Genomic DNA, 115,343 nt, shown 5'->3' with positions numbered 1-115,343 from the left:
GAGTGGCGCCTCTTCCCCGAGTGTATCCGGCTTTATGCCGAAGACCGCCTGAACGTTGTGGAACGTGAAGGCACCCGCGTGGTGGAGATTCTTCCCGAGAAGGATTGATCTGCTGAAAACGCCTGGTTGAAGAACAGGAAAGGCCACGCCCATGGGACTGCATGGGCGTGGCCTTTGTGTTTTGTGAGGCGAGATTGATTGGGGCGAATCGTCCGCAATGGCGGAGGCAGAGCCTGGGAACGAAGGCCGGGAGCATTCGCGAACCTGGGGTGCAGGGGATGTATCCCCTGCTCTTTATCCGTTAAGGATTCGGGCCATCATGGGCAGGGCCACGGCCGTGCCGATGGTGCTGCCTAAGTTGGTGAAGACCACCACGAGGAGGACCCGGGTCACCTTGTTGCGCCAGAAGCCTTTGACCGAGAGGATGTCGTCTCCCAGGCTCTCGAAGTCCATGACCTTGGGCTTGCGCACAAAGGCCTCCACGAGGCCGGAGACCCAGCCTGCAGCCACCATGGGGTTCAGGGAGGTCAGGGGGGCGGCAAGGACCGCCGAGGCAATGGTGGCGGGGTGCCCGAAGGCGATGATGGCTCCGATACCGGCCAGGATGCCGTTGGCGGCGATCCACCAGCCCATCATGCCGGCACCGGCTTCGGCGCCGCCGCTGGAAAACCCGTAGATGATCAGGGCGGTGACCAGAAGGGGCAGGCCCCATTTCAGGACCTTACCGGTCTTTCCCGGCGGGGGGACCTCGTCTAAAGAGGTGATATCGATGGTGTTGTCGAAGTAGCGCAGGATGCCGGGCAGGTGCCCTGCCCCCACCACGGCCACGACCTTGTTCCCGGCCGCGTGACGGATGTTGTGGGCCAGGTAGCGGTCCCTTTCGTCGATGAGAATCTCCCGGAGGGCCGGGTGGGATTTGCCCACGTCTTCCAGCACGCTCTCCAGCATGTCCTGGTTTTTGAGCTTTTCGATCTCCTCTTCTTCGATGTCGTCGGCGCTGCCCACGGAAAGAAGCATCTGGAAGAGCAGGGAAACCTTCTTGAAAAAGCCCATGGAGTGCCAGGCCCGGGACAGGGTGGTCTGGACGTTCCGATCGGCCAGGACCAGCTCGGCCTCCACTTCGTCGGCTTTGGCAACGGCGCGGATCATCTCTTCACCGGGCCGGATGTCGAATTTTTCAGCCACCTTTTTCTGGAACGAAGCCAGGAGGAGGTTGGCCAGGAGGAGAAAGGATTTCTTCTCCCGGATCACCTTGATGATGTCCATGTTGCGCCAGGCGTCCCGTTCGGTCATGGACTGGTGGCGGGCCTGACAGAGCTCCACGCACACGGTGTCCGGCTTCTCCTCTTCGATGACGCGCTCCACGAGCTCGGCGCTCTCGCGGGAGACGTGGGCGGTGCCGATGATGATGTACTCCTTGCCGTTACGCGTCAGGCGTTTGACCATCTCTGTGTTTTGTTCCGTTGATTCCATTATACTAAGGTATCCCTTGTGGTTCACATGTCAGTGGGGTTGCGGGTCAGTCGCAGGGCGATGCGCTGCTGTCGCCCTGGGTCCAGCGCTCCAAAAAGTAATCGGGGACGGGCGTGGTGCCGACCTCCCCGGGAAGGTCTGTCAACATGGTCTCGGTGATCTCCTGCTCGGTTTCGTCGCCCAGGAGCAGGGCAATGCCCAGGGCCCGTTGGAGATGCCAGGCCGCGTCCTCGGGTTGGTCCATGAGTGCCAGGCAGCGGCCCATCTCCCGAAGGTCTCCGGCCATGCGGAGCAGGGCGCCCCGCTCCTGGTCCGCCTTCAGGGCCTTGGAGAACGCGGTAAAGGCTTCGTCAAAACGTCCCAGGTAAAGGTGGCACTTGCCGATGGCCACGTTCAGGGAGGCGTCGAACGAAAGGCCCGGGCTTTGTTCCTTTTGGGCAAGGGCCTGAAGCATGGTCAGCGCCCCCTGGGCGTCCCCGGTTTCCCGCATGAGGTTGGCCCGGACAACCTGTGTCTGGGGCCAGGAGAATCCCACCTCAAGGGCGCTGCTGTCCGCCAGGTCAAGGCGGCTCTCCGCCAGAACCGCTGATCTGCCCATGAGGTGGGCGGCGGCCATGTTCGTCAGCACCCGGACTTCGCCCCGGGTGTTTTCACTGCTTTCGTGGATCCATAGTGCCTGCTCGTAGAAGACCAGGGCATCTCCAGCCTGCCCGTTTTCCAGATAGACATTGCCGATGTTGTTGAAGCAGGCTGCCAGGGCGTCCTGGTCGTCGGCCAGGGTGAAGAGTTCCACGGCCTTGAAGTAGCTCTCCACGGCCTTTGTGGAACAGCCCCGGATGGCAAAGCGGTCACCGGTCTCCACGGCGCGGGCGCCCTTGGTATAAAACGGGTTGGTGGGCGCAGGGGCCTTGCCGCCGGTGGCGCAGGCGGAACATCCGGCGAGGATCGCAACCGATATGAACAGCGCAAGGGGTTTCATGGGTATGTTACCTCCTGTGATCAGCGTGAACCGAGGCAGTGATTTGTGTGGCTCATCACGGGCGTCGAGCGGGGCGGCGATGGGTTCAAGTCATAGGGCATCCCGAGGCCACTCTCTACAAGATCATGCGCCCGGCATGCGGGGGAACCCGGTATGTAGTACCTCGTCGGGCTCCAACACCCTGCAATGCAAGGCCATCATATATACACCCATCGCGTTGACCCTGTCACCAAAAAACTCCGGAGGACCCGGTAGGGACGCTGTCTATGGAAACGTGGATTTGTATCGATAGAAACAATTGGACAGGGCCCTTGGGGGCGGAGATTATGCAATTCGGACGGGCCGCGTCGTGCCCGTGATACATGGCGTTGACAGTTTTCGGACACCCGATGAAGGAATATCATGGAAACACTCGATTTTAAAGGGCTGGCATGTCCCCAGCCCGTGATTCGCACCAAGGCGTATCTGGAAGAAACCGCCGACTGCCTTGATCTCGCCGTACAGGTGGACAACAGGGCTGCGGCGGAAAATGTGACCCGTTTTCTGGAAGGCCAGGGCTTTGCCGTGGCCACGGAAGGAGGCGACGACCTCTTTACCGTCTCCGGCCGACGCACCGAAGCCGGGGCTTCACCCGCGGCTTCCGAAGGGACCGGTTCTACAGGGTCGGTTCTGGTGATGATTACCCACAACACCATCGGCACCGGGGATCTGGACCTGGGCGGCAAGCTCATGCTCAACTTCCTGAAGACCCTGCCCGAGATGGGGGATGGCCTCTGGCGGATCATGCTGGTCAACGAGGGGGTCAAGCTGGTCTGTCGGGACACCGAGACCCTGGCCGAGCTCTCCGCCCTGGAGAAAAACGGGGTCAGCCTCCTGGTGTGCGGCACCTGCCTCGAACACTTCGGGCTCATGGAGGACAAGGGTGCGGGCATTACCACCAACATGCTTGATATCGTCACCAGCCTCCAGGTGGCGGACAAGGTGATCAATATCTGACCCCCGGCGATGCAGGGCGGGTGAGGGTTCGTTTTCATGGGTTCGACTCCGGTCGCGCCCATGATTTGTTTTGACCCCGTGAAAAGGCTTCGGTATACTTTTCAGCCAGAAAGACCCCACAGGGCGACAGGATGTATGTCTGACGTTTCAACGGGTTGGCTCCGGCCGGGGCGGCCCCCTTTATACGAAGGAACACCTCATCCATGAAACGAACCCACGACGAGGCTCCCATCGACGTTGACGAGCTCATGGACATCATGGGCGGCGACCGGACATTGATCCGGGAGTGCCTTGTGGATTTCTCCCGGGAATACGACGGAATGATTGCGGCCATCCGTGATGCATCGGCCAAAGGGGACGGCGAGTCCCTGGAGAGGGCCGCACATGCTTTGAAAGGGAGCCTCACCTACCTCGCGGCACGACCCGCTGCAGCAGCGGCCTTTGAACTGGAAAAAACGGGCCGGGGAGGCCAGCTCAACGAGCTGGAGTCAAAGCTGGCGGACCTGGAGCTGGAGTGCGGCAAGCTGTGGGCCTTTCTCAAGGGTTTCATGAACTGAAGACCCGGTGTTTCAAGAGGTTATCGTTGCCGCTGGTCCCACCTTTTTTCATGGGCCTCCCTGTGTTGTCCACCCCGGGCCTGCTTTACAAAGACGGGATGCTGTGACATAACATACCGGCGCCCCATGCCTTGGGCGGGCTGCTGTGTATTGTGGACATCACGTCAATTCCGGGGGGGAAGGCATCGCCCATGCTCACAGAACTTTCCATTCGACATTTCGCGATCATCGATGATCTTTCCATCTCGTTCGACGAGGGACTGACCGTTCTCAGCGGGGAAACCGGCGCGGGCAAGTCGATCATCATCAACGCCTTGAACCTTCTTCTCGGAGGGCGGGCCTCCGCGTCCCTTGTACGCACCGGAGAGGCCGCAGCCGAGGTGGAGGGGCACTTTGCCGTTCCGCAAGGGAGCGACACCGCCGAAAGGCTCACCGCCATGGGGCACGACCCTGCCGAAGGGCTCCTCGTGCGCCGGGTGATCTCGGCCACGGACCGCCACCGGGTCTATATCAACGGTCGTCTTGCCACCATGCAGCTCCTGGCCGAACTCACGGAAAACCTTGCCAGCATCTCCGGTCAACACGCACACCAGGCCCTCTTAAAGGAGGAACTCCACCTCCTCTTCCTCGACCGCTTTGCAGGGCTCATGCCCCTGCGGGACAAGGTGGCAAAGGCCTACCACGCCCTGGCGCCTCTCCTTGAAACCCTCCGCAAAAAAGAGGCCCTGAAACAGCGCCAGCAAGAGCAGGAAGAGCTCCTGCGTTTTCAGAAAGAGGAGCTGGACGCCGCAGCCCTGGAGCCGGGGGAGGACACTTTCCTTGAATCCGAACGGGTGCGCCTGAGAAACGCCGAGTCCCTGTTGCGCACGGCAGGGGACGGGGTGGCCACCCTGTATACCGCCGAGGGCGCTGTCTACGAGCAGGTTACCCAGCTGAAAAAGGAGCTGGAGAAAGGGGCCGGAGCCGACAGCGGCATGGCGCCCCTTCTGTCCGAAGCCGAAGAGCTCTGCTACCGGGTGGAAGACCTCTCGCGCAACCTCCAGCAGTATCGCGACGGCATCACCGTGGACGAGCGAGCCCTGGACGCCGCCGAAGAGCGCCTCGATTTTCTCAACAAACTCAAGCGCAAGTACGTGGGTGCTTCCGCCGATCTCTCGGAGCTCATCGATCGCCGTCAGGCCATTGAAACCGAGCTGGCGGCCCTGGAAAACCTGGAGGTGGAGATGGAAGGCCTGGAGGCGGCCATCAGCGAGGCCCGTGAAACCCTCCATGCCCTGTGCCTCACCCTCTCGGAAAAACGGCAAAAGGCCGCGGGCAAGCTCTCTTCCCTGGTGGAAAAAGAGCTGAAATACCTGGAGATGCCCCGGGCCAGATTCCATGTGGCCGTTGCCCCCCTGGGCGCGGAGTCCGGCGGCACCGCCGAAGGCCCCGCAGGGGTCCGCATGGGAGAGACCGGCATGGATCGCGCGGTCTTTATGATCGCCCCCAACGTGGGGGAAGCGGAAAAACCCCTTGCCAAGATCGCCTCGGGAGGGGAGCTCTCCCGCGTGGTCCTGGCCGTGAAAACCATCCTGGCCGAAGGGGACGCCGTGGGCACCGTGGTCTTTGACGAGGTGGACTCCGGCATCGGCGGCGGGGTGGCCGAGGTGGTGGGCATGAAGATCAAGGAGATCGCAGGCCACCACCAGGTGCTATGCATCACCCATCTGCCCCAGATCGCCAAGTTCGGCACCCACCACTACCGCATCGAAAAGCAGGTGGTGGCCGGGCGCACCTGTACCTCCATCACCCCCCTCTCCGAGGAGGGGCGCGTAAGCGAGATGGCCCGGATGCTCGGCGGGGTCGAAGTGACCCGCGCCACCCTGGATCATGCCCGCGAGATGCTGGAAACAGCAGGGTAAGGCCTTAAGTAAGGCACCGATCTCAGGGTCAACGCAATTAAACATTCAGTTGCCTCCGGCGGGTCGCTTTTTGAAAAAAGCTCCGCAAAAACGTTCCGGTAATAAAAAATGAAGAGGGGCCATGCCTTGTAGGGACGCATCCTCAATAAACCAAACCTGTTTGTCAAACTTTTCAAAAGTTTGGCCCCCGGCAGGGCCGCCGGAGGCAAAAATCTAAATGCGTTAACCCTGCACCGACCTTGACAACACTTAAAAAGTGCCCATAATGTACGGAACTGACGAAGGATTTGATCCCGTATGGCGCGGGATGTTTTTTGGATATACTCCGCGGCGCAGTCGCGGTGAGACGATGAAAAGGCGGGGAATCTATGCCCATTTACGAATTTAAGTGCAGCAAGTGTGAAGAGTTCTTTGAACTGCTCGTTATGGGCAGCAACGACGAAGAGGAGTTGAAGTGCCCCAAGTGCGGCTCCCAGAGCTTTGAGCGGGTCATCAGCACCACCAATTTCAAAATGGGGGCGGCTGCCTCCGGCGGCAACCCGACAAACCAGTCCGGCATTCAGAAACGGCAGTGCTCCAGCGGTTCCTGTACGACCTACACCCTGGGAGGCCAGGAGTAACGCAGGACTTTTCAGGACTTTCCGTTTAAGTGCACGATTTTGAAACGCCCCATGATGCCGGCAACGGTCATGGGGTGTTTTTGTTTGAAAAACAGTAAGTAGTGAATGGTGAGTGGGGGATAGGGCAACGGCTGGGTAAGGGGGGAAGATGTATTCACGGGACGGGATCACGGTGCGGACGGGGCTTGTGGGGGCGGTGCGATACCTCAAGGCGAGCTGGGCGGTGAGGTACGGTCTGTACCATGAGATCCGGACACCCGCCTACCTGTTTCAGTTCAGCCCGGAAGGGGTGATCCGGTTCATCCAGGGACGTCCGGGTACCTGGCCCAACCACGGGGATTGGTTCAAACGCACGGCGGGCGGGGACTGGATCTACTATTCGTCCGGCGGATACAACGGCGCGTTTTCGGCCATCGGCGAGCACTACATTCCGGTGTTCCCCTATTCCAGCAACGGGGTAATCGGGGAAAAGGCCTACCCCCAGGGGACACTGAACACAGCCTTGCATGCACTGGAAGAGCTGACAGCCTGGGCGGGTGAGGCGGCCAGCGGGGCGCCACCCGAGGTGGCGGAACTCCTGAGCCGCGTGTCCCGGAAAAATTCCCGAGGGGACCTGGCCACCCTGGCAGACCGCTTCCACAGCCTGACCCACGGGCCTGTTACGGTTCTGCCACCGGACTGCCGTCATGTGGACTACGATATCCTGCCCCTGCGCCTGGCCAAAGGCTGCCTCTACCATTGCCGGTTCTGCGGGGTGAAGTCCCGGCATGGGTTTTCTGTGGAAACAGGTGAACATGTGGCGGAAGGGGCCAATGCCCTGGCAGGGTATTTTAAAGGTGATCTGGCCGACATGGGCGGGGTGTTCTTGGGAGAGCATGACGCCCTTGCCGCAGGGGCAGACGCCGTGATCCGGGCAGCCCAGGTCTGCGAGCCCCTTTTTTCAACAGAGCGACAGGTGGCGGATGCACCGGGCCTCTTTCTCTTCGGAAGTCCCGATGCCCTTGTGAAGGTGACCGATGCCCAGTGGCAGGCCCTGGACCGCCTGCCCTTTGACGTGCGGATCAATACCGGCATCGAATCCCTGGATGAGGCGACCCTGAATTACCTGGGACGGCCCACTCCCCTGTCCCTGGTCTCCGAGGCCGTGGCACGGGCCGACGAGGTCAACAGACGGTTCAGCGGGGTGTCGGTTTCCCTAAACATGGTCACCGGCTCAGGCCTGCCCGAATCCCATCACACATCCCTGGCACGGTTCGTGGCCTCCCGCCGTACCCTGGACGCTCCCCTCTACCTCTCGCCCCTGAAAAATCACGCAGACCGGCGCACAACCCTCAAAGAGCTCACCGCCCTCAAACGCATGGGCCAGGGCTCGGTGTTCCTCTACCTGCTTCAACGTTTATAAGGAAAGCCTTCTATGGTTAAAGTGGGCTTTAAAAGCGTGCCTCCGGCGGCCCTGCCGGGGGCCAAACGTTTGAAACGTTTGACAAACAGGTTTTAAAATTTCCCAACTCCTTTGGAGCCAGTCCGGTTTAAGCTAAATAGTCAACGGGTTACGATAACGAATCGTAGCCCTTTAAGGCTTGTCGCATCGCTCGTACAAACCACCAGCATATGTTTCGGGCGAAGCCCGAGCCGAAAGGCCGTTGCAATGTGGCCCGAGGAACGCGGGACACATTGCAACGGCAGGCAGCTTTCGAGGTGTTTTCGCAATGGTGGCTTCGCCACCCTCGCCGTCGGAGGCTGTTTTTTGTTACTCCGCTTTGGTCACGGAACCCTTTCGCATTCCCAGGACGAGGTAGAGGAACCATCCCACAAAGGGGATGAGGGCGACGATGGCCCAGAGGGCTTTTTTGCCGGTGGTGCCGAAGTCTTTTCTGGCAACATCCACGAAGGCAAGCATGGTGAGGGTGAAGAAGACGAAGCCGATGACGACCCAGGTGCCGAGGGTGGAGCTGGTCAGTCCGTTCATGGGGTGTATGTTCCTTGGCGTATTGGTTTAGGGGGTTGTTTTTTTCAGGGCATCCATGATGTCGTGGAGCGTGTTTGCGTAATAGATGCTGTGGTTGTACCGCATGAGCACTTTGATGGCTTTTTTGCGCTCGATGCCGGGTTTCCAGCCGAAGTGGCGCAGGTAGTTGGCCACGCTGGCGATGGCGTCCTCGTGGGTGTAGAGGTCGACGACGCCGTCGTTGTTTCCGTCCACACCAAGCTGGAGGATGCGGCTGGGCATGAACTGGGGAATGCCCATGGCCCCGGCATAGGAGCCGATGAATTTCCTTGGGTCTTTGCCCACCTGGTCGCTGTAGGTCAGGAGGGCTTTGAGTTCGCGGTAGGCCCACTGGGCCTTGTCCTTTGTCTTTTTCTCAAAGCGCTTGCGGCTGATGCGTCGATTGGGGGGGACTTCCCGCCAGAGGTGTGCCTTGGCCGTGTTGTCCGACAGAGAGGCCAGGGTGGCCAGGATCTTGAAGACCCGCTGGTTGCCGATGTAATTGCCCAAGGCGGTTTCCACCATGAGGACGGCGGTGATGATCTCCTTGTCCACGCCGTAGGCTGCCTCGGCCGCATCCAGGGATGCTGCGTGACGCTTCAGGTAGGCCCGGCCCGTGGCAAGAGAGCTTTTGGTGAGGAAGCGGCCGTAGTTGAGCTTGCCTTCGTTGTGCATGAAGTAGCCGGAGACCCCTTTAACGGCAAAGAGGCGCAGGCCTTCCTGAAAATAGATGTCCACCTTCTCTTCGGGGAATCCGTCTTTGACCAGTCTTGCTCGTACCGATTTAAACGGGTCGGGGCTCTTGGTGGCGGTATGGCCGGAGGGCGGCACAAGCCCCAGGAGCATCAGGGCCAGGAAAAACGTGACAAGCAGGCGACGGGTCATTGGGACTCCTGTGGGGTCGGTTGAGTGTCCATGGGGACGAGAATGCGTTGTCGGCGGTCAAACCGGGCCAGGTGGGTAACGCCCAGGTTTCGGAGGGTGTTCATGGCAGCGGGAATCCCCGCACCCACGGCCTGGGCCTTGTGGGCATCGGACCCCGTGGTCAGGGGAACTTCCTGTGTTACGGCCCGGGCAATGAGGGCCTCGGAAGGATAATAATCCTTTGCAGGATGGGCCAGGCCGCCGGTGTTCACCTCCAGGGCAAGGTTCTGTTGGGCCATGATGTCGATGACCTCGGCAAGGCCCTTTTCCACATCGGCGGGCAGGGGGCGGCCGCTTTTTTTGATGACGTCCAGGTGGCAGACCACGTCGAAGAAGGGCGTTTCCACCATCTGGCGGACCCTTTCCACATAGCGCCTGCACAGGGCGTCGAAGTCTTTGTCGGGAATGGCCGAGGCGTTCCGGCGGCTGGCGATGTTGATGCCGTCCACAAAGTGGATGGAGCAGCCGATGAGGTCGAATTCAAAACGGTCGATGATCTCGGTGAGGGCCGGGACAGCCTCGGGGCAGAAGTCCACCTCCAGGCCGGTGCGGATGGTGATGCGGTCTTTGTACGCCTCTTTCATCTCCCGGACGGCGTAGACATAGAAGGGGACCTCTCCGGGGGCCATGGAGTGGGCGGTGCTGGTGCGATCCAGGGTGAAGTGTTCGAGAAAGCAGATTTCGGTCAAACCGGCGCGGACCGCGGCGTCTACGTAGCTTCGGATGCCGCCGACGGCGTGGTTGCACAACAATGTATGGATGTGGTAGTCAATCATTGCCTTTACCAACTATAATTATTCCACGGCCTTTACAGGCCAGCCATCTTACCAGAAGCCGGGATGAATTGACACCGTGAAAAAGAGAAGAAAAAGCCTCTACAGCTGCCAGTCGTGCGGGTATCAGACCCCCAAATGGATGGGGCGCTGCCCGGAATGCGGAGGATGGGATACCCTGGTGGAGGAAGTGATCACCGAAGGGGATCGCTTCCAGGCCTCACCGTCTGCCAAGCGCGTGGCCACCCCGGAACCCGAGAGCATCCTGGCCATCGAGACCCAGGAGGAACCCCGCATGCCTTCGGGCATTCCCGAGTTCGACCGGGTGCTGGGGGGCGGCATCGTGGCGGGCTCCCTGGTGCTCATCGGGGGGGACCCCGGCATCGGCAAGTCCACCCTCATGCTCCAGGCGTTAGACGGCCTGGCCCGGGACGGCCGCCGGGTCCTTTACGTCTCCGGGGAGGAGTCCAAGGGCCAGATCCATTTGCGGAGCCAGCGCCTGGGCGTCTCGTCAGGCTCCCTGATGGTGGTCACCGAGATCCACGTGGACGCTGTCCTTGCCCTTTTGGAGAGCCAGAAACCCGCGGCGGTGGTCATCGACTCGGTGCAGACCATGTACAACGCCGAGCTGGCATCGGCCCCAGGCAGCGTGGGCCAGGTGCGGGAGACCACCATGAAACTCATGGTGGCGGCCAAAAAGAGCGGGATCCCCATTTTCCTCGTGGGCCACGTGACCAAGGACGGAGCCATCGCAGGCCCGCGCGTCATGGAGCACATGGTGGACACGGTCCTCTATTTTGAAGGGGACACCAATCACATCTTCAGGGTCCTGCGGGCCGTGAAGAACCGTTTCGGCTCCACCAACGAGATCGGCGTCTTTGAAATGCGGGGCGGAGGCCTGGCCCAGGTGCCCAACCCCTCGGCCCTGTTCCTTGCCGAGCGGCCGGAGAGTGCGCCGGGATCCGTGGTGACGGCCAGCATGGAGGGCACCCGGCCCATTTTGGTGGAAGTCCAGGGACTGGTGAGCCGGTCGGGCCTGGGAACCCCCAGGCGCACCGTGCTGGGCCTGGACAGCAACCGCGTGGCCCTTCTGGTGGCGGTGATGGAAAAGAAGATCGGCATGAACCTGGCCGGGCTGGACATCTTCATGAACGTGGCCGGCGGGGTGCGTGTCACCGAGCCCGCCGTGGATTTGGCCATTCTGGCTGCCGCAGCCTCCAGCTTTCTGGACCGCCCTCTTCCCGAAGGGGCCGTTGTTCTGGGGGAGGTGGGGCTCACCGGCGAGGTGCGGGGCATCAGCCAGCTGGAAGGGCGCGCCGCCGAAATACGGAAAATGGGGTTTACCCACTTCATCGTGCCGGAATCCGGCGCCAAGCGCCTGAAAAAGATTGACGGCCTCAAGGTCAGCGGCGTTCGCCACGTGGCCCAGGCCATGGAGATATTATTTTAATGGCAGTAAAAAAAGCAAAAATTTCAAGGCCTCCCAAGAAGAAGGGACAGTGGGAAGATCATTACACCCGCAAGGCCAGGGACGAGAAGTACCCAGCGCGAAGTGTCTATAAACTTCAGGAAATACAACGCAAGTTTACTCTGATAAAAAAAGGTGCTAAGGTGCTGGATCTCGGATGCTCGCCGGGTTCCTGGCTCCTCTACGCTGCGGAGCTCACCGGCGGCAGCGGGCACGTGACGGGCATCGACCTGAAGCCGGTGACCGTTAAGCTGCCCTCCCATGCCGAGGCCCTTGTGGGGGACATCCTGGCGTTGACCCCGGAGCTGGAAGAGGCTTTCTCCTCCGGCTTTTCTGCGGTGATCAGCGACATGGCCCCGGCCACCACCGGCATGAAGGACGTGGACGCGGCACGTTCCCTGGAGCTTTGCGAGATGGCCCTCACCGTGGCCCTTGAGCGGCTTACCCCAGGGGGGCATTTTGTCTGCAAGATCTTCCAGGGTGGCGACTTCGACGCCTACGTGACCCACGTCAAGGGGCACTTCAGGCAGGTGAAGATCTTCAAGCCCGAGAGCTGCCGCAAGCAGAGCAAAGAGATTTACGTCATCGGCATCGGCAGGAAAGAGTGACCAGGGCGTCTGCATGCCCTTTTGACATAGAGCGATATCGAAACATTATTGAATGCACACCGCCTTTATGGCGAATCAGGCACACGCGTGACGATGGCCTGGCAGTAGGCATGACCAATAGGAGGATTTATGGCTGGACACAGTAAATGGGCCAACATCAAGCACAAGAAGGGTCGCGAAGACGCCAAGCGCGGCAAGATCTTTACCAAGCTGATCAAGGAAGTGACCGTGGCGGCACGCATGGGCGGAGGCGATCCTTCCGCCAACCCGCGCCTGCGCTCTGCCGTTGCAGCGGCACGTTCCGAAAACATGCCCAAGGACACCCTGGAGCGCGCCATCAAGCGTGGCACCGGTGAACTTGAAGGGGTAAACTACGAAGAGATCGTCTACGAAGGCTACGGCCCCGGCGGCGCTGCTGTGATCGTGGAGTCCCTCACCGACAACAAGAACCGCGCCATCGCCGAGATCCGCCACATCTTCACCAAGTGCGGCGGCAACATCGGCGCCAACGGCTGCGTCTCCTGGATGTTCGACAAAAAAGGGCTCATCGTGGTGGCCAAGGACGCCGTGGATGAAGAGGCCCTCATGGAGACCGCCATCGAAGCGGGCGCCGAGGACGTCAAGGACGAAGGCGAGAACTTCGAGGTGATCACCGCCCCCGAGGACTACAACGAGGTGAAGGAAGCCATCGACGCTGCCTCCATCCCCACGGTTATGTCCGAAGTGACCATGATCCCCCAGAACATGAGCGACCTGGAAGGCAAGGACGCCGAGAAGATGGTCCGCATGATGGACATGCTGGACGATTGCGACGACGTTCAGAACGTCCACACCAACGCAGACATTCCCGACGACCTGGCATAAGGCCCCGGACAAGGGGACGGGTTCGGCCGCCTTAAGGCCTCGGACCCTGTAACTCCTTTTCAGGCACCAGTGCCGACGGCGGGTGGACGACGGCGGGCGGCTGAGCCCGCCGCCATGACCCGAACCGACCTTCGGAGGAGACAGATGGCAGTCATCGTAAAATATGTTGTGGTTCGCGATGGGGTCGAAAAGATGACGTTTACCACCAAAAAAGAGGCGGATGCCTACGACAAGATGCTCGATATCGCCGAGAACCTGAACGGCTTCATCGGTGCATCCGGCGTGGAACTCTCGGACGAGACCCTGGAGAGCCTCTCCATGTACCTTGCAGAACACAGGGACCAGGTTGCGGCCATTCTCAAGGGCGCCTCTCCCCGTCCCAAAGCCGCGGAACCCGAGGCCGAGGCACCGCCGAAACCTACCAGGAAAACGGCGGCACCCAAGACGCCCCGAACCCCGAAGAAAAAAGCGTAACAGCACGCTCTTCCGTAAAGGACCTGCCTTGGGCCTTTACCGAAAAAGGCCGGTCTTCCCGACAGTGTTCGGGGCCGGCTTTTTTGTTTTTTGGAAACGACTTGGAGAAAAAGCAAAAGATGCCTCCGGCGGCACGCTTTTTGCCAGCTACTTTAACCCCATAAGGCAGTTTTCAGCATTGCTTCACTGAACGGAAAGGAACGAATCCCATGGACCATCTGGTCTGGAACATTTCCCCTGAGCTCTTGTCCATCGGACCGTTGGCAGTTCGCTGGTACGGCCTTTTTTTTGCCTCTGCCTTTCTTTTCGGATTTTTTTATACGGAGCGCCGAACGGCCCGGGCCGGGATGGATGTCAACACCGATGCCCTGCTCTTATACCTCATGGTAGGGACCCTTGGGGGGGCCCGCCTTGCCCACTGTTTTTTTTACGAGCCGGGGTACTTTTTTGCCCACCCCCTGGAGATCCTCATGGTCTGGAAGGGGGGGCTGGCAAGTCACGGGGGGCTTGTGGGGTTTCTTCTCTCGTTGGGGGTTTTTACCCGCCGGGAGGGGGCACCTTTTTTCTTTCTCCTGGATGTGCTGGCGGTGCCTGCGGCCTTTGGCGGGGCCCTGGTGCGCCTGGGAAACTTTTTTAACTCCGAGATCGTGGGGCTTTACTCGGAGGTGCCCTGGGCCATTGTGTTTGCCCGGGTGGACACGCTTCCACGGCATCCGTCCCAGCTTTACGAATCCCTGGTCTGTCTTGTAACCTTTTTGCTTCTGTTTATCTGCGACAGGGCCGGGGCGAGCCGGGGGCGCGGCATCTTGTCGGGTGTGTTCCTTGTGGTGATTTTTTCCAGCCGGATTCTCCTGGAACCCCTGAAAACCCGCCAGGCCCCCTGGGTGGAAGGGTTTTTTCTCAGCATGGGCCAGATGCTGAGCATCCCCATGGTCCTTGCGGGCCTCATTCTTCTGGTGCTCGGCCTTCGCAGGCTATCCGCCTCAAAACCTTCCGCCTGATATCATTCCCCAGGGGCCTCCGTCGAGGAGGCCTCTTTCAATTCCTGAAGTGACGTTTCCACAGCATGCAGCAGAATGTCCCCTTCCTCTTTTGTGAGCAGGAGGGAGGGGCGCAGAACCACGCTTTCACAGGCCACGGCCCCGGGGACCGTAAAGAGCCCGTTTCCCGCGGCCATGCGGCAGAAGGCCACGGCTTTTCGCTGGGAGGCAAAGGTGAGGGCCAGGAGCAGGCCCATGCCGTCCACCGAGGTGAGAAGGGTGGGGAACCCTGTCTGGAGCCGGGTGAGACCCTCTTTGAGCCTTTTGCCCATATCCAGGGCATTTTTCCAGGGAGCAAGGCGCTCGTATTCCCTCAGGGCGGCAAGGGCCACGCGGCAGCCCACGTCCGATCCGCCGAAGGTCGAGAGGTGAATCAATGGATGGGCGTTGAGAAAGCGGTGGAGCTTTGGGGTGAAGAGGGTGGCGCAGATGGGAAAAATCCCTGCGCCCAGGGCTTCTCCGGTGATGAGTATGTCCGGGGTCACCCCCAGGGCCCGGCAGGCGAAGCGGTCCCCGCACCTTCCGAAGCCGGACTGGGTCTCATCGAAGATGAGCAGGGCGCCCTTGTTGCGGGTGATGGCCCGGAGGTCCGAGAGGTACTCTCTGGTTGCGGTGCGTCCCCGGTTTTCCGCCTGCACGGGTTCCAGGATAAGGGCGGCGGTCTTTTCGGTGACGGCCTCTTCGGCGCGGGCCGGGTCTCCCCAGGGGATGGTGCGGGTATCCGGGATCAGGCTGCCGTAGAGGTGCTTGTCCCGGCGGTCGGACAGGGCCATGGCAAAGCCGGTGTGGCCGAACCAGGAGCCCGACAGGGAGATGAGCTCCGTGCGCCGGGTGGCTCCCCTGGCCAGCTTGCAGGAAAAATCCACGGATTCGCCGCGCACCACGCTGAACATCACCCGCGAAAGCCCTTCCGGCGCAAAACCAGCAAGGGCTTCGGCAAGGTCCGCCTTTTCCGATGAGATGAGGGGGAAGTTGCCCTGGTCCGTGGCAAAGGCGGCCTTTTTGAGCGCTTCGGTAAGGGCCGGGGGCCGCCTGCCCAGGTTGCAGATACCACCGGCCGATGTGGCGTCCAGGAGGCGTGTCCCTTCCGAATCCTCTATCCAGCTGCCGTCGGGGGCGCTTTCAAGGAAATCATGGCCGAGGCGCTTCATTCGCTTGAGGGTGCCGGGGTTGAAGGGGAGTGGCGTTTCGGATGCATGGTCCATGGGCTAGCTCCTGCGCTTTCGGGTCATGAGGTGGGCGGCGGTCTCCAGGGTGCGCAGCCAGTTGAAGGTGACGGTCTGGATTTTTTCGCTGTTGAGAAGGGGAAGGACCCCGGGGATCTTGGCGGCGGGCAGGGCCACGGGGAGCAGGGCCTTCATGGTGCGGATGGCTTTTCGGATCACCTCCACCACCTGCTCGATCTCTTCCCGGCTCACGGTGAGGGGCAGCATGAACCGCATGACCTGGGGGGCGTTTCCCGAGTAGGCGGCAAAGATGCCCCCTTCGGCCAGGGCATTGGACATCATGGGCCCCATGAACTCGTGGATGTATTCGATGCCCACCATAAGGCCGATGCCCCGCACCTCCCGGATGATACCGGGGTTTTCCCCGCGGATCTCCTCCAGGGCCCGGAGGAACTCTTCGCCCCTGTCCCGTGCGTTGCTGCAGAGGTCCAGGCGGTCGATTTCGTCCAGCACGGCCAGGGAGACGCGGCAGCCGATGTCGCTGCCCCCGCTGTAGGAGAGGTGAAAGGCGGGCCATGTTTCCAGGAACCGGGCCACGTTGTCGTTCATGGCGTAGAGCACGGCGCCGTTGGGGAACAGGCCCCCGCCCATGGATTTGGCCGTGGCCAGGATATCGGGGACGACCCCGTAGTGTTCCGCGGCAAAGAGGGCCCCGGTGCGGCCGAAGCCCGTCTGCACTTCATCAAAAATAAGGAAAATCCCCAGCTCGTCGCAGAGCTCCCTGAGGCCCCGGATATAGGCTTGGGTCGCCACATGGATTCCCGCCTCTCCCTGGACCGGTTCGATGATGACGGCGGCAGTGTCGGGGCCGGCCATGTCCCGTACCGCCCCGAGGTCGTTGAAGGGGGCAAAGCGAACCCCCGGCATGAGGGGTTCAAAGTGGCGTCTGTAGTGGTCTTTGCCGTTGACGGAGAGGGCCAGGCCCGTGTGGCCGTGGTAGGCCTTTTGGGTGGCGATGATCCCGGTTTTACCCGAAGCTCCCAGGGCCAGCTTCAGGGCGCAGTCCACGGCCTCGCCGCCCCCTGCGGCAAAGAAGAGGTGGGTGAGCCCGGCAGGGGCCCGTGCGGTCAGGTGCCTTGCCAGGCGGATCTTGGCCTCGGAGAGGAGGTGGCCGCTGCCCATGTCGCAGGTGGTCAGGGCCTCCTCAATGGCGCGTTGGACGGCCGGGTTGCTGCGTCCGACGTTGAAGCAGCCGGCCGAGGTAAAGCAGTCCACCATGACGCGTCCGGTTTCCGGATCCGTAAAGCCCAGGTCGGTGCGGTGGCGCTCCAGGATATCCAGATGACCGGCCCTGAGGTAGCGTATCTGGCCTTTGTTGAGATGTGTTGAAAAACGCTTGACCACGGCCCGTTTTTCTTCGGGTTTCAAGGGGTCGCGTTCCGGGGTATCGGGTGATTGCGGGGCGGGACTCGTCAACGGTTTCTGCATGGCACCTCCAGCTGAATCGCGATGGGTAAACGTCAGGTATCGGGGTGTTCCAAACAGGCCAGGGTGGGCCGGGGGGAAGGGAGGGGCGTTGTGCATGGACGGGTGAAATGACCGTTTCCACTCCCAATCTACTATTTGCTAGTTTTGCCCTGATAGTCAAGGGAATCGTTTCTAACCTGTGGATTTTTCTGGTAAGCCGTGCTGGCAGAGGCGGTCTGGAACCGGGGCGATTCCCCAGGAATCAGGGGCAACATGGTGTTGACAAGTGTATGGGATTCGTGCAGATTTAGACAGGCTTAAATCGCGTTATCCCCCGGAGTTGATTCTGCATTTTGACGGGCCCGCCTCAGTTTTTCAGATGGCGTGGCTCGGTGTTATTTCCTCCAGCGCGGTGTGTGCGGCCATTCCTGGCGATTTGCGCCGTCCCCGTGTTCCCGCCCACAGGGGCTCAGGCCCCGGGCAAGGGGCAAAAGGCCCCGTGACCCCATGTTTCTATATCCCCGACTCAGCGGAGTAAGGGAAAGGAGCGATCATGACAGCCTACGAATGCAAAACCTGCGGTAAGGTGACCATGGAGAAAGGACACCTCTGTGATCCTACGGAGGTGGGGAAAATTTATGCCTGCGAGCACTGCGGAAAGCAGGTGGCCAACGAAAAACACGTGTGCAAGCCCCAGATACTGGAGTTCAAGTTCTTCTGCAACGATTGCGGCAGAAGCGCCGTCAGTGAAAAAGACGTATGCAACCCGGTACCGATTGATGAGTGATCAAGACACCGGGGCCCATGTCCCGGAATTCGTCCACGTGGATAAAGAGTTCAGTCGCTGTGATGCCTGCGGGTATGAAGACGGATTTCACGTCTCTTTTTCTGTCCTCAAGGCACCACGTGCTGAGATTATCTTGATTTGTCCCAGATGCAGCAAACGCTTTCGAGTGGGGTGGGGTGTCACCCTGGCGTAGGCGCATCAAAACCAGCGGGGAACGCAGTACGCATTCCGTATATGTTTGGACGCTCTTGAGTGGACACCGGAAAGGGCAATGCCCTTTCCGGCGCATGGCGTCCGTGCCCGGCATATGCGTTGCGTCCGAGTTCCCGGTATCGAAAAATCATCAGCAGTTCACTATCAACAGGAGGAGAGTATGGGAAAGCGAGTTGTCATTGATGAAGAGGAGTGCATGGGATGTGAGGCCTGTGTTGAGATCGCGCCGGACGTGTTTGAATTTGACGATGACGCAGGAAAGGCCCTGGTGGTGATGGCCGAGGGAGGGGACGTGGGGTTGATTGAAGAAGCCATGGACGCCTGCCCCGCCGACTGTATCACCTGGGAAGGGTGATGCCGCAAACCATGGCGGCACGATTCACGGGCCCTGGGGCGCCGCTTGCCGATAAGGTGGCGGCTGCTTTCCGGGGCCTTTCTTGGTCGGAGATCGATTTGTCGGCGAATTGTTTTTCAAGGGGGGCTTTTCCCCCGGTGAAACCCATGGGAGGCGACGGCATGCATGTTCTGATCACAGGGGGGACCGGTTTTATAGGGACGGCGGTGGCAAGGCGCCTTCTGGACGAAGGACACGAGGTGACGGTGACAGGGCGCAGCGGCAAGTCGCCCATCCCCGAAGGGGAGAGGTTCCGCGCCATGGCCTGCGACACCACCGTCGAAGGGCCCTGGCAGGAGGCGGTGGCGAGCAGCGACGCGGTGATTAACCTTGCGGGCCGCAGCATCTTTACCCGCTGGAACAAAGAGAAAAAAGAGCAGATCGTCAACAGTCGCCTGCTCACCACGGAAAACGTGGTGAAGGCCCTGCCTTCCGACGGAAAGACCTCCCTTTTCAGCGCTTCTGCCGTGGGGTACTACGGGAACAGGGGGGACACACTGCTTGCCGAGGATGCCTCCGGTGGTGACGGGTTCCTTGCCGACGTGAGCCGACGCTGGGAAGCCGAAGCCCTGACCGCTGCGAAAAAGGGCGGGCGTGTGGTGATCATGCGGTTCGGCGGGGTCCTCGGCCTGGGTGGCGGGGCCCTGGATGCCATGCTTACCCCGTACAAGCTGGGCCTGGGCGGGCCGTTGGCCGGTGGGGATCAGTGGTTTCCATGGATTCACATGGACGATCTCGTGGGGGCCCTTCTTTTTCTGATGGGCCAGGAGAGCGCCGAAGGCCCGGTGAACTTCTGTGCCCCGTATGTGGTCAGGAACCGGGATTTTTCCAAGGCCCTGGCCGGGGTCCTCGGGCGTCCGGCTCCCTTTTCCGTTCCGCTTTTTGCCCTGCGCATGGCCATGGGGGAGCTGGGGGACGAGATTATCGCCAGCCAGCGCGTGGTCCCGGAAAAGCTATCCTCCTGGGGTTTTTCCTTTGCCTTTCCTTCCCTGGAAGGGGCCTTAAAAGATCTCCTGGCGTGATTTTTATGCCTGCAGGGCATGCCTTCGTTATCAGGCAAACAGCTCGCTGCGTTGCCAGTCCCTTGCCTGCTTCTGAAAGCTCTTCAGGTAGCAGCGCCCTTTTTTGTCCCGCATATCATAGACCGCGTGGCGAAGCACCGTGATCGCCACCCCGCCTTTCATCCGCATTTCGATATCATATCGTGAAAAATTCTCCACAAGCCCTTTGATGATCTCCCCCTCCAGCAGGGTGACGAACATGACCTGTCTCTCCTTGATAAGGGGGTAAAGGGTCTTGTTCTTGATGAAGTAGCGGTGGGCCGGGGCGTGAATGGGCCCCAGGTCCATGGATTTGACCTTCTTGTCTATTTTAATGAGCTTGGTGAGGGCCTCCTCCGAGGAGGCGGGGAAGTGGCACATGACCTCCACCTTGGGAACCAGGGCCTCCCCGTCGTCTCCTGTGACATAGATGTCGTAGGGGGTCTGGCGGGTGACGGGCCCGGTGAGGGACGCGCCACCGTGCAGGAGAAACCGGGTGGGCTCCCCGCTGGCCTCAAGGGCGTCGAAGCAGGAGGTTTGGTAGTGCGCTTTTTTGTAGTCGGAGAATCCCTGGAGTTGCGCCATGGGTTACTTTCCCCCTTTCAGGACTTTGAGTTTGGCAAAGGCGGGGTGCCCGGTGGCCACGTCGCAGTCGCAGGACCCCTGGTTGAGGTTTTTTCCGCACTCCCGGCAGAGGCCCTTGCAGGCTGTGTTGCAGGTGGGGTTCTGGGGAAGGGCCATGATCACCTCGTCCTGGAGGTTGGCGGAGAGGTCGATGGAATCTCCGCTGAAGGTTTCCCGGGTCAGGGCCTCTTCGGTGAGCTCCACTTCGTCGGCCACCTTGGTCTCGTATGCCTGGACACCTTCCTCCACAAAGCGCAGGTCCACCTCGGCGGTGAGGGCTTCGGTGAAGGGTTCGAGGCATCGCCCGCAGGGCTGCTCCACGGTGACGGAAACGGTCCCTCTGACCTCCACCTGGCCTCCTTGGGTGCGAGCCGAAAGGGCAATGTCAAGGGGGCTCGTGAATCGAACCTCGCCCTTGCTTTCCAGGTCGGAAAGGACGGAAAAACGGGTGGCGGGTTCGCTTGCGGAGAACTCGCTCCAATTTTCGGAAAGAACGGATATATTGAGGATCATGATGATCTCCATGTGTGGCAAGGGTGTTGGTGGTTGAGAAGGGCCGCCTGACAAACAAGCGGCCGGTTCAATGGCTCATTAGAGCAGAAAGGCGCCTTGTTGTAAATGTCACGGCAGGGTGAATCGTGCCATGACGGGCACATGGTCGGAGAGGGTGGTGTGCACGGCCGTTGCCGGACCGTCGAGGCGAAGGCCGCGGTAAAAAATGCGGTCGATGGCCAGCTTGCTGTCGCCCCCGGCGAGGACCACCAGGCGAGAGGTGCCGGTGCGCCCGCCGCGGACCGGTGCCTCGGTGAAGCCGGGGAGGGCCTCGGTGACCACGGCGAGCCGACGATTGCTCCAGGTGTTGAAGTCCCCGCACACCACGGCCGGCCCCCTGAACGCCTCCACCACCTCACGGACGGCTGCCATCTGGGCCGAGAGGCCCCGGGCGGAGATCTCAAAATTAAGCCCGTGGAGGGTGATGATCAGGAGCCTGTGGGGCGTGCCGTCTTCACCTGCCAGGGGGTAGACTGCCGCCAGCCCCATTTTGGGGGTGATGAACCCCAGTTCACGGGGCCTGACCGTGATGGGACGAGCGGAAAGGGGCGCTACGGGGGCCATGAGGGCCACCCCTGAATCGGCATCGCTCCACCACCACCGAAAGCTCCGGGCAAAGTGGGCGCCCAGGCCCGGAAGGGCGAGCATCTCCCCGGTGGCTTCCTGAAGGGCCATGATGGGGGCGCTGAGGTTTGAACTGAGGGTTTTCAGCACCTCGGTGACCTCCTGGCCGGAGCTCTCATTGCCCTTGGCCACGTTCCAGGTGATCACGGTGAATTTTGGGGCCAGTTCCCTCGGGCCCTCGGGATAGGGGGCTGCCTCCTGAAGGTCCTGGAGCAGGGTGCAGGAGGTGAGCAGGAGGAGCGCGGTCACAAAGGGGAGCATCCGTTTTTTCACAGGGCACCCCCCTGGCCGGAAAAGAAGGCGAGGCTGCAGGCAAGGGCCGATACGGCAAGGCCCGCGGCCTGGAGGAGGGGGCCCTGTTTTTCTGGGATCAGGCCCGGAAGGACCCCGGCCCCGAGGCCGAAGCCGAACCCCAGCAGGTGACCGGAGACATCGGAGCCCGGTCCCACACCGGTAAAGGCGAGGATGGCCAGACCGGCTCCCAGGGGCATCAGGGCCCGCCAGGGTGTGGCATGGGAGAGGAGGCGCTTGAGGGTGCCACCCGAGGCCAGAAGGCCTGCCGAAGCAAATACCAGGGTGGAGGCTCCGAAGGAGATGTGTCCCATGCCGGCAAACCAGAAGGCGTTCACCGCGTTGGCCAGGGCCGAGGCCGCCAGCAGGAGAAACCAGCCCACCCCGTCTCCGCAGATCTGGAACACACCCGTGGAAAAAATAATGAGCCCGGCCATGTTGCCCAAAAGGTGGGGCCAGCCCGAATGGAGAAACAGGGCGGTGAGGGTTCGGTACCACTCTCCGGCAAGGATCCGCGAGGAGTAGGCGGCATAAAGCTTCACGGGCTCCTGGAGGCCGTCCAGGGGGCCCGTTTTGAGGAAGACAGCCAGGATGACGGCGGCGGCAAAGAAGCCGGACCAGGAGGGAGCAAGGGTCCATGTCCGCTCCGGACGTGGACGGTTCTCCGCGTCGTACGTGGCGATGAGGGCCTCGCAGCGCAGGGCGTCCTCCGGGGCCACCAGAAGGGTCAGGCGCCCGTGCTCGGCATCGATGCGGTGGGCGATTCCCTCGGTGGTCAACAGCAGCTCGATTTCCCTGGCCCTTTGTCGTGTCAGGTGCGTCAGCAGAGGTTCCATGGAGTTCCTGTGGGTTGGGTGAACGGTTTTATGCTGTTTTTATCACAGAAACGGGGGGTAGCGGTAACCTTCTCGAAGGCCGCGTTTCGTTATTTTTCTTAAGGCCTGCTTAAATTCGGCCGTTAATGAAGGTATACACGGCCAAGATCACGGGGGGGCTCAGTTGATCTTTTTGCGGTGAATGTACCCGATTTTGTCAATTGATATGAGGGGTCTGTCTTGAAAAACTGAATTAAGGAGTCGATATAAAAATGGGATCATCCCTTGCTGAAGTGATTTCAATCGATCAGGAGAAATGTGTCAATTGTTATGTCTGTATCGCCGCCTGCCCGGTGAAGTTTTGTAACGACGCCTCCGGGGACGGGCTGGTTGTGAATCACGCCATGTGCATCGGGTGCGGAGAGTGTGTGCGGGTCTGTACCCATGAGGCACGCACCGTGTTGGATGATACCCCGGCTTTCTTGCGTGACCTGGGGCGGGAGAAGATGGTGGCCGTGGTGGCCCCTGCCGTGGCGTGCGCCTTTCCGGGGCGCACCCTCAACCTCAACGGATGGCTCCGGGCCCGGGGCGTGTCTGCGGTGTTTGACGTGAGTTTCGGGGCGGAACTCACCGTCAAGAGCTACCTGGAACACATGAAGGCCGACTCCCCTTCCTGCGTCATCGCCCAGCCCTGTCCGGCCATCGTCAACTTCGTGGAGCTTTACGCCCCCGAACTGATTCCCCACCTTGCACCGGCAGACAGTCCCATGCTCCATGCCATGAAGATGATCAAGCGGTTTCACCCGGATCTGGCACACCATAAAATCGTGGTGGTCTCTCCCTGCCTTGCCAAAAAACGCGAGTATGTGGAGGTGGGCATGGGGGATTACAACGTCACCATGAAGGAGCTCTCCGACTACTTTCAGCGGGAAGGCATTCGACTGGGGGATTTCCCGGCGGTGGAGTTTACCAACCCGCCCGCGGAGCGGGCCGTGCTGTTCTCCAGCCCCGGTGGCCTCCTTCGGACAGTGGCGCGCTGGAAGGGCGGGGCCGACACCCGGGCCCGGAAGATCGAAGGGCCGTCTGTGGTCTATCCGTACCTGAAGACCTTGAAACAGAGCGTCAAAGAGGGCGTGGCCCCCCAGCTGGTGGACTGCCTGAACTGCGACCACGGCTGCAACGGAGGCACGGCCACCCCGGCCCGGGACCTGTCCCCGGACCGCCTGGAGCACGAGGTGGAAAAACGCAGCCGGGCCATGCAGGAGGGCTACCGGAAATCAGGTCCCGGGGCCGAGGCGAGGACGAGAAAGAGCCTGGAGAAGCTGCTGGATGCGTACTGGGAGCCCGGCCTCTACACCCGGAGCTACACCGACCGAAGCGCGGACAACATCATCCGCACCCCTTCCGAGGCCGAACTCAAGGCTGTCTACGGGAGCATGGGCAAGCACACCGCAGCAGATCTCTACAATTGTTCGGCCTGCGGCTACAACTCCTGCGAAGGCATGGCCGTGGCCATTTTCAACGGCATCAACAAGCCGGAGCACTGCGCCCACTTTATCATGGATGAGAACCAAAAGCTCATCGACCGCATCAACGCCCGGGCCATGCAGGACGAAGAGATCGCCTCCATCGATCGTTCCACACGGGACCTTTCCACCAACATGCAGAGCATCTCCGGCAACATTGACGAACTCAACACCAGCATCGCCGAGATTTCACGGGACGTCCAGCAGAGCAAGTCCGTGGCCGAAGAGGCGTCCCGCAACGTGGATGATTCCGGGGAGGCCTTCAGCGGCCTGCAGGCCGCCAGTCAGGAGATTCCCGACGTCCTTCAGTTTATCAACGACACCGTGGACAACCTCTCCCTGCTGGCCCTGAATGCCAAGATAGAGGCCGCACGGGCCGGGGACGCGGGCAAGGGATTTGACGTGGTGGCCACCGAGGTCAAGGGCCTGGCCGACTCCACGGCCGGGGCCGTGGTGCGCATCCGCGAGATTACGGAAAAGATTGTCTCCGCCTCCAAGAATGTCAACCAGGCCATGGACGCCCTGCGCGGCTACGTGACGACCCTGGAAGAGTACCAGGTCTCCATTGCCGCAGCCGTGGAGCAGCAGAGCACCAACACCCACAACGCTTCGGGTCTCCTCCAGGACCTCTCCGGGGCCGTGGCGGACATCCACGCCAACCTCAGCCGCGTGGCCGAAGGGTAAGGGGCTGCGAGAAAACGTGCCTCCGGAGGCATGCTTTTCCTGTTCACTATAACCATAGAAGGCATCGCTTTTACTTTTGTTCCGCCCTTTACTCAGCGGGGCGCTCTTCCAGGTTTTTGAGGAAATTCATGACCAGGGCGTTGAATGAGGCCGGCTCCTCCACGTTCACCACATGGTGGGTGCCGGGCAGGGTCATGAGGGTGGCGTTTTGCATGCGCGCGGCCACCTCTTTTTTGTGGTCCAGGGGGGCGTAGTCGTGCTCGGAGTGGATGAGCAGGGCAGGGCAGGCGATGCGGTGGAGCCGGTCCATGACGCTCCAGTTTTTCAGGGCCCTGAGGCTTGCGAGGTAAGGCCTTCGGGGGTTCTCCGCCCATCTGGCCTCCATGGTGTGCCGAAGGGGTGCCATCTCCGGGGCGGGGAAGACGTGCTTTGCGATGAATTTGCCTACGGCCCCCGGGCCCATGAGGGCTGAGAGGACCAGGCGGCTGTAGTAGAGGTGCTTTCGGGTGAAGGTGTCCACCGGCACCATGCCGCTCATGTTGGCGATGACAATGGATTTGACGAGGTGGGCGTGGTCCAGGGCGAGGTGAAAGGCCACGGCCCCTCCCATGGAGAGCCCCACCACGTGGGCCGGTTCTCCGGCGATTTTTTTGAGGAAGGCCGCCACGTCCTTTGCAAACAGGGACATGGCGTAGGGCCCTTTGGGTTTGTCGCTTCTGCCGTGGCCCCGCAGGTCCACGGTGAAGACCCGGAACCGGGGGGTGAAGTGGTCCACCTGATACTCCCAGTCCCTGAGGCTGGAGCCCAGGCCGTGGATCAGGAGGAGGGGAGGACCGTCCCCGTGGGATTGGTAGTGCATGGAAATGCCGTTGACGATGGTCTGTGGCATGGCGGGATCTCCCTTGCGGGAACAGCCCCCGGCGAGAAGCCGGGGGCTTTTTTTATGGGGACGCTACATAATGGTGTTTCCGTTGATGGTGACGTGTCCCTCTTTGATGGTGGCCTTGGTGCGATAGTAGTTTTCGTCGGAGACGAGGAGCCCCTGGTCCATGAGCTGCATGAGCTGGCCCAGGTCCATAAAGGTGTTGAGGAACGCCTTGGGAAGGGAGGCCTCGAATTCAGCGTTCACAGCCTGGATGAGCATGGTCATGGAGGGGAGGTTGGCGGCCTGCTCCCCGAGGATCTCTGCATAGCCGGTGGCGGTGAGGGCTTCGTCTTTTCCGGTGCCCAGGTTCAGGGTGGTCAGGGTGAACTTGGGATCACGTTTGAGGATCTCGGGAAGCAGTTCCATCAGCTTGCCCATGATCATCATGCCGTACATATCGGAGTTCATGCTGCCGGAGGCCGCGACATCGTTTATGGTCTCCCGGAGGGTGTCCATGGATGCTTTGTCCAGGTTGTCCAGCATGATTTCGAGCTTGGCCGGGGCAAAGCTCAGGTCGTTGTTGGTCAGGTTGTCGAATCCGGTTTCAAAGGTGGAGTTGTAGACCTCTTCGGCCTCCTTGCTCATGGCCGCCACATAGGCCTTGTCCAGATTGAAACGGGTGTGGGATATCTTGTTGTTAAAGGCGATGCGTTCGATGTCGTATCGTGCGCTGGTGTCGCCGCCCGCCTTGGCCGCGGACAGGAGAATCTTGTCCACGATGAAGACGTCGGCCTCATTTTCCGTGATGGAAAAGGAGGGCATCTCCGCCTCAAAGTCGAAGTCCTTGGAGGCCCAGTTGTACGTGCCGTTTCCGTTGAGTCCGGCAAAGTCGATGACCACGGGCTTGCTGGTTTCCTTAAAGGTCTTGGCATAAGCTGCGATGCTGTAGACGCTGGCGATGGTCTTGTCGAATCCGATGTGGCTCTTCATTTCAAAGGAGGGGAACTCCTTAATGATGGCGGCCAGCTCTGGATCGGATTCTTCCACGGGCTCAATCCAGGCAGAGGAGCGGTCCAGGGCCAGGCCAATGGGGGAGCCGGAAGACAGAGCAGACCAGAATACGGGCCCGTGGGTGACCTCGCTCTTGAAGCGGATCACTGCGGGAAGGGCCAGGTCTTCTCCCATGGCCTTGAGGATGATGTCCCCGGTGATGACAGAAGAGAACCAGCCCCTCTGGTAGTCGAGGTCCTTGATGCCCATGGATGGGTTGTTCATCAGGGATTCATCGGTAAGCTGGGTGTAGAAGGTTTCGACCTGTTTGCCGATGTACCATGGGGCGCCCATCAGAAGAACGAGAACAAGAAGGATAATGCCGCCGAGTACTTTTTTCATAAAATCTCCGTGAGATATGTGTCAGGGTTTCGAGATTGAAATAACTGCAAAAACAATGATGGTCAACATATCAGCAATTGATTGGGAGTAAAATAAAAAAGGGCGACGGAAGCGTAAAAGTGGTTGAATATGCGCTACAATGGCGGTGCCCGGTGCGATCAGGCCCGACGCCTCTTGAAGGCCATGGTGCCCATGCCCGAGAGGATCTTCCAGACAGTCTTGTAGACGTTTTCATGGGGCCTGGGCTCCTGGCCCATGCCCAGGTAGCGCAGCTGGTTTTCGTACCAGGTGATCTCCAGCATGGTGATGCGGTCCAAAAGTTTGACGCCGGTGGTCAGGGGACGGACCGTGCTGGTGACAGTGTTCCCGTTAAGCACCTTGCCCGGCAGCTCGGGGTCCACCACCAGGGGGCGGGCAAGGCCCACCATGGCCACGGCGGTCTCGCAAAGGGCCGTCCTCATCATCTCGTCGGATCGAAATCCGCCGGTGAGGACCAGGGGCGCTGTGACGGTCCGGGCCGCCTGGTCGGCAAAGGCAAGGAAGTAGGGGGTTCCCTCTTTTTTTCTTCCGCCCATCATGGCCGGTGCCTCGTAGTTTCCCCCGGAGACCTCCACCAGGTCGATGCCCTCGGCGTCCAGGGCGCGGATCACCACAAGGGCCTCCTCCTCGGTGAATCCGTTTTTTTTGAAATCCGATGAATTGATCTTGATGCCCACGGGAAATTCAGGGCCCACCTCCCGCCGGATGGCCCGGTAGGTCTCCAGGACAAAGCGCATGCGCCCGGTGATGTCTCCGCCCCAGCGGTCGGTGCGGTGGTTGTACAGGGGCGAGAGGAACTGGCTGACCAGGTAGCCGTGGGCCCCGTGGATCTGGACCCCGGTGAAACCGGCACGCTTGACGGTTTCAGCTGCCTTGGCAAACCGGTGGATGATCTCCAGGATCTCGGCGTCGGTGAGGGACCGGGGGGTGTTGAAGGCCCGCTTGAGGTCCGATGCGTAGGGAATGGCCGAAGGCGCCACGGGTTCCGGGGAGAGAAAGGCCGGGGACTGGCGTCCCGGGTGGTTGAGCTGCACCCAGATGTGGGCTCCGTTTGCTTTGCCGCACTCGGCCCAGCGGGACAGGGCTTCCATGTGGCGGTCGTCTTCAATCACCACATTGTTGGGCTCACCCAGGGCCCGCCGGTCCACCATGACGTTTCCGGTGACCAGAAGGCCGGTGCCTCCCCGGGCCCAGCGGCTGTATAGGCGATGAAGCTCCGGTGTGGGGCCGTGGCCACGGTCTCCCATGATTTCGCTCATGGCGGATTTGACGATGCGGTTTTTCAGGACGGCTCCGCACGGGAGGGTGAGGGGGGCGGCCAGTGGATTGGGCTTCGTGTTCATGAAACTCTCCCTTTGCTGGTGGATGGGTGGGCTGACTATGCATTTCAAACGTAAGCCCTAAATCGCCCGATGCAAACTGTTTTTCTCGTTACCCTGACGCCAAGGATCGCGCCAGGCTCCCGCGGCTCAGTGCTTTCGCTTTTTTTCAATGCACGGTACACTATAAGGCGGATTTTTTCCCATCAATCAGGCGGTTGGCCCAGCGGTCACCCATGCCGAGGCTTCTGCGCGCTCCCGCCGACGGCTGTCGGTGACCGTCCCAACCCTTTTTTCGGGAGGTCTCCATGAGCCACGGCCATCATCACCACCATGCCCCCACCGGAAGCCGCCTGGGGGCCACCATCGTCCTCAATGTCGTCATCACCGTTGCCCAGGTGGCGGGGGGGCTTCTCTCAGGCAGCCTGGCCCTTCTCTCCGACGCCCTTCACAACGCCAGCGACGTGGTGGCTCTCATCATCAGCGCCATTGCCGAAAAGCTCATCACCCGAACCTCTACCCCGGAGAAAACCTTTGGGTACCGGCGAGCCGGGGTGGTGGCTGCCATGATCAACAGCGTCACCCTCATGGCCATTGCCCTGCTTCTCATTAAAGAGGCCGTGACGCGCCTGATCCATCCGGTGGGCGTGTCCGCAGGGCCGGTGATCCTCCTGGCGATCCTGAGCATTGCCCTCAACGGGCTCTGCGTCCTTTTATTAAAGGAAGAAGCCGAAGGGAGCCTCAACATCCGCTCTGCCTCCCTGCACCTTTTTACGGACATGATCACCTCCGTGGCCGTCCTGGCCGGGGGTGTTGCCGTGGCCGTGTTCGGGGTGCACCGCCTGGACAGCCTGCTCTCCATGGGCATCGCCCTGTACCTGATCTACGCCTCCTGGGGCCTGGTGATGCAGAGCCTGGCTGTGCTCATGCAGTTTTCCCCGCCTTCCGTGGACGTTTCAACGGTGGAGGCGGCCATGCTCGAAGAGGAAGCGGTGCGCAACATCCATCATCTCCACGTCTGGCAGCTCACCGACACCGACATCCACCTGGAGGCCCACGTGGACTTTCATGAAGACCTCCCCTTGAGCCGGGTGAACACCATCCTTGGTGCCATGGAAGAGCGCCTGCGCCGGAGGTTCCACATCACCCATGTCCTGTTGCAGCCCGAATTTGAGGTGTGCGACGACACGGATCTTATCGCCGACGCCGCCTGCCGGCGCGAACCCCATGACCATTAAATACATCTGCACCCCGGCGTCTTGACTTTTAAGGTAATAGTGCATGGAAAAGCCTGCCTCCGGCGGCGAGGTGTGCCACCTCGAAAGCAGGCTACGAATGCGTTTTCCCCTTCGTTCCTCAGGGAAAATCACCTTCGTCTTTGATTCAAATTGAACTGGATTGATTTTTAAAGCCTGTTTATCAAACTTTTCAAAAGTTTGGCCCCCGGCAGGGCCGCCGGAGGCTTTTTTACAGGTACTCGCTGCAAAGCAAAACGGGCGACACCATCTGTAGTGATGGGGCGCCCGTTTTGCACATCTCAGGGGAGGAAGTCCGAAGGCGCCCCGTTCAGGGGGTGGGCGCCTTCGGGGCTGGGGTCAGGATTTGTTGATGCTGAGAACGTATTTCACGATGCCGAGGGTCACATAGCCGGCTGCAAGGACGTTGATGGCAAGGGATGTGTAGATAATGGCTTCAAGCATGGGTCACCCTCCTTTAGATAGACTCCGGTTGAAAGTTTCGGGACGGTGTCGTGTTCTTTGTCATCTGGTGCACCACGACCATGGTGAGGATGTTGGCGGCCATGCCCACGATGTTGGAGGGCAGGCCCAGGGGATCGCCCAGGACCTTGGGGCCCCAGATAAAGGCCGTTAAAAGGCCCACCACCACAGCCGGGGCGCCGACGTAAGGGGAGATGCCTCTCTTCCAGAAGAGGGCCACGAGCAGGGTCGGGATCACAGCGGGAGCCCAGAGGTTGTAGACGTAGATCATCAGCTCGAAGATCTTGGGGAAGGCCAGGGCAATGCCCACGCCGCCGACACCGATGACGATGGTGATCTTCTTGGTCCAGGAGAGGAGCTCCTGCTGGCTGGCCTTGGGGTTGATGAACTCGTTGTAGATGTCCCGGGTGAAGATAACCGCCGCGGTGTTGATAAAGGAGTCGCCTGTGGACATGACCGCCGCCAGCAGGGCGCCGAAGACAAGGCCGGAGATGCCGGGGGGCAGGGTCTCCCGGATCAGGGTGGTCAGGGCCAGGTCGGGCCTTACATCGGGCTGGATCACCAGGGAACACACGCCGATGACCAGGGTGGTGACGAGGAAGAACATGTAATAGCCGCCGAAGATGGTGACTCCCCACTTGCTGTCCTTGGGGGAGGCGCCGGTGGCGTAGCGCTGGATGAAGTAGGGCGCGGCCATCTCACCGAACATGAAGGTGAGGAAAAAGGCGAAGATCTTGGTGGTACTCCAGTCCGAGCGGAAGAAGTCCACCTTGTCGGCAAACTCGGGACCCATGGCGATGACGGTCTGCACCGCTTCGTTGATGCCCCCCACCTGGTTCAGGGAGAGGAAGGCGCAGAGGGTGATGCCCAGGGCCAGGACCACAAACTGAATGGCGTCGGTGAGGATAACGGCCAGCATGCCGCCTGCCCAGGTGTAGGCGATGGTGATTACCGAAGAGATGACGGCTGCCGGGATCAGGGGAATACCGGTGACGGTCTGGAGGATGCGGCCCATGGCCAGGATCTGCACCCCGAACAGGGCGATGACAAAGGCGAAGGCCACGATGCTCGAAGCGAGGCGGCCGCTTCGGCCGAAGCTCCTGCCGAACAGGTCGCCCACCGTGTAGACGTTGGCACCGGCTTCACGCACCTTCGGGGCGATGTAGAGCCCGCTTAAAACCTGGCCCAGGGCCATGCCCGAGATGCCCATGAGGACGATGATGCCCTGCTTGTGCACAAAGGCGATACGCCCGATGGTGGAACCGCCGCCGCAGAGGGTGGCAGCCACGGTTGCAAAGAGAATGGCCATGGGGATGGAACGGCCGGCAACAGAATAGTCGTCGAAATCTTTGATGTTTTTCATGGAAAAGACGCCGATGCCGAGTACCAGTGCGAAATACCCGAAGATCAGTATCATGTCCAACGTGGATACTGCCATACTTCCTCTACCTCCTACGTAGATTCGATGAAAGAGACGGGCGCGACCTTAAATAAGGCCGTGCGGGTGAACTCTCATCAAAGCGACAGACACCTCGGTTTCCCTGGTGGGGGCCGGAGAAGATGATGATGGTTCGGTCTGTACGGCAGGCGCCGTTGCCTGGGTTGAACCGCGGGTCGGGCCATCATCAATGTTCAAAAGTGTACGCCATTTGTCGCTTCGATTTCCAGAACAATATCTGATATATCTGATTTCTGTCAATGAGAAATATTCATTATGTGATCTTGTTATCATTATATGATAAAAATACGGATGGCGGAGTCTTCTTTCAAGTGTATTGATTTTTCTTGAACTTTGAAAAACGGTGGCGTATACACTTGGTCATAATATGAACTTTTATCATAATATGATTTATCGGAGGTCGCATGTCAGACATCAAACGCCACGGCACCCCCACGGGCGGGGGGCTTCCCATCTCCAAGGCAGTGGAGGCCGACGGCTGGCTCTATGTCAGCGGTCAGGTCCCGCGAAACGAAAAGGGCGAGCTGCTGGCCGGCAGCATGAAGGCGGAGGCGGAACTCGCCTTTGACAACATGGTGAAGGTCCTTGAAACCGCCGGATACACCCTGGACAACGTGGTCCGGGTGGGGGTGTGGATCGACGATCCCAGGGATTTCCCTGAGTTCAACAAGGTGTTCGCCGCCCGATTCTCCCCTGCCCACGCACCGGCGCGGGTGACCATCCAGTCCTCCATGATGTGCGACTGCAAGGTGGAAGTGGACTGCATCGCCTTTAAGGCGTCCTAACCAGGGGCATCATGAAAATCACAGGATCCAAGAGACGATGATATTAGGAAACAGATCGAAAAAATCGGCGGATCGCAGGCAGGTGGATGTGCTCGTCATCGGCGGCGGGGTCACCGGCGCCGGCGTAGGGTTCGGCCTGGCGAAAAAAGGCGTCCGCGTGTGCGTCATCGACGACACCCCGGTGGTGGACCGCGCCTCCCGCAGCAACATGGGGCTCATCTGGGTGCAGTCCAAGGCCCTGGGGATCCCCGAGTACATGCGCTGGGGCTTTAACTCCTCCCGCCATTTCCCCGGGCTCATCGCCGAGCTCGAAGAGACCTCGGGCATCCACATCCCCTACAACCCCACCGGCGGCCTCATCCCCTGCGTGGGAGAAGAAGAGTACGGGCGGAGGGCCGAGTACATCGAAGGGCTTCGCAAAGAGGCGGGGGACTTCGGCTACAACGGCACCATGATCAGCCGGTCCGAGCTGGAAAAACTGCTCCCGAAGATTTCTTTTGGCGACAAGGTGTGCGGCGCTGCCTGGTGCGAAGAGGACGGCTTTTTAGAGCCCCTGAAGATGATGTTTGCCATGCGCAAGGCCATGGTGAACTTAGGGGGGACCTTCCTTCCCGAATGCCGCGCCCACACCATCCGGCGCGAGGGCTCCGGCTACCTTGTCACCACCAGCCGGGGAGAGATCGCCTGCGACAAGCTGGTTCTGGCCGGTGGCCTGAGCAACCGGCAGCTGGGGGCCTGGTTTGACCTCAAGGTGCCCGTGACCCCGGACCGCGCCCAGGATCTCCTCACCGAGCGGGTGACGGACAACGTACTGCCCATTCCCATCCTGGGGCTCACCCAGACCCCCGGCGGGACCATCATGGTGGGCTACAAGCATGAGTACGTGGGCACGGACACGGGCTTTACCCCCGAGGCCGTGGCTTCGGAAGGGCGGTGGGCCGTCTCTGTCTGGCCGGACCTGGCAAAGCTCCGCGTGATCCGGTGCTGGAGCTGCCTGCGGGTGATGCCCGTGGACGGGCTCCCCATCTACGACACCGTGCCCGGTCACGACAACGTCTTTGTTTTCAACTGTCACAGCGCCGTGACCCTCTCCGGGATCCACGTGGCAACCCTTCCCGACTACGTGCTCGGCAACGGGCTGCCCGAGGACGGCAAGATTTTCAGCCTTTCACGGTTTAACAAGACCGGGGCCAAGTGAGGAAACCATGAGCAAGAAACCAGCCAAGGCGGAGCAGACCGTCACCATCACCGTGGACGGTGAGCCCATGACGGTTCCGGAAGGCATCTCCGTTGCCGCCGCTGTCCTGGGCCACTCCCACGACAGGCACACCTGCAAGAACAGCGTAACCGACGAGCCCAGGGCTCCCTACTGCATGATGGGGGTCTGCTTTGAGTGCATGATGGAGATCGACGGCAGGCCCAACCAGCAGTCCTGCGTCACCATCGTCCAAGAGGGAATGACCGTCCGGCGTGAACCGGCGGAGCGGGAGGGGAAATGATCCAGCAGCAGTGGGACCTTGTTGTTATCGGGGCCGGACCCGCGGGACTCTCCGCCGCAGCCGCAGCCGCTGAGTGCGGCCTGGAGGTGGTGCTCCTGGACGAGCAGGCCTTTGCAGGCGGCCAGATCTATCGCTCCGTGGACGCCCCCGGAGCCAAGGGGCGTTTTCTCCAGAAGGAGGACCGGGCCGAAGGGCTTCGGATTTTAAGGCGCTTTGAAAAGAGCGGGGCGGCCTACGAACCCCGCAGCACCGTCTGGTTTGCAGAACCCGGACGCGTCCTGGCCACCCGGGACGCCCAGACCCGGGAGTACAAGACCCAGAACATTGTCGTGGCCACCGGGGCCATGGAGCGCCCCGTTCCCTTCAGCGGGTGGACCCTGCCCGGGGTCATGGCCGCCGGTGCCGCCGATATCCTCTACAAAAGCGGCTCGGTGGTGCCCAAAGGCCCCATCGTGGTGGCGGGCAACGGGCCCCTGATTCCCCTGATCACCAACCATCTCCTGGAGCTGGGAGCCGACATCGCCGCCGTGGTGGACACCACCCCCAAGGCCAACATGATGAAAGCCGCTCCCCACATGCCCATGGCCCTCCGGGACATCCCCTTTCTCTTCAAAGGGCTCAAGATGGTGGCCAAGATGACCCGAAGCCGTGTGCCCATCTATCGCAACGGTTCTGATATCAACGCCTTTGGCAAGGATCGCCTGGAGCGGGTGAGCTTTTCAGTGGACGGCACCCCCCGCAGCGTGAGCGCCGCCACCCTCCTGGTCCATGAAGGGATCCTGCCCCGCACCCACATGAGCCGGGCCCTGGGCCTCGACCACGCCTGGAACCCGGTGCAGCGCTACTGGTACCCGGTGTGCGACGAAAACGGGAAGAGCAGCCGGGAAGGCATCTACGTGGCCGGGGACGGGGTCTTTGTCCATGGCGCCGCCGCAGCCGCCGCCAAAGGCGAGCTGGCAGGCATCGACGTGGCCCGTTCCCTGCGGGTGCTCACCGATGAAGACGCCAAACGAAAGCGCACCCGCCCGCGCAAGGTGCTGAGCAAGGCCCTGGCCCCGCGAAAGTTCGTGGACGGCTGGTTCGCCCCCCGCAAAGACCTCTACGAGGTGGACGACGATGTCCTGGTCTGTCGCTGCGAAGGGGTCACCGCCTCGGCCATCCGCGAGGCCGTCAAAGAGGGATGCCACGAGGTCAACGACATCAAGGTCAGGACACGCTGCGGCATGGGCCCCTGCCAGGGACGTATGTGCGGCCCGGCCCTGGCCGAGATCGCGGCAAACGCCCTGGAACGCGAAGTCCCCGACGTGGGCTCCCTGCGCATCCGCCCCCCCATGCGCCCGGTCCTCTTCGGCGAGATCTGCGGCCTCGGGGGCGGGGACTAAGGAAAAACGAAAAAGCATGCCTCCGGCGGGCAGGGGATACATCCCCTGCACCCCAGGGGCGCGAATGCTCAGGGCTCGTTCCTCGCCCTTCACATTCGCTGACGGGCTTCGCCCGTGATGATTTTGATGTGGGGGTGCACGTGCAAGTCAGGGATGGCAATCCGGTCACTGTTTCGCTTATCGCAGGGCATCGTCATACGGATCCTTTGGCGAAAAAGCATTCCCGAATCTGGGGCACACAGGCAAAACCAGATAATCTTCAAGGCACGGCAACGTATCCAGGTATTTCAAAGCCTGTACGAAACCCCGTGTGAGCCGTCAACTTAGTATATCGGGCGAAGCCCGAGCCGAAGGCCCTTGCGGTTTGGCCCGAGGAACGAGGGACAAACCGCAAGGGCAATGAGCTTTCGAGGTGGCTCACCTCGCCGCCGGAGGCATGCTTTTCCAACATAGTAAGGAGGGATGATGATTTTAAAGGGCGGTCTTCTCCATACGGACACCCCCATCGGTGTGCTGTGTCTGGAGTCTTATTTTCCCAAGCCACCTGGGCATCTGAGGAATCCGGTGACCTTTGATTTTCCGGTCACCTACAAGGTGTTGCGCGGGATCGATGTGCCCACGCTTCTTTTCAACCCCACCCCGGAGCTGGTGGCGCCCTTTATTGAGGCGGCCAGGGCGCTGGAGCGGGAGGGGGCCATGGCCATCACGGGCAGTTGCGGGTTTCTTGCCCGGTTTCAGAAGGAGCTCACCGAGGCGGTGAGAATTCCGGTGCTTGTCTCCAGCCTTATCCAGATTCCCATGGTGCGGACGCTCCACGGGCCGGATGCCGTCATCGGGGTTCTCACGGCCAGCAGGGATGCGCTGACCCCCATGCATTTTGCCCAGGTAGGAGGAGACATCAACGACGTGGTCATCAAGGGCATGGAGGGCTGCCCCGAGTTCTGGGAGACCATCATCGAGGCCAGGCGCACCGACTTTGACATGGACCGACTGGAGGCTGAGATCTGCGGGGCAGCCGAGGCCCTGATGGCAGAGCACAATCTTGACGCCCTGGTGCTGGAGTGCACCGACCTTTCCGCCTTTGCCCGGAGCATTCAGGAGCGCATCGGCTGTCCGGTCTACGACATCGACGGCCTCATCGAGTACGCCCGCTACGCCGTGAAACGCAAGGTGTACCACGGGCTGTAATGGCCTGACGTGATTTCCATGGGAAGGCCCGTCATGTGAACGATGCCTCCGGCGGCTCTGCCGTGACCGTCAAAAAAATCGAGAACGCTCGACCGAAACGGAGCGCCGCACTCCGGTGCGGCATTTTAGTCCGTGGTTACCCGTGTCGCACAGGAGTGCGGCGCTTCAGGGGCCAAGGGTGTTTCGGGGGTGCTGTAAATACGCCGATGCTCTAAACGATGATCAGGGCCACGTTTGTTTGAAGGGCAAATCGCAATGGCAATATGCTTTCAATGTGGCACGCCTTGCTGCCGGAGTTATTCCGGTTAAAGTCAAGTGAATCCCAAATGCCCTTCATCGTGTCTTCAGAAAAATGAAATGGGTCTCTCCTGCCAAAACGGCTGCCACATGTCATACACCACGCGAATGCCCCGAAACCGTTTGCAGGATGTCTGCACCCATGCATTCGCCATGGGGTTTCCAGGTGCCCCCACCTGGCCGCCGGAGGCCTTTTTTTTCACCCACTTTAACCATAGAAGGCCACTTCCCGGCGCATTGGCGAACCCCTGTTGACCCGTGAAAGGGGAGCTGGTAGATTCACCCCATTATGATTAAAGGAGCTCAAAGCGCATACCGGATCCTCAATATTCTTTCCCTTATCGTGGAGGAGAGCGAGGAGACCGTTTCACCCCGGGAGATCAGCGAGCGGCTGGGCATTCCAGCCCCCACCGTGCACCGCCTCCTCTCGGTCCTCAAGGAGTGCCGGTTCGTCTCCTGCGATCCCGACACCAAGGGGTACCGGGTGGGCGACGAGTGCATCATCCGACCCAATTTCGACCGCGACCAGCGGATCCTCTCCCGGTTTTCCCCCCTGGCCCACGAAGCGGCCCGGACCTTCGGGTACACCACATCCCTCTATTCCCGGGACAACGACGACTGCACCTGCGTGGAGCGCGTGGAAGGGACCCACAACATCCAGGTGTTCTCCAGCCGGGTGGGAGAGCGTCGCCCCTTAGGCCTCGGCTCCTGCACCCTGGGGATTCTGGCCGTGCTTCCCACAGACGAAGGGGATGCCATCCTGGCCCGCAACGAGCCCGAGCTCAAAGAGCGGATGGTGGGAAGCTGGGATACCCTGAAGCTCTTCCTTGAGATCTCCCGCAACCGCGGCTACGGATACGCCTACGACCTGGCCGTTGACGGGGCCGTGGGGCTCGCCTTTCCCCTGTGCTCCGGTGGCGAGGTGGTGGGCTCCGTCACCGTGGATGCCTTAAAGGGCGCCGAGTGGGACAACAAACTCGACGACATGGTCGCCTTCTTTCGAACCCGCCTTAACCAGCCTGCAAAAAAATAAAAACGCCTCCGGCGGCAAGGTGAGCCACCTTGAATGCTGGTTGCCGCCGCGCTTTACCCCTCGTTCCTCGGGTTAAATCGCAGCGGCATTCACGTAGGATTTTTGTCTGAGCCCTAAATGTAACTGCTCAGTTGGCCTCCGACGGACCTGCCGGAGGCTAAACCAGAAAGCCTCGCATCGTGCTTTTTTGAAGAATGAAATGGATATCTCCTGCAGAGGCGGTTGCCCAATGTCACACGTCACGCGAATGCTCCGAAAACGCATGTATAACGACAGCCTCCATGCATTCGCCATAGGCTTTCAAGGTGGCCCCATCTTGCCGCCGGAGGCGGTCTTTTGGAGCTGAATAGCTACCCACTTTTTCAATGCTTTTTTGTCCTGCCCCAGCCCTGTGCCTTACCATGTCTGCCAGTGGAGGTTTTCAGGGGCCCATTTCTCTTTGGGTTTGGGGTTGCCTGCCGGGGTCCCTAGGGGGATGACGTTGAGGGGGACGATGTGCTCGGGCAGGTTCAGGATGTCGCTTACGGCGTCCATGCGTTCCTGCAGGGGGTAGACGCCCGTCCAGACCGCTCCCAGACCCTTCATTTCACAGGCCAGCAGGATGTTCTGGGTGGCGGCGGAGCAGTCCTGGACCCAGAAGGGTTCCTCCACCCCGTCAAAGGCTTTGGAGAGATCGCCGCAGACCACGATGGCTGCGGGAGCCCCTTTGACCCTGCATAGGGGAGCACGGCGCCGAGCCGTGCCAGCACTTCGGGGTCATCCACGGCCACAAAGGCCCAGGGCTGTTTGTTGCCGGCGGTGGGGGCGGCCATGCCTGCCTTGATGAGCTGCGTCAACGTCTCCCTTGATATGGTTTCTTCTGTAAATTTCCTGACGCTTTTGCGTTGATAAAAGATGTTGAAGGGATCCATGTGGTGTCTCCTGATAAATAAAAGTGGGAATAATGCGGTCGCAGCGCGTACAATGTTGTTTCTGTGTGGCTTGCGTTTGGTCGGTGGCATGTTCTCGGCTTTGTTTCCTGTGGACAGTATAGGAGTCGGGGCGGCGTGGGACAAGCAGGCACTTTTTTGTGCCTTGGTCACATGGAGGGAAGCTTTCAAGGATACCGGCTGGTTGGCTGGGTAACTCTGGACGATACGTATGTGATGGGGGGAGGATATGCTGCAAAGTGTGTTTGGGGTGCTGGTGTTGACGGCCATGGCCTGGGGGATGAGTGAACAGCGCCGGGTGTCCCAGGGGCGCAACATTCTCATGGGCCTGGGGCTTCAGGCGGCCCTGGCCTTTCTGTTGTTGAAGTGGGCGGTGTTCCGGGATGTTTTCATTACCCTCAACGGGGTGGTCCTGGCCCTGGAGGAGGCCACCCAGGCGGGCACGGGGTTTGTGTTCGGGTACTTAGGGGGCGGGCCCCTTCCCTTTGAATCGGGCGTGCCCGGGGCGGACTTTATCCTGGCGTTTCGAGCCCTTCCCATTCTCCTTGTCATGAGCGCCCTCTCCTCCCTGCTCTTCTACTGGGGCATCCTGCCCAGGGTTGTGAAGGGGTTCTCCTGGCTTCTGACGCGCAGCATGGGCGTGGGCGGTGCCCTGGGGGTTGGGGCTGCGGCCAACGTGTTTGTGGGCATGGTGGAGGCCCCGCTGCTGATCCGTCCCTATCTGGCCCAACTCACACGAAGCGAGCTCTTTGCCGTCATGACCTGCGGCATGGCCACCGTGGCCGGAACGGTCCTCGTCCTTTACGCCGGGTTTGTGGGCACCATTCTTCCCGGCGCCCTGGGGCATATCCTCACCGCGTCCCTTATCAGCGTGCCCGCTGCCCTTATGGTGGCACGGCTCATGGTTCCGGAAACAGAGGCTGTTACGTCGGGTGCCCTTGTCCCTGAGCAAACCGTCTCCAGCAGCATGGATGCTGTCAATCAGGGTACCCAGGCCGGGTTGACCCTTTTCCTCAATGTTACTGCCATGCTCCTGGTTCTCATCGCCCTGGTGCACCTGATCAATCAGGGCATGGGGCTTCTGCCGGGGCTGGGGGGCGAGCCCCTGACCCTGCAGCGGATCCTGGGGTGGCTCATGGCGCCCCTGGTCTGGCTCATGGGCATTCCCTGGTCCGAAGCCCCGGCAGCAGGGAGCCTCATGGGGGTAAAGACCGTTTTAAATGAGCTTCTGGCCTACATCCGGCTGGCCAATCTTCCCGAGGGGACCCTTTCCCCCCGGAGTCAGCTCATCATGACGTATGCCCTTTGCGGGTTTGCCAACTTCGGCAGCCTGGGCATCATGCTGGGCGGGCTCAACGCCATGGTCCCGGAGCGCCGGGAGGAGATTGTGGGCCTTGGTCTGAAGTCCATTGTCTCCGGCACCCTGACCACCTTGATGACCGGAGCCATGGTGGGGATCATGGTGCCATGATAAGGATCTCTTTTGACGGGTATGTGGGTGGGCTCGGCTTGCGGGGATATCCGGCTTCGGTTGTTGCGTTGCGGGGTATTTTGTGTATGATCAATGTGTTGTCCTGGCAATGATCATGGGCGATGCCCCATGGCCTGCCGGGCCGGTTGTGTTGATTTCTGTTTTTGAAGTGGCTTGCCTTCACGTGCAAAACAAGGAGAGAACAGGATGGAAAAAAACACGCTGTCTCATCCCTTTAACGCCGGCCTGGAGCCCGGGCCCATTCACAAAAACAAGGTGGTGACTGCCCGGGAAGCCGTGGAGATCGTCCAGAACGGCGATGTAATCGGCCTGGGCGGCTTTGTGGGGAGCGGGTTTGCCGAAGAGGTGGCCATGGCCCTGGAGTCGCGGTTCCTCTCCACCGGGTCCCCTGAGGCGTTGACCCTCTACTTTGCTGCGGGCCAGGGGGACGGCAGGGACCGGGGGGCCAACCACCTGGCCCACGAGGGGCTGGTGAAACGGGCCATCGGCGGGCATTGGGGGCTGATTCCCAAGTTGCAGAAGCTGGCCATGGACAACAAGATCGAAGCCTACAATTTTCCCCAGGGGTGCCTGGCCCATATGTTGAGGGACGCAGGGGCCCACAAGCCGAGGACCATCACCCGGGTGGGGCTGGGAACCTACATCGATCCCCGCAACGGCGGGGGCAAAATCAACGGGCGCACCACCGAGGAGCTGGTGGAGCTCGTGACCTTTGACGGCAAGGAGTACCTGGCCTACAAGACCCAGCCCATTGACGTGGCCATTATCCGGGGAACCACCGCCGACCCGGACGGGAACATCAGCATGGAAAAAGAGGCCCTGACCCTGGAGAGCCTCTCTCTTGCCATCGCCGCGAAAAACAACGACGGATTCGTCATCGCCCAGGTTGAGCGCATCGCAGGCAAAGGGGCCCTGAGGCAGCGGGACGTGAAGATCCCGGGCATCATGGTGGACTGCGTGGTGGTGGCAACCGCAGCGGAAAACCACATGCAGACCTTTGACGTCCCATACAACCCCGCCTTTGCCGGGGAGTTCCGGGTACCCCTCTCCTCCATCAAGCCCCTTGCCCTGGATGAGCGGAAGATCATCGCGAGGCGGGCCGCCTTCGAGCTGATCCCCAACAGCGTGGTGAACCTGGGCATCGGCATGCCCGAGGGGGTGGCCAACGTGGCCGCAGAGGAGAATGTCTTTGATTACATGACCCTGACGGCAGAACCGGGGGTCATCGGCGGTATCCCTGCGGGGGGGCTGAGCTTCGGGGCCGCCGCCAACGTGGATGCCATCATCGACCAGCCTTACCAGTTCGACTACTACGACGGGGGCGGCCTGGACATCACGGTCCTGGGGCTGGCCCAGGCCGATGGGGTCGGTAACCTCAACGTCAGCAAGTTCGGCCCGAGGCTCGCCGGGTGCGGCGGCTTCATCAATATCAGTCAGAACGCCAAAAAGATTGTGTTCGTGGGCACCTTCACCGCAGGGGGGCTCAAGGTGTCTGTCTGCGACGGGGCCCTGTGTATCGAACAGGAGGGGAAGGTCAGAAAGTTTGTCCATGCCGTGGAGCAGGTCACCTTTTCGGGCCGCGTGGCCACAGAGACCGGAAACCCGGTCCTGTATGTCACCGAGCGATGCGTCTTTACCCTGTCCCCCGAGGGGCTGGTGTTGACGGAGATCGCTCCGGGCATCGACCTGGAGCGGGATATCCTGGCCCAGATGGATTTCCGGCCCCTGATCCCTGAGACGCCCCGGACCATGGACCCCCGGATTTTCGCCCCGGAGCCCATGGGGCTCAAGGACGAACTCCTCTCCATTCCCATTGATCAGAGGCTGGTCTATGACGCAGCCCGTCAGGTCTTTTACGTCAACTTCGAGGGCCTGGCCATCCGGTCCCGCCATGAGATCCGCACCATTGACGAGCAGGTGGCGGCCATTTTGTCGCCGGTGGGGCACAGGGTCAAAGCCATCGTCAACTACGACAACTTCGATATCTCCCCCGAACTCATTGATGAGTACATGGACATGGTGAAAAGCCTCATGAACCGGTTCTACTCCGATGTGACGCGCTACACCACCAGTACCTTTATGCGGATGAAGATGGGGGATTCCCTCAAGGCGAGAAATCTTTCGCCCCATATCTACGAAACACTTGTGGAGGCTTCCGACGCGTTGAAGTAAGGGACTTTGCGAAAAGAACGGAACACACACGCCCGGTGGCCATCGTGACCACCGGGCTTTTTTTTGTTCAAAATTAAGGAAAATCATGGAGTGATAATTTTTTATTGAAATTTGGCGGGTTTTTCTGGTTTTTTTGTGGGGTAGTTAGGGCATTGAGGGTTAAGGGTGTGTTGATGAAATGACTTGTTAATATTGTGGAAACTGGTTTTTGTGTGGGGCGTGGTGGATGGAGGAGGTGGTTAAGAATTTTTTATTTTGATCCGATATGAATGGAGACCGGCTCGTGGTTCAGGAGTTCTTTTCCGGGACGCAGGAAAAGGCGGCGAGCCCAATTGATTTGAGGTAAAGGAGTTTCTTTTTGAGCTATTTAACCATCAAGAAAAAGTTGATCGCATCGTTTTCCCTCGTGGCACTCATTCCCGTCGCAGTGATCTGCGCGGTGACGCTGGTGGAGGTGAACACCATCTCCGAGGCCCATTTTGTCGACTCCACGACCCGTGAGCTCAAGCAGCTGGACAATGCCATGGTGCAGTTCGCCGACATGGTGAAGACGTCTGCGCGGTATGCGGCGTCGCGGCCGGAGGCTATGGGGGCGGACCGTTCGGTGTTGAACTACCTTCCCGGGGCCGTGGCCCACTCCAATGATCCGGAGCGGGAAGGGGCGGTGAACAGCGCGATTTATCACATGCTGGCAGGGATCGAGGCCTCCAACCCCGCTTTTCATGAGGTGTTCTTCGGGAGCCGATGGGGCGGTTTTGTGTCGTCCCAGAAAGCCGTGCCGCCCAAGGGGTATGACCCGCGTCAAAGGGAGTGGTACACGGCTGCCGCCGAGACTAAGGCCGCAGCGGTCACTTCGGCGTACGAGAGCATGGGAGCTGACGGTGTCCGGGCAGGGGGGATCTCCTTTGTGGCACCTGCCTTCGACCCCTCGGGGGAGCTGGTGGGTGTTGTGGGCATCGATGTGCCGCTGACAAACCTGACCACCATGGCCCTGGACATCAAGATCGGCAATCGAGGGTTTGTCCTTCTTGCCCAGGGGGACGGGACCATCCTGGCCAACCCCAAGGCCCCTGAGACAAATTTCAAAAAGATGTCGGAACTGGACCATCCGGTCTTTGCAAGCCTTGACCGCATGTCCGAGGGCCGGGTGGAGCTGGAGGAGGACGGGGTTGCCTACGACGCCTGTGTGTACACGTCACCGGAGCTGGGATGGAAGTACGTCGGCGTCATCGAAAAAGAGGAGGTTATGGCCTCCATGCACAAGCTTGTTGTTGCGGTGGTTGCCATTGGCGGGGTGCTCCTTGCCCTGTTCGTGGGGGTTGCCTTTCTCATCGCCAACGCCATCACCCGGCCCATCAACCGCACCTCTGAAATGCTGCGGGATATCGCCGAAGGGGAAGGGGACCTGACGCGCCGTCTTGAGGTGGCTTCCAACGATGAACTGGGGCTCCTTGCCACCTGGTTCAACGCCTTTGTGGAGAAGATTCACACCATCATCCGGGAGCTCTCCCTGCATGCGGAGAAGGTCACCGGAGCTGGGGTCGAGCTTTCCGGATTGTCGGATGAGATGTCCGGCGGTGCAAATGAGATGAACGAGCTTTCAGGGGGCGTCACCCGGTCCGCCGAAGAGATGAGCGCTGTCATGGTCAGTGTGGCGGCGTCATCGGAGCAGACAGCCACCAACGTCAACACGGTGGCGGCGGCCACCGAAGAGATGCGGGCCACCATCGCCGAGATCGCCAAGCGTTCGGAAAAGGCGCGGGATGTGACCTCGGATATGGTTGATCAGGCCCATGGGGCCAGGGCCAATATGGATGCCCTGGGACAGGCCGCTACAGAGATCGGAAAGGTCACGGAGACCATCACCGAGATCTCCGAGCAGACCAACCTTCTGGCCCTGAACGCCACCATCGAGGCGGCCCGTGCCGGAGCGGCAGGCAAGGGGTTTGCCGTGGTGGCAGGAGAAATCAAGGCCCTGGCGGCCCAGACCGCAGAAGCCACCGGGGAGATCCGCTCGCGCATCAACGGGGTGCAGTCCTCTTCCGTACAGTCCGTGGAGGGGATCACCCGCATCTCAACGGTCATCGAGGAGGTCAGTGAGCTGGTGGCAGCCATTGCGGCAGCCGTGGAAGAGCAATCTGTGTCCACAGGAGAGATCGCCGAAAACCTGGCCCAGGCATCGGCGGGCCTTCAGGAGGTGAACAGCCAGGTGGCCCGGAGCTCCGGTGTGGCCGAAGAGATTGCCCGGGACATGGGGGCCGTGAGCCGCTCGGCACATCAACTTACCGGCGGCAGCAGCACGGTCCGTGACCGCTCGGAAGACCTCTCCCGGCTTGCCGGTGGGTTGAACTCGGTGGTGGGGCAGTTCAAGGTGTGACAGATGGCCTGATGGGATGTTCGGCAGGCAGGGTTAACGCATTTAGATTTTTGCCTCCGGCGGCCCTGCCGGGGGCAAAACTTTTGAAACGTTTGATAAACAGGTTTTGTTTTTGCGGATGCGTCCATAGAGGGCATAGCCCCTCTTCTTTTCTGATTTATCAAGGCGATTATCTTCAGCCCCTGCGGGGGTGAAGATAAGCGACTTGATTACCGAAAAATTTTTGCGGAGCTTTTTTCAAAAAGCGACCCGCCGGAGGCAACTGATTTTTTAAATGCGTTGACCCTGGTTCGGCAGGGCGCTTGCAAAGAGACATATCTGCGTCCATGTGGAAGGGCCCGGTGATTTTTGAGAATCGCCGGGCCTTTTTTTTGTGTCGGTGCGGGTGTTGGGCGAAGGGATTTCGCCTGTGTCGCAGTGAAAACGAAATAGCTTAATTACTGTTCCTCCAGGGTTTGATTATGTGCCTGTATGCATGGTGCATGTGTTTTGTTTGATTGATTTGCATGGTGTGCAAAATAATATTAAAGAATTCTAGCTCTGGTCCGATATGAATTTGGGCCATCCCGTGGGAAGGGGTCGTATTTCCTAATGGATAGGGAATGGCGGCAGGTTCAATGGATTTGAAATGAAGGAGTTTTTTTTGAGCTATCTGACAATCAAGACAAAGTTGATTGCTGCGTTTTCTCTCGTGGCATTAATTCCAGTGGCGGTGATCTGCGCGGTGACTGTGGTGGAGGTGAACACCATCTCCGAGGCGAATTTCGTCGATTCAACAACCCGTGAACTCAAGCAGCTGGACAACGCCATGGTGCAGTTTGCGGACATGGTGAAGACATCGGCCGCGTACGTGGCGGCCAGGCCGGAGCTGAAGGGGGCGGACAACTCGGTGCTGAGCTATCTTCCGGGGGTTCCGGCTCACTCCGCTGACCCGGAGAAGGAGGGGCCGGTCAATGCGGCCATCTATCGGGTCTTGATCGGGGTACAGGCATCCAACGATGCCTTTTTTGAAATTTTTTTCGGAACCCGTTGGGGCGGGTTTGTCTCGTCCAACAAAGGCGCCCTGCCCCCCGGGTACGATCCGCGCAAAAGGGACTGGTACCAGGTTGCCGTTGAGAAAGGGGCTCCCTCCGTCACCTCGGCATACCGGAGCGTGACCGGTGGCAGCGACCAATCCGGTGTTATCTCTGTGGTGGCACCGGCATTTGACCCCGCAGGGACACTGGTGGGGGCCATGGGTATTGATGTCCCGCTGAAGAACCTGACAAAGATGGTTCTGGACATCAAGATCGGCAAGCGCGGGTTTGTCCTGCTTGCCCAGGGAGACGGGACCATCCTGGCCAACCCCAAGGCCCCGGAGACGAATTTTAAAAAGATGTCGGAGCTTGATCACCCGGTTTTTCAAACGCTTCACCGCATGTCCGAGGGGCGGGTGGAGCTGGAAGAAGATGGGGTGGCCTACTACGCCTGCGTCTATACCTCTCCTGAGTTGGGGTGGAAGTATGTGGGGGTTATCGAAAAGGAGGAGGTGATGGCCTCCGGGAATAAAATGGTGCTTGCGGTGGTTGCCATTGGCGGGGTGCTCCTTGCCCTGTTTGTTGGGGTTGCCTTTCTCATCGCCAACGCCATCACCCGGCCCATCAACCGCACCTCAGAAATGCTGCGGGATATCGCCGAAGGGGAAGGGGACCTGACCCGTCGCCTTGAGGTGGCTTCCAAGGATGAGCTGGGAGTGCTTGCCACCTGGTTCAACGCCTTTGTGGAGAAGGTCCACACCATCATCCGGGAGCTCTCCCTGCATGCGGAGAAAGTCACCGGGGCAGGCGTCGAGCTTTCCGGGTTGTCGGATGAGATGTCCGGCGGAGCCAGTGAGATGAATGAGCTTGCAGGGGGCGTCACCCGGTCCGCTGAGGAGATGAGTTCCGTCATGGTTAACGTGGCGGCATCATCGGAGCAGACGGCCACCAACGTCAACACGGTGGCAGCGGCCACCGAAGAGATGCGGGCCACCATCGCCGAGATCGCCGAACGCTCGGAAAAGGCGCGGGGCGTGACCTCGGACATGGTTGATCAGGCCCATGGTGCCAGGGCCAATATGGATGCCCTGGGGCAGGCTGCTACAGAGATCGGGAAGGTCACGGAGACCATCACCGAGATCTCCGAGCAGACCAACCTGCTGGCCCTGAACGCCACCATCGAGGCGGCCCGTGCCGGAGATGCCGGCAAGGGCTTTGCCGTGGTGGCAGGAGAAATCAAGGCCCTGGCGGCCCAGACCGCAGAAGCCACCGGGGAGATCCGTTCGCGCATCAACGGGGTGCAGTCCTCTTCCGTACAGTCCGTGGAGGGGATCAACCGTATCTCAACGGTCATCGAGGAGGTCAGTGAGCTGGTGGCAGCCATTGCGGCAGCCGTGGAAGAGCAATCCGTCTCCACAGGAGAGATTGCCGAAAACCTGGCCCAGGCATCGGCGGGCCTTCAGGAGGTGAACAGCCAGGTGGCCCGGAGCTCCGGTGTGGCCGAAGAGATTGCCCGGGACATGGGGGCCGTGAGCCGCTCGGCACATCAGCTTACCGGCGGCAGCAGCACGGTCCGTGACCGCTCGGAAGATCTCTCCCGGCTTGCCGGTGGGTTGAACTCGGTGGTGGGGCAGTTCAAGGTCTGAAAACAGGCGTACTTTACAACCGGCAGGGAGCCCATGACCAGCGGTTCCCTGCCCATGGCTCTTTTCAACGGATCATCACCAAACACTCACACAATCCGAACACCCTTTCATAATAGTCTCCCGTGACAAAGGAGCGCACATGAGCCCATGGCTGCGCTCCTTACTATTCACCCATTCCATCACGGGAGGACCCCATGTCACCATGCCGTCGTTTGTTCATCTTCATCGCCATCACAGTGCTTGTCGCAGGGCTTTTTACTGTTTCAGCGACAGCGGCTCCATTGCCGGGGGGCCAGGGAGGCAGGGCGAAATATGTGTTTTTGTTTATCGGGGACGGCCTGGGCATGCCCCAGCGTGCCGCAGCCACGGAGTTTCTCAAGGATTGCGGCACAGAAAGGCGCCTGGCCATGGAGGCCATGCCCGTGCACGGGGTCACCTCCACCCATGCGGCGGATCGGTTCATTACGGGGTCTGCCGCCGCAGGAACGGCCATGGCCACTGGGGTAAAGACCAACATCGGGTGCATCGGCGTGGACCCTGCCCTGCGGCCGGTGGCCACCCTGGCCGAGAGGGCCAAGGGCAGGGGCTTTAAAGTGGGGATCGTCTCCAGCGTCTCCATCGACCACGCCACGCCCGCAGCTTTCTATGCCCACGAACCTTCCCGGAGCATGTATCACGAGATCGACCATGCCCTGGCTGAAAGCGACATGGATTTTTTCGGCGGGGGAGGCTTGAAGGACCCCGAGGGGAAAAAGTCCGAGGCACCCCGGGGCAATGCCCTGGTCGCGGCAAAGGCCAACGGGTTTACCGTTGCGGACACCAGGCGTGAGATCATGGGCCTTAAAAAAGGCTCAGGCAAGGTCATCGCCGTCAACCCGCGCCTGCCCGACGGCAAGGCCCTGCCCTACGACATGGACCGGAACCGAAAAGACGTGAGCCTTGCCGAGTTTACGGAAAAGGCCGTGGAGCTCCTGGACGGCGACGCCGGTTTTTTCCTCATGGTGGAAGGCGGCAAGATTGACTGGGCCTGCCACGCCAACGACGCAGCCGCCGCCATCAAAGACACCCTGGCCTTTGACGACGCCGTTGCCGTGGCTGTGGGGTTTGCCGAAAAGCACCCCGACGAAACCCTTATCGTGGTCACCGGCGACCATGAGTGCGGGGGACTTGCCTTAGGGTTTTCCGGCACCAAGTACGCCACCTCCTACAGCCTCATGAACCGTCAGGCCAAAAGCCACCAGGCCTTTTTCGACGACGTTTTTGCAGGCCACCTTAAGAAAAAGGGGCGCTTTGAGGCGGCCATGAAGCTGGTCAAGGCCCACTTCGGCCTGGCCCCGGACGCCGACGGCCCCCTCGCCTTGAAACCCTTTGAAGTGGCCGAACTCAAGCGCGCCTTTGACGCCAGCCTCCGGGGCGAAACCCTCAAACCCGGCATGGCCGACTACATGCTTTACGGCAGCTACGATCCCTTTACCATGCAGCTGACCCACCTTCTCAACCGCAAAGCAGGCCTCGGCTGGACCACCTACTCCCACACCGGCGTGCCCGTCCTTACCTCCGCCTCCGGCCCAGGGGCCACCCTGTTCGGCGGCAGCTACGACAACACCGACATCGCCAGGAAGATCGCCCGCGTCATGAATCTTTAAGGGAAACCCGGTGGTAACCATTCAGCTTGCCTCCGGCGGGTCGCTTTTTTGAAAAAAAGCTCCGCAAAAAACTGTCCTATTGGACCCGTGCTTCGGCGGAGCCTGGAAAAGGTTTTTTTTAGGCCTGTTTGTCAAACTTTATAAAAGTTTGGCCCCCGGCAGGGCCGCCGGAGGCTTCGCTTGACTGTATCCGTAATAATTCCGTTAATCACGGGCGCAGCCCGTAAGCGAATGCGACAATCCGAGGCACGAGGATTGGAGCATTCGCGAACCAGGGGATATGAAGATGACAAAAAAACGGGAGCGGGTTTCCCTGGGCGTGTTTGTGCTGGTGACCCTGGTGCTGCTTCTCTGGCCTGCGGACAGGCCCGATGACGGCGGGGTGAGGTGCAGGGCCACGGTGCTTTCCGCAGACAACGGCCAGGTGCTGCAGCACGGGCTCATCAAGACCGGGTTCCAGAAGCTGGAGTTGCGGGTGGAAAACGGACCCTATGCCGGAGAGGTTATTTCGGCAGCCTCCAACCTCATGGGCAAGCTGGAGCTCGACGCCTTTTACGGGGAAGGGGACAGCCTTCTTGCCGTCCTCACCGTGGGGGAGGACGGAGAGATCATCCACGTAACCCCGCGGGACCATTACCGGCTTACGGGGCTCTGGGTGATGGTGGCCCTTTTTTTCGGGCTGCTCCTCATCACGGGGGGAGAGACCGGGGCCCGGGCCCTGGTCTCCTTTGTGCTGACGGGGGCCATGATCTGGAAGGTAATGATTCCGGCTCTTTTGGCGGGGTGGAACCCTCTTTTTGTCTCCTTCGGCGTGGTGATGATACTCAACTTTTCCGTGATTTTTCTGGTGGGCGGTCTCAACCGCCTGGGGCTCACCGCCTTTTGCGGGGCCACCCTGGGGATCCTTGCCACCTGCCTTATTGCTCTTGTGGCGGGCAAGGTCATTCACCTTAATGGAGCCGTGAAACCTTTTTCCGAGGCCCTGCTTTACGCCGGGCACGCCGACCTCTCCCTTTCCATGATCTTTATCGGAGGGATTTTCCTTGCCTCATCCGGAGCCGTGATGGACCTTGCCATGGACATTGCCGCCAGCATGGCCGAGGTGGCCCGTGTGGACGCCACCCTCTCTCCCGTGGCTCTCATGGGCTCCGGTCTTCGGGTGGGGCGCTCCGTCCTCGGCACCATGACCACCACCCTCCTTCTGGCCTACTCCGGCGGGTTTACTTCCCTTCTCATGGCCATGATGGCCCAGAATGTGTCTTTGTCCGTCATGCTCAACACCCCGTGGGTCTCCTCGGAGATCATCCACACCCTCTCCGGCAGCATCGGCCTTGTGACCGTGGCCCCCTTTACCGCCATGTGCGGGGCGGTGATCTACAAGCGGGATGCCGAGCCGACCTGTGACGCTGTGGCGCGGGCCGCCTGATTGCTGAAGGCCACCGGGCTCTCCCCGAAATAGCGTTTGAACTCCCGGCTGAACTGGGTGGGGGATTCGTAGCCGACCTGGGTGGCGGCTTCGTTGACCCGTGCCCCGGAGAGGACCAGCAGGTCCCGGGCTTTGTTGAGCCGGACCTTTTTGATGTACTGGATGGGGGAGGAGGCGGTGACCTCTTTGAAGGCGCGGTGAAAGGCCGACGGGCTCATGTTCACCAGGCCGGCGAGCTGGCCCACGTCCATGGGGCGGTGATAGTGGCTGTGGATCTGTTTGAGGACCTTGTCGATGCGGGAGAGGTGGGTGTTTTTCACGGCCAGGGCGTAGAGGGAGGCGGCGTTGTCTCCGCACATGACCCGGAAGAACAGCTCTTTAAGGAGGTCGTCTCCGAGCACCTCAGTCTCCATGGGAGAGGTCAGGGCCCTGAGAAGGCGGGCGGTGGTCTCTTTGAAGGGGGCATCGGCTTCGGCCAGGAAGAGGCCCCGGCTGGTGTCACCGGTGGCGGCAAAGGGGGGGAGGTGATCTCCCATTTTGCCGATGACGGTGCTTACGTGGGTGAGGTTGATGTCGATGAGCATGGCCAGAAAGGGCTCTTCTTCGGTTGCCGGGGCTTCGCATTCCGCAGGAATGGGAACCGACATGACCAGGTAGCGGTCCGGGGTGTATTCGTAGGCCGTCTCCCCTAAGAAGACCCGTTTTTTTCCCTGCCCAACGATGATGATGCCCTGGGTGTAGAGGAGGGGGGAACGTGGTGAGCTTTGGGTGGCTTTGTAGATTCGCACGCCGTCAAGACGGGTGTTGTTGAGCCCCACCGAGGGTGCGAGCCTGTTCATGAGTTCTGCGGTTGTTGTCATGGTGCTTCCTTGCGCTTGTGACCTTTGCCTGATGTCCGGGATGAAAAACAGTCTACCACAAAGAGCCTGGTTCTGCTTTGATAAGCAGGAATGGGCATGATTTCGCGAGGATTGTGTATTCCAATAAAAAGGCGATGTATTATTGTATTTACAGCAATAAACTGAAACCCTAATGGGAGAATGCATCCATGCTTGATTTTGATTTTTATAACCCGACACGTATTGTTTTTGGCAAGGACAGACTGGCAGAGCTGGACACCCTCGTCCCCAAAGGGGCAAAGGTGCTGGTTCTTTACGGGGGCGGCAGCGTAAAGCGCTTCGGAACCCTGGAGAAAGTAACAACAGCCCTGAAAGAGCGGGACGTGGTGACCTTCGGCGGCATCGAGCCGAACCCCAAGTATACCACCCTCATGAAGGCCGTGGACGTGGTCAGGGCCGAGAAGGTCGATTTCCTTCTGGCCGTGGGAGGCGGCTCGGTGATGGACGGCACCAAGTTCGTGGCCCTGGCCTCCGGTTTTGAAGGCAATCCCGAAGAGCTTCTGGCCTGCGGGTTTAACCCGGTACCGGTGGAGACGGCCCTTCCCCTGGGCACGGTGGTGACCCTTCCCGCCACAGGCTCGGAGATGAACTCCGGCGGCGTCATCAGCCATAACAAGGGTAAATTTCCTGTGTTCAGCCCCCTGTCTTTCCCCGTATTTTCCATCCTGGACCCCACCCTGACCGCTACCCTGCCCCCCACCCAGGTGGCCAACGGCATCGTGGACACCTTTATCCATACGGTGGAGCAGTATGTCACCTACCCCGTATCGGCAGGTTTTCAGGATCGCACGGCCGAGGGCATCCTCCAGACTCTCATTGAGGTGGGGGAAAAGACCCTGGCAGACCCCGAGGACTATGACGCCCGGGCCAACCTTGTCTGGTGCGCCACCATGGCCTTAAACGGGCTCATCGGCGCCGGGGTGCCCCAGGACTGGACAACCCACATGATCGGTCACGAGCTCACCGCCATGTTCGGCATTGACCACGGCAAGACCCTGGCCGTGCTTCAGCCCTCCATCTGGACCCTGAGAAAAGAGCAGAAACGCGGCAAGCTTCTCCAGTATGCCGAAAGGGTGTGGGGCATCACCGAAGGAGACGAGGAGAGCCGCATCGACGAAGCCATCGGAAGGACCCGGGCCTTTTTCGAGTCCCTGGGCATCCGCACCCGGCTCTCCGACTACGGGGTGACCGAAGACAAGATCGATGACGTGGTGAAAGCCCTGGAAGCCCACGGCATGGTGGCCCTGTCCGAGACCGGTGACGTGACCCCTGAGGTGAGCCGCAGGATTCTGGCCCATGCCCTCAACGGGGCATAGTTCTTCTTTAAGCGCAGCGGCAATCAGCTTTCAAGGTGGCTCACCTTGCCGCCGGAGGCTCTTTCGTTTTTATGGGTTCCATCGCTATTCCTTAAGAAGAAACACCCCGACAAAGATCATGCCCGTGGCCGCAAAGTCTGCGGGCGTGATGGGTTCGCCCACGAGGAGAACGCCGATAAAAAGGGCCACCACCGGGGGCAGGTAGGTGACGGACGAGGCTGCCACCGCGCCCATGGTGTCCACAATGTAGTAGTAGAGGATGTAGGCAAAGCCTGTTCCCAGAAGGCCCAGGCCCACGACGAGGCCGATGGAGGCGTGGGGAGCGGTCCAGATGCGCCCGATGCCCGAGGTGTTTGTGACAAGGGCCAGGATGAGGAGGCCGAAGCCGAGCTGGTAGGTGGTCAGGGCCGCTGCCGGGATGTGCAGGGGGACAATGAATTTTCGAGCATAGACGAAGGAGGCCCCCACGCCCAGTGAGCCCGCCACCATGTAGCCGATCCCTTCCAGGTTGGTGGTGAGCACCTCCTGGCCCGTGGGTCGTGAGATGAGCACCACCCCGGCAAGGGCCACGAGCACGCCGCATAGCTTGCGCACCGTGGCCTTTTCTTCGGGGATAAAGATCACGGCCATGACAAAGGCAAAGAGGGGGATCGCCCCGCTGACAGCCCCGGCAATGCCGGAGAGCAGCAGGCTGGCCCCCTTGGCAAAGCAGTAATAGTAGAAGGCTGTGGCAAGGACCGACATCACCAGGAAGTGGTGCGCATGGCGGAGGTGGCCAAGGCGCAGGTCCCGCCTCATTCCGGCATAGGCCAGCACGGGGACGAAGCCGAATAATACCCGGTACAGCACAACCTGCCCGGGGGTAATCAGGTCCACGGCCATTTTCATGTAGATGAAGTTGCTTCCCCAGACGACGCCCAGAACAGCAAAAATGAGAAGGGGGAGGTGGTTTTTGTGTGATGTCATGGCTTGTGGATCCTTCTGTGATCAGGCAAAAAAACACGCTTCCGGCGGCGAGGTGTGTGCCTCGAAAGCGGATTGCGCAGCTGTAGGTTGTGGATAGGGACTATAGCAGGAAAAGTCCGCTGGGTTTTGAAGAAAATTGCGCCCGGAGGGGCCTGGTGAAGATTTAAGGTGGGGGCGGGAAAAAGGCAAAACATGTGGCTGCCTGCCGGTGAGGACAGGCAACCGGGGGCTGGGGCATGGCGTCAGGCGCCCGGGCCGGAGCGTGGCTACCAGCTTATGATAAGGGGCAGGTGGGGGCGAAAATCGTGGGATTTGCCTGCGGCCCCGTGATCGAAGACGATCTCCATGGTGTGGGTGTCTGAGGTTCCGAAGCGTATCTCCTTTGATGCGTTGCCGAGTTGCTCCAGTACGGATGAGCGGGGCGCTTCGGCGGGCATCCGTACGCAGATGGAGGACACCTGGTTAAACAGGGGCAGCTGCTGGCGCGGCTGCCCTTTTGTGCTGAGGACTTTTTGCCCGCCGGAGGGCATGGCAAAAACCATGGGCTCGGCGAGTCTGTCCGAGTTTGTACCCACGGCAAAGGAGAGGCCTGCGGGCAGGTAGTCGGGGGCGTAGTCCCATGTGTCGAAGGGAAGGTCTCCTGAAGGGGCGCCAAGGACGATGCCGAAGGGAGAGGCGTCCCGGGTGCGTCTGCTCCATCGCTCAAGAAACCGGGTGGGTTTCGTCACGTCGCGTTTCGCTTCGTCCACATTGCTGACCCATAACAATTCGAGCATCATGTTGTTGAAGAAGAACCTTCGGTTGGATGTGCCCTGGCCGGGGTGGGTGTTGGGGGTGCCTTCGGTGAATCCGAAGGTCAGCAGGCAATCGGCTTCAGGCGCTCCTTCGGAGACAAATATGAAAACATGGTCCAATATTGCGGTCATTCTGGTTGTCCTGCCTTTTTCTGGCTGATGTTTCTCGGTGTGGGGCCTTTTGACCTTTGCTTCCGGTAAACCGGGCACAGCGTTTTGATAGTGGCTTGTCCGGCTTGTGGGCCATGCGTAGTACGTTTTACCCGGTTTGGCAAGGCCCGGGCCAGGGGGGTGGCCTGTTAAAGAAAAGAGGTCGGAGAGCCCTGAAACCGGGCTTTCCGACCTTTCGGGGGCAGGATCTGTCCGAAGGCGGACAACTCAATGCCAGGACATAAAGGTTTCCACGGCATCCAGGGATTCGGGCCGTAAGTTATCAATGCCTTCATAGGGCTTGTCTTTTCCGCCCTTGGCATGGGGGTATTTTTTGATGCCCATCATGTGGCGCTGGAGCATGTCCTGAAAGCTGGCACCCGACCACAGTGCGGCTTCGATCAACGGGGTCATTTCGCGGGGGTCCCTTGCAAGGTCAAAGACCGGTGCGGCTGCTCCGGGCAAGCCGGGGGCCGGCATGTGCATCTTGAATTTTTGCTTGACGATGGAGCGCAGGACGACACCCTCATAAATGTACACATAATCCCTTCGGCCGTTTCCTTCCCCTTCGATAAGCAGGGCTGTCTGGTCGATGCCGTCGATGATCCTGTCCGTGGGGATGTATTTGGTGGCGTCTCCCAAACGGGCAAAGGTCGTATACAGGTCGCAGACATGGATCATGTCCCCTGCCAGGGTGTCCGGCTTGATGGCTGCGGGCCATCGGGCAAAGGCATTGACACGCACCCCGCCTTCAAGGTGGTCGGTCTTGCCGCCCCGGTAGATCATGTCGCTCATGCCGGTTATTTTCTGGTATCCCATCAGGAACGGCCCATTGTCGCTCATCAGGACAACCAGCGTGTTGTCTGCGATGCCGAGGGTGTCCAGCTCGTCGAGGATCTCACCCACCCAGCCATCGAGCTGGTTCATGCTCTCCACCATGGTGCCGCCGTTTTGCATGAGAAACTGCTCTCGGTCATTCCGCGCAAAATTCAGGGGAATCAGGGGCCAGTACTGAAGGAAGAAGGGTTTTTCCTGCTTGGCCAGGGTACGTAACTGCTCCAGCGTCTGTGTCTGGTAGCGCTGATTCATCTCATTGTATTTTTCCTGGGTCCACTGCTCTCCGGCCTCCATTCCTACCTCATGGGCATCTTTGCCTTTGTACGCCTCAACACCCGTCACCAGGCCAAAGGGCTTGAACTTTTTGTCCAGCGCGAACGGATCCGTATAGGAGCTTTTTGCATAGCCCGTCATGGCATTGGATTGCTCCGCATCCTCGGTCATCAAGGAGAGTTGAACCTGTTGATTCAGGGGGAACGCCGCAAAGTCAAATCCCTGGTTATGGGGATAGGATTCTTTGATGTCGCCCATGTGCCATTTGCCGATATGAGCCGTGGCATACCCTGCCTTGGAGAGCACCTCCGCAATGGTCACCTCGCCTTTGGACAGTCCTTCGCCCACAAGGGCCACCTTGACCTCTTTGAGGCCGGTTCGCACGGGGTGGCGCCCCGTCATCATCGCTGTACGGGTGGGGGTGCACGAGGGCTCGGTGTACATGCGCATAAACGACAATCCTTCGTCGGCCAGCTTGTTGATGCGGGGGGTCTGGGTGCCTCGGACATAGTTGAGTTCGGGAATGCCGAATTCTCCGAATCCCACGTCATCGATGAGGATGTAGAGGATATTGGGTCGTTTTCCTCCGTTCTTTTCCCGGATTTCCGTCAGTTTTGTGTCAATCTGTTTGTCCTGTTCCGCCCATGCATCGCTGTATTGTGCTTTGACGAAATTGTATTCGCCGTCATGCACAATGCCACTGGCGCAGGCAAAGGTTCCCATGGATAAAGCGATGACTGTCAAGCCGAGTAATCTTGCGAATCGCATGATACGCTCCTTGTGTGTTTTGGGTTCAGGTGGCCGGCCCACACCGTTTCCCTGACTCTTATGATTGTCCCGTCATTCAGGCTTCATCACGTCCGATAAGGCGATACAGTGTCGCGCCGAGGATGCCCCCGATGATGGGAGCTATCCAGAAGAGCCACAATTGGGTCACTGCCCAGTCGCCGACAAACACCGCCACACCCGTGCTGCGGGCAGGGTTCACCGAGGTGTTGGTCACCGGGATGCTGATCAGGTGGATGAGGGTAAGGCACAGGCCGATGGCAATGGGGGCCAAACCTTTGGGGGCGCGCGGATCCGTGGCACCCAGGATGACGACGAGGAACATGGCGGTCATGACGACTTCGCATACCAGGGCCGAAGGCAGGCCGTACCCTCCGGGTGAGTGCGCTCCGTATCCGTTGGACGCAAAGCCGTCGGACAGGGAAAATCCGGGCTTGCCGCTGGCAATGAGGTAAAGGATCCCGCCTGCAGCAATGGCGCCAAAAACCTGGGCCACGATGTAGGGCACCAGCTCTTTACCCGGGAACCGGCCGCCGGCCCAGAGGCCGAAGGATACTGCCGGGTTGAGGTGACATCCGGAGATGTGGCCGATGGCAAAGGCCATGGTCAGAACCGTCAGGCCGAAGGCCAGGGAGACCCCCAGAAGACCGATTCCCACGTTGGGAAATGCCGCTGCCAGGACTGCGCTTCCGCATCCGCCGAGAACCAGCCAGAATGTGCCGATAAATTCTGCGCCGTACGCTTTCATGATGTGCTCCTTTGCGGGTAAGGGTTCACAAAACCATGTGTTGGTGGGGCTGGAAAATGAAAGGGGTGTATCTTCTGTTGCCACCGCCTGTTGGGCAGCTGGTTGGCTGGAGGGGCTCCGGGGGATGGGGGCTTGACATGTATTGCGCCGGGGGGCTTGGGGAATGGTTGGGCGGCGGTTTGATTTGGAATAATATTTTATAGTTAAGGTTCTGTTTTGGCAAGCCCTTACCGGGGCGCGGGAGGCCGGAGCCGCTTCCTCGCGTCGGTGGGTGGGGCAACCGGACCCCAGTGCCTCCCGTCAATGATCGCTATCGCCCCTGTCCTTGGGAAGAATGGTTTTTCGTATCCGAAAATACAGGGCAACGCTTTTTAGCTATGTTCCGTTTCTTTTTTGTGTCGGGCCTGTGTTCTAGCTGAATGGCACGGGGCCCCTGCGGAGAATCAAATGGCGGGGGTATGGGCTATATGTGTGGTGATGCCCATTTTAAAGGTGTATTCATGTTTTTGAAAGGCCTGGTGCCATGGCCTGAACACGCCTTTTTTGACCATGGGCGGTGCCGGGATCGGCACTCTTCATCACCGGCTCTCTCAGTATTTTATCCCCTTGTTGGTAAAAAATGAGTATACACAATCTCTCTGTTGTGATGTAATCTTACGAACATTACATGTTGAGTTATGAACATTATGGCGGGTCGAAGCCCCATGCGGTCGGATGTAAAACAATGTTTGTCCGGGGTCGCCGTAGTCCTGCTGTGCGAATGTGTTCAAGATGGGGAAAGGTTGCGTATAAGGGAGAACGTTGGAGGCGGCGGTTTTGCGCCCCCGACGGCATGTAGAACCATATATCAATGCAATACAGAGGGATTGTCCATGAATCATCGTATTTCAAGGCTGTGCGCCGTGTTGCTCGTGGTGGGTGTCATGTTCACGGGCGTGGGGTGCAAAGAGGTGTTCGACATCGATACCCAGGAGGAGGTTGCCCTCCACAGGGAGTATTACAGATCAACGGTCATGCCGTATTTCGAGACGGGCGAAGAGGGTTATTTTACAGGTGTCGACGGTGTGGACATCGCTTACAGGGCCTTTCAGACAGACTCGGACAAGGGGGCCATCGTTATTTTCCACGGCAAATCCGAGAACCTCACCAAGTACGCTGAGTTTGTTTACGACATGAGGGATACGGGGTGCGCCATCTACCTCCTGGACCACAGGGGGCACGGCGCCTCAGGCAGGATGCTTCCCGATCCCATGAAGGTGTATGTAAAGGATTTCGACGACTACGTGGAAGATGCCAACTACCTGATCAGCAACATCGTCCGGAGACGGGACGGGCATGAGAAACTCTTTCTCGTGGCCCACTCCATGGGCGGGGGCATCGGGAGCCTTTACCTGGAAAAGTACCCGAACGTCTTTGACGGGGCCGTGCTGTGCGCACCCATGCAGGGGATCAACACCGAAGACTTCATCAAGATGTCCGATGAAGCCGGATACGCCCTGGCCCTGGGCAAGGTCATTGCCGGCAAGGGGAAAGAGTATGGCCTGAAGCAGGAGGCCCCCGAAGATTTCGGACAGGACGTGGGCTACGAGGAGGGCCAGGAGCGGTTTTTCTCCGAGGCCGTCACCCACAGCTACAAGCGCTGGCTGGTCAATGAGGAGTACCTTTCCGAGAATCCGGAGCTCCTTGCGGGCGGTGCCATCATCGGTGTGACCTGGCGCTGGCTGGAAGAGGGCTATGCCGCCATTTTCAAACTCCGCCGCAATGCCTGGAAAATCACCACGCCCCTTCTTCTGTTTGAAGCGGTGGACGATCATTTTACCACATCCGAAGGCCATGAGACCTTTGCGGACGGTCTCCGGCCCGGTGTGCTGAGGGAGTACGTCCGGTTTGATGCGGATATCAACGGAAAGCACGCCGCATACCACGAGATCCTCTGCGAAGAGGACACCATCCGCACCAAGGCGATTGAACGGATCAAGTCCTTTATCGCATCCTTCGAATAATTTTCCTGCCCCCCAATAAAAACATCCGGCCTGTGCGTTAATGACACGCACGGGCCGGATGGACATCTGCCTTAAAGACCCCTTCTATCTCCTCTCTCCGATTGCCTGCCGCTTTCGGTAAGTCGGGCGACGGCCCGTTGCGAAAAAGGGTTTGACTTGTGGAAGAATTGATACCATAAAAACAGTGCTGTTGAAAAAAGGAACGAAAATCATCATTTATGGGAGGTGTCATGCCGGAAAATGTCGCAGGCCCGATTCATGTTCTTTTCAACAACAAGTCATTGAGAAAAACCCTCCTTGCGTTGCGGGTTCCCCTGGGGGGGCTGCTCTTCGTGCTGCTGCTTGTCCGGGTGGAGCCCGGCTGGTTTGTGCCCGGCCTGCTGGTGTCGGTGGTGGGGCAACTGATTCAATTGTGGTGCATGTCCACCATCAAAACCCGCAAACGGCTCACCGTCACCGGGCCGTATATGTTTGTGCGAAACCCCATGTACCTGGGGCGGTATCTTTTTGTGTTCGGGATCGTGATGATGACGGGGAGCCCCTTTTGGCTGGCGGTGCTTTCCATTGTCTACTATTTTTACATGGTCAACAGGGTAAGGCGTGAAGAGCGGATTCTGGAAGATCTGTTCGGAGAGGAGTACACGGCGTACTGCCGGGACGTTCGCCCGTACCGCCCGGGAATGAAACGGTTTGATCCGGCCGGGTTGTGGTCCTTTAACAGGGAAAGTGTCGTGCAGAACAACGTGGTGACCAACATTGTCTTTCCCTGTCTGTGTTATGCCCTGCTCTTTGTCTCTGTTCTTCTCCGGTCCGGTTGAGGCCCTGGGAACGCTGCAGGGAGGGGGTCAGGCCCTGCGGCTTGCTTTCGTGCTCAAGGGGTAGCCTTTGAGAAACCATAGAAAGCGAATGCGATTCAAGGCGTCCAGGTGTTCCTGGCGGGCTCTGTCCAGGGAGCCGGGTTTCTTTTTGCGCCAGTTTTTGTAAACCCCGGACAAATCGATGTCCTTCATGAGCTTGTGCAGGGCCCGGGGGGTGTTTTCCAGGTTCAGGCTGGACTGGAAATCCAAAAGGGCCGGTCGGCCCTTGTCCGTCACCAGGATGTTCCGGTGGTTCCGAATGTCCAGGTGCACCATGTTGTGCCGGTGCATGCGTTTCACCAGGTCTTCAAATTCAAAAAAGAAGTCGTCACTGATCAATTCCGCAGGGGTCTCCTTCAAGGTCGTACCGGGCTGGTACTGATAACACACCGCATACATATCCAGAAAAAATGGGTCGGCAGGAATGCCGTCAAGACCTTTGAGTTTTTTCAGGGCCAGAAATTCCCTTTTGGCCATCAGGCGTCCCCAGGTCTTTTTGATGGCCGGGGGGCAGCGGGAGAAGTCTTTGACAACCCAGGTGGTTTGCCCCTTTGTGTATTGATAGAGCTGCGCGTTGCCCCAGCGTCCCTTGGAAATGACCTTGTACTCACCGGATTCCAAGTCTCGTCGAGTAAACGATTTTTCCATGGTTTTTGGCCTTTTTATGCATGGTTTGGTTGGTTGGTTGGGTGTGTCGTGGCCTCGAATAATCGCATTCCGTCAATTTGCGCACGGCGGCCCCGTCCCCTGGTCTGCAGGTGCGGCGGCGTGATGCGGAGCCGGTGGGGATGGCCCTGAAACTGTATGGTTTTAAACGGGAACAAAGTAAACCTGCCGGGTAAAAGGTGGCGACTCGTCACCTAAGATGAACGGTCAGGCCCGGTGCTGATCAGGCTCTATCTACATGCTGGGAGAGTATTGCTGAAGATCGATTACGCAGGTTGCGCGCCTTGCGGTGCACGACTGTCATCCGGGCATGCCCGGAACATGCGCCTGACGCCGTGTCCAACCGTATTCCGATGTGTCCTTTTGCTGCCGTGCGGCGAGGCAGCGATGGGGGCTATTATACCCTCCTTTTGATCCGGGTTCAACCATCCCCGTGGATGGGGCAGGGGCAACGCATTTAAAAATTCAGTTGCCTCCGGCGGGTCGCTTTTTGAAAAAAGCTTCCGTCTTCGCCTTCGGCTACGCCGTGACAAGCCGCAAAAACGTTCCGGTAATAAAAAAAGAAGAGGGGCTATGCCTTGCAGGGACGCATCCTCAAAGAACAAAACCTGTTTATCAAACGTTTCAAATGTTTGGCCCCCGGCAGGGCCGCCGGAGGCAAAAACCTACATGCGTTAACCCTGTGGATGGGGGCGAATTCTCTTTGAAACCAACCCGTCCGGGGACGACCTCTCTTTTTTTGTTGTTTTTTATCAGGCACTAAGGGTACTCTGTTTACATCCTGCTATTCCTGCCACAACCTGTTGTCCAACCATTGATAATCCATTCAAGCGGCCCTTCTGAGTTTGCCCGTCCATGGGAGACGGCCTTTCCTGCATCATACGGAGACCACATGCCGGTGATTCCAACGCTGCCCCGTCGGCATCCGTGAGCGCTCTGTCTTTGCGTTTCCTTTGCCTCTTTGCCGGAGGCATGCATGAATCCATGATGGAATGACAAAAAGGACTTGGAGGTTTCTATGAAGATGACTGACGGATTCCGGATGTTCTTTCGACGTGCGATGTTTTTCCTGATGGGGGCTGTTTTGTTGTCTGCCTGTGCAACGGCCGACACGCCCTCACCCATGGCAGACGTTTCCGAGATAAAGCCGGGAGTTCTTAAAGGGTACCTGCCCTCGGAGGCCCTGCCCAACAGCCTGGCCCTGATTCCCCTTCCCCCGGAAGAGGGGTCCGCCGCCTTTGCCCTGGACACCGATGTTCAGAAGCTAAGCAGTAAATTTGTGGATACGCCTCGCTGGGAGCTGGCTGCCGTGGATGCGGAGTGGATGTTTCCCGCCGCGGCCGAGACTTTCTCCTGTGCCCTGGGGATCGCCATTACAAAAGAGGAAACCCCCTACCTGTATCGCCTGTTGAGGCGAAGCCTGGCCGATGCGGGCCTGTCCACCTACGCGGCCAAGGACCACTACAAGCGGGTGCGCCCCTTTGCGGCGAAGGCAGAGCCCACCTGTTTTCCCAAGGATGAGGACCATTTCAAAAACGACGGGTCCTATCCGTCGGGTCACACCGCCATTGGGTGGGCCTGGGCGCTGATCCTCACCGAGATTGCCCCGGAACGCGCCGACAGGATCATTGCCCGCGGCAGGGCCTTTGGGGAGAGTCGGGTTATCTGTAACTATCATTGGTACAGTGATGTGATGGAGGGGCGGTTCATGGGGGCGGCCACCGTGGCGAAGCTGCACGCGGATCCCACGTTCTGCGCGGACCTGGCGGCGGCCAAGGCCGAGTATGCTGTGGCCGTTGCCAAGGGCCTTGCCCCGTCCGGTGACTGTGAAGCCGAGGCCGAAACCCTGGCAAGGTATCCCCTGCCCTGAGGTTACCGCCACATTGAGCGGTTTGGGTTTTTCAATGTAGTCATCCGCAATAAAATTTACTGCTTTGGTGCGGTGGTTTCCCCATGAACCAGACAGACTATCGTGCCATGGTGGTGATGGTCAGGCTTGCTTCGGCGTGTGCGGTCTCCTTCTTCTTTTTCCGCATGAGGCCCCGGGTGGTCGCCACGGCGTTGGAAGGGCGCGAGCCTCCCGTTTCGGGGCTGCCGACCTTGAACAGGCCCGTAGACGGGTCCTGGAAGGTTCTGGGGACGTTTGCTTCAAGGTCGCCAGTGGCGGCATAGATTTGAACGGTCTCTACCCCGAAGGGGGCCACAGCTTCGAATTCGCCGAGTTCAATCCATTTCCCGGCATCGTCCGGGCCCACGTAAGCGATGAACCTGCGATCCCCCGGGGCATCGTTTAGTTCCACCAGGTACGTGTACGGGGTTTCCTTGAAGGCGTGGCCCATGAGGTAGAAGTAGCCCGGTCGGTTCATCTTGATGAGCAGGGTGATGGACTCACCGGATGTGTAGAGGAGGTCGGTTCGCCCGTCCGCGGTTTTGATGTCCACGGAAAAGTCGCTGGAGACCACCATGCCCGATGCAATGAGTTTTTGAAAATCGAGGGTTTCGGGCTGTGTCCGGTAGCCTTGACAGGCAGGGGGGAGAAAACAGGCCATGGCTGTTTGCAGGGTGTTTTGCTGTCGGTCCATGAGCCGGCAGGTGAGCTCCACGCCCTGGCCCGTGACGGTGTACTCACCGGTGAGGATAAAGGCGGCTGTGGCAGGGGTCGGGCAGGTGTCGAGGAAGACCGAGAGGTGATTTTTGACGGCGCTTGCAAAGGGTGTGACCTCGCGGGACGTGCCCGTGGCGGGGGGAAAGACATAGATCCCTTTTTGGGTGAAGTGCCCGGCCATGCGTTTCAGTCCGTCGTCAAGGGTATCCGCCTTCTGCTCCAGCTTTCGGATGCGCGCTTTGAGACCGGCCTCGGTGACCTCTGGAGCGGCAGGGGCGGTTCCACCCAAAAGACGGGCCACGAGGCTGAGGCGCTGGAACCGGTCGAGGGCCGTGAGGGCCTCTTCGAGCACGGCGATTTTCTCCGCATGGCTTCCGAAGGTGTCTGCCCTGGTCAGGGCCCGGGTGATGGACCGGCAGGTCTCAGTGATCTCTTTTGAATACAGGGGCAGGGCGTCTTCGGAGAGGCGTGCCGTGGCTGAAAACTCCGTGCCCGAAGGCACAACGGACACCGTTGCCCCCAGAAGAGGCAGGCGGGATGAGATCTGGAGGTGCTTGGTCTTCAAGGTATCTGCGGTGGTGGCTGTTTGGGTGACCACGGAGCTGAAGTCACTGACCACCTCCACGTGAATGGCCTGGGAGAGGTCGGCAAGGGCTTCTTTTTCTGCTTGGCTGCGGGTGGGGCAGATGCCTGTACCGGTAAAACCCCGGGCCGAGAGGAGCGGAGGCCGGAGCAGGAGGAGAAGGAAAAGAAGAAGGACAGTTTTTTTCATGGCAGTCAGGGTCCCCTGGGTGGTCGTTGTTTCGGTGGCTCGGGCGTCATACGTGCCGTTTGTATACCAGATAGGCTATATCACGCCTGTGATGCAAATCAATGTTCGCCGGGCCGGGATATGGCATGGTACGAATGCTCGACGGATTGTTTTCGGTATACTAAGGAGGCATGGGTCGTCCTGATTCCGGGGCGGCCAGTGCTGTGAACGGTTATGGCAGAGGAGTGAGTCAAGATGAAAAAAACAGTGATGTTGTCGGGGATTCTGGGGTTTCTCATGGTTTTCGGGTCGGTCTCCTGCGCAGGGCACGGGCAGCTCAAAGCCTTTCCGGAAGCCTCGGAGGGCATGGAGCGTTTTGTGATCGTGCTCCCTGAAAAGGCAAAAGCCGAAGAGGACGCCAGCATGGTGGAGCTTATGGCGGGCAAGATGATGATGACCGACGGGGTCAACCTGGTGCGCCTGGGCAGCGCCATCGAACCTCGCCCCCTTGAAGGCTGGGGGTACACCTATTACGAGGTGACGGGGTCGTCAGCCATGATGAGCACGATGATGGCTCCGCCCGAGGGTTCCCCCCAGGTGGAGGCCTTTGTCATGGGGAGCCCCTTAAAGGTCCGCTACAACAGCAAACTCCCCATCGTGGTCTATGCGCCGGAAGGGTATGAGGTGAGGTATCGTATCTGGTCGGCTTCCAAGACGGTGTCAACGGCGGATAAAAAATAGGGGAGTCCCCTTGCGGCTCGACGTGCTTTTCACCCACAGCGAAGTGACAACCTATGCGAAAGAAAAACGCTCTGGTCATCGGCATCGCAAACCGGGAGAGTATAAGCGCCGGAATTGCTGAAGAGCTTCATCGAAACGGCTACCGGATCGTGGCAACCTATCTTAATGAAAAGGCCCTGCGCCATGTCCGGGACGTGACCGACCCCCTGGGGGTGGAGGAGGATGCCCTGTTGCCCTTTGAGGTGGGCAATACCGGGCAGCTGGACGATATTGTGGCGTACCTGGGGGCCAGGGGCATGCGCCTTGATGCCATCCTCCATGGCATTGCCTACGCCTCGGAGATACGAAAAGAGCTCCACGAAGTGTCCTGGAAGAGCTTTCGGGATTCGACCCGGATTTCCGCCTTCTCCCTGGTGGAGATCACGCGGCGGATGCTGGACGCGGACCTGTTGAACCCGGGCTGCAGCATCCTGACCCTCTCCTATATCGGCTCTCACCTGGCGGTGGAGGGCTACAACATGATGGGCCCGGTCAAGAGCATCCTGGAGGCCCTGGTCCGAGGCCTCGCCTCGGAACTCGGTGGCAAGGGGATCCGGGTCAACGCCCTCTCCCCGGGGCCTGTCATGACCCGGGCAGCCAGCGGCATCGGCGGGTTTTCAGACCTCATAAATCACGTGCGCAGCGCCACGCCCCTGGATCGCACCGCCACCTTGGAGGACATCGGAAACATCGCCTACGAGGTGATCACCAATCCGTCCATCAACGGGGGCTCGTACGTGGTGGATTGCGGGTCCAGCGTCCTGGTCCGTGTGGGCAAGGAGTCCTGAGGGGAATGTGCTTAACCCGGGTAAATTAAGCGGTATACGAACATGTGTGGACGGGCCGAAAGCGCACTAAATACCTGTTTGTCAAACCTTTGGCCGCCGGAGGCGTCCTTCTTTTGTGCTTTTGCTTTATTCAAGGAGACCATGACCATGACGGACAAAAACGCCTTGATCATCGGGATTCGAAACACAGAGAGCCTCTGCACCTCCATTGCCGCCGAGGTGAAGAAGGCCGGGTACACCCTCTATGCCACCTATCAGGATGAGATGACCCGAAAGGATGTGGAGCAGGTGGCCGAGGACCTGGGAATCCGCAAGCTCTTTAAATACGACGCAAGGAAGGACGAGGACCTGGATGCCTTTGTTGAGGCGTTTAAGGCCGAAGGGGTGAAGCTCGACGCCCTGGTCCACGGGATCTCTTACTCCACGGCGTCTGGGGCCAAGCTGAATTTGCCCCTGGTGAAGGTGGAATGGGGCGAGTTCACCGACGCCATCCGGGTAGGGGCCTTCTCCCTGGTGGAGGTTTCAGGAAGGCTTCTGGACGTATTCCGGGAGAATGCATCCATCCTGGCCGTTTCCCTTCGCTGGGGGCGGGTGGCCGTACCCAACTTCAATGTGGTCTGTGCGGCCAAGGCCGCCCTGGAGTCCATGGTGCGCGGCCTGGCCCAGTCCCTGGGAAAGGCCAGGAAGATGAAGGTCAACGGCATCTCCCCCGGCTTTGTCCCCACCTACTCCCTTGCCAAGGTGGGCAACACCCTGGAGCTCCTGGAAAAGGCAAGGGACGCCTCCCCCTTGAAAACCAACGTACGAAAAGAAGACGTGGCAAGCCTTTCGGTGAGCCTTCTTGAAAACAACTCCATCTCCGGCATGGTCTACACCATCGATTGCGGGGTGGAGATCATGGAGCGGTAGCCGGGCCAGAGCCTTTCTCTGGCAAGGGTTCTGTCGCGTTTGTTTTATTTCTTTGTAATTCCGGCGGAAAAAGGGGCCTGCGGTTTCGCACCCCTTGGCCTCGGATTCCTACCTGCCTCATCCCCTTCATCCAACCCATCTCAACCCCATATTTACCCAAAGACAAAGTCGCACCCTCGTCCTTTGTTCCCCAAAAACGAGGGCAGCAACCGGTGCACTTGTTGTCCCGTTTTTCCGATGGATTCCTTTAAGCGTTAAAAAGACTCCCGCTGGAGGTGGTTGATGCTTTGCGGCTGGACTAATGACATGGGGTTGCGGCGTGGGGCTCCGGGTCAGCCCTTTGGTGTGGGCCCGGCTACCCGAAAGTGCTTTTTCCGACAGTCAATGGGGTTGATTCCGTAAGCCTTTCGAAAGGCTGAGGTAAAGGCGCTGGGGTTGGCATAGCCCACCTCAACGGCGGCTTCCGTAACGTTCATATCCCCTGACGAGATGAACTCGTAAGCTCGGTCCAGTCGCCTGGATCGCAGGTAGGCGAACAAGGTGGTGCCGTAGAGCTGCTTAAACCCCTTTTTTAGTTTAAAGGCATTGATCCCCACGGCTTTGGCCATTTCGGCGATGGTGGGCGGGTTGTCCATACGATGGATCAAAAGGTCCCGAGCGTCCGTGATGTGCCGTGTGTCATCCGGTGAAAGGGGGATCTCCGAGGCGTCACCGGGATTGCGGTCATAGTGAAAAATACAGGTGGAGATGGCTTCAAGGGCCTTTGCCTCCACACGCATCCAGTCCCAGGGGGTTGTTATGGGGCTGGCGACCAGGTCCCTCAGGGTGGAGATGGTGTCGTTGGGGAGGAAGCGGGGCGCGGATACTCCGTCCTCACGACCTGTCATGAGCCGCCAGATGCTGCTTTGCTCAATGGACTCCATGGACTCGGGGAACTGGGTGAGCAGGTCATGACTTACACTCAGGTAGAGTATGCCGGAACGCTCCTGGCCTCGAAACATGATGCCGCCGTCATCTTCGGGGATATGGCCCCAGTGGTAATTTCCCTGGCAGTGGTGCAGCTGGCATCGGGTGTTGTTCAAGTCGGTCAGGGCACCACCGTAGAGGGAAATGGCGCCCACCGTGGCCTGGTCGGGGAGTTTGTTCCGGTAGTGGACCGTGGCGGTTTCATTGGGGGTGATATCCCTGTTGATGAGGCGAATCCGACCGCCGATGTTGATGGTACGGGTGTGCCCCTGCCCAATGTCTTCGGGGACCTCCTGGGTGTCGAGATGGCTGGCCTCTTCAATGGCTAAGGATATCTCGTCCAGGGAAGGCCTGTTTGAGGGATGTGGTTTGGGGGGCATCGTGATGACAGGTCTTCCCGCGTTACGCTGTGACTAAGTGAAAACAAAAAACGCACTATTCATTCATGGCCTGCGGTTACTTTATCGTGGGGCTGGGAAGGAATACAAGGCCCAATGTCCTGCAACTTGTGCGGGGACAGATTTATTCGTGAAATTACCGGTTGCTGGCGGTGTGGTGCTCCATTTTTCTCTGGTGGACATGACGTGGGACTGGTGACCGTTGGTGAGCAAAACGCGTTTGGGTGACATTTTTTTAGATAAAGATATGAGGAGAGTTATGAGACAGAGTACAGGGGTGTCCATGGTCGGCAGATTTTTCTGCCTGTGTGTGATGATGGTCTTGCTGGTTGCCTCCGGTGCTGCGGCAGGAACGTTCGATGCGGCAGGCCTCAGTTCAAAGGAGTTGGCAAAAGCAAAGCGCCTTTCCGCACAGTATGGGAAACAGGTCGATCAGGCGGAGCAGTTCGTTCAGAAGAACAACCTGAGCATGGCGGGCAAGAGGCTTGCCAATGCCGAACGTACCTATAACAAAATGCTCGCTCCTTACCGGTTGTACCCGGACGTCGTGATCAAAAAGAAACGATTTGATGAGCTCACATCTCAGGTGGATGAGGCCAAGGCCCTCGCCGGCCTGGAAAAGTCGGTCAAAACGTTTGATAAAAAGGTCACCGAGGCGCAGAAGTACCTGGACCGACGAGACACCAAAAATGCAAAGCGATTTTTGAAAAAGGCCCTTGCCAGCTACGAAGCCATCCCTTCTGGCCAGCGAAACAGGGCCGATGTTCAGGCGATTCATGCTCGATACGAAGCGCTTGCAGCAAAGATGGGCGCTACAGCGACAGCCGGAACCGTTGTTGCAGCGGCATCCGCAGAGTCAGCGGAGACCTATGGTCTGGACTCCAAGGCGCTTAAAAAAGCAAAGAGATACGCCAGCCGTTTTGAGAAAAAAATGACCGAAGCCGATCGGTTTTTTCAGGAAAATGATTACGCTATCTGTAAGCGGCGCCTCATCGATGCGGAGAAACTGTACGTGAAAATCGGCCCGGAATTCCAGCAGGACCCCGGGGTACAGGCAACCAAAAAGACCTTTGACGAGATGAACGCAATCGTTACCCGGGCCGTTGCCGCGCGCAAGGAAGGCATTGAAAAGAAAAACGAGATGCTCAGGCTCCGGACACGTTTCGAGTCCGAGGTACGAAACAATGCACGCATTCTGAGTTACCTCCAGGCGGGCCGGGACGGCCAGACCGTAAACAGCCTCGTCAGCCTGGAACCCCTCTTCGAAAATTTCGGCGCGTTGGACACCTTTCACGCGACATGCCGGGAAAAGTACACACTGCTTCTGGAGCAGGACCCGGACAGGGAGGTTGAGGGCGAAACCGTAAAATCTATTTTCGACCTTGCAGAAAACCGTCTTGCCTACAGAAATGCCCTGGCCCAGAAGACCATTGATCAGGATTTGGCAAGTCAGGTTGCCTTTTTCAACAAAGCCAATGCAGGTATCCTTGAAAAGAACCTGGTGGTCTCCGGTATCCTCAACGACCTGCACCTTACGAATTTCGGTGAGCCTCTCAATTGCATCACCAAGACACGGGCCGTCTGCAAGGCAACGGGCCTTCCTGTGCCCATAGAAAAAATCGAAGAAATCAAGGCATTTCAAGATACCTTGAAAGCATCCGTCAAATCTGTTCGAAAGAAGCTGAAATTTAAAAAATCAGACTATCCTTACAAGACCTCGGCCATGAAACGGGTGGCCGCACAAACCGCGAAATCCAGGGGGATGGAACTCGTCTATGTCGGGATGGCGGCCGAACAGTGGTATGTTAACAAAAACGACCTGGGGATTCCTTTGAGCAAAAGCGGCACCGGACGGGGGCTTTACCACGTGGACGGGGAAGATTTTTACAGGGGTTACGACGTGAAGATCTGCCGACAGTTTAACGGGAGTGGGTACGAGCCCGTTTCCGTTGTCATGCCGGGTGCCAAGGTGACCATTTACAAAAAATAGGTCCCCGTGGCCACAATGCTTCCGGCGATCCTGCCGGAAGCTGAACGTTTAATCCGCACTCGCCCAAGGGCCACGGCACCACAAGAACGTTAAGCAAAACAGACCTTAAAAAAAATGCTTGGATAAATGTAACTATTCAGCTTGCCTCCGGCGGGCCTGGAAAGGCTTGCTTAAGACCTGTTTGTCAAACTTTTTAAAAGTTTGGCCCCCGGCAGGGCCGCCGGAGGTTTTTTTAGCCCCTGAATAGATACAAAGTAGGCCCCCTGCAGGGCGTATTACCCGGCGCTTGCCACGGGCGCGTTTTTCTCTCTTTTTTCCTGAAAAAACTCAATCTGAAAATTGGTTTTCTCTTTTTCCCGGAAGGTGCGCACAAGGCCCATGAGGGTGTCGGCGGACGAACGCATGGGGTCCAGGGCCTTAAGGCCCAGTTTGACGTATTCCCAGTTGTCCCGGAGCACCTGGGTGCTGAAGAAGGTCTCTTCCTTCACCGCGCCGATGGACACATCGTTGGAGATGTACCGGATGGACTTGTAGTCGGTGCCGTGGGTGGTGCCCATGGCCGAGGTGACGGCGTGGACGCTCAGGGTTTCGATGCGGTGGACCCTGTATGTGGTATCACCTAAGGTCAGCTCCTGGGGGACTGCAAGGTCCAGGGCTTCGAAGGCGGTGAACATACCGTTTGGCCGGGCCGGTTCCACCTTCAGGGGAAAGACCTCGTTTTTGTAGTGCAGCTCCGCCCTGACCACCTTGTGGTTTTTTACCCAGTAGTGGACCCGGTGCAGGAAAATATCTCCTTCCGGGTAACTGGCCAGGTGGATTTCTTCTCCGTTGATCTCCAGCACCTCAATCCAGGAGCCGAAGTCCCTGTCCAGCTCGTCATGGTGGTACCATCGGTAGACGGTATCTCCGCAGCGGGTGGCAGGGGATACGTAGAAGGCTTCGTGGATGGGCTTTTCCTTCATGCTGGACAGGGCGCTCTTCTCCACGACCCGTGAGATCATGGTGGTGCAGCCCGTGCAGAGGGCAAGGGCTACGGCAATCATGAGGACCGGGATCGTTTTTTTCATTTTCTCTTATTCCGTGATGACGTCGGTGGCGAGTTTGAAGCCTGCGGCGAGCATCAGGCCTCCGGCTGTTTTCTGCACGGCAGAAACGGCATGCCGCCCGGTCATGGCCTGCCGGGCCCGGGACGCGAGCAGGGCGTAGCCGCAGAGCACCGAGGCGACCACCGTGGCCACGGTAAGGGTGGTCAGGCCGATGCCCGTGGGCGTAAGGGCGGAAAGGTCCATGAAGGCGGGGAGAAACCCGCAGTAGAAGAGGATCACCTTGGGGTTGGCCAGGGTGATGAATAGCCCGCTGGTGTAGGACCGGCGCGTGGACGGGGCCGAATCACGGGCATTTTCATCGGGTCGTGTCGCAAGGAGTCTGATACCGAGGTACGCCAGGTAGGCCCCTGCGCAGAGTTTGATGAGGATAAAGCACTCACCCAGGGCTTCGGCCACCATGGAGAGGCCGAAGACGGCGAAAAGGAGGTAGCAGATGTCGCCGGTGACCAGCCCGGCGATGAGGCTCAGGGTACCCCGAAATCCGTGTGAGAGGGCCGTGGCCACGGTGGCGAGGACCCCCGGGCCGGGTGTCAGGGCCAGCACCACCATGGCGGCGGCCAAGCCTGCTAAGGAAAAGATGTCCATGATTCAGTGCTCCGATGCTGAGAAAAAGAAGTAAAGTCTGTATTGGAGCACCCTTTGTGGCAAATTTCAAGGCGCGAGTGGCGGGCAGGGGGCTGCATGTCAGGGCTGATTCCTTTAGATTTTCTGTCCAGATGCCCCGTCGGGCACCAACCTTTTGAAACATTTGACAAACAGGCGCCGCTTTTTTGTGTGCACAGCCACCTTGCATGGCCCATCTTGATTTTTCCGTTTACCGGAACGTTTTTGCGGGGCTTTTTTCAAAAAGCGACCCGCCGGAGGCAACGGATTTTTTAATGCGCTGGCCTTGGCGGCGGGGTCGGATCGCCCTGTTTTTTTTTGTCGCATGTGTTAAAGGTGATGGGGTTGCGGGACGATACGGGCCGTGATTTTTTTAAGAACGCACCATCGATCGGGAAATAAAATAAGGGCATGAAACTCAAAAATACGGCACTGCTTATCGATTTTGAAAACCTCATCTGCGGGTTGAGCGGCAACAATTCGGCGGACAGCGACGAAGGGCTGTTTGACCCGTCCCTTTTGCTGAAGATCTCTGAAGACCAGGGCAAGCTCACCACGGCCCTGGCCTATGCGGACTGGCGCCACCGGGATTACAACCAGCATCAGTTCAAGCTTTACCAGCACGGGGTGGAGCTGGTGCACGTCCTGGGCAAGGGCCAGAAAAACGCCGTGGACATGCGGATGGCCGTGGATGCCATGGAGATGATCTACGAGCGTCCCCAGATCGACCGGTACGTCATTGTCAGCGGGGACCGGGATTTTATTCACCTCCTGAAAAAGCTCAAGCTGCACAACAAAGAGATCGTGGGGGTCTCGCCTGAGAACTGCGCCTCGGAAGACCTAGCCGAGCTGTGTGACCGCTTCGTGAACTACGAGAGCCTGCAGGATATCTTTGACACGGAGCTGAGGCCCCACAGCGGCGGCAACACCGAAATGCTCAACGTCTTCAAGGCCCAGCTGCGGGACCTTCTGGAGCGCCATGTGGGGGAGCAGGGGATTCTGGGGGCCCAGCTCAAATCCCTGATCCGTCGCCACATCTCCTCGTCCTTTGACGAGTCCCGGTACGGGTTCCGCAAGTTCATCGACCTGATCCTTGCCCTGGACGACGTCGCCACCGTGGAGCGCAGCGAGACCGTGGGGGATTTTTACATCAAGGCCGCCCGGTATGAAAACAGGGCTCCCAAAAGGGACGAGGCCGATGACATCATTCCCAAGCTGCGCGCCAAGCTCAGCGGCCTCAACATCGACTGGGACCGTGCCTCCCGGGACGGCATGCTCGCCTTTATCCACGACAACATGGTCCGGGCCGAGACCTTCACCGTCAACTCCATCGTCGAAGATCTGGAGGGCATGACCTTTGACGACGGGCGCGTGGTGAGCTCCCGGAAACTCGACGGGTACATCAAGGTGTGCAATCACTCCAGCATGCTCCAGATGCAGCCCGCGGGCACCGGAACCTTCCGGGACCGGGACATCGCCCTGAAACCCGAATACCACGACATCGAGTCTTTTATCAGTCGTTTCGAGTACAGCCTGATCTACAAGATCAAGGAGGTGCTCCCCGCCTCCCGAAGCGAGGCCATCGACATCTGCACCAAGCTCCTGGAGCTGGTACCCGAAGACGACGACAGCTACATCGAGCACATTTTGGGGCGCTTGCCCCAGAAGTTCGTCTGACAGCGGTTTTAAGGCACGAAGAAGACGACGCCCTGTGGTGACTCACCGCAGGGCGTTTTTTATTGTTGTGTTGCCTGGAGAAAGTCCGAGAGGTCGGCCACGAAGCGTTGGGGGCGCTCCCACTGGAGCCCGTGGCCGGTGTCGGCGTAGAGCTTCAGGGTCGCATCCGGGATGTGGGTGCCCAGAAAGAGCTGCTCGGACGCGCCGAAGACCTCGTCTTTTTCGCCCCACAGGACCAGGGTGGGGGCGGCAATGGTGCTGAGCTGCTCCCGGTGGTCCACGGCCATGAGGGCTGCCAGAACTTTTTGCCACTCATTTGCCTTGAGCTTCATGCTCTCGTCCACCACGTGGTCCAGAAAGGCGTCCGGCACGGGGGCCGCCACGGTGCTTGCCTGGAACTCCCGCACAAACCCCCGGTCGATGGGGTCCTTCAAGGTATCCACATAGGCTTTCAGTTCGGCCAGCACCTTGTTGTCGCTGCACGAGGCGCCCGAGCCGATGAGGACCAGGCCGCTGACCCTCTCGGGATGGGACAGAGCCACCTCCTGGGCAATGAAGCTGCCCATGGAGTGCCCCACCACCACGGCCTTTTCAATGCCGAGTCGATCCATGAAGCCCGTGACATCCGATGCAAAGAGTTCCATGGCATACGCCCCGGGTTTGCCCGAATTCCCGTGGCCCCGCATGGTGAGGTAAAAGGCACGGACCTCCCGGGGCATGAGGGGGGCTACGCGGCTGAAGGAGTCGTGGCTGTCGGTGTAGCCGTGGAGAAAGACAACGGCCATGCCGTCGGGGGATCCCGCTTCCAGGTATTCAAGGCAGAGGCCGGAGTCCAGGGTGACGGACCGGGTGGCCTGGGGGGTGGTGTCGGTTTTCTCTTTGGGTGGAGTGCATGCGGAAAGGCTCAGTTGGGCAAGGCCGACAATCAGGAGGGAACACACCGTCACTATCCGGGGTCGTTTCATGGGGCACCTCGTTGTGGGTTGTTGGTGGTGGGTTTCAGGCTCAAGCGGGTCGTCAGGCGGATGGCAATTGTTTGACATCATAACAAAAGGGTGCCCCGGGATCACTGAGATTCTGTCTGTTCCCTTGCCGGGATAAAAAAACCAAAAAAAGGTGAGGGCTGTTTTTTTTACTGGGGGGCACACGTCCTATTGTCTTGATTTCAGGGAGATATTTTTCTTGGGCAGGCTTTGGGGGCAGGCCGGTTGACAAAAATCGGTGCCAGGCTATTGATCTGTGAAAATTATGTTGCTATGGTAACGTTACTATGGCAACAAAAAAGACAGGACCCAAAGAATTTGTGATGTTCGATCACCCCGTGATTCCGAACAGGGATGCGAGGGGTATGGTTATTCATCTGATGGACATTGAGATGGGGGCAGGCATCAGGCGGCGTTTCGAGGCTGCCGGGGCTGCCATCACACCGGAGAACTTCGTGGTGCTGGCCATGCTCGTGAACCAGGAGGGCGTGCACCAGAGCGAGCTGGCACGGCTCACCCGGAAAAACCGGCACAACATGGCCCGCATCATTGCCAGCCTGGAGCAGAAGGGCTATGTCCAGCGTCGCTCCGACGGCGGGGACAAACGCCGACAGCTTGTGTTCCTTACCGGAGAGGGGCGCGCCGTGCTGGATGAGTATGCCCCCATCATGTCGGATTTTTCAGGCCTTGTGTTTGCCGGATTGACCGATGAGGACCTTGAGGCCATGCAAAGGATTCATCTTCGGATTTTATCCAACCTGGGGGTCGAATTGTAAAGGATGCCATGGCACCCCGGGCCGACCTGTCGACCCGAACCGAAGGGCTTGGGCCACTTCGTTTTCCTACGATATTCACAGCGTAAAAAACATCAGGATACCCGCCTTGTTTCCAAGGCTTGCCCCTCTGGGGCTTTTTTAGTCGATCTGCGCGTTTACGCGCCGGATAAAGACCGCTATTTCTGCGCGGTCGATCATGGTTCCCCGGTTGGTCCGGGGGCTGAAGAGGTCAAAAAAAGTATGATTCGGAGACACACCATCATGAGTGAACGATCAACATCATCATTGCGCAACCTGTATCGCCCCGCAGGGGTCATGGCCATGATCGGTGCCGTGATCCTGGGGCTCGTCGTGATACCGTCCGTCGGTCTGGCCCAGGGGCCCGAGACCAAGGCCCCCGTTTCGGCCATGTCGTTGACAAAAACATCCATTCAGTACACCCAGACCGTTCCCGCACGGGTCAACGCCTTTAAGGTGGCCGAAGTCAGGCCCCAGGTCACGGGCATCGTGACCAAGCGGTTCTTCGTGGAAGGCGGCCTGGTGAAGAAGGGGCAGCCCCTCTACCAGATCGATCCGTCCACCTATCAGGCGGTGTACGCCTCGGCCATGGCCAACCTCCTTCAGGCCAAGGCCCAGCTGGAGACCACCCGGGCCCGTGAAGAGCGTTACGGCCGACTGGTGGAGGACAAAGCGGTGAGCCGTCAGGAGTACGACGATGCCCACGCCGCGCTGCTCAAGGCCCGCGCGGCCATTGCCGTGGCCCAAGCCTCCGTGGCCCAGGCCAAGATCAACGTGGACTATACCCGTGTCTACGCTCCCATCACCGGGCGTATCGGCAAGTCAACGGTCACCGAAGGGGCCCTGGTCACAGCCAACCAGCCCCAGATGATGGCCAAGATCACCCAGCTGGATCCCATCTATGTGGACATGCAGCAGGCCCGAGAGAAACTCTCTGAGTTCAAGGCAAAAAGCGTCCACACCGAAAAGGTCGAAGTGGCCCTGGATTACGGGGACAAGGACGGGGCTTACGGCCACAAGGGGGAGCTTCAGTTCTCCGAGGTCACCGTGGACCCCACCACCTCCTCGGTGGTTTTAAGGGCCCTGTTCCCCAACCCCAATGAAGAGCTGTACCCCGGCTTTTTTGCCAGCGCCACCCTTTACCTGGACAAGGCCGATGTGATCCTGGTGCCCCAGAAGGCGGCCATCCTCCAGCCCAGCGGGAAACGGATCGTGTGGGTGGTGGACCAGGAGAGCAAGGTGCACCCCCGCCCCATTGAGGTGGACGGGGCCTACGGGAACAACTGGATCGTGAAAGGCGGCATCTCCGAAGGAGAATCCATTGTAACCGAGGGCTTCCAGCGCCTGCGACCCGGCACCGATGTCGAGGTCTCACCCGCCAAGCTGGCCCTGGCCGACTAAGGCCACTTCCACAGACAGCAGATTTTCCAGATCCGGTGCCGGTGCCTGTCCGCCCCGACAAAGGGGGGGCTGTACCCGCACCGGGCTTACCGATTTACGTCATGTAAGGACACACAGTCATGTCTCGTTTTTTCCTGGACCGCCCGGTGTTTGCCTGGGTGGTCGCCCTGCTCATCATGCTGGCAGGGGCTTTGTCCATTCCGCAGATGCCGGTGGAGCAGTACCCCACCCTGGCACCACCACAGATATCCGTGAGCACCTTTTATCCGGGTGCCTCCGCAGACACGGTGCAGAACTCGGTAACCCAGGTCATTGAGCAGCAGCTTACCGGCATCGACAACCTCCGGTACTTCAGCTCCTCTTCCGATGCCACGGGCAAGGTGGAGATCATCGTGACGCTTGAGCCGGGCACCGACCCGGACATCGCCCAGGTCCAGGTGCAGAACAAGGTGCAGACCGCCATGCCCCAGCTCCCGGCTGCCGTGCAGTCCCAGGGCGTGGTGGTGGAGAAAGCGTCCACCTCCTTTCTGTTCGTCACCAGTTATCACTCCACCAACCCGGACATCGACCAGACCTACCTGGCCGACCTGGTGGCTTCCCGCATCCAGGACCCCATCTCCCGCGTCAAGGGCGTGGGCTCGGTGAGCACCTTTGGCTCGCCCTACGCCATGCGGGTGTGGCTGGATCCGGACCGGCTCTACTCCTACAACATCTCCACCAATGAGGTGCTGCACGCCATCTCCGAGCAGAACCTCGATGTCTCGGCAGGTCAGTTCGGCGCCCTGCCCGCGGTGAAGGGGCAGGAGATCAACGCCACCATCCTGGCCCAGTCCCGCCTCAACACAGCGGATCAGTTCCGGGACATCATCCTGCGGGTCAACGAAGACGGCTCCCAGGTGCGCCTGAAGGATGTCTCCACCATCTCCCTGGGCCAGGAGACCTACGGCACCGTGGTGGAACGTAACGGGGCGCCCGCAGCAGCCTTTGGCGTGAGCCTTGCCACCGGGGCCAACGCCCTGGACACGGCAAAGCGGGTGAAGGACAAACTGGCGGAACTCTCCGAGTACCTGCCGGACGGGGTAAGTTACTCCTTTCCCTACGACACGACGCCCTTTGTGGAGATCTCCATCGAGTCCGTGGTCCACACCCTGCTGGAAGCCATTGTTCTCGTCTTTTTCGTGATGCTGTTGTTCCTGCAGAACTTCAGGGCGACCCTGATCCCCACCCTGGCAGTGCCCGTGGTGCTTCTGGGTACCTTTGCCACCCTCCACCTGTTCGGGTTCACCATCAACACCCTCACCATGTTTGCCATGGTCCTGGCCATCGGCCTGTTGGTGGACGACGCCATCGTGGTGGTGGAGAACGTGGAACGCGTCATGGCCGAAGAGGGGCTCTCCCCCATGGAAGCCACCCGAAAATCCATGGACCAGATCACCGGCGCCCTCATCGGCATCGGCATGGTTCTGTCTGCGGTGTTCCTCCCCATGGCCTTCTTTTCCGGTTCGGCTGGAGCCATTTATCGGCAGTTCTCACTGACCATCGTGGCATCCATGACCTTTTCGGTGATTGTGGCCCTGATCCTGACCCCGGTACTTTGCGCAACCATTCTCAAACCGGTGGCTGCCGGTCACGCCGAAAAAACCACCGGCTTTTTCGGGTGGTTTAACCGGGCCTTCAACAAGGCCCGCGGTGCCAGTCATACGGCTTCCGGCAAAATCACGCGGAACTGGAAACGTTCAATGGCCGTCTACCTCATGGTTTTCGTGGGGCTCGGGGTGCTGTTCGTGCGCATTCCCACCGGTTTTCTGCCGGACGAAGACCAGGGCGTGCTCATCGTCCAGGTGTCCACCCCGGCTTCGGCCACGGCGGCCCGCACCGCCTCGGCCGTGGAGAAGTACACCGATTTCATGGACGCCAACCTGACCGATCAGTTCCGCGAGTACATGACCGTGGTGGGCTTCAGTTTTTCCGGCTACGGCCAGAACACCGCCATCTCCTTTGTGAACCTGAAGGACTGGGAAGACAGGGACATGTCGGTGATGGAGATTGCCGGGCAGATCAACCAGGCCATGTCCCGGGTGAAGGACGCCATGATCTTCGCCTTTTTCCCGCCGGCCATCATCGACCTGGGCAACGCCTCCGGCTTTGACCTCCAGCTCATCGATTACGTGGGGGCAGGGCACGAGAAGCTCATGGAAGCCCGGGATCAGATGCTGTCCCAGGCTCGCCAGAACCCGAAACTGGTGGGTGTCCGGCCCAACGGCCTGGACGACGTGCCCATGTACAAAATTGAGCTTGATATGGAAAAGGCCCGGGCCTTGGGCCTGTCCATCGGCGAGATCAACGCCAGCCTCCAGACCGCCTGGGGCTCGGCGTACGTCAACGACTTCATGGACAACGGCCGCGTGAAAAAAGTCTATGTCCAGGGGCAGGCCGAAGACCGCATGCAGCCTTCGGACATCGACAAGTGGTACGTGAAAAACAGCCAGGGCAAGATGGTGCCGTTCACCTCGTTCTCCACGGGATACTGGACCTACGGGTCTCCCCGCCTGGAGCGGTTCAACGGATACTCCTCCATCAACATCCAGGGGGCCAACGCTCCCGGCGTCTCCACGGGTGAGGCCATGGCCGAGATGGAAAAACTGGCCGAAGAGCTTCCCGACGGCATCGGGTACGCCTGGTCCACCACCTCCTATGAGGAGAAGCTGTCCGGGTCCCAGGGGCCTGCGCTGTACGCCATCTCCATCATCATCGTGTTCCTGAGCCTGGCGGCCCTCTACGAGAGCTGGTCCATTCCTCTTTCCGTGCTCCTGGCACTGCCCCTGGGCGTGCTGGGGTCCGTGGTGGCGGCCTTGGGCTTTGGCCTGAGCAACGATGTGTACTTTCAGGTGGCCCTTCTGACCACCGTGGGGCTGTGTGCGAAAAACGCCATCCTCATCGTGGAGTTTGCCAAGGAGCTCTACGAATCGGGCACCCCCCTGGTGGATGCGGCCCTGGAGTCCTTCAAGCTGCGGTTCCGACCCATCATCATGACCTCCATGGCCTTTGTCCTCGGGGTTCTTCCCCTGGCCAAGTCCAGCGGGGCGGGGGCGGCCAGCCAGAACGCCATCGGCCTGGCCATCATCGGCGGCATGTTCGGGGCCACCTTTCTGGCCATCTACTTCGTGCCCCTGTTTTTCGTTCTCGTCGAGCGCGTCTCGTCATTCAAAAGAAAAAAGAAGCCTGCCCTGGAGCTGGGCGAGGGTGAGGTGAACTAGATGAAAAGAATTGCAACCGTTGTGCTGGCCGGGGCCCTGATGATGTCGGGCTGCTCCCTGGCCCCGACATACAAGCGCCCGGGCTCGGTGACCGCAGAAAACTGGTCCTCGGTTCAGGAGAACGCCTCCGAGGCTGACCAGGGCCTTGCCAGCGACATCCCCTGGCGGAGCTTCTTCCAGTCCCCTGCCCTGCAGCAGGTGGTGGAAACAGCCCTGGCCAACAACCGGGACCTGAAGACCGCGGCCCTGAACGTTCAGAAAACCCAGGCCCTCTATCGCATCGAGCGCTCCAAGCTTCTGCCGGAGATCAATGCGGCGGGGACCGGGGAGTACAGAAAGGATTTTGGCGGCAACACCGCCGAAACCTACACCGCCGGTCTTGCCATGCCCGCCTATGAGCTTGACCTGTTTGGTCGGGTGGACAACCTGAGCCAGGTGGCCCTGAACAACTACCTGGCCACCGAAGAGGCCAGGAAAAGCATCACCATCTCGCTCATCGCCCAGGCGGCCAATGCCTACCTGCAGCTCACCAGCGACATGGAGACCCTGACGCTGTCCAGGGAATCTCTGGAGACGCGCCATCAGACCTACGAGCTGGTGGACAAGAGCTATCGGAACGGCGTGGCCACCCGTCAGGATCTCTCCCAGGCGCGCATTGCCCTGGAGTCCGCCCGGGTGAACACGGTGCTGTACACCCGGCTGGTCCAGCTGGACAAGAACGCCCTGGTGCTGATCCTGGGAACCCGGAACCTGGAAGGGATTCCCATGACGGCAAACCTCGAGAAATCGGCGGTTATGGATGAGATCCCCGTGGGGCTCTCCTCCGAGGTGCTGCTGAGTCGCCCGGATATCCTCCAGGCCGAATTTTCCCTGAAGGCGGCAGGCGCCAATATCGGGGCGGCACGGGCTGCTTTTTATCCGCGCATTGCCCTTACCGGCAGCCTCGGCTACTCCAGCACGGACCTGGGGGACCTCTTCTCCTCCTCGGACGCCGGTGCCTGGGGCCTTGGCCCCTCCATCTCCATTCCCATCTTCAACGGCGGGCGGAACAAAGCCCTGCTCAAAGCCGCGAAGATCGATCAGGAGATTGCCGTGGTGAATTACGAAAAAACCCTGCAGGTGGCCTTTAAAGAGGTGGCCGACGCCCTGGCCGCCAGGGAGACCCTGGGCCGCCAGCTGGAGGCCCAGGACATGCTGGTCCAGGCAAGCCAGGAGGCCTACGACCTCTCCCTGAGGCGCTACACCGAAGGGGTGGATTCTTTCCTGAGCGTCCTGGACGCTCAGCGCTCTCTGTTTGCCTCCCAGACCACCCTCATCGACCTGCAGCGCCAGGAACTGGCCAACAGGGTCAGCCTCTACAAGGTCCTGGGCGGAGGGCTTGAAGACCAGGCGAAAGCGAGTTCATAATCAAGGCGCAGCGATAAAAAAAATGCCGCTGCATCCGCAGCGGCATTCATGAATACGACATCTCCTTGTCGATAAGACGTTTGCCGCCCCCGGTTTTCCGGGGGCGGCAAACGTTTTTTTTTGTGTAACGGCTCAGCGTGCCTCCGGCAATCCTGTTGGGGACCTGGCGTTAGATCAACAGGTTTTAACAACGGATTTCCTGTTTATATCGGGCGTAGCCCGAGCCGAAGGCCCTTGCGCTTTGCCCTGAGGAACGCAGGGGAAAGCGCAAGGGCAATAAGCTCTTGAGGTGGCTCACCTCACCGCCGGAGGCAGGCTTTTTTAGATCAGATGCCCAGGGCCCTGAACCCGGCCACGATGGCGGTGCCCGCCACCATGGCGATAAAGGCGTTGCCGGTTTTGACGGTGACCCCCACCACGGCGCCCCCGGCCACCAGGCCGGAAAGGCCTGCCGAGGCAAGGCCCGGGGCCACCAGGGAGAGGAGCAGGGTGCCGGGAAGGGCATCCAGGAACCGGCGCATGGGCCCGGTTCCGGGGAGCCATTGGGAGACAAAAAGGCCGCCGGCCCGGAGGCTGTAGGTGACAAGGGCAGCCAGGGCAATGGACACCCAGGGGGCCAGGGATTGGGGGATGATGAACTCAGGCATGGGCGGCCTCCTCGGTGTCGGTGTGTGGGGCTTTGTTTCCGGTGAGGGCGGCGGCCAGGGAGCCGCTGAAGCCCCCAGCCAGGATGTACCACTTGCCGGGAAAGAGCCTCTCGCAGGCGATGGCCGCCGCCGCAGCCACGATCCAGGGGAGGAGATCGTTGCGGGCTCCGCGCCAGAGCCCCACCACCAGGGCCAGGAACACGGCGATAAAGGCAAAGTCCAGGGCAAAGGCCTCGGGGTTGGAGATGGCCGCACCCATGGTATGGCCCATCAGAGTGCCGGCGCTCCAGAAGAGGTAAACACACACACCGCCGCCGAAAAGATGCCCCACGGACGCCTTGCCCCGCCGCTGGGCGGCCATGGTCATGGCCCAGTTCTCATCGGCCACCAGGTGCATGAAGGCCAGCTTTTTCCAGAGGGGTTTCCCGGCAAAGAGGGAACGCAGGGAAGCGCCCACAAGAAGATACCTCAGGTTCATCACCAGAACGGCAAGGGTTATTTCAATGAGGGGCAGGTGGTCCTGCCACATCTCCAGCATCACGAACTGTGCTGTCCCGGCAAAGACGGCGGTGTTCATGACGGCAAGCTGGGCCAGGGAGACCCCTTTCCTGGCGGCCAGCACCCCCAGCACGCTGCCGTAGGCCAGCACACTCACCGACACGGGCAGCGCATCTCTGCATCCTTCATAAAATCGCGACATCATCAACATCCTGAAAAAACGTGGATAAGAGGCCGGGCCGTCCCCAGGGCCGCCCGGAAGGTTTACCCGGCAAGCATAGCCGCACCGGCGCCCGGTGGCTTGAACAAAATTGCGGTCGCTTTTTTGTTTTTGCTTTCTATGGTTAAAGAGGGTGGAAAAACAGGCCTCCGGCGGCGAGGTGAGCCACCTCGAAAGCTCATTGCCCTTGCGCTTTGCCCTTCGTTCCTCAGGGCAAAGCGCAAGGGCCTTTAACTCGGGCTTCGCCCGACATTAACGTTGATGGTTTGTACGGGCAGGCTCACAAGCTTCGATGTTACAGGATCCGTTTTCGCCACGTGTCCTTTGTGGCTTGAAGTGCATCACCTTCGGTGGGTCGATTTTTTGAAGAAAAGTTCTGCAAAAAACGACGCACTGGTACAACATGCCTGAATTGTTCGGCGGAGCCTGGATATGATGATGAAAAACTCGCGAATCACAAACGTTCTGGATCGTGTTTTTTCGAAGAATGACATGGGCCTCTCTTTCAAAGACGGTTGCCAGATGTCACACATCACGCGAATGCCCCGATAACGCAGGCCGAATGGCTGCCATCATGCATTCGCCATAGGGTTTCAAGGTGCCCCCACCTTGCCGCCGGAGGCACGCTTTGGCCTTATTCTCAGTGGTGTTTTTGAACCTTGCCGGGGGTGATGCCGAAGATGGCCTTGAAGGAACGGGTCATGTGGCTCTGGTCGGCAAAGCCTGAGGCAAGGGCCGCATCGGCCAGGGTGAGACCGGATTCGATGGCGGCCTTGGCCTGGAAGACCCGGACCTGGGTGAGGTAGGCGTGGGGGGCGAGGCCCGTGTGTTTTTTGAACACCCGGATGAAGTGGTATCGGGAGAGCCCGGCCTGTTCAGCCATCTCCGTGAGGGTGAGGGGCTCGGCCGCGCGCTGCTTGATGTACGCCTTGACCCGGCGCATGGCATGGGCTCCGGCGTCGGGGAGCTCCTTTGGGGCCAGTTCACCGTGTCGGTGGAACAGGGCGCGCAGGGTGAGCACCAGCTCGGATTCTGCCTTGACGCGGCAGGTGGCGGGATCGGTCAGGGAGGCCAGGACTCGGTTGAATTCCCGGGCCAGGGCGGGGTCCTGGGTCAGGCGCTGCCGGAAGTGAGGGTGGCTTGGAAAGGCCCCTGACTCGATCTCCAGGTAGCTGTGGAGGAGGTTTTCCGGCACATAGGCAAGGCGGTAGTGATAGCCCGCCTCGGTGGCTGCTTCCCCGGCGTGGACGTCCCCGGGGTTGAGGGTGTAGAGGGTCCCTGCCGGGGCGGGGTAGGTCCCCCCGGGTTCCCGGTACCTCTGGACACCGGCTTCCACCACGCCGATGGCATACTCCTCGTGGGCGTGGGGGCGGTAGGCGTGATCGTGGATCCGTCCGGTGAGCAGCTCCACCGTGGGCAGCGGCTCGGGCCGGATGATCCGTATGTCGTCTTTTGTCTTTTTTGCCATGGCCTTTATGTCAGCACCACTGGGCCGTAATCGCAAGGGAAATTGTGCCTACCCGTTACGTCAGGATAAAGGTCACCAGAATGGGCACGGCAATGGTGAGCACCACCCCGCTGAACAGGGCGAGAATGGCGAAGTCCTTGCCGGAGTTCAGGGTGATGATGGGAAGGGTGGTGTCCATGGCCGTGGCCCCTGCCGAGGCAATGGGGGCGGTCCTGCCGAACCACGCCACGAGAAGGGGGGCGGCCAGCAGGGTGAAGATCTCCCGCAGGATGTTGGAGAGCAGGGCAATGGTGCCCAGGGTCTCCCCGCGCATCTCGGTGATGTAGATGGAGGAGAGGCTGTAGTAGCCCAGGCCCGATCCGATGGCCATGGCGTCTTTGACGGAGACATCCGACAGAAAGACGGAGGCCCCGGCGGCCCCGGCCAGGGAGCCGACGATGATGGCGGCAGGGATCAGAAAGATGCGGACGTTGCTCTTTTTCAGCACGGAGAAGGTGGTGGCGTCGCCCCCGATGCCGATGCCCACAAAAAAGATGAGGGCATAAAGGACCCAGAGGGTGAGGTCCGATTCGGTGACCCAGGCGGGAAGCTCGGCAAAGAGCCCGGCCAGGACCCCGGCGATAAAGCAGCAGAGGATGGTGAGGCTACCCTTCATGTGGCACCTCCCTGTCGGCTGATTCGGATGCGGCATGTGCAAAGGTGTCGGCGAAGAAAAAGCGGTAGGCCAGGGCACAGCACAGAACGCTGCCGAAAACCGCTCCTGAGGTGAGGACCACGGCCTTGATGCCGATCATGTGGATGCTGCTTACCACGGTCTCGTTCAACCCCACGGAGATGCCCAGGACAAAGAGAAGGAGAAAGATGACCGCCATGACGATGCGGTCCAGGATGGGAAAAAGAGCTTTTTTCCGGCGCAGCAGGTAGCCGATGAGCATGCCTGCTGCCATGATGACGAGAATTTCAACCATAACCCACTCCAAAAATCATGCGAGGAACCACGCCTGCCGGTCGGTGGTCTTCTCTGCGACTATTACACCGGGCGGCGCCTGCTGAAATCACGCCGTCACTGCATCTGCGGATATAGAAGAAGCACCGGGGAATGTCAACCAAATAGCTTGATTTCAAGGTGGATCCTGCCCGAACCGGTTCGGAGGGTTTCTCTGAGATGTATCACATTGCTAAGTTCTGTTTTTTTATGTCGTGTCACTTATTGGCCTGAAATTCCTTACTCAATGGTGTACGCTGTTTTTTCATTAACACATGGGATTGATAAAACTCCGTTGGGGACAGGGCCGCTTTACGCGGTCCCGGCCAGTCTTCTCTGGATGATATTAAGTGTATGAAAAGAAGGAGGTTTTGATCGTGGGAGAGCCGTCGCAAACCAGCCAGATACCCCTGAACCATATTCTCGATACCATCTCAAATGCTGTTTTTTTGATGAACAAGAAAAAGGAATTTCTTTGCCTGAATACGAGTGCGCATTACTTGATTTCAGGCTCTGCCGGTTACAATTCCCATGAAAAAGCCGGTGATTTTCTCTCAAAGCTTGGTGTGGACGATGCGATTGCAGAAGGGGAAGATAAAAGCGCCACAGCCTTGATGGGCGACTTGACGTATCAGGTCAACGTCATCCCCATGGCGTCCAAGGGCCACCCCGACAGGGTGGTGGTCCTCGTTGAGGATGTCAGCCAGGCGGGTGAATTATCCCGGCAGTTTGAAGCGTGTCAGCGGGAGACATCCCTGCTCAAGCATATCCTTGAAACCGCGTATGACGGGCTGGTGGTCACCGATGCCAATGGGCGCATCACGATGATGTCCAATGCCTACAAAGGCTTTCTGGGGGTCACGGATCAGGAGGTGGTGGGCAAACACATCACCGAGGTGGTGGAGAACACGCGTCTTCATATTGTCGCCAAGACAGGGGTGGCAGAGATTAACGATATCCAGAGGATACAGGGCAACCACATGGTTGCCTCCCGCATTCCTTATACGGTGGACGGCAAGCTTGCCGGGGTTGTGGGCAAGGTGATCTTCCAGGATGTGGATGAGCTGGGTGAGATCAATAAGAAACTGGATATCATGGAAAAAGAGCTGAACCGGTATCGAAATGAGATCTCCAAGCTTCATAAGGCACGGTATTGCATGGATGTGATCTTCACGCGTAACGCACGCATGGAGTCATTGAAGAATCATGCCCGCGTCATCGCCCAATCAGACTCCAACGTTTTGATTCTCGGGGAGAGCGGAACGGGCAAAGAACTCTTCGCCCATGCCATCCATCAGGAGTCCCCCCGATCTTTTCAGCCCTTTATCAGGGTCAACTGCGCTGCCATCCCTGAAAACCTTCTGGAGTCGGAGCTCTTCGGTCATGAAAAGGGGGCCTTCACCGGAGCGGCCAGTACGAAACTGGGCAAGTTCGAGCTGGCCAACAACGGCACCATTTTTTTGGATGAGATCGGTGACATGCCGCTTCAGATGCAGGCCAAGATCCTGCGAGTGCTCCAGGAAGGGGAAGTGGAGCACATCGGCGCAAGTCGGCCCAAACGGGTGGACGTGCGCGTGATTGCCGCCACCAACAAAAATCTTTCCGAGATGGTGGAGAAGAAGACCTTTCGGGAAGACCTCCTCTACCGCCTCAACGTTTTCACCTTAACCATCCCTCCTTTGAAAAGGCGGCGGGAAGATATTGAGCTCATCGCGGGCCATGCCATCTGCGCCCTGAACCGAAAGATGAAACGAGGGGTTAAAGGGGTCTCCCCAAAGGCGAGCTGTCTTCTTCAGGCCTATTCGTGGCCGGGGAATATACGGGAGCTGAAGAATGTTGTGGAGCGAGCCTACCATATTATGGAGGGGGAAGAGTTGATTCAGCCGTGGCACCTGCCCCATTTCTTGAGGGGCGGCAACATCAACGCCAGCCAGGAGCCGCTCAAGTACATCCTGGAAAACATGGAACGGAAGGTCATCACCGAGCGCCTGATTCTCCACAGCGGCAATAAAACCAAGACCGCTGCCGATCTCGGCATCTCCAGGGTGGCTCTCCACAAAAAACTTGAGAAGTACAGCATGAAGTGAGCTGGGGGTGTAAACCTTGGTTTACACTCCGGGAGATCGGCTTGTATGTGTAAATGTAAGTTAACACGCATTTCAGAAATGGGATGATATCGTAAACTTATCTTTACAGTGCTGTTCCCGGGTGTGAACGCCGGTACCGGTATTGAATGTCTGTAAGGCCCTTGAATCGCACGGTTTGTGTTTTTTAAAGGGACTTTTTCAGGTGGCATGCTTCCTGCTTTATGGTTCGCAGGAGGTAACAATATGACTTCTTTTCGATCAACCACATGGGTTCCACGCTACTTTGCACACGAGGCTTCGTGGCTTCAGTTTCTTTTTAAGGGCGCTCTCGTTCTGATCTTTGCCCAGCAGATTTACTATCCTCAGCCTAACAAATACCTGCATCTTGCTCTGGTGTTTGTCTATATGGTCTTCAGAGATCTGCTCTCGCCCGTTGCAACGTCCGGAAAGAACGATTACCTGCTGCTGGCTTCGGCCATGGCATGCAGCCTGCTGACCGTTGCAGACCATCTGTTACCCTCCAATCTTGAAGCGGCCTACCTTGCAATGCTCATGGTGGAAACCTTGCTCACGGTGGCCCTTCTTCATCGTTTGATCAGCGTATTCAGAGACCCTGACGGGTTGGATTCCATCGCGGAGCATCACAGGGCCCATGCCGGCAAACGCCCTGGCTTCATGAAAGGAATGTTATGGGGCATGGTCACCTGCCTGCTGTTCGCTGTCTTTTATATTCTATACCTGCTGCAACTCACCTGATCCGGGTATTTCATGAGAAAACGGTTCATTTGAAAAAATGAAAAATCATTACGACCAGTTACTGTGAAAGAATCAGGCATTTTAAAAGCACAACATGCCATTCACGGTTTTCTGCTCGATTTTCTCACCCTTCGGGCGAGCTGGGTGCACCCAACTTCTGCGTTATCAGAGCCTTGAGCTAAGCGCACCATCTGGAGCTCTGATGCCTTGACCATGGGTGCATTCGACTCGTGACATATCCGGGCTAATTTCGAAGGAGGCATGAATATGCTGGGAGTTCTCGCAATTATCCTAACGCTGTTCGCTTTAATGTACTTCGCTTATCGTGGTGTTACCGTCCTTGTTCTGGCGCCGATCCTGGCCATGAGCGCTGCACTGCTTTCGGGTGAAATCCCCGCTTTGTCTGCGCTGTCCAATGTCTTTATGCCTGCGGCCGCCAGTTACATCAGTAAGTATTTCCCGGTGTTCATCGCAGGGGCTGTCTTTGGCAAGCTCATGGGAGCCACCGGAGCCGCACGCTCCATCGCTCACTTCATCTCTGAGAAGATCGGGCCCGACTACGCCATCTATGCGGTGGTGGTGGCCACCTCCCTTCTCACCTACGGAGGGGTCTCTCTCTTTGTGGTGGTTTTTGCCATGTATCCCATCGGCTCCATGTTGCTTAAGGAGGCGGATGTTCCCAAACGCCTTCTCCCCGCATGCCTTGCCCTGGGAGCCTTTACCTTTACCATGACGGCCCTTCCCGGATCTCCCCAGTACATCAACACCATGCCCACGGTCTACTTCGACACCGATATCTATGCCGCTCCCATTCTGGGGCTCCTGGGCTCCATGATCATCTTTTTTGGCGGCACCGGTTTTCTGAACTATCGCGCGAAAGAAGCCAAGCGGGCCGGAGAGGGGTATGGCGTCCATCTGAACGAAGGCCTCGAGGACCTTGAAGGGGAAGCCCCGGGCTTTGGCCTGGCCATCACACCCATCGCCATCGTCTTTGTGTTGAACTTTATCCTGACCAAGTTTTACTTCGCCTCTGACGCGGTGAAGGCAAAGTATACCGCAGCCGGCTATGCTGTAAACGGCACCTGGCCTGTGGTGATCGGTCTTTCTGTGGCGGTTGTGTTTATCCTGATCTCCATGAATCGATACCTGAGAGAGTCCAACAAGACCATCTTCGATGGCGCGGTGGGATCCCTGCTGCCCATCTTTAACACCGCATCCGAGGTGGGGTACGGCGGTGTCATCAAGTCCCTGGCAGCATTTAGCACCTTGAAGCTTGGGATTGTGGCCCTGGCCATCCCCTCACTGTTTAAAGTCGGTATCTCCACCACGCTTCTTGCGGGCATCGTCGGCTCAGCTTCCGGCGGTACCGCCATCGCCCTTGAGGTGCTCTCCAAAGATTTCCTCGCCATGGGCATTCACCCGGAGGTGTTGCACCGCGTGATGATCATGGCGGCAGGGGGCCTGGACACCCTTCCCCACTGCGGTGCCGTCATCACCCTGTTGTCTGTCTGCAAACTCGATCACAAGCAAAGTTATATTGACCTGGCAGCCATGACCGTGGGGGCCCCCCTTATCGCGGTGACATGCGTCATGGTTTTTCACCTGCTCACCGGATTGGTTTAAAGCGCAAAGGAGATGGAGATGTCAAAGCAGGTAACTCTAAACGACGCCGTTGCCCTGATTAAATCCGGGGACACGGTGGCCACAGGCGGGTTTGTGGGAAACATGCACCCCGAGGCGCTGTCCCGGGGTGTGAAGGAGGCGTTTCTCAGCACCGGGTTGCCCACGGGCTTAACGCTGATCTATGCAGCGGGGCAGGGCGACGGAAAGGAACGCGGCCTGAACCACTTTGGCCATGAAGGGCTGGTCCGCCGGGTCATCGGCGGCCATTGGGGGCTTGCCCCCAAGCTGGGAACCCTGGCCCTTGAGAACAAAATCGAGGCCTATAACTTCCCCCAAGGGGCCATCTCCCATCTCTACCGGGAGATTGCCGCCGGAAAGCCAGGGGTGCTCACCAAGGTGGGCATGCACACCTTTGTGGACCCTCGCATGGATGGCGGCAAGCTCAACGAAGTGACCCGAGAGGACCTCGTGGAGGTGGTGAGTATCCATGGCGAAGAGTGGCTCCTCTACCACGCCCTGCCCATCGATGTGGCCCTGATCCGCGGGACCTATGCGGACAGTGAGGGCAACTGCACCTTTGAGAAGGAGGCCCTGACCCTTGAGATGCTGGCCATTGCCCAGGCCGCCAAAAACTCCGGGGGAAAGGTGATCCTTCAGGTGGAGCGGGTTGTGGAAAACGGGACCCTGGATCACAGCCGGGTGGGCATTCCAGGCATTTATGTGGATGCCATTGTGGAGGCGGAACCCCGCGAGCACATGCAGACCTTTGCCGAGCAGTACAACCCCGCCTACTCTCGCGAGATCCGCATTCCCAGCAAGAGCATTCCTCCCCTGCCCCTGGGAGAACGCAAGATCATCGCCCGCCGTGCGGCCATGGAGCTGGTCCCCGATGCCATCGTGAACCTGGGCATCGGCATGCCCGAAGGGGTCTCCATGGTGGCCAATGAAGAGGGGGTCACCAACCTGGTGCTCACCACCGAGGCCGGGGCCATCGGCGGGGTGCCCGCAGGCGGTCTGAGCTTTGGGGCCGCCATCAACCCATCGGCCATTATCGATCAGCCGGCGCAGTTTGATTTTTACGACGGCGGTGGCCTGGATGTGGCCTTTCTCGGCCTGGCCCAGTGCGATGGCAAAGGGGATGTGAATGTCTCTCGGTTCGGTACGAAAGTAGCCGGCTGCGGAGGCTTTATCAACATCTCCCAGAATGCCGGCAAAGTGGTCTATTGCGGCACCTTCACCGTGGGCGGCTTGAAGACCTCTGTGGCCGATGGAAAGCTGATTATTGAGGAGGAGGGGCGTGGCAGCAAGTTTCTGGAGGCGGTGGAACAGGTCACCTTCTCGGGTGAGTATGCCTACCGCATGGGCCAGAAGGTGGTCTACGTCACCGAACGGGCCGTGTTTGAACTGACGGAAGAGGGGCTCACCTTAACGGAGATCGCTCCGGGCATGGACCTCGAAAAAGACATTCTGCGGCACATGGGGTTCAAACCTGCCATTGCCGAGCCCCTGAAAACCATGAATCCGGCCATTTTTCAGCCGGGACTCATGGGATTGACCCTGGACACACCATCCAAGTAACCCACGTGGAGGTTGATATGAGATTGAGTGGAAAAACAGCCATCGTCACCGGTGGCGCACAAGGCATCGGCCGCGTCATTGCAGAAACCTTTGCAAGAGAAGGCGCCACCGTCATCGCGGTGGACATGACCAAGCCCGACTACGACTGCGAAGGCGTCTTCGGATACACCTGCAACGTCACCGACCGGGAGGGCCTCAAAGCGTTTGTGGAGGATATCGTGGGGACATTCGGCAAGATCGATGTGCTCATCAACAACGCCGGTATCACACGGGACGCCCTGCTTCAGAAGATGACGGAAGAGATGTGGGACCTGGTGTGTGACGTCAACCTGAAAGGGGTCTTTAACCTCACCCAGCTGGTGGGCCCCCTGATGATCGACCAGGGCACAGGCTCCATCGTGAACATTTCATCGGTGGTGGGCGAGTACGGCAACGTCGGTCAGACGAATTACGCCGCCACAAAAGCGGGCGTCATCGCTATGGCCAAAAGCTGGGCCAAAGAGTTTGCCCGAAAAGGCGCCAACGTGCGGGTGAACTCCCTGGCGCCGGGATACATCAATACCGAGATGATGAAGACCGTCCCCGATAAAGTGCTGGACCCCATTCGCCGGAAGACCATGCTGGGCCGTCTTGGCGAGCCCGAAGAGATCGCCAGCGCCTGCCTCTTCCTGGCGTCGGATGAGGCCTCCTTTATCACGGGGCATTGTCTCTCTGTGAACGGTGGGTTGAGACTGTAAGATACGCTCCCACATACAGTCTCCCCTATGAGAAATCCCCTCCGCGCCTGTTTCCGGCGGAGGGGATTTTTTGTTTAACGAAAGCTTGTGCCTCCGGCGGCCCTGCCGGGGGCCAAACTTTTGCCAATTAGATGCTTTGGGTTTGACAAACAGGTTTGGGGGCATTTTATGAACATCTTCGCGGATGCTTTCACCCCGAGGAACGAGGGGGGAAAGCATCCGCAACCTGGGGTTCAGGGGATGATCCCCTGGCCGCCGGAGGCAGGCTTTTTTTAAATAAAAGGTCTTACGATGAAATAGCACCCCAGGCCCCCCACGATGACCCCTGCTCCTTTTTTGAACCACAGGCTTCCGCTCTGGAAGCTTTGGCTTGTGAGGAGGCGACGGATCAGGGCGGTGCTGGAGCCCGCCACGGCAATGGGGACGCAGTGGCCGATGCCGAAGGCGACCACGAGGAGGATCCCTGCGGCGATTTTTTCCTGGATGGTGATGACGGCCAGGATGGGCGCCATGAATCCGAAGGTGCAGGAACCGGAGAGAATACCGTAGGCAAGGCCCAGGACAAAGGCCCCGAAGAGCCCCCGGACCTGGAGTTTTGAGAGGGCTCCGCCGGACATGGCGCAGGCTTCCACCCCGAGCATGTCCAGGGCCACCCAGATGAGGATGCCGCCCATGAGCAGGGTCCAGTAGGGGCTGACGTCCCCCAGCATGCGGCCCAGAAGGGTGCAGGCGATGCCCAGAAGGGCGATGGTGATGAAGAGTCCCAGGGTAAAGACCACGGCGTATCGGGCTGCGCTCCGGGCCTGGAGTGCCTTTTCCTGGCCTGCCACGTATCCCATGATCAGGGGAATGGAGGCCATGTGGCAGGGGGAGAGGATGACGCTGATCATGCCCCAGAGAAAGCAGCCGAAAAGGGCCAGCCCGAAGGTGCCGGCCATCCAGGTGTTGACGGTGGTGAGAAGGTCGTAGAGCATGGGGGGCCTTTACCTTTCATGGTTAAACTGCGTTGAACATCCTTGCCTGCGGCGTGCAGGCGGTGGCTCGCGGTTTACTGAACACCGAGGCTCTTCAACTCCGCCTCAATGCTTTTCTTGTCCATGAACCCCACGTGTCGTTTCACTTCGTTGCCGCTTTTGTCGTAGAAAATCTGGGTGGGAATGGCCCGGATGCCGTACTTTTTTGCCACATCTTTGTTTTTCCACACATCGATGAAGACGATGGCGGCTTTGCCCTCATACTCTTTTTGAAGTTCGTCTAAAATGGGTGCCATCATTTTGCAGGGGACGCACTTGTGGGCACCCAGGTCGAGCATGGTGACCATGCCTTTGGCGGGGACTTCGGAGGCGGGCGTGGTGTCGGCAAGGGCCGGGGTTGCGGCAAGGCACAGCAGGACGGTTGATACGAGAATCAGTCGTTTCATGGTTTTCCCCCATGGGTGAGTGGTTCAGAGCGGGTGCGGACAGGGCTCTTGCTTGTCACCTGTTGCCAGAACGCCGGACAGGCGATGCGGCCGCAGGTGACGAGGTATGCAGCAAGGCCACTAAATCAGGCCGTGAGCCATTTGATGACATCATTTTTCTTGGGCACCTTGCCCACGCTTTTCACCTCTTCGTTCACCACCACCGCCGGGGTGCCGAACACGCCGTAGGACCCGATGGCCAGAAGGTCGGTGACCTTTTCCACAGTGGCGTCAACGCCTGCTTCGGCAACGGCTTCCTTGACGATGGCTTCTGTTTTGTTGCACTTGGTGCATCCGGGACCGAGGACTTTGATGATCATGGTTTTTTCCTTTTATTGATTTGCACGTGTCAGATGGCTCCGTAGATCATGCCGGCAAGGGTGGACATCACCACCACGATGGCTACGAAGACGGATGTTTTCTTTACGCCCATGACGCCGCTGATGACGATCATGTTGGGCAGGGAGAGGGCCGGTCCCGCAAGCAGGAGGGCCAGGGCCGGGCCCTTGCCCATGCCGGCTCCCATGAGTCCCTGGAGGATGGGGATCTCCGTCAGGGTGGCAAAGTACATGAGGGCGCCGGAGAGGGAGGCAAACAGGTTCGCGGAAAAGGAGTTTCCGCCCACCAGGGCCGAGATCCACGCCTCGGGGATGAGGGCCGGGTGGCCGGGGCGCCCCAGGAGGAATCCCGCGGCCAGGACCCCGATGGCCAGCATGGGAAAGATCTGTTTCATGAACCCCCAGGAGGATTCCACCCAGTCGGTGCGTTCATCGGCGTCGAACCAGGCTTTCAGCAGCCAGGCCAGGAGAAGCAGAAGGCCCCCTGTCAGGTACCATTTGACCCCGAAAAGGGTCTGCCACACAACCCCTTCGTCGGGGCCGGGTTTGGCAAAGGCGGCAAAGACGAGGATGAGCACCATGACAGCCATGACAATTCCGTTCTGGGCAAGGCTTCGGTTCTCCTCTTCATCGGGAAGGTGCATGGGGCCGGTGGCGCGGGCCGCGTCGTCCTTACGGAAGAAGAAGGCCATGAGGAGCCCCACCACCAGGGCAAAGCAGATGGCCCCGATGGCCCGGGCAAGGCCCATCTGCCATCCGAGGATCCGGCCCGTGAGGATGATGGCCAGCACGTTGATGGCTGGTCCGGAGTAGAGAAAGGCCGTGGCCGGACCGATGCCCGCTCCCCGGGCGTAGATTCCGGCAAAAAGGGGCAGGACCGTGCAGGAGCAGACCGCCAGGATGGCCCCTGAGACAGAGGCCACGGAATAAGCGAGAACCTTTTTGGCCTGGGCGCCGAAGTATTTCAGGACCGAGGCCTGGGAGACAAAGACGCTGATGGCCCCGGCAATGAAAAAGGCCGGTACCAGGCAGGTGAGGACGTGCTGCCGGGCGTACTCCTGCAGCATCATGAAAGCCTCCAGGCCTGCCTGGCGAATGGTGGGGGAGCCCCAGGGCATGAGGTAGGCGGCGAGGTAGAGGCCGGCGATCCAGACGAATTTGGTGCGTTCTTTCATAACAGACATCCATGGTGGCGGGGACGCTAAGCTCGGGTGATCCGTGGATTCATGGACGCGAAGCGTGTGTGACCGCCGGGTTTATAATTCTATGTATTGCCATTTGGCGATGTAATTGGTGCCATTCCACCCCGCGGGAAACCGCAGAGCCGGTATAAAACCCCGGGCTTTGGGAAGAATGAACCTGTCATGCCCCAAGGGGTAAAACAGGTCCTTTCAGCATAACGAAGCGGTGTGCTGCCATCATCGTCGGGAGGGCCGGTGCCCTCCCCACTCACTCATGGGTATTTGGCAGACTCCTCAGCCCCGGGTGATGAACTCCCGATCAATGTCAGGGAGCCTGTCCAGCATCTCCCGGATGTCCGCATCGGCTTCGAGCCAGTCGCTCACCTGGTCCAGCATGGCCACGGCATAGGTGTTGCCCGGCTGGCGGTTCAGCTGAAAATTGACCCAGAGCCCATCCTTTTCAAAGCTCACCAACTCAGCCTCTTCCAGCACCTTGAGGTGCTTGCTCACCGTGGACTGGGCCAGGCCCAGGGCTTCTTTCAATTCGCAAACGCAAAGAGACCGATGTTGCAGGGCCTTGACGATCTTCACCCGGCTGGGGTCGGACAGGGCCTTCATTACTTTGATAAACGGTTTCATCGGGTTCTCCCTGATGGATGGTATATCGTTATATGGCAATATATGATTTGAACGATTCCGTGTCAACACACAATGGAAAAAAACGGGCGCCGAATGTCCTGTCCCGCGGCGGACTTAGCTTAGGCGACCCACAGGCGTCATGTGGCGGGGTGAACCCCATCACCGAAAGACGTACCGCGCCACCATGTCGGCAAGGGCGTCGAGCAGCCGGTTTTGGGCCATGCCGGGTGCCTCGGTGCTGCAGGCGTGCATCACCTCTTCACAGGCACACAGGATCACAAAGGCAGCGGCGTCCAGGTCGGTGACCCGCAGGGCCTTTTCCCTGCGGCCCAGGGTGTCGACCAGCTGGGTCCGCATGGCGTCGTGCTGCCGGGCGTGGATTGCCTCCACATCCTTGTCGCTGGCCCTCATGGCCGCCACTTCACGGCGGAAACCGGGGGAGAGGGTATGCTCTTTTGCCAGGCGTTGCAACAAGGCCAGGATGGCTTCCCGGTTGGTTTTTTCCGAAAAATCAATGTCCCGGCAGGCCCTCTCCAAAAAGGAGGCATGGGAGGCCGCACCGTAAATTTCTAAGAAGACGCTTTTTTTGTCCTTGAAGTACGCATAGACACTTCCGGTGGCCACCCCGGCTTCGGCGGCGATCTCCTTGGTATTGGTCTTGTGAAAGCCTTTTTCAGCAAAAAGGCCCTCGGCGGCTTTGAGAATCTTGTCCTTTGTCCGGATTCCCCGCTGCTGGACAGGTTTTCTTGTTTGCTGCGTCCCCTGGTTCATGTGCGCTCTTTTTCCTTTGCGAGTAGTGAATGGACCTGCCGATTATTCCCACACCCGGGGGGATGCTGTCAAACAGGGGTGAACATGGGTTCATGTTTTTAAATTGACAACATGAACTAAAGTTCATATTGCTGGGTATAACGTGAACTAAGGTTCACTTTTTGAGATGGTTGAGAATGAACCAGCAAAGGAGAGCGGGTATGGATTCACACAACGGAGTCCGGTGTCCGGGCGCGCAGGAAAAACACGACCCCCATGCAAGGTGGCGGGTCCTGGGGGCTGTCTCCATGGGGGCGTTTCTGGCGTCCCTTGACAGCAGCATTGTCAATATGTCGCTTCCGACCCTGGTCAGGGCGTTTGACGCCGGGTTTGCCCGGGTGCAGTGGGTGGTGCTGGCCTACATGGTGACCGTGGTGTCGCTGATCCTTCCCCTGGGGCGCTTCGGAGATGTTTTTGGCAAGAAAAACATCTACCTTGCGGGCTTTGCCGTGTTTACCGTGGGGTCGGCCCTGTGCGGCTGGGGCATGGGCCTTTCCGCCCTTATCGCGTTTCGGGTCATTCAGGGGGTGGGGGCTTCCATGATCATGGCCCTGGGGTTTGCCATTGTCACCGAGGCTTTTCCGGCACAGGAGAGGGGGCGGGCCATCGGGATCCTTTCGGCGTTGTGCGCTGCTGCCATCGCCCTGGGTCCGGTCCTCGGCGGTGTGTGCATGGAGGCCCTGTCCTGGCCATGGATTTTCCGGCTCAATGTGCCCATCGGGATCCTGGGGTGTGCCATGGTCAAGGCGGTGGTGCCTGAGGATGTCCCTATAAAGGGTGAGGCCCTGGGAATTCCCGGTGCCGTCTCCCTTGCCGCCACCCTGGTGCTTCTATTCACGGGGCTCACCTGGGGTCAGGCTCACGGCTTTGCTTTCCTTGCGGCCCTCACCGTGGGCGCGGGGTTTTCCTTTGCCGTGTTCATCACCTGCGAAGCCCGGTCTGCCCACCCTCTCATTGATGTCACCTTGTTTTCGGACCGGCGGTTTACCATCAACCTGGTGACAGGGTTTATCGCCTTTGTGGCGTATGCCGGGATGGTGCTGCTTCTGCCCTTTTACCTGGAAGAGGTTGCCGGGTATTCAACCCGCAAGGCCGGGCTCCTCATGGCGGTGGTGCCGGTTTCCCTGGGGGTGGTGTCGCCCCTGGCCGGGGTGCTTTCGGATCGGCTGGGTACCCGGCTTGTGACAACGGCCGGGCTTTGCGTCTCCCTTGGGGCGTATTTTGCTGCCTCCTTTCTTGACGGCGGGACGTCCATGCCGGGCCTTGTGACACGGCTGGCTGCCCTGGGAGCCGGCATGGGGTTGTTCATGTCTCCCAACAACAGCGCCATCATGGGCGCTGTCCCCGGGGATCGGCTGGGTATCGCCTCCGGGCTTTTGACGGCTGCCCGGACTCTGGGGCAGGCCATGGGGGCTGCTGTGGTGGGGGCCTTCTGGGTGTTCAGGGTGTCGGTTCATTCAGGCGGTGCCCGAGGCTCGGTTCTACCACCGGTGGATCATTATGCGGACATCTGCGGGTTCCACGATACGTTCCTGGGCCTTTTTTTCCTGACGGCAGGCGGGATCGTGGTGAGCCTGTGGGGTCATTTTCCGTACCGGGGTGCTTCAAAGGCCTTGTCCGGTCAGAGTCCCCTACGGTGAGCACGTTTTGTGTTGCCTGGCTCAGGGGCAACGCATTTAGATTTTTGCCTCCGGCGCCCTGCCGGGGGCCAAACGTTTGAAACGTTTGATAAGCGCCTTGATTACCGGAACGTTTTTGCGGAGCTTTTTTCAAAAAGCGACCCGCCGGAGGCAACTGAATGTTTAAAGGCGTTGACCCTGCTGCCTGGCTTTTGTCCCATTGACAACGGGTGTTCCGGGGGGTACCTTTTTTCTTCCAATGAACTTGAAATGTCGGTGTGATAGCACACGGGACGTGTTGATGTATGGAAGGAGATGTAGATGCAAGACGAGATGATCAGTCTGGCCAGTGACAACCATGCAGGGGCTCACCCAGAGATTGTATCAGCGGTGGCGGCCGCTGCCGCAGGCACGGCCGGTGCCTATGGCACAGACCCCTGGACGGCCGTGGCCGCGGAACGCTTCAAAAAGGTTTTTGGCAAAGAGGCCTCCGCCTTTTTGGTGATGACCGGCACCGCCGCCAATATCCTTTCCATCGACGCCGTGACCCGGCCCTTTGAGGCGGTGCTTATCTCAGACTGCGCCCATCTCCATATGGACGAGTGCGGTGCGCCGGAGCGGTTCACCGGCAGCAAGTTCATCACGGTGCCCTCGGAGCAGGGCAAGCTCACTGTGGAAGGGCTACGGCCCTGGGTGGAGCGGGAACCGGACTACCACAGGGTTCAACCTAAGGTGGTCTCCATCACCCAGACCACGGAGTACGGCACGGTCTACTCCGTGGATGAGATTAAAACCATCTGCGAGTACGCCCATGACAACGGGCTCCTGGTCCACATGGACGGCTCCCGCATCTCCAATGCCGCCGCATCCCTGGGCCTCGATTTCCCAGCCTTTACCAAAGACGCCGGGGTGGACTTCCTCTCCTTCGGCGGCACCAAAAACGGCATGATGTTCGGCGAAGCCGTTGTCTTTTTTACCCCGGAGTTTGACGAGGCCTTTCAGTACAGCCGCATGCAGGGCATGCAGCTTGTGTCCAAGATGCGCTTTGTGGGGGCCCAGTTCGAGGCGTTTTTAAAGGACGGCCTCTGGAGACGCAACGCTCTCCACGCCAATGCCATGGCACGAAAGATCGCCGATGCCCTAAAGGGAGCCCCCGGGGTGACCATTACCCAGCCCGTGGACGCCAATGCCGTCTTTGCCGTTTTGCCGGCTGACATGATCGAGACACTCCAGCAGCGGTTTCATTTCCATGTCTGGAACAACCAGACAAACGAGGTCCGTCTCATGGCCTCCTTTGCCAGCACGGAGAACGAGATTCAGGCCTTTGCCGAGGCTGTGAAAGCCATTGCGTAATATTTAAGGTTACGGTCCCGTGCCGCTAAAAAGCTGCCTTCTATGGTTAAAGTGGGTGAAAAAAACAGGCCTCCGGCGGCCAGGGAATAAATCCCCTGGACCCCAGGTTTCTGAAAGAATTTGCCCCTCGTTCCTCGGGGCAAATTCTTTCAGACTTCGACGCTTTTTTAAGCTTTAGCCCTGTTTCATTTGTTCGACTTTCAACATTAACGAAGTTCACCCTTGTTGATCCGAATGTTAATTCGATAAAGCACCTTACTCGTTGGGGAGAAGGGAACTGCCTTGGCTCTCGAAGCCGTGCCGGAGTTTCTTCCTCTAACCAGACTAAAATCCTGGAATAACTTGGCCTCCGAGGCCGCATAGTTAGAAGGCTGATGATATCTGGTTTTCCCTTAAAGTTTAAAAACTTGGAGTGAGTGGTGCAGAAATTCTATTTGGGTTGCGATGTCAGCAAAGGGTACTCAGATTTTGTAATTATTGATGAAGATTTGAACTGCGTGGAAGAAAATTTCCAGCTTGATGACACGGCCTTAGGCCATGCAGAACTTCGTCACCGGATCGACAAGCTCTTTGAAAAATACCCTTCAGCCGTCCTGTATGCAGCCGTCGAAAGTACGGGTGGATACGAGAACAACTGGTATGGCTTCCTGTTAAAGCAGCAAGAAAAATACGACTTACATGCGGCACGGGTGAACCCAAATGGAATCGCCCATGACAACAAAGCCGGAATGGTCCGTAACCTAACAGATAAGATAAGCGCCCGAAGTGTTGCTGAATACCAGGTCCGCCACCCTGAAAAAGTTCCCTATGGTCAGACGAACCCCTATGCCAGCTTAAAAAAAGTCTGGGTACACCTGAGAATGCTGAAACGGCAGCGTGGGGATCATCTCAACGAGCTTGAATCATTGTTATATAGTGGGAATCCTGAGATTTTACAGTACTGCCGAAACAAAATGCCGCAATGGGTTTTGAAGCTTTTAATGAAGTACCCGACAGCCGATCTGCTCTCACGGGCTCGGTTGAAAAGCGTTGCCTCTATCCCTTTTTTAAAACGGCAGTTAGCCCCAGAACTCATCAAGAATGCAAAGGCCAGTACGGCTGAAGAATCTGATGAAACAACGGCCTTTTTAATCACTTCGACAGTGCGCCAGCTTGTTCACATGGATAAGAGCATTGAGCTTTATGAAAAGCGACTGGAAAAAATGTGCGACTGGCCTGAGGTCGATTTACTCATGACCATCGATGGCGTTGGAAGAATGACGGCCATTGTCTTGATGCTCTATATTGAGGATATTAGGCGCTTTGACTCAGCAAAAAAACTCGCTGCATTTTTAGGCGTCCATCCCGAATACAGGCTCAGCGGTGATAGCACAAAAAAGGGCAGCTTCCGTATGAGCAAAAAAGGCCAAAAAGCCCCAAGAGCAATGCTTTACATGGCTGTTCTGGCTGGGCTGTCAAAAAAGAGCCGAAATCCCATTGTCCGAAGGCTCTATGATGACAAAAAGGCTCAGGGGATGGTTGCTAAGGCCGCTATAGGCGTATGCATCCACAAGCTTGTACGTATTGCTTACGGTGTACTGGCCTCTAAGAAGCCCTTTAACCCAACGATTGATGAGTTAAATCGGCAGAAGAGCTCTCCTGCAGAACAAAATACTGCCATAGGGAGGGACAGACGGTATCAGGGATATGACGCGAAAGCACCAATATCAAGGCGTCAGAGCAAAAAAAGAATGGAGCAGATCAAGTCCCAAGACAGGTAAACTGTCGAATGCGGGATCAGAGATCGTGCTCCAAGGGCTTCACAGTAACAAAAGCCCTCGGAGGTGTATAGTTTGTTGTGGTGCTTTATCGAATTTTCAAAGAACAATTTTGGTTGACTTTAACCGGAATAACTCCGGCGGCAAGGTGTGCCACCTTGAAAGCAGGTTGCGGATGCGTTTTGCCCCTCGTTCCCCGGGTCAAATCACATCCGCATTTAAACCGGAATTCACTTAAGACGAATGTTTAAGGCTGTGTGTTAAACTTTTTGTAACTATTCAGCTTATGTTTGCCTCCGGCGGCCCTGCCGGGGGCCAAACTTTTGAAAAGTTTGACAAACAGGCTTTGACAGCTTTGCCATGAATTCCAGTGATTCTGACTGTTCTGACCTTTCTACCGAAAAGTTTTTTGCGGAGCTTTTTTTCAAAAAAGCGACCCGCCGGAGGCAAGCTGAATAGTTACAACTTTTTAAACATTCAGCCCCCGCAGGCATAAGTAAAACAAACGTTGGTTTTCGTGTTGACGTTTCGTTTTTTGAGTTGATACCTGAATGTATTCGGCTATTTTAGCCCTTAGCCCTTAGCCCTTAGCCCTTAGCCCTTAGCCCTTAGCCCTTAGCCCGGAGACCGTTATGACATCCCGCCTCAAGACCACCATTTCCACCTACGATGACTCCGCGGGTGCCTACGCGGACAAGTTCATGGATTACGCTCCGTACCGGGAGATGATGATCCGTTTTCGCGACAGTTATGTGCCGGAAGGGGCAGCTGTGCTGGACATCGGCTGCGGCCCGGGGAACAACGCCGTACTGATGACCGGGAAAAAGGCGTCCGTCACCGGCATCGACCTCTCGGCCGAGATGGTGAGCCTGGCCAAAGCCCATATGCCGTCCGGGGACTTTTGTTTTCGGGTGGGGGACATCCGGGACCTCTCAGGGCTCGGCACCTTTGATGTGGTCATTGCCTCGTTTTGCATCGTGCATATCTCGCCTGAAGAGGCCAGGGGCGTCATCAAGGAGGTTGCCTCTTGCCTGGCACCCGGGGGCGCTCTCTACCTGAGCTTCATGGTGGGGAAAAAAGACGGGTACGAGACCGCCGGTTTTTCCGGGGGCCGCAAGCTTCATTTTACCTACCACGACCCCGAGGCGGTGAAGGGCTGGCTTGCCGAGAATCACCTTGCCGTGGTGGAGACCCACCTGAGCGATTACCCGGAGCCGGACGGGAGCATCACCACAGACATGTTTCTGTTTGTTCGCAAATAGCCCGGGTCGGCTCGGCAGGGCCGCTTTTTTGACTGGGTGTAACGATTCAGCTTGCCTTCTATGGCTAAAGTCGGTTCAAAAAGCGTGCCTCCGGCGGCCAGGGGATGATCCCCTGGACCCCAGGTTGCGAATGTCCTCGCCCTTCGTTCCTCAGGGCGAGGACATTCGCGAAGGCTTTGAGAAAATTGGACAAAATCTATTTGTCGAACTTTTCAAAAGTTTGGCCCCCGGCAGGGCCGCCGGAGGCAGTTTTTTGGTACTGAATCGTTACGACTGGGTTACGCTTACGTGTCGTATTGCCACCGCCACCCCATATCAGGAGGTTTTCCATGACCATCAAGGCCCTTGTGTTTGGTGCCATTGTCCTTTGTCTCTTTTCAGGGTGCTCGCTTTTTGCCGGGAAAAAGCCCGATAACCTGGGCGTCATGGAGGGCAGACTCTCCCCCTGCCCGGATTCGCCCAACTGCGTCTCCTCCCAGGCCGATGACGACACCCATGGAATCGCTCCCCTGCCATTAACGGTTTCCCCTGCAGAGGCCATGGCGCGCATTGTCTCGGCCCTTGAGAAGACCCCCCGCGTCACCCTGGTGACCCGCACCGACACCTACCTCCACGCCGAGGTTCGCTCGGCCCTTTTCCGGTTTGTGGATGACCTGGAGGTGCATATCGACGAGGCCAGCCGCACCATCCATTTCCGATCGGCCTCCCGCACGGGGTACAGCGACTTCGGCGTTAACCGAAAACGCGTGGAACGCTTGAAAAACAGCGTGGCCCGTTGAGGTGCCCATGGCCGTCATCGCCCCTCCTTCGGAGTTCGCTCCCTTTATCTCTTCGTATCGCTACCTGAAAGGCGAGGCCGCCCTTGAGCTCTTCGGCGGGGTGGCCCTGGTGTTCAACCTGGGGGATCCCGTGTCCGTAAGCGTTCAGGGGCGCGCTCCCTTTACGGTGTCCTCCTCTTTTCTTCTGGGGGGCATGTCGCGTCGGGTGGGGCTCGGGTCAGACGGCGACCTGAGGCTTTTTTGCGTTCGGTTTTGTCCTTGCGGGGTCTTCCCCTTTCTCTCCATGCCCCAGATGGAGTTTGCCGGGCAGTGCGTGGTTCTGGACGAACTCTGGGAGCTCAAGGGCCTGGGCGTGGAGGCGGTGGCCCGGAACAAAGGCGATGCGCCGGAGGCCTACGCGCATGGGTTCAATGCCTTTTTTGAGGCGCGCAGGAGCGCCTTTTTATCCTATGCCCGGGTGGTGGCAACGGCCGTGGCCCTTATTCGCCAGGCGGGGGGCCATGTGGGCATGGAGGACCTGGCCGCCCGGTGCGGGGTGAGTCGACGCCATCTGGAGCGACTCTTTGATGAGCGCATCGGGGTGACTCCGAAGCACCTTGCCCGCATGTTTCGTCTCTCCCGTGCCCTGGGGCACCTCTCCACCTCCCATGCCGCCGACGTGGCTGCCCGGTGCGGTTTTTTTGACCAGTCCCACCTGATCCGCGAGTGCCTCAGCCTGGCCGATTACTCCCCTTCACAGTGCATGGCCTGACCTCCCTGGAAAAAGTCGCATTTGTCCAATACAGGGGCACCCGTCGTGGTGCAGGGTTGAGGGCATGGTCCGGGACCCGTTTCGGGGGCCAGGCCGTCTGTGCATAAGAATTGACATACCATAAGGGGGATACATGACGACATCAACGCGCGTGGCCGTTGCCACGGATTTTCTTCAGGCCGGGTACTCCTGTTCCGAGGCCCTTTTGCTCACCTATGCAAAGGAGATGGGGCTGGGGCATGCCTGTGCACTGAAGCTGGCGTCGGGCCTTGCCGGGGGCATGGGGGCCGGAGGCGGGACCTGCGGGGTGATGACCTCGGCCTGCCTGGTGATCGGCCTGGCGGCAGGTCCCGAAACCATCGCGGAGCCCGGGGCTCGGGACCGGGTCCGGGGGCTGGTGGACACCTTTCGGAATGGGTTTGTGGCCGACCATGGGGCCCTGGCCTGCCAAGCCCTCAACGGCGGGGTTGACCCCTCCACCCCCGAGGGAAAGGCGGCGATCCGGGCCGCAGGGCGGGTGCAGGAGCTCGTGGCCCGCGCGGTCCGCCGCCTGGACGCGATACTGGCACGGGGGTGACCGGTGTTCGCCAGCTTGCCTTCTGTGGGCAGCGTGGGTGAAACAAGCAGGCCCCCGGCGGCCCTGCCGGGGCAAAATTTTTGCCGGATCTCATAACGACAGGCTTACTAAACAGATGCAGTTTCATCTGAAACAGCGAATGTGATTTTCCCTGAGGAACGAAGGGGAAAGCGCATTCGCAACCTGCTTTCGAGGTGTTTTGCCTAAGTGGCTTCGCCACTCTCACCGCCGGAGGCAGCCAAGTTAAAGATGCCTCCGGCGGCCCTGCCGGGGGCCAAACTTTTGAAAAGTTTGACAAACAGGTTTTGCTCAATATTCACGAAAATCTTCGCGGAAGCTCTTCCCCTGAGGAACGAAGGGGGAGGGCTTTCGCAACCTGGGGTCCAGGGGTGGCGAAGCCACTTAGGCCAAAAATCCCCTGGCCGCCGGAGGCACGCTTTTTGAGCCCACTTTAACCATAGAAGGCATCGTTTTTGCCTTTGCTGAGCTTTCTTGATCCTGTGGTTTATTCGACTTTAACCATGGAAGGCAGGCTTGTTCTGGTTACGTTTCCGCTTCTTTTTCCAAGGTGGCCAGGAGGCCGCGGGCCTCCTCCATGACCCTGGCCGTCTCCCCGGCCAGGGGGGCCAGCTCATCGATCCCGATGGCTTCCCCTGCCTCAAGCCTGTGCTCCAGGGATTCGGCCATGGCCGCCGTCTTCGGGGCGCCGATGTTCAAAAGAGCGCCCTTGAAGCGGTGGACCCTCACCTCCAGGTCCGAGAATCGTTCCTCCCGGATCATGGTCTCCATGATCTGTATGCCTTCCCGATGATCCTCCAGAAAAACGTGCAGCAGTTTCACATAGAGTCCGGTGCCGTATTTTTCCCGGCATGTCTCCCCGGCAAGAAGGGGGGCAGGTGCCTTGGGCCGGGGGGCACCGGTGACGACGCGTTCACGGGGGAGCCAGGCAAGCAGCGTCTTTCGAAAGGTGATGATGTCGATGGGTTTTCGGATAAAGGCATCGAAGGGGCTCTGCTTCAGCTGTTCTTCGGTGTCCACGGCGCTGAAGGCGATGACAGGGGGCAGGGCAAGGGACGGGACATGGGCCCTTAAACGCCTCACGACGGTGCGCCCGTTGATGTCCGGGAGTTTCATGTCGGTGATGACCAGGTCAAAGGTGCGGTCCGAGGTCATGGTGTCCAGGAAGGCCCTGCCGGTCTCGGCGGTGTGGACCTCCATGCGGTGGCCTTTCAGGAGTTCGCAGACCATGGTGCGGCTCAGGGGGTCGTCTTCCACCAGGAGAACCGATACCCCCGGGGCCGTAAACTCATGGACAGGGCACTGGGAAAGGGGGGAAGAGGCTGGGGCTCCGGAGGTCTTTTCCGGAGACTCGTCGCCCCTTTTGTGGACGGGTTTTTGCACCACGAAAAAGGTGAAGCGCGTCCCTTTGCCCGGCTTGCTGGTGCAGGAGATGCTGCCCCCCATGCGCTCCACCAGTTTGCGGGTGAGGGTAAGGCCCAGGCCGGTCCCCTGGACATTGGTTTCGGCAAACTGGGTGAACTCATCGAAAATATGGGGCAGGTGGTCCGGGGCGATGCCGGAGCCGGTATCGGTGATGGTGAACTCCAGGCAGATACGGTCCTCCTCTGTTTTGCACCCGATGCGCAGGGAGATGATGCCGCTGTCCGTGAATTTGACGGCGTTCTGCAGGATGTTCAAGAGCACCTGTTTCAGGCGCATGCTGTCCCCTTTCATGGCGTGGGGGATTTCCGATGAGGCGGAGACGTGGAGGCGAACGTCTTTGCCCCTTAGGGTCTGTTCCACCAGGGCCACGATATGGCCGATGAGGTCGTGGAAGAGGTAGGGCTGCTCCACAATGCGGTATTTTCCCGCCTGGATGCTGGAGATATCCAGGACATCGTTGACAATGCCGGCCAGGTGCTTGGAAGCCGTGCGCGTGTGGCTTACGTAGGTTTTCTGTTTTGGGTCCAGGGGTGTTTCGCTGAGGAGATCGATGAACCCCACCACCGCGTTTAAGGGCGTTCGGATCTCGTGGTTCATGTTTTTAAAAAAGTCCTGCTTGGCCCGGATGGAGGCCTGTTCCACGGCCAGGGTGTTCCGCGCCAGGCGGGACCCGGTGATGCCCACGATGAGAAGGATCACCCCGGCGGTGAGGGTGTACAGGAGGATGTAGCTTTGTCGGATATCCTGGAGGGTGGCTTCCGAGACAAAGGTGAGGATCTTCAGGTCGTACCGGTCCATCTGCCGCGTGTAGGCGGTGTACCGCTTGCCGTGGATGATGACGGTCTCTCCGTTCACGGCGGTGTTGGCCCGGGCAAGGTCCCTGTTCTCCGGGGTGGAGAGGCTTGTGTAGCCTGCGGCAGGATCCTGGGAGTGGGCGATGAGGGAGGCGTTGTTGTGGGTGATGACGATGAACCCGGATTTAAAGGCCAGGTTCTGCATGATGGTATGGTACCGGGAGAACAGAAAGTCCACCCCCACCACCCCGGCGATTTCTCCGGATGGGCCTTTGACGGCCAGGGAGATGGAGGTGATCTCCAGCCCGTCCGGGACGCTGTTGTACAGGTCGTTGATGAAGGGGGTGCCCGGTTTTTCCAGGGCCCCGGTGTACCAGGGCCGGACAACGGGGGTGTACCCTTGGGGCAGGGCAATTTCCCTGTCCACGATGAGGCTCCCGTCCCGGGTGCCCAGGTAAACGTACTTGAAGCGTGAATTGAATTGCCGGTAGTGGCGGCACAGGTCCCTGACTTCCTGGATCATCGCCTCGCTTCTGTGGGCCTTCGGGGTGGTGAGAAGGGCGGCCACGGTTGGGTGTTCGGCGATCTCTTTTACATGGGAAAATCCCGTGCCGATGTCTTCGGAGAGGGTCGTGGCAATGGAGGTCAGGGCGATGTTGGCCGCCTCTTTGAGGTTGCGGGTGGACTGCCTGATGGAGATGTTGATGCCGATGACCGCCATGACCATCAGGGCGGAGAGCACGCTGATAAAAAAGATGCTGATGACTTTCAGGGAGAGCTTCATGGGGCCGTCCCGGGGGCGCTGGCCCCTGTGGCGCGTTGCCCTGTGCGAATCACGCTTCGGAGCCGTCGGTACGGGTGAGCCTGTACCCCCGCCCCCATTTGCTCACAATGGCAAGGGGGGTGCCTGCCTGGGTGAGCTTTTTCCGGATGTGGGAGATGTAGGTCCTCAGGGCTCCTTTGGAGGTCTCCAGGCCTGCGGTGCCCCAGACCGCCTCAATGAGTTCGTCCGAGGGGACATAGGTGTCGAATCGGAGGCGGAGGCGGTGAAGGAGGCGGTGCTCGATGGGGGTGAAGTCGATGTCGAGGGCGGCGGCACCGGGAAGTGCTTCGTCGTTCTTTGCGGTGGCGAGCTCCGGGGTGCGCCTCAGGACACACTCCAGTCGTGCCGCCAGCTCCGCAATGTCAAAGGGCTTTCGGATGTAGTCCTCGGCCCCCGATTTCAGGGAGCGCACCACGGATTCGGGAAGGGACTTGCTGCTGACCATGACAAAGGGGATGTCGTGGCTCTGCAGGTGAGCCGTGATCTTGTGGCCGTCTCCGTCCGGCAGGAGGATGTCCACCAGGGCCAGGGAGACAGGGGTTTCGTGGATGGTCCGGACAGCCTCCCTGCACCCCTCGGCGTGCAGGACGGTGTACGAGGTACCCAATTGCTCAATGGCGTGCTTGATGAGGATAAAGTCCGTCTGTTCGTCTTCGACAACAAGTATATTCATGGAAACCGCTTTGTCCGATCCTTGCCTCAGCTCATTCACCACCATGGCCCTTCTGTGCCGAGGAAACGGTGTGCCAGGAGTAATGCATTGTTCCTTCATGACTCATGCTTTTGGACGGCGCACGGCGTACCTGTCCGAAATGATTCGTTGCGTCATCTTTTTAGCAAAATAATCATAGCTTATATGACAAAAAGAAGTGCCGAGTCAATCGCCAATAAAGGCTCTGTGTATTGCGTTTGAGTACTTTTTTTGGCCTTCTTTTAACTTTTTTTACTGAAGAACCGCATGTATATATCCGGCGGAGTGATGTTGCCCCCGGCAGATGATTGGTCCCTGGTTATACCCCGTTTTATCCAGAGGCAACGGGCAGGCAGGTAGACGGGGAACGGTTTCTCGTGAAGGGCCCTCAGGTGGGAGAGGCCGCGGATGAATGTCTTATTTTTGGGATTTCGGAGGTTTGTTGTGGAAAAAGGCTGCAGGAGATGGAAGGGCATGGCCACGGTACTGGTGGCTCTGGTGGCAGGCACAATGTTGACGGGCTGCGCGTCCACCTGGGTCCAGAAGGACGCGGACTGGATGGATAAAAAGCATGTTCCCGTCCTTGTGGGGCACTACAAGGTGAGCAGCGACGGCGGGGCCGATGTCATCGACCTGGCCAAGCAGGTGGCCGGGGGAGACTCCTTTGGCACCCTGGGGATGGATACGTACAAGGAGATGAAAAAGGCCCTGGAACCCTTTGGGTTTGATCTCAAGACTGATAAGCGCAGGGCAAAAAAACTCGATCGCATCAAGGATTACAAGACCGGAAACAGCCAGGTGGACGCCCTGCTTTCGAGCCTCACCTGCGAGTGGGTCCACCCGGCCACCTCCAACCGTGAGTTCCACCACATCATGGCCGGGACCTCCCTGCGCAAAAAGGTGGTCAACGAGCTCAAGGGCAAAAACAGGAAGGAGGCCTTCCTGTCTGCCAACCTCAAGATCGAGGATCAGGACCAGTACCTTCTCTTCAAGCGTTATCGGGTCATTCTGGGGATTCAGATTCTGGACCAGAAAGGGGATGCCGTGTTCCAGGCCAAGGCCGAAGGGTTTACCACCCTTTCGTTTCTGCGAAACCCCTGGAGCGAGAAGCGGATCCAGAAGGCCCTGGCCGACGGGCTGGCCAAAATGCAGACCGTGGAAGTCAAGCCCAAGGTGTCCATGTTCACGACCCTGTAAGGGGGGAGGAAACAGCCCGGATCGGGCCGCGTGAATTGACGGGGGGGGGATGCGCGTAAACGTGCGTTCCCCCCTTTTTTTATATCTGCTTTCGGCCGCCGAAGACCAGCTTGCCGCCCAGGGAACCCGCACGGATGGTGGGGATCAGCAGAAGGAGGTAGGCTGCGACAAGGGCTTTTGCCGAACCGGTGAGCCGGTGCACGTTCACCGGGTACAGGGCCTGGAAGAGAAGGATCAGGACAGCACCTGCAAGGACCAGGGCGCTGCAGACAAGCTTGGTGCGGAACAGGGCGGTGGTGGCTCCCTTGTACCGGTGTTGCCACGAAGCGATGCCGGTGAGGATGACCCCCGGCATGGACAGAGCAATGACAACCAGGTTCACGTAGGCCGCAAAGACAAGGGCCTGGATATGAAAGAGGCAGCCTGCGGCCATGAATATTCCGGCCACCGGCACCATGCCGTTGGGAATATGCACGGCAATGGGGTGGAGCTGATAGCGGTCGTTTTGCCTGTAGAGGGCAAGGAGCCACGCTGGCCTGGGGCTGCGACGGGTGTGTGGTTTCATGGGCGCACCGGTGTGGGGTAAATGGATGGTAAACGGTTGATTTTTTACTCTACCATGGAATCCCGAAGGATCGCAACGTGTTGCCGGTGTTGACGCCGGGTGGCGGCCGGCAGTTAAAGGTACGGCCCCACTGTTCAGTTGCCTCCGGCGTCCCTGCCGGAGGCAACGTCCCCTTCTGGCCTAAAAATAACGATGCCAGGAGAGGCTGGTCTCCCAGGCATGCTGGCTCTCGACGTCGGTGCGGGAGATCGAGAGGCCGATGCGGTTGTTGCGGTTTACCGTGAGGTTGGTTTCAAAGGCCGCGTGGGTTTCGGTGGTGTCGTCGGGCATGCGCCGGGTGATGTTGCCGGAAAGAAGCATGCGCCATCGCTCCGTGGGGGAGAAGAGGAGCCCCGTGCGGAGCCCGGGCCCTACAGAGATCCCTTTGTCCAGGCCCTTGGAGGCGAGGAGTTCGGCTTCGGGCAGGATGAAAAAGAGGCTGTCGTCTGAAAGGTTCCATGTCATGCCCGTTGCGGCACGCAGGGAGTAGGCGCCTTTCATGTCCCCCGCTTCGGTCATCCGTTTTTCATACCCGGCGTGGAAGGTCCATGAGAGGGGCCGGATAAAGGGGTTGCGGGGGGACAGGGAGAGGATGTCCAGGACGGTGAAGGCTTCCAGGTCCAGCTCGTTGTCTTCGTTGTCGTAGCGGACCCGGGTGTGCAGGAATTCGATCTGGACGCCTTCGCGCCGGGTGTAGTCGGTGGTGAGCAGGTTGGTGAAGGCCGGGGTAAAGGCGAGCTCTTCAAAGCTGTCCCCGTCACGGACCCCGAAGGTGGCGGAGACACGTGACGCATCATGGCCCGTGGTGGGCTCGGGGGGCGCGGGCACGGCCTTTTCTTCGGGGCTTCCCTTGCCCAGGGTCTTGCGTGCCTTGAGGGTCCCAAGGAACCTGGGCCTGAACTCCTCCTGGGAGAGTTTTTTCTTGGCGCGCCTGTAGCGGGTGACGTCGGTGACAAGGTCCAGGGTGACACGCTTGGTGCGATCGGGAAGCTCCATGGCGAGAAAGTCCGTCGGGGGCAGGGTGCCGTCACTGAGGTTTTGTGCGAGGCGTACCTCGTCTTTGGAGAGGCGTCTTACGCCGGCCTGGATGCGGCTTCCCAGGGAGGGTCGGTATCTGGCTTCGGAGATGAGGCCCGCTTTCTGCATGGCCTTGATGGTGTCGATGGGGATGACGGTGAGCCCTTTTTCATGGGTGAGGGAGAGGCCGGGCCGGGCCGTTTCCAGCAGGAACTGGAGCATGTAGGAGCAGTTTTTGTCAAAGAAATAGTAGTAGCTGTAGCTCTCCTTCAGCTCAAGGATATGAAGGACCATGCGCCGGGTCTCTTCCGGGGTGAGGGTCAGGGGATACTCCCAGATGTCCCGCTGTGCCATGTCCCCGTACTCCTGGATTTTTTTGTAATAGGGGAGGATGGCATAATACCCCTTGAAGGAGCCGACGATGCCTTTGAACATGTAGGTGATGGGGTTCTGGCTGTCGGGCAGGGCCGCGTAGTTCACGGCGTCGGCCAGCACCGGGGCCTGGTAGTCGGTCTCGATGGTCAGAAAGGTGTGCCCGAACATGGAGGCCGGGTTGTTGAGATGGTAGGTGGGAAAGATCAGGGTGGCCGATGAGGGACGGAGCCTTGCGGCCTCCTCGCATACCAGGGGCGGGGTATCCAGGACATCGGACAGCTGGTCGTATACCCAGGTGTATCGGGCGATGAATCGGCACAGGGGGACGTCGCCGGGGGCCTCTCCTGTGAAAAACGTGCGGATCAGGGCGGTGAGTTCTGCGTCGGCATCGGTCTTTCCCGTCTCTGCCAGGAAGAAGGCGGGGTCGTCTATGTAGCTCCGGTACGGGGTCAGGCCCACGGGGCAGTGGAGCAGGGTCCGCCAGTAGGGGTTCTCGGAGAGCTTGCGTTCGCGGGCGATGCGCACGAGTGCTTCCGTGCCTGCGTCCGGGGGCTCGGCGAATAGCGGGGCCGGGACCAGTGCGATACAAAGCAGCAAAAAAGCCCCCGCCAGCCGGCAATACCATGCCGAAAGGCGGGGGCAATTCCATGCGGATGTTGTGCTAGATCTGAGCAAGAACGCCTCGGATGGACTGAGACACAGCAGCGTGCTCAACGTCGACGGTGGGGTAGATGGTGTCGAAGTTTGCCTGGAGGGCCTGGCATGCAGCGGCCTTTTCAGAACCGGATACCTGGGCAATTTCCATCAGGGCGTCGAGGCTCTCGCCGTTGCCGGAGGCGATGTCAACAGCCAGGCTGTCCATGTTGTCGGCCACAAACGCGTCCATGCGCTCGTTGCTGACGAAGCTCTCGGGCTTGTCACAACCCAGGGTTCCGGAGGAGATACCGAAGGTCTGGTTTCCGCTGGTACCGTTGAGGGAGGTACCGAGGATGTTCCAGGCAAGACCGGTTTTTTCGCCGATGAGTTCTTTGCCGAGGCCGCAACCGCAGTTTTCGCTGACGGTGGACGCATAGGAGGTGCCGGCAACCAGCAGCAGGGCACCCAGGGCTACAATACACTTCTTCATGACATTTCCTTTCAACTAATCAATACATTATAATACGTTCACCGATGATTGTCTCCTGGTGAAGACCCAGTTCACCCTTTAGGAGCGGTGTACAGGTTTTACGAGGAATCCTTGATCATCAATGAAGTATACATACATAGTAAATTATTTATCAGGATTCTATGAAATAAATCACATCCGTGAAAAAATCTTGCGAGACGTGCCATGGCGCGATTCGCTGTTGATATCGCGCATCGCGCCATGTGTTGTGTTTCCTGTGGGATCCCGGTGTCAATCCCAGGCCGACGGAAGAAGGGAGGTGTCCATGAGAATTCTGGTGGCGGAGAGGACCTCTCCGGTTTCCACGCGAACGAGGCGAACGATGACATCGACCCTGGATCCCGAGGTGACGACACGCCCGGCCATGAGCAGCTCGGCGCCGGTGAGGCGCCCTGCCCTTGCCGCGGTCTCTTCGTCCACGAACCCGGAAAGTCCCAGGGTGATCTCATCCGCAATGGCCGAGGTGTTGTCCCTCTCCACCACGGTGAAGAGGGGGTGGCGGGTGGCGGCAATGAGAAGAGCCGAGGTGAGGTAGGACGCGTCCGGGCCGGAGAGTTCCGAGGCCAGGGGGAGCACGGCGGTGGCCGGTTTTCCCGACAGGGAGATGGCCGCGTAATCCGCCAGCTGTCCCACGGCCTTTTCAAAGAGTTCGGCTGTGACCTCATCGGGCTTCTGGCTGCCGGCAACTCCTTCGAAGTACTCCCCGTGTGTCTCGTCGGGCTGGGCCACAAGGTGGTTCAACTCGTTTCGGGCGATGTTGATGATAACGGCTTCAAGCTTGTCTGAGGTGAAGTTGGCCCCGGTGTGGTGGCTGACGCTCCCAGGAGCGCCGCCGTCGCTTTCCCCCCTCTCCCCGTACGTGAGGAAAATGTAAGCCCCGCCCGTGAGCTGGGAGAGCTGCCTCAGCACATACTCCCCGGCAAGGGAGAGCCCGCCGGTGCCCACGGAGAAAATTTTGATGCCCTTTTCCCGGGCGGTGTGGGCCGCATCCATGTAAGTGAAGGCGTGGTCGTAATCAAGGTGGGGCGGCGCGTCGGTGACGGCAAAGGCCAGGCGGATGCCAGCCTCGTTCCAGTCCATCTCGTCGATTCCTTTTTGCAGGGCGCTTTCCAGGTCTTCCGGGGTGTCGCCTCCCCCTCCGGCCCGCACGCGGGACAACCGCTGCCTGAACGCTTCCAAGTCGGTGGTAAAGGGGATCGTTCTGGTGACGTACTCATCGCCTGCGTCCCGATACATCACCATGCCGTATCGGATCAGCGGGCGCACGGAGAGCTGAGAAAGGTTGAGGTTGATGAGGTCGATGCTGGTTTTCAGCTGCTCGATCTCCTCGCCCATGCTGCCCGTGGTGTCCAGGATGAAAAGAAGATCCAGGGGCACGGCCGCGGGAAGGGCCCTGTGGGTGTCCAGGGTGACGGTCACGTCGCGTCGTCCGCTGCGATCAAGGGAGATTTTCTTCTCCAGATCAGCGTAGCGAAGGGTGGCCGTCAGGGTTTGTGCCGTGCCTGCGTACAGGGCGGGGTATGTGCGGAAGATCCCGTCTGCGGTGGTTTTCCCGGTTTCCACCGTCTTGCCCCCCAGGGCAATGCGGACGGTGCAGTCCGGCAGGGTGCGCCCTTTCTGGTCCAGGACGGAAAGGGTGATGCGCTCGCTGACATCTGCGGGGATATGGGGGACCTCTTTGTAGGTCTCCAGAAAATCGAGGAAGTGGTTGAACTGCCGGTTGTCATCGGCGTAGGCGGCCTTGAGCCCGGAGGCCGAGGCCGAGGGCGCGCCTAAGCCCCGTTTCCGTACCGGGGCGCTTTTTGCCTCCCGGGTCATGACGCCTTCATCTGCGTGCATGCCGAAGGTGGGGAGGGGAGGCATGGCCTTTTCAGCCTCGACGGGCTCCGGCGGGACCGATCGGTGGTTCAGGGTCTCGGTGCATCCCCAGAAAAGGAGCATGAGACAAAGAAGGGGGGCAAGTCGTTTCATGGGCGATCTCCTGGTGTGAGCCGTCAGGCGTTCTCGTGAAATATCCGGGCCGGGGCTTCAAGGCGTCCCCACCTTACCGGCAGTGAAGACGCAGCTTACACGGCTGGTTTTCAATCCGTCTATGTGCTGGATCACACCGGGGTCACCTGGCCGGAGTGTCCGGCCCCCGTAGCCAGGCCAGAAGGCTGCCCAGGGCTGCTGTGGCTGCGCCGCAGAAGAGGGCGTAGCGGAAGGCCGTGAGAAAGGGGCCCTGCAGTGCCTGGGTGTAGGTGGAGAGCCCGTTGGCCCCGGACAGGGCCGTGTAGGTGTGGTTAAAGACCGCCCCTGCAAGGGCCACACCCGTGACCATGCCCAGGTTCCGTGCGGCACCCACCACGCTGCTGGCCACGCCCCGTCGGGGAGCGGGCACCGAGCTCATGATGGTGGTGTTGTTCGGAGGAAGGAAAAGGGCCACGCCAAAGCCGGCCAGGGCCAGCTTGAACGCAATGGGGGGAAAGGCCGTGACCTCCGTGGGCCAGGCCAGCAGGGCCAGGGCCAGACTGAGGATGCCCATGCCCAGGACACAGAGGATCCGCGAGCCCATGCGATCGGCCAGGGCGCCGGAAAAGGGGGGCACCACAAAGAGCAGGGCAAAGGGAATCGTCATGACGGTGCCCACCTGGGCTTCGGAGTAGCCCATGGGAAAGAGCAGGTAAAAGGGCATGAGAAAGACCATGGTGAACAGGGCCGTATAAAGGGTGATGGCCGAGAGCACCGGCAGCCGGAAGATGCGCTCCTTAAAAAGGCTGGGATCCATGACCGGGTGGGCGGTCCGGTTTTCGTGGGCCACGAAGACCAGGGCCAGGGCAATGGCTGTGCCGGTGAGGCCAAGGACCCGGAAGGATGTGTAGCCCCAGGCGTGG

At 59.3% G+C, this 115,343-nt stretch carries 98 protein-coding genes and 2 pseudogenes (2 of these 100 only partly in view); 54 read left to right on the top strand and 46 right to left on the bottom strand.

The annotated features are described in order from the left end of the window. A protein-coding gene (purN, locus tag MSL71_RS04870) for a phosphoribosylglycinamide formyltransferase (RefSeq protein ID WP_180137516.1) crosses the window boundary here: on the top strand, positions 1 to 108 show its end. It extends 663 nt beyond the left edge of the window; the window shows 108 of its 771 coding nt (coding positions 664–771); its start codon lies beyond the left edge, outside the window; its stop codon occupies positions 106 to 108. A gap of 186 nt (positions 109 to 294) precedes the next feature. Here the strand turns inward: purN and MSL71_RS04865 are convergent, their stop codons facing one another. After that, on the bottom strand, positions 295 to 1,473 hold the full coding sequence (locus MSL71_RS04865; RefSeq protein ID WP_180137515.1) for a TraB/GumN family protein: 1,179 nt from the start codon (positions 1,471 to 1,473) through the stop codon (positions 295 to 297). Positions 1,474 to 1,519: 46 nt separating this feature from the next. Then, positions 1,520 to 2,452, bottom strand: coding sequence for a tetratricopeptide repeat protein (locus tag MSL71_RS04860; RefSeq protein ID WP_180137514.1), 933 nt, complete (start codon positions 2,450 to 2,452; stop codon positions 1,520 to 1,522). Positions 2,453 to 2,854: 402 nt separating this feature from the next. On the opposite strand from MSL71_RS04860, the gene yedF reads away from it, so the two are divergent. The 5 genes from yedF to MSL71_RS04835 all read left to right on the top strand — a co-directional run bounded on the left by yedF (position 2,855) and on the right by MSL71_RS04835 (position 7,928). After that, positions 2,855 to 3,448: a sulfurtransferase-like selenium metabolism protein YedF gene (gene yedF, locus MSL71_RS04855; RefSeq protein ID WP_180137513.1), complete on the top strand. Its 594-nt coding sequence runs from the start codon at positions 2,855 to 2,857 to the stop codon at positions 3,446 to 3,448. Positions 3,449 to 3,651: 203 nt separating this feature from the next. Then, the gene (locus MSL71_RS04850) at positions 3,652 to 4,005 is read left to right on the top strand and encodes an Hpt domain-containing protein (protein ID WP_180137512.1); all 354 of its coding nucleotides are present in this window, start codon (positions 3,652 to 3,654) and stop codon (positions 4,003 to 4,005) included. A gap of 191 nt (positions 4,006 to 4,196) precedes the next feature. Further along, the gene (gene recN / locus MSL71_RS04845; RefSeq protein ID WP_180137511.1) at positions 4,197 to 5,906 is read left to right on the top strand and encodes a DNA repair protein RecN; all 1,710 of its coding nucleotides are present in this window, start codon (positions 4,197 to 4,199) and stop codon (positions 5,904 to 5,906) included. A gap of 368 nt (positions 5,907 to 6,274) precedes the next feature. Next, on the top strand, positions 6,275 to 6,526 hold the full coding sequence (locus MSL71_RS04840) for an FmdB family zinc ribbon protein (protein ID WP_180137510.1): 252 nt from the start codon (positions 6,275 to 6,277) through the stop codon (positions 6,524 to 6,526). A 148-nt stretch (positions 6,527 to 6,674) separates the two neighbouring features. Continuing rightward, positions 6,675 to 7,928: a radical SAM protein gene (locus MSL71_RS04835; RefSeq protein ID WP_180137509.1), complete on the top strand. Its 1,254-nt coding sequence runs from the start codon at positions 6,675 to 6,677 to the stop codon at positions 7,926 to 7,928. A gap of 348 nt (positions 7,929 to 8,276) precedes the next feature. Here the strand turns inward: MSL71_RS04835 and MSL71_RS04830 are convergent, their stop codons facing one another. Genes MSL71_RS04830 through MSL71_RS04820 form a run of 3 tightly spaced genes read right to left on the bottom strand, consistent with a single transcriptional unit; the run spans position 8,277 to position 10,213 of the window. Continuing rightward, on the bottom strand, positions 8,277 to 8,495 hold the full coding sequence (locus tag MSL71_RS04830; protein ID WP_218950954.1) for a PLDc N-terminal domain-containing protein: 219 nt from the start codon (positions 8,493 to 8,495) through the stop codon (positions 8,277 to 8,279). Between the two features lie 27 nt (positions 8,496 to 8,522). Next, positions 8,523 to 9,398 (bottom strand): lytic murein transglycosylase, encoded by an 876-nt coding sequence (locus MSL71_RS04825; protein WP_180137508.1) that lies wholly within the window; start codon positions 9,396 to 9,398, stop codon positions 8,523 to 8,525. Continuing rightward, positions 9,395 to 10,213: a histidinol-phosphatase gene (locus MSL71_RS04820; protein WP_180137507.1), complete on the bottom strand. Its 819-nt coding sequence runs from the start codon at positions 10,211 to 10,213 to the stop codon at positions 9,395 to 9,397. The genes MSL71_RS04825 and MSL71_RS04820 overlap by 4 nt, the downstream gene beginning before the upstream one ends. A gap of 76 nt (positions 10,214 to 10,289) precedes the next feature. Here MSL71_RS04820 and radA point away from each other — a divergent pair, with 76 nt between their 5' ends. The 5 genes from radA to lgt all read left to right on the top strand — a co-directional run bounded on the left by radA (position 10,290) and on the right by lgt (position 14,625). Further along, a complete protein-coding gene (radA, locus tag MSL71_RS04815; protein ID WP_180137506.1) occupies positions 10,290 to 11,660 on the top strand; it encodes a DNA repair protein RadA in 1,371 nt (456 codons plus the stop codon). Next, a complete protein-coding gene (locus MSL71_RS04810) occupies positions 11,660 to 12,286 on the top strand; it encodes an RlmE family RNA methyltransferase (protein WP_180137505.1) in 627 nt (208 codons plus the stop codon). Before radA ends, MSL71_RS04810 begins: the two co-directional genes overlap by 1 nt. A gap of 129 nt (positions 12,287 to 12,415) precedes the next feature. After that, positions 12,416 to 13,150 carry a YebC/PmpR family DNA-binding transcriptional regulator gene (locus MSL71_RS04805; RefSeq protein ID WP_180137504.1) on the top strand — a complete coding sequence of 245 codons (735 nt, stop codon included), beginning with the start codon at positions 12,416 to 12,418 and terminating at the stop codon, positions 13,148 to 13,150. Between the two features lie 144 nt (positions 13,151 to 13,294). Further along, entirely contained in the window at positions 13,295 to 13,624 is a 330-nt protein-coding gene (locus tag MSL71_RS04800; protein WP_180137503.1) for a YebG family protein, read from the top strand. A gap of 209 nt (positions 13,625 to 13,833) precedes the next feature. Further along, on the top strand, positions 13,834 to 14,625 hold the full coding sequence (lgt, locus tag MSL71_RS04795) for a prolipoprotein diacylglyceryl transferase (RefSeq protein WP_180137502.1): 792 nt from the start codon (positions 13,834 to 13,836) through the stop codon (positions 14,623 to 14,625). Between the two features lie 2 nt (positions 14,626 to 14,627). On the opposite strand, the gene MSL71_RS04790 is transcribed toward lgt, so the two are convergent. Together MSL71_RS04790 and MSL71_RS04785 are read right to left on the bottom strand one after the other, a co-directional pair. After that, positions 14,628 to 15,869 (bottom strand): class-III pyridoxal-phosphate-dependent aminotransferase, encoded by a 1,242-nt coding sequence (locus tag MSL71_RS04790; RefSeq protein ID WP_180137501.1) that lies wholly within the window; start codon positions 15,867 to 15,869, stop codon positions 14,628 to 14,630. A gap of 3 nt (positions 15,870 to 15,872) precedes the next feature. Continuing rightward, positions 15,873 to 17,318, bottom strand: a complete 1,446-nt coding sequence (locus MSL71_RS04785; protein WP_180137500.1) for an aspartate aminotransferase family protein — start codon at positions 17,316 to 17,318, stop codon at positions 15,873 to 15,875. Positions 17,319 to 17,850: 532 nt separating this feature from the next. Here MSL71_RS04785 and MSL71_RS04780 point away from each other — a divergent pair. From MSL71_RS04780 to MSL71_RS04770, 3 genes are all read left to right on the top strand, one after another. Further along, positions 17,851 to 18,084 carry a hypothetical protein gene (locus tag MSL71_RS04780; protein WP_180137499.1) on the top strand — a complete coding sequence of 78 codons (234 nt, stop codon included), beginning with the start codon at positions 17,851 to 17,853 and terminating at the stop codon, positions 18,082 to 18,084. A gap of 373 nt (positions 18,085 to 18,457) precedes the next feature. Further along, entirely contained in the window at positions 18,458 to 18,652 is a 195-nt protein-coding gene (locus tag MSL71_RS04775) for a ferredoxin (protein ID WP_180137498.1), read from the top strand. Between the two features lie 161 nt (positions 18,653 to 18,813). Next, positions 18,814 to 19,713 (top strand): TIGR01777 family oxidoreductase, encoded by a 900-nt coding sequence (locus MSL71_RS04770; protein ID WP_180137497.1) that lies wholly within the window; start codon positions 18,814 to 18,816, stop codon positions 19,711 to 19,713. Positions 19,714 to 19,743: 30 nt separating this feature from the next. Here MSL71_RS04770 and MSL71_RS04765 read toward each other — a convergent pair whose 3' ends face one another. From MSL71_RS04765 to MSL71_RS04750, 4 genes are all read right to left on the bottom strand, one after another. Next, positions 19,744 to 20,316, bottom strand: a complete 573-nt coding sequence (locus MSL71_RS04765) for a hypothetical protein (RefSeq protein WP_180137496.1) — start codon at positions 20,314 to 20,316, stop codon at positions 19,744 to 19,746. Between the two features lie 3 nt (positions 20,317 to 20,319). After that, the gene (locus MSL71_RS04760; protein ID WP_180137495.1) at positions 20,320 to 20,868 is read right to left on the bottom strand and encodes a YceD family protein; all 549 of its coding nucleotides are present in this window, start codon (positions 20,866 to 20,868) and stop codon (positions 20,320 to 20,322) included. Between the two features lie 108 nt (positions 20,869 to 20,976). Next, complete coding sequence (locus MSL71_RS04755) at positions 20,977 to 21,804, bottom strand: endonuclease/exonuclease/phosphatase family protein (RefSeq protein WP_180137494.1); 828 nt, start codon at positions 21,802 to 21,804, stop codon at positions 20,977 to 20,979. Then, positions 21,801 to 22,658, bottom strand: coding sequence for a rhomboid family intramembrane serine protease (locus MSL71_RS04750; RefSeq protein WP_180137493.1), 858 nt, complete (start codon positions 22,656 to 22,658; stop codon positions 21,801 to 21,803). Before MSL71_RS04750 ends, MSL71_RS04755 begins: the two co-directional genes overlap by 4 nt. Before the next feature lie 251 nt (positions 22,659 to 22,909). Between MSL71_RS04750 and MSL71_RS04745 the strand changes: the two genes are divergently transcribed. Then, positions 22,910 to 24,847 (top strand): [Fe-Fe] hydrogenase large subunit C-terminal domain-containing protein, encoded by a 1,938-nt coding sequence (locus tag MSL71_RS04745; protein WP_180137492.1) that lies wholly within the window; start codon positions 22,910 to 22,912, stop codon positions 24,845 to 24,847. Positions 24,848 to 24,935: 88 nt separating this feature from the next. Here the strand turns inward: MSL71_RS04745 and MSL71_RS04740 are convergent, their stop codons facing one another. The 3 genes from MSL71_RS04740 to MSL71_RS04730 all read right to left on the bottom strand — a co-directional run bounded on the left by MSL71_RS04740 (position 24,936) and on the right by MSL71_RS04730 (position 28,486). Continuing rightward, positions 24,936 to 25,736, bottom strand: a complete 801-nt coding sequence (locus MSL71_RS04740) for an alpha/beta fold hydrolase (RefSeq protein ID WP_180137491.1) — start codon at positions 25,734 to 25,736, stop codon at positions 24,936 to 24,938. Between the two features lie 63 nt (positions 25,737 to 25,799). Beyond that, complete coding sequence (locus MSL71_RS04735) at positions 25,800 to 27,104, bottom strand: DUF945 family protein (protein WP_180137490.1); 1,305 nt, start codon at positions 27,102 to 27,104, stop codon at positions 25,800 to 25,802. A gap of 158 nt (positions 27,105 to 27,262) precedes the next feature. Beyond that, a complete protein-coding gene (locus MSL71_RS04730; protein ID WP_180137489.1) occupies positions 27,263 to 28,486 on the bottom strand; it encodes an NADH:flavin oxidoreductase/NADH oxidase family protein in 1,224 nt (407 codons plus the stop codon). Positions 28,487 to 28,770: 284 nt separating this feature from the next. On the opposite strand from MSL71_RS04730, the gene MSL71_RS04725 reads away from it, so the two are divergent. Beyond that, positions 28,771 to 29,700 (top strand): cation diffusion facilitator family transporter, encoded by a 930-nt coding sequence (locus tag MSL71_RS04725; RefSeq protein ID WP_180137488.1) that lies wholly within the window; start codon positions 28,771 to 28,773, stop codon positions 29,698 to 29,700. Positions 29,701 to 30,175: 475 nt separating this feature from the next. Here the strand turns inward: MSL71_RS04725 and MSL71_RS04720 are convergent, their stop codons facing one another. Next, positions 30,176 to 31,618 carry a sodium:solute symporter family protein gene (locus tag MSL71_RS04720; RefSeq protein WP_180137487.1) on the bottom strand — a complete coding sequence of 481 codons (1,443 nt, stop codon included), beginning with the start codon at positions 31,616 to 31,618 and terminating at the stop codon, positions 30,176 to 30,178. 425 nt (positions 31,619 to 32,043) lie between these two features. On the opposite strand from MSL71_RS04720, the gene MSL71_RS04715 reads away from it, so the two are divergent. The 6 genes from MSL71_RS04715 to MSL71_RS04690 all read left to right on the top strand — a co-directional run bounded on the left by MSL71_RS04715 (position 32,044) and on the right by MSL71_RS04690 (position 37,823). Beyond that, on the top strand, positions 32,044 to 32,424 hold the full coding sequence (locus MSL71_RS04715) for a RidA family protein (protein ID WP_180137486.1): 381 nt from the start codon (positions 32,044 to 32,046) through the stop codon (positions 32,422 to 32,424). Positions 32,425 to 32,461: 37 nt separating this feature from the next. Continuing rightward, on the top strand, positions 32,462 to 33,622 hold the full coding sequence (locus MSL71_RS04710) for an NAD(P)/FAD-dependent oxidoreductase (protein WP_180137485.1): 1,161 nt from the start codon (positions 32,462 to 32,464) through the stop codon (positions 33,620 to 33,622). A gap of 7 nt (positions 33,623 to 33,629) precedes the next feature. Continuing rightward, on the top strand, positions 33,630 to 33,923 hold the full coding sequence (locus tag MSL71_RS04705) for a (2Fe-2S)-binding protein (protein WP_180137484.1): 294 nt from the start codon (positions 33,630 to 33,632) through the stop codon (positions 33,921 to 33,923). Continuing rightward, a complete protein-coding gene (locus tag MSL71_RS04700) occupies positions 33,920 to 35,305 on the top strand; it encodes a (2Fe-2S)-binding protein (protein WP_218950953.1) in 1,386 nt (461 codons plus the stop codon). The genes MSL71_RS04705 and MSL71_RS04700 overlap by 4 nt, the downstream gene beginning before the upstream one ends. Positions 35,306 to 35,767: 462 nt before the next feature. Continuing rightward, positions 35,768 to 36,493 (top strand): aspartate/glutamate racemase family protein, encoded by a 726-nt coding sequence (locus MSL71_RS04695; protein WP_218950952.1) that lies wholly within the window; start codon positions 35,768 to 35,770, stop codon positions 36,491 to 36,493. Positions 36,494 to 37,079: 586 nt separating this feature from the next. Then, positions 37,080 to 37,823 (top strand): IclR family transcriptional regulator, encoded by a 744-nt coding sequence (locus MSL71_RS04690; protein ID WP_092214158.1) that lies wholly within the window; start codon positions 37,080 to 37,082, stop codon positions 37,821 to 37,823. A gap of 396 nt (positions 37,824 to 38,219) precedes the next feature. On the opposite strand, the pseudogene MSL71_RS26645 reads toward MSL71_RS04690, so the two are convergent. Then, positions 38,220 to 38,531: pseudogene (locus MSL71_RS26645) on the bottom strand (nitroreductase family protein); the annotation flags it as partial. Positions 38,532 to 38,563: 32 nt separating this feature from the next. Then, positions 38,564 to 38,734: pseudogene (locus MSL71_RS26860) on the bottom strand (nitroreductase family protein); the annotation flags it as partial. Between the two features lie 247 nt (positions 38,735 to 38,981). Between MSL71_RS26860 and MSL71_RS04675 the strand changes: the two are divergent. The 6 genes from MSL71_RS04675 (at position 38,982) to MSL71_RS04650 (ending at position 50,527) form a co-directional block, all read left to right on the top strand. Beyond that, positions 38,982 to 40,223: a NupC/NupG family nucleoside CNT transporter gene (locus MSL71_RS04675; protein WP_180137483.1), complete on the top strand. Its 1,242-nt coding sequence runs from the start codon at positions 38,982 to 38,984 to the stop codon at positions 40,221 to 40,223. Positions 40,224 to 40,430: 207 nt separating this feature from the next. Further along, a complete protein-coding gene (locus MSL71_RS04670) occupies positions 40,431 to 42,416 on the top strand; it encodes an acyl CoA:acetate/3-ketoacid CoA transferase (RefSeq protein ID WP_246317705.1) in 1,986 nt (661 codons plus the stop codon). 358 nt (positions 42,417 to 42,774) lie between these two features. Continuing rightward, the gene (locus MSL71_RS04665; protein WP_180137482.1) at positions 42,775 to 44,793 is read left to right on the top strand and encodes a methyl-accepting chemotaxis protein; all 2,019 of its coding nucleotides are present in this window, start codon (positions 42,775 to 42,777) and stop codon (positions 44,791 to 44,793) included. A 643-nt stretch (positions 44,794 to 45,436) separates the two neighbouring features. Further along, positions 45,437 to 47,455: a methyl-accepting chemotaxis protein gene (locus tag MSL71_RS04660; RefSeq protein ID WP_180137481.1), complete on the top strand. Its 2,019-nt coding sequence runs from the start codon at positions 45,437 to 45,439 to the stop codon at positions 47,453 to 47,455. 314 nt (positions 47,456 to 47,769) lie between these two features. After that, the gene (locus MSL71_RS04655; RefSeq protein WP_218950949.1) at positions 47,770 to 49,101 is read left to right on the top strand and encodes an alkaline phosphatase; all 1,332 of its coding nucleotides are present in this window, start codon (positions 47,770 to 47,772) and stop codon (positions 49,099 to 49,101) included. A 286-nt stretch (positions 49,102 to 49,387) separates the two neighbouring features. Next, entirely contained in the window at positions 49,388 to 50,527 is a 1,140-nt protein-coding gene (locus MSL71_RS04650) for a YibE/F family protein (protein WP_180137479.1), read from the top strand. Here MSL71_RS04650 and MSL71_RS04645 read toward each other — a convergent pair. Continuing rightward, positions 50,476 to 51,387 carry an AraC family transcriptional regulator gene (locus MSL71_RS04645; protein ID WP_180137478.1) on the bottom strand — a complete coding sequence of 304 codons (912 nt, stop codon included), beginning with the start codon at positions 51,385 to 51,387 and terminating at the stop codon, positions 50,476 to 50,478. The genes MSL71_RS04650 and MSL71_RS04645 overlap by 52 nt on opposite strands. Positions 51,388 to 51,575: 188 nt before the next feature. On the opposite strand from MSL71_RS04645, the gene MSL71_RS04640 reads away from it, so the two are divergent. Beyond that, positions 51,576 to 52,742: an iron-containing alcohol dehydrogenase gene (locus MSL71_RS04640; RefSeq protein ID WP_180137477.1), complete on the top strand. Its 1,167-nt coding sequence runs from the start codon at positions 51,576 to 51,578 to the stop codon at positions 52,740 to 52,742. An 84-nt stretch (positions 52,743 to 52,826) separates the two neighbouring features. On the opposite strand, the gene MSL71_RS04635 is transcribed toward MSL71_RS04640, so the two are convergent. From MSL71_RS04635 to aqpZ, 4 genes are all read right to left on the bottom strand, one after another. Next, a complete protein-coding gene (locus MSL71_RS04635) occupies positions 52,827 to 53,708 on the bottom strand; it encodes a DMT family transporter (protein ID WP_180137476.1) in 882 nt (293 codons plus the stop codon). Positions 53,709 to 53,974: 266 nt separating this feature from the next. Beyond that, positions 53,975 to 54,634, bottom strand: coding sequence for a VOC family protein (locus MSL71_RS04630; protein WP_180137475.1), 660 nt, complete (start codon positions 54,632 to 54,634; stop codon positions 53,975 to 53,977). A gap of 246 nt (positions 54,635 to 54,880) precedes the next feature. Next, positions 54,881 to 56,530, bottom strand: a complete 1,650-nt coding sequence (locus MSL71_RS04625; protein WP_180137474.1) for a sulfatase-like hydrolase/transferase — start codon at positions 56,528 to 56,530, stop codon at positions 54,881 to 54,883. Positions 56,531 to 56,606: 76 nt separating this feature from the next. Next, complete coding sequence (gene aqpZ, locus MSL71_RS04620; protein WP_180137473.1) at positions 56,607 to 57,296, bottom strand: aquaporin Z; 690 nt, start codon at positions 57,294 to 57,296, stop codon at positions 56,607 to 56,609. Between the two features lie 872 nt (positions 57,297 to 58,168). Here aqpZ and MSL71_RS04615 point away from each other — a divergent pair. Next, on the top strand, positions 58,169 to 59,299 hold the full coding sequence (locus MSL71_RS04615) for an alpha/beta fold hydrolase (RefSeq protein ID WP_180137472.1): 1,131 nt from the start codon (positions 58,169 to 58,171) through the stop codon (positions 59,297 to 59,299). A 230-nt stretch (positions 59,300 to 59,529) separates the two neighbouring features. Beyond that, a complete protein-coding gene (locus MSL71_RS04610) occupies positions 59,530 to 60,117 on the top strand; it encodes a methyltransferase family protein (RefSeq protein WP_180137471.1) in 588 nt (195 codons plus the stop codon). Between the two features lie 27 nt (positions 60,118 to 60,144). On the opposite strand, the gene MSL71_RS04605 is transcribed toward MSL71_RS04610, so the two are convergent. Continuing rightward, entirely contained in the window at positions 60,145 to 60,804 is a 660-nt protein-coding gene (locus tag MSL71_RS04605) for an RIO1 family regulatory kinase/ATPase domain-containing protein (RefSeq protein ID WP_180137470.1), read from the bottom strand. 1,036 nt (positions 60,805 to 61,840) lie between these two features. Here MSL71_RS04605 and MSL71_RS04600 point away from each other — a divergent pair. Then, complete coding sequence (locus MSL71_RS04600) at positions 61,841 to 62,692, top strand: acid phosphatase (RefSeq protein WP_246317704.1); 852 nt, start codon at positions 61,841 to 61,843, stop codon at positions 62,690 to 62,692. 97 nt (positions 62,693 to 62,789) lie between these two features. On the opposite strand, the gene MSL71_RS04595 is transcribed toward MSL71_RS04600, so the two are convergent. Continuing rightward, a complete protein-coding gene (locus MSL71_RS04595) occupies positions 62,790 to 64,199 on the bottom strand; it encodes an LPP20 family lipoprotein (protein WP_180137469.1) in 1,410 nt (469 codons plus the stop codon). 234 nt (positions 64,200 to 64,433) lie between these two features. Between MSL71_RS04595 and MSL71_RS04590 the strand changes: the two genes are divergently transcribed. The 3 genes from MSL71_RS04590 (at position 64,434) to MSL71_RS04580 (ending at position 66,655) form a co-directional block, all read left to right on the top strand. Further along, a complete protein-coding gene (locus MSL71_RS04590; RefSeq protein WP_180137468.1) occupies positions 64,434 to 64,919 on the top strand; it encodes an ecotin family protein in 486 nt (161 codons plus the stop codon). Between the two features lie 53 nt (positions 64,920 to 64,972). After that, the gene (locus MSL71_RS04585) at positions 64,973 to 65,746 is read left to right on the top strand and encodes an enoyl-ACP reductase FabI (protein WP_180137467.1); all 774 of its coding nucleotides are present in this window, start codon (positions 64,973 to 64,975) and stop codon (positions 65,744 to 65,746) included. Between the two features lie 147 nt (positions 65,747 to 65,893). Continuing rightward, a complete protein-coding gene (locus MSL71_RS04580; protein WP_180137466.1) occupies positions 65,894 to 66,655 on the top strand; it encodes an SDR family oxidoreductase in 762 nt (253 codons plus the stop codon). A 332-nt stretch (positions 66,656 to 66,987) separates the two neighbouring features. Here MSL71_RS04580 and MSL71_RS04575 read toward each other — a convergent pair whose 3' ends face one another. Then, entirely contained in the window at positions 66,988 to 68,001 is a 1,014-nt protein-coding gene (locus MSL71_RS04575) for a helix-turn-helix transcriptional regulator (RefSeq protein WP_180137465.1), read from the bottom strand. A gap of 277 nt (positions 68,002 to 68,278) precedes the next feature. Here MSL71_RS04575 and MSL71_RS04570 point away from each other — a divergent pair, with 277 nt between their 5' ends. Beyond that, complete coding sequence (locus MSL71_RS04570) at positions 68,279 to 70,009, top strand: hypothetical protein (protein ID WP_180137464.1); 1,731 nt, start codon at positions 68,279 to 68,281, stop codon at positions 70,007 to 70,009. A 275-nt stretch (positions 70,010 to 70,284) separates the two neighbouring features. Here MSL71_RS04570 and MSL71_RS04565 read toward each other — a convergent pair whose 3' ends face one another. Continuing rightward, entirely contained in the window at positions 70,285 to 71,076 is a 792-nt protein-coding gene (locus MSL71_RS04565; protein WP_180137463.1) for a hypothetical protein, read from the bottom strand. A 6-nt stretch (positions 71,077 to 71,082) separates the two neighbouring features. Beyond that, a complete protein-coding gene (locus MSL71_RS04560; RefSeq protein WP_180137462.1) occupies positions 71,083 to 71,700 on the bottom strand; it encodes a LysE family translocator in 618 nt (205 codons plus the stop codon). Between the two features lie 429 nt (positions 71,701 to 72,129). On the opposite strand from MSL71_RS04560, the gene MSL71_RS04555 reads away from it, so the two are divergent. Then, positions 72,130 to 73,395 carry an NYN domain-containing protein gene (locus MSL71_RS04555; protein ID WP_180137461.1) on the top strand — a complete coding sequence of 422 codons (1,266 nt, stop codon included), beginning with the start codon at positions 72,130 to 72,132 and terminating at the stop codon, positions 73,393 to 73,395. 59 nt (positions 73,396 to 73,454) lie between these two features. Here the strand turns inward: MSL71_RS04555 and MSL71_RS04550 are convergent, their stop codons facing one another. Continuing rightward, positions 73,455 to 74,360 carry an alpha/beta fold hydrolase gene (locus tag MSL71_RS04550; protein ID WP_180137460.1) on the bottom strand — a complete coding sequence of 302 codons (906 nt, stop codon included), beginning with the start codon at positions 74,358 to 74,360 and terminating at the stop codon, positions 73,455 to 73,457. 383 nt (positions 74,361 to 74,743) lie between these two features. On the opposite strand from MSL71_RS04550, the gene MSL71_RS04545 reads away from it, so the two are divergent. From MSL71_RS04545 to MSL71_RS04530, 4 genes are all read left to right on the top strand, one after another. Then, positions 74,744 to 75,154 carry a MarR family winged helix-turn-helix transcriptional regulator gene (locus MSL71_RS04545; protein WP_180137459.1) on the top strand — a complete coding sequence of 137 codons (411 nt, stop codon included), beginning with the start codon at positions 74,744 to 74,746 and terminating at the stop codon, positions 75,152 to 75,154. 261 nt (positions 75,155 to 75,415) lie between these two features. Then, a complete protein-coding gene (locus MSL71_RS04540) occupies positions 75,416 to 76,573 on the top strand; it encodes an efflux RND transporter periplasmic adaptor subunit (RefSeq protein WP_180137458.1) in 1,158 nt (385 codons plus the stop codon). Between the two features lie 119 nt (positions 76,574 to 76,692). After that, a complete protein-coding gene (locus MSL71_RS04535; RefSeq protein WP_180137457.1) occupies positions 76,693 to 79,830 on the top strand; it encodes an efflux RND transporter permease subunit in 3,138 nt (1,045 codons plus the stop codon). Continuing rightward, entirely contained in the window at positions 79,831 to 81,237 is a 1,407-nt protein-coding gene (locus tag MSL71_RS04530; protein WP_180137456.1) for an efflux transporter outer membrane subunit, read from the top strand. It abuts the gene before it with no gap. A gap of 326 nt (positions 81,238 to 81,563) precedes the next feature. On the opposite strand, the gene MSL71_RS04525 is transcribed toward MSL71_RS04530, so the two are convergent. The 5 genes from MSL71_RS04525 to MSL71_RS04505 form a co-directional block, all read right to left on the bottom strand. After that, on the bottom strand, positions 81,564 to 81,884 hold the full coding sequence (locus MSL71_RS04525; protein WP_180137455.1) for an AzlD family protein: 321 nt from the start codon (positions 81,882 to 81,884) through the stop codon (positions 81,564 to 81,566). Next, positions 81,877 to 82,587, bottom strand: a complete 711-nt coding sequence (locus tag MSL71_RS04520; protein ID WP_218950948.1) for an AzlC family ABC transporter permease — start codon at positions 82,585 to 82,587, stop codon at positions 81,877 to 81,879. The genes MSL71_RS04525 and MSL71_RS04520 overlap by 8 nt, the downstream gene beginning before the upstream one ends. A gap of 655 nt (positions 82,588 to 83,242) precedes the next feature. Then, positions 83,243 to 84,070 (bottom strand): AraC family transcriptional regulator, encoded by an 828-nt coding sequence (locus MSL71_RS04515; RefSeq protein ID WP_180137454.1) that lies wholly within the window; start codon positions 84,068 to 84,070, stop codon positions 83,243 to 83,245. A 55-nt stretch (positions 84,071 to 84,125) separates the two neighbouring features. Continuing rightward, positions 84,126 to 84,725: a LysO family transporter gene (locus tag MSL71_RS04510; RefSeq protein ID WP_180137453.1), complete on the bottom strand. Its 600-nt coding sequence runs from the start codon at positions 84,723 to 84,725 to the stop codon at positions 84,126 to 84,128. Continuing rightward, positions 84,715 to 85,038: a LysO family transporter gene (locus tag MSL71_RS04505; RefSeq protein WP_180137452.1), complete on the bottom strand. Its 324-nt coding sequence runs from the start codon at positions 85,036 to 85,038 to the stop codon at positions 84,715 to 84,717. Before MSL71_RS04505 ends, MSL71_RS04510 begins: the two co-directional genes overlap by 11 nt. A gap of 517 nt (positions 85,039 to 85,555) precedes the next feature. Here MSL71_RS04505 and MSL71_RS04500 point away from each other — a divergent pair. The 5 genes from MSL71_RS04500 to fabG all read left to right on the top strand — a co-directional run bounded on the left by MSL71_RS04500 (position 85,556) and on the right by fabG (position 91,836). Then, complete coding sequence (locus MSL71_RS04500; protein ID WP_218950947.1) at positions 85,556 to 87,142, top strand: sigma-54 interaction domain-containing protein; 1,587 nt, start codon at positions 85,556 to 85,558, stop codon at positions 87,140 to 87,142. A 243-nt stretch (positions 87,143 to 87,385) separates the two neighbouring features. Continuing rightward, positions 87,386 to 87,898: a hypothetical protein gene (locus MSL71_RS04495; RefSeq protein WP_180137451.1), complete on the top strand. Its 513-nt coding sequence runs from the start codon at positions 87,386 to 87,388 to the stop codon at positions 87,896 to 87,898. Between the two features lie 261 nt (positions 87,899 to 88,159). Continuing rightward, complete coding sequence (locus tag MSL71_RS04490) at positions 88,160 to 89,521, top strand: GntP family permease (RefSeq protein WP_343052500.1); 1,362 nt, start codon at positions 88,160 to 88,162, stop codon at positions 89,519 to 89,521. A gap of 18 nt (positions 89,522 to 89,539) precedes the next feature. Further along, complete coding sequence (locus tag MSL71_RS04485) at positions 89,540 to 91,099, top strand: acyl CoA:acetate/3-ketoacid CoA transferase (protein ID WP_180137449.1); 1,560 nt, start codon at positions 89,540 to 89,542, stop codon at positions 91,097 to 91,099. A 17-nt stretch (positions 91,100 to 91,116) separates the two neighbouring features. After that, on the top strand, positions 91,117 to 91,836 hold the full coding sequence (gene fabG, locus MSL71_RS04480; RefSeq protein WP_180137448.1) for a 3-oxoacyl-ACP reductase FabG: 720 nt from the start codon (positions 91,117 to 91,119) through the stop codon (positions 91,834 to 91,836). Positions 91,837 to 92,108: 272 nt separating this feature from the next. Here the strand turns inward: fabG and MSL71_RS04475 are convergent, their stop codons facing one another. The 6 genes from MSL71_RS04475 to MSL71_RS04450 form a co-directional block, all read right to left on the bottom strand. Further along, positions 92,109 to 92,810, bottom strand: coding sequence for a cytochrome c biogenesis CcdA family protein (locus MSL71_RS04475; RefSeq protein WP_180137447.1), 702 nt, complete (start codon positions 92,808 to 92,810; stop codon positions 92,109 to 92,111). Positions 92,811 to 92,884: 74 nt separating this feature from the next. Beyond that, a complete protein-coding gene (locus MSL71_RS04470; RefSeq protein ID WP_180137446.1) occupies positions 92,885 to 93,256 on the bottom strand; it encodes a thioredoxin family protein in 372 nt (123 codons plus the stop codon). Between the two features lie 125 nt (positions 93,257 to 93,381). Then, positions 93,382 to 93,615, bottom strand: coding sequence for a thioredoxin family protein (locus tag MSL71_RS04465; protein ID WP_180137445.1), 234 nt, complete (start codon positions 93,613 to 93,615; stop codon positions 93,382 to 93,384). A gap of 29 nt (positions 93,616 to 93,644) precedes the next feature. Then, positions 93,645 to 94,808 (bottom strand): permease, encoded by a 1,164-nt coding sequence (locus MSL71_RS04460; RefSeq protein WP_180137444.1) that lies wholly within the window; start codon positions 94,806 to 94,808, stop codon positions 93,645 to 93,647. A gap of 300 nt (positions 94,809 to 95,108) precedes the next feature. Continuing rightward, positions 95,109 to 95,453 carry an ArsR/SmtB family transcription factor gene (locus MSL71_RS04455; RefSeq protein WP_180137443.1) on the bottom strand — a complete coding sequence of 115 codons (345 nt, stop codon included), beginning with the start codon at positions 95,451 to 95,453 and terminating at the stop codon, positions 95,109 to 95,111. Positions 95,454 to 95,612: 159 nt separating this feature from the next. Beyond that, a complete protein-coding gene (locus MSL71_RS04450) occupies positions 95,613 to 96,224 on the bottom strand; it encodes a TetR/AcrR family transcriptional regulator (protein WP_180137442.1) in 612 nt (203 codons plus the stop codon). A gap of 200 nt (positions 96,225 to 96,424) precedes the next feature. Between MSL71_RS04450 and MSL71_RS04445 the strand changes: the two genes are divergently transcribed. The 7 genes from MSL71_RS04445 to MSL71_RS04415 all read left to right on the top strand — a co-directional run bounded on the left by MSL71_RS04445 (position 96,425) and on the right by MSL71_RS04415 (position 104,361). Next, positions 96,425 to 97,903, top strand: a complete 1,479-nt coding sequence (locus tag MSL71_RS04445; protein ID WP_180137441.1) for a DHA2 family efflux MFS transporter permease subunit — start codon at positions 96,425 to 96,427, stop codon at positions 97,901 to 97,903. 300 nt (positions 97,904 to 98,203) lie between these two features. Next, positions 98,204 to 99,235: a threonine aldolase family protein gene (locus MSL71_RS04440; RefSeq protein ID WP_218950945.1), complete on the top strand. Its 1,032-nt coding sequence runs from the start codon at positions 98,204 to 98,206 to the stop codon at positions 99,233 to 99,235. Between the two features lie 419 nt (positions 99,236 to 99,654). Continuing rightward, complete coding sequence (locus MSL71_RS04435) at positions 99,655 to 100,995, top strand: IS110 family RNA-guided transposase (RefSeq protein ID WP_180137440.1); 1,341 nt, start codon at positions 99,655 to 99,657, stop codon at positions 100,993 to 100,995. 629 nt (positions 100,996 to 101,624) lie between these two features. Next, the gene (locus MSL71_RS04430) at positions 101,625 to 102,254 is read left to right on the top strand and encodes a class I SAM-dependent methyltransferase (protein ID WP_180137439.1); all 630 of its coding nucleotides are present in this window, start codon (positions 101,625 to 101,627) and stop codon (positions 102,252 to 102,254) included. A gap of 329 nt (positions 102,255 to 102,583) precedes the next feature. Beyond that, entirely contained in the window at positions 102,584 to 103,033 is a 450-nt protein-coding gene (locus MSL71_RS04425; protein ID WP_180137438.1) for a DUF1499 domain-containing protein, read from the top strand. 7 nt (positions 103,034 to 103,040) lie between these two features. Further along, on the top strand, positions 103,041 to 103,784 hold the full coding sequence (locus MSL71_RS04420; protein ID WP_180137437.1) for a helix-turn-helix transcriptional regulator: 744 nt from the start codon (positions 103,041 to 103,043) through the stop codon (positions 103,782 to 103,784). Positions 103,785 to 103,917: 133 nt separating this feature from the next. Continuing rightward, the gene (locus MSL71_RS04415) at positions 103,918 to 104,361 is read left to right on the top strand and encodes a C-GCAxxG-C-C family (seleno)protein (RefSeq protein ID WP_180137436.1); all 444 of its coding nucleotides are present in this window, start codon (positions 103,918 to 103,920) and stop codon (positions 104,359 to 104,361) included. Positions 104,362 to 104,904: 543 nt separating this feature from the next. Here the strand turns inward: MSL71_RS04415 and MSL71_RS04410 are convergent. Further along, on the bottom strand, positions 104,905 to 107,382 hold the full coding sequence (locus MSL71_RS04410) for an ATP-binding protein (RefSeq protein ID WP_180137435.1): 2,478 nt from the start codon (positions 107,380 to 107,382) through the stop codon (positions 104,905 to 104,907). 49 nt (positions 107,383 to 107,431) lie between these two features. Further along, positions 107,432 to 108,094, bottom strand: a complete 663-nt coding sequence (locus MSL71_RS04405; protein WP_180137434.1) for a response regulator transcription factor — start codon at positions 108,092 to 108,094, stop codon at positions 107,432 to 107,434. Between the two features lie 492 nt (positions 108,095 to 108,586). On the opposite strand from MSL71_RS04405, the gene MSL71_RS04400 reads away from it, so the two are divergent. After that, entirely contained in the window at positions 108,587 to 109,309 is a 723-nt protein-coding gene (locus MSL71_RS04400; RefSeq protein WP_180137433.1) for a hypothetical protein, read from the top strand. 79 nt (positions 109,310 to 109,388) lie between these two features. Here MSL71_RS04400 and MSL71_RS04395 read toward each other — a convergent pair whose 3' ends face one another. From MSL71_RS04395 to MSL71_RS04375, 5 genes are all read right to left on the bottom strand, one after another. Then, positions 109,389 to 109,874 (bottom strand): hypothetical protein, encoded by a 486-nt coding sequence (locus MSL71_RS04395; protein ID WP_180137432.1) that lies wholly within the window; start codon positions 109,872 to 109,874, stop codon positions 109,389 to 109,391. A 180-nt stretch (positions 109,875 to 110,054) separates the two neighbouring features. Beyond that, entirely contained in the window at positions 110,055 to 111,902 is a 1,848-nt protein-coding gene (locus tag MSL71_RS04390; protein WP_180137431.1) for an Lnb N-terminal periplasmic domain-containing protein, read from the bottom strand. Positions 111,903 to 111,966: 64 nt separating this feature from the next. After that, positions 111,967 to 112,431, bottom strand: a complete 465-nt coding sequence (locus MSL71_RS04385) for a DUF3015 family protein (RefSeq protein WP_180137430.1) — start codon at positions 112,429 to 112,431, stop codon at positions 111,967 to 111,969. Positions 112,432 to 112,701: 270 nt separating this feature from the next. Further along, on the bottom strand, positions 112,702 to 114,441 hold the full coding sequence (locus MSL71_RS04380; RefSeq protein WP_180137429.1) for a VWA domain-containing protein: 1,740 nt from the start codon (positions 114,439 to 114,441) through the stop codon (positions 112,702 to 112,704). A gap of 142 nt (positions 114,442 to 114,583) precedes the next feature. Then, a protein-coding gene (locus MSL71_RS04375) for an MFS transporter (RefSeq protein ID WP_180137428.1) crosses the window boundary here: on the bottom strand, positions 114,584 to 115,343 show its 3' portion. 659 nt of this gene lie beyond the right edge of the window; the window shows 760 of its 1,419 coding nt (coding positions 660–1,419); the start codon falls outside the window, past its right edge; it ends in the stop codon at positions 114,584 to 114,586.

Source organism: Desulfoluna butyratoxydans, assembly GCF_900699765.1.
GTDB classification, from domain to species: Bacteria; Desulfobacterota; Desulfobacteria; order Desulfobacterales; family Desulfolunaceae; genus Desulfoluna; species Desulfoluna butyratoxydans.
This window is presented reverse-complemented; position numbering and strand designations above follow the sequence as displayed.

Coding starts and splice junctions, on each gene's coding strand:
- MSL71_RS04865 (WP_180137515.1), bottom strand. CDS start 1,473: ATGGAATCAACGGAACAAAACACAGAGATGGTCAAACGCCTGACGCGT.
- MSL71_RS04860 (WP_180137514.1), bottom strand. CDS start 2,452: ATGAAACCCCTTGCGCTGTTCATATCGGTTGCGATCCTCGCCGGATGT.
- yedF (WP_180137513.1), top strand. CDS start 2,855: ATGGAAACACTCGATTTTAAAGGGCTGGCATGTCCCCAGCCCGTGATT.
- MSL71_RS04850 (WP_180137512.1), top strand. CDS start 3,652: ATGAAACGAACCCACGACGAGGCTCCCATCGACGTTGACGAGCTCATG.
- recN (WP_180137511.1), top strand. CDS start 4,197: ATGCTCACAGAACTTTCCATTCGACATTTCGCGATCATCGATGATCTT.
- MSL71_RS04840 (WP_180137510.1), top strand. CDS start 6,275: ATGCCCATTTACGAATTTAAGTGCAGCAAGTGTGAAGAGTTCTTTGAA.
- MSL71_RS04835 (WP_180137509.1), top strand. CDS start 6,675: ATGTATTCACGGGACGGGATCACGGTGCGGACGGGGCTTGTGGGGGCG.
- MSL71_RS04830 (WP_218950954.1), bottom strand. CDS start 8,495: ATGAACGGACTGACCAGCTCCACCCTCGGCACCTGGGTCGTCATCGGC.
- MSL71_RS04825 (WP_180137508.1), bottom strand. CDS start 9,398: ATGACCCGTCGCCTGCTTGTCACGTTTTTCCTGGCCCTGATGCTCCTG.
- MSL71_RS04820 (WP_180137507.1), bottom strand. CDS start 10,213: ATGATTGACTACCACATCCATACATTGTTGTGCAACCACGCCGTCGGC.
- MSL71_RS04810 (WP_180137505.1), top strand. CDS start 11,660: ATGGCAGTAAAAAAAGCAAAAATTTCAAGGCCTCCCAAGAAGAAGGGA.
- MSL71_RS04805 (WP_180137504.1), top strand. CDS start 12,416: ATGGCTGGACACAGTAAATGGGCCAACATCAAGCACAAGAAGGGTCGC.
- MSL71_RS04800 (WP_180137503.1), top strand. CDS start 13,295: ATGGCAGTCATCGTAAAATATGTTGTGGTTCGCGATGGGGTCGAAAAG.
- lgt (WP_180137502.1), top strand. CDS start 13,834: ATGGACCATCTGGTCTGGAACATTTCCCCTGAGCTCTTGTCCATCGGA.
- MSL71_RS04790 (WP_180137501.1), bottom strand. CDS start 15,869: ATGGACCATGCATCCGAAACGCCACTCCCCTTCAACCCCGGCACCCTC.
- MSL71_RS04785 (WP_180137500.1), bottom strand. CDS start 17,318: ATGCAGAAACCGTTGACGAGTCCCGCCCCGCAATCACCCGATACCCCG.
- MSL71_RS04780 (WP_180137499.1), top strand. CDS start 17,851: ATGACAGCCTACGAATGCAAAACCTGCGGTAAGGTGACCATGGAGAAA.
- MSL71_RS04775 (WP_180137498.1), top strand. CDS start 18,458: ATGGGAAAGCGAGTTGTCATTGATGAAGAGGAGTGCATGGGATGTGAG.
- MSL71_RS04770 (WP_180137497.1), top strand. CDS start 18,814: ATGCATGTTCTGATCACAGGGGGGACCGGTTTTATAGGGACGGCGGTG.
- MSL71_RS04765 (WP_180137496.1), bottom strand. CDS start 20,316: ATGGCGCAACTCCAGGGATTCTCCGACTACAAAAAAGCGCACTACCAA.
- MSL71_RS04760 (WP_180137495.1), bottom strand. CDS start 20,868: ATGATCCTCAATATATCCGTTCTTTCCGAAAATTGGAGCGAGTTCTCC.
- MSL71_RS04750 (WP_180137493.1), bottom strand. CDS start 22,658: ATGGAACCTCTGCTGACGCACCTGACACGACAAAGGGCCAGGGAAATC.
- MSL71_RS04745 (WP_180137492.1), top strand. CDS start 22,910: ATGGGATCATCCCTTGCTGAAGTGATTTCAATCGATCAGGAGAAATGT.
- MSL71_RS04740 (WP_180137491.1), bottom strand. CDS start 25,736: ATGCCACAGACCATCGTCAACGGCATTTCCATGCACTACCAATCCCAC.
- MSL71_RS04735 (WP_180137490.1), bottom strand. CDS start 27,104: ATGAAAAAAGTACTCGGCGGCATTATCCTTCTTGTTCTCGTTCTTCTG.
- MSL71_RS04730 (WP_180137489.1), bottom strand. CDS start 28,486: ATGAACACGAAGCCCAATCCACTGGCCGCCCCCCTCACCCTCCCGTGC.
- MSL71_RS04725 (WP_180137488.1), top strand. CDS start 28,771: ATGAGCCACGGCCATCATCACCACCATGCCCCCACCGGAAGCCGCCTG.
- MSL71_RS04720 (WP_180137487.1), bottom strand. CDS start 31,618: ATGGCAGTATCCACGTTGGACATGATACTGATCTTCGGGTATTTCGCA.
- MSL71_RS04715 (WP_180137486.1), top strand. CDS start 32,044: ATGTCAGACATCAAACGCCACGGCACCCCCACGGGCGGGGGGCTTCCC.
- MSL71_RS04710 (WP_180137485.1), top strand. CDS start 32,462: ATGATATTAGGAAACAGATCGAAAAAATCGGCGGATCGCAGGCAGGTG.
- MSL71_RS04705 (WP_180137484.1), top strand. CDS start 33,630: ATGAGCAAGAAACCAGCCAAGGCGGAGCAGACCGTCACCATCACCGTG.
- MSL71_RS04700 (WP_218950953.1), top strand. CDS start 33,920: ATGATCCAGCAGCAGTGGGACCTTGTTGTTATCGGGGCCGGACCCGCG.
- MSL71_RS04695 (WP_218950952.1), top strand. CDS start 35,768: ATGATGATTTTAAAGGGCGGTCTTCTCCATACGGACACCCCCATCGGT.
- MSL71_RS04690 (WP_092214158.1), top strand. CDS start 37,080: ATGATTAAAGGAGCTCAAAGCGCATACCGGATCCTCAATATTCTTTCC.
- MSL71_RS04675 (WP_180137483.1), top strand. CDS start 38,982: ATGCTGCAAAGTGTGTTTGGGGTGCTGGTGTTGACGGCCATGGCCTGG.
- MSL71_RS04670 (WP_246317705.1), top strand. CDS start 40,431: ATGGAAAAAAACACGCTGTCTCATCCCTTTAACGCCGGCCTGGAGCCC.
- MSL71_RS04650 (WP_180137479.1), top strand. CDS start 49,388: ATGACAAAAAAACGGGAGCGGGTTTCCCTGGGCGTGTTTGTGCTGGTG.
- MSL71_RS04645 (WP_180137478.1), bottom strand. CDS start 51,387: ATGACAACAACCGCAGAACTCATGAACAGGCTCGCACCCTCGGTGGGG.
- MSL71_RS04640 (WP_180137477.1), top strand. CDS start 51,576: ATGCTTGATTTTGATTTTTATAACCCGACACGTATTGTTTTTGGCAAG.
- MSL71_RS04635 (WP_180137476.1), bottom strand. CDS start 53,708: ATGACATCACACAAAAACCACCTCCCCCTTCTCATTTTTGCTGTTCTG.
- MSL71_RS04630 (WP_180137475.1), bottom strand. CDS start 54,634: ATGACCGCAATATTGGACCATGTTTTCATATTTGTCTCCGAAGGAGCG.
- MSL71_RS04625 (WP_180137474.1), bottom strand. CDS start 56,530: ATGCGATTCGCAAGATTACTCGGCTTGACAGTCATCGCTTTATCCATG.
- aqpZ (WP_180137473.1), bottom strand. CDS start 57,296: ATGAAAGCGTACGGCGCAGAATTTATCGGCACATTCTGGCTGGTTCTC.
- MSL71_RS04615 (WP_180137472.1), top strand. CDS start 58,169: ATGAATCATCGTATTTCAAGGCTGTGCGCCGTGTTGCTCGTGGTGGGT.
- MSL71_RS04610 (WP_180137471.1), top strand. CDS start 59,530: ATGCCGGAAAATGTCGCAGGCCCGATTCATGTTCTTTTCAACAACAAG.
- MSL71_RS04605 (WP_180137470.1), bottom strand. CDS start 60,804: ATGGAAAAATCGTTTACTCGACGAGACTTGGAATCCGGTGAGTACAAG.
- MSL71_RS04600 (WP_246317704.1), top strand. CDS start 61,841: ATGAAGATGACTGACGGATTCCGGATGTTCTTTCGACGTGCGATGTTT.
- MSL71_RS04595 (WP_180137469.1), bottom strand. CDS start 64,199: ATGAAAAAAACTGTCCTTCTTCTTTTCCTTCTCCTCCTGCTCCGGCCT.
- MSL71_RS04590 (WP_180137468.1), top strand. CDS start 64,434: ATGAAAAAAACAGTGATGTTGTCGGGGATTCTGGGGTTTCTCATGGTT.
- MSL71_RS04585 (WP_180137467.1), top strand. CDS start 64,973: ATGCGAAAGAAAAACGCTCTGGTCATCGGCATCGCAAACCGGGAGAGT.
- MSL71_RS04580 (WP_180137466.1), top strand. CDS start 65,894: ATGACGGACAAAAACGCCTTGATCATCGGGATTCGAAACACAGAGAGC.
- MSL71_RS04575 (WP_180137465.1), bottom strand. CDS start 68,001: ATGCCCCCCAAACCACATCCCTCAAACAGGCCTTCCCTGGACGAGATA.
- MSL71_RS04570 (WP_180137464.1), top strand. CDS start 68,279: ATGAGACAGAGTACAGGGGTGTCCATGGTCGGCAGATTTTTCTGCCTG.
- MSL71_RS04565 (WP_180137463.1), bottom strand. CDS start 71,076: ATGAAAAAAACGATCCCGGTCCTCATGATTGCCGTAGCCCTTGCCCTC.
- MSL71_RS04560 (WP_180137462.1), bottom strand. CDS start 71,700: ATGGACATCTTTTCCTTAGCAGGCTTGGCCGCCGCCATGGTGGTGCTG.
- MSL71_RS04555 (WP_180137461.1), top strand. CDS start 72,130: ATGAAACTCAAAAATACGGCACTGCTTATCGATTTTGAAAACCTCATC.
- MSL71_RS04550 (WP_180137460.1), bottom strand. CDS start 74,360: ATGAAACGACCCCGGATAGTGACGGTGTGTTCCCTCCTGATTGTCGGC.
- MSL71_RS04545 (WP_180137459.1), top strand. CDS start 74,744: ATGGTTATTCATCTGATGGACATTGAGATGGGGGCAGGCATCAGGCGG.
- MSL71_RS04540 (WP_180137458.1), top strand. CDS start 75,416: ATGAGTGAACGATCAACATCATCATTGCGCAACCTGTATCGCCCCGCA.
- MSL71_RS04535 (WP_180137457.1), top strand. CDS start 76,693: ATGTCTCGTTTTTTCCTGGACCGCCCGGTGTTTGCCTGGGTGGTCGCC.
- MSL71_RS04530 (WP_180137456.1), top strand. CDS start 79,831: ATGAAAAGAATTGCAACCGTTGTGCTGGCCGGGGCCCTGATGATGTCG.
- MSL71_RS04525 (WP_180137455.1), bottom strand. CDS start 81,884: ATGCCTGAGTTCATCATCCCCCAATCCCTGGCCCCCTGGGTGTCCATT.
- MSL71_RS04520 (WP_218950948.1), bottom strand. CDS start 82,587: ATGATGTCGCGATTTTATGAAGGATGCAGAGATGCGCTGCCCGTGTCG.
- MSL71_RS04515 (WP_180137454.1), bottom strand. CDS start 84,070: ATGGCAAAAAAGACAAAAGACGACATACGGATCATCCGGCCCGAGCCG.
- MSL71_RS04510 (WP_180137453.1), bottom strand. CDS start 84,725: ATGAAGGGTAGCCTCACCATCCTCTGCTGCTTTATCGCCGGGGTCCTG.
- MSL71_RS04505 (WP_180137452.1), bottom strand. CDS start 85,038: ATGGTTGAAATTCTCGTCATCATGGCAGCAGGCATGCTCATCGGCTAC.
- MSL71_RS04495 (WP_180137451.1), top strand. CDS start 87,386: ATGACTTCTTTTCGATCAACCACATGGGTTCCACGCTACTTTGCACAC.
- MSL71_RS04490 (WP_343052500.1), top strand. CDS start 88,160: ATGAATATGCTGGGAGTTCTCGCAATTATCCTAACGCTGTTCGCTTTA.
- MSL71_RS04485 (WP_180137449.1), top strand. CDS start 89,540: ATGTCAAAGCAGGTAACTCTAAACGACGCCGTTGCCCTGATTAAATCC.
- fabG (WP_180137448.1), top strand. CDS start 91,117: ATGAGATTGAGTGGAAAAACAGCCATCGTCACCGGTGGCGCACAAGGC.
- MSL71_RS04475 (WP_180137447.1), bottom strand. CDS start 92,810: ATGCTCTACGACCTTCTCACCACCGTCAACACCTGGATGGCCGGCACC.
- MSL71_RS04470 (WP_180137446.1), bottom strand. CDS start 93,256: ATGAAACGACTGATTCTCGTATCAACCGTCCTGCTGTGCCTTGCCGCA.
- MSL71_RS04465 (WP_180137445.1), bottom strand. CDS start 93,615: ATGATCATCAAAGTCCTCGGTCCCGGATGCACCAAGTGCAACAAAACA.
- MSL71_RS04460 (WP_180137444.1), bottom strand. CDS start 94,808: ATGAAAGAACGCACCAAATTCGTCTGGATCGCCGGCCTCTACCTCGCC.
- MSL71_RS04455 (WP_180137443.1), bottom strand. CDS start 95,453: ATGAAACCGTTTATCAAAGTAATGAAGGCCCTGTCCGACCCCAGCCGG.
- MSL71_RS04450 (WP_180137442.1), bottom strand. CDS start 96,224: ATGAACCAGGGGACGCAGCAAACAAGAAAACCTGTCCAGCAGCGGGGA.
- MSL71_RS04445 (WP_180137441.1), top strand. CDS start 96,425: ATGGATTCACACAACGGAGTCCGGTGTCCGGGCGCGCAGGAAAAACAC.
- MSL71_RS04440 (WP_218950945.1), top strand. CDS start 98,204: ATGCAAGACGAGATGATCAGTCTGGCCAGTGACAACCATGCAGGGGCT.
- MSL71_RS04430 (WP_180137439.1), top strand. CDS start 101,625: ATGACATCCCGCCTCAAGACCACCATTTCCACCTACGATGACTCCGCG.
- MSL71_RS04425 (WP_180137438.1), top strand. CDS start 102,584: ATGACCATCAAGGCCCTTGTGTTTGGTGCCATTGTCCTTTGTCTCTTT.
- MSL71_RS04420 (WP_180137437.1), top strand. CDS start 103,041: ATGGCCGTCATCGCCCCTCCTTCGGAGTTCGCTCCCTTTATCTCTTCG.
- MSL71_RS04415 (WP_180137436.1), top strand. CDS start 103,918: ATGACGACATCAACGCGCGTGGCCGTTGCCACGGATTTTCTTCAGGCC.
- MSL71_RS04410 (WP_180137435.1), bottom strand. CDS start 107,382: ATGAAGCTCTCCCTGAAAGTCATCAGCATCTTTTTTATCAGCGTGCTC.
- MSL71_RS04405 (WP_180137434.1), bottom strand. CDS start 108,094: ATGAATATACTTGTTGTCGAAGACGAACAGACGGACTTTATCCTCATC.
- MSL71_RS04400 (WP_180137433.1), top strand. CDS start 108,587: ATGGCCACGGTACTGGTGGCTCTGGTGGCAGGCACAATGTTGACGGGC.
- MSL71_RS04395 (WP_180137432.1), bottom strand. CDS start 109,874: ATGAAACCACACACCCGTCGCAGCCCCAGGCCAGCGTGGCTCCTTGCC.
- MSL71_RS04385 (WP_180137430.1), bottom strand. CDS start 112,431: ATGAAGAAGTGTATTGTAGCCCTGGGTGCCCTGCTGCTGGTTGCCGGC.
- MSL71_RS04380 (WP_180137429.1), bottom strand. CDS start 114,441: ATGAAACGACTTGCCCCCCTTCTTTGTCTCATGCTCCTTTTCTGGGGA.